The organism is Pseudoalteromonas distincta (genome assembly GCF_005877035.1).
Classification (GTDB): domain Bacteria; phylum Pseudomonadota; class Gammaproteobacteria; order Enterobacterales; family Alteromonadaceae; genus Pseudoalteromonas; species Pseudoalteromonas distincta.
In genome coordinates this window covers 576,713-692,055 of record NZ_CP040559.1, presented here as the reverse complement: position 1 = coordinate 692,055, position 115,343 = coordinate 576,713, and the positions used below count along the sequence as shown (strand labels likewise).

Here is a 115,343-nt window from a genome sequence, read left to right as displayed (position 1 = left end):
ACGTCACCATAGCTTGCCCCTTGATTAAGCTTTATAACCTGCGTTTAAATTGTTTAATTTAAACTCAGGTTATAACAGTTAAGATTGTTGTAACTACTAATCCATAACACATATAGTTACCGCATCAGCTACATTAACAGCTAAATACCATAACCACTGCACTAAAGCGTTAGCGCAGCTAAAACTTATTTTGCCCTACTAATACTTTTTCACTCATTTTTAGCTATAAAATTACTTAGCTGCTTTTGAGTATCTATATCTACACTCGCACTACTTAAACTAATTGTATTGACGACCTCACTGTTGGAACGCAGTAATTGCTGCGCACCTCTATCTGAAGTTAAGCTTGCAAGCTGAGATAAATCAACCGCTGGGAATATAGCGGGTACACCTAAACGCTCGCCATAGTTTGCGCACCAGCGCGATGGGTTACGTTTAAAACCAGTAACTAGCTCACTTAAGTGCGCTACTTTTAGCTCAACCTGATCCGCGAGCATAAATAAAATCCCATCAAAGGACTTATTTTTAAACACTGTTTGAGAAGCTATCGCGATTGAATTACCTAAGCCTTGGCTCCATTGCTTGTTCTCAATCAGCTCTATGTTTTTATAACCTGCCAGTGCTTGTACTACTTCTTTATGCCATGCCCCGGTAACTACATACACCGGCGTGTCATCAAGTTCTTGAAGTGTATTTACAGCATGCTCAATCATTGTTTTGCCAAAGCCAATATCAGCTGTTAATTTACAGCCGTTAAAGCGAGATGATTGCCCTGCGGCTAAAACAACTTTTGCAATTAGCACGGCTCTTGCCCCCAATGACTTAGTGATTGGGCATCTTTATCACACAGCACTGCATGTATTTCGCTGATCAGCGATAGTGCAATACTCTCTGGCGAGTCGCCCCCTAAATTTAAACCGACAGGCCCAAAAACAGGAGACTTAATTTGTGAAACATGCGTATTTGCGTGCTCTAAAACTTGTTTACGTCTGTGCTTAGGACCCAATAGCCCTATATATTTAAACGGAACATCTTTAAATTGAGCCAATGTACTGGCGTCAAGTTCAACGCTGTGAGCCATTAAAATAGCCGCATCAACTTTATGGGTTATGCAATATTCTTTTAACTCACTCGGTGTGATGCGCAAAATAGCATCTGCATTTTTAAAATACTGTCTTTTTGCATTGGCAGCGCGCGTATCCCATACAGTTACACTCCAACCAAGTTGTTTGGCAAATGTATAAACCGGAACTGCATCAGCGCCACCACCTACTATTAATAGATGGGGCGGTGGATAAATAGAGGTTTGCAAGCACGTAGCGCCTTGTAATTCTACCAACTGCGCTTTGCGGTTCATTGATAAACCATGCAACTCATCATTTTGCGTAAATACACCACTACCGGCTGGTAAAATGGGGCTTACTTGTTGAAGGTATCGCCCTGGTTTATTCTCATTAAGTGCTTTAGATACAAGCTCTAACTGTAAATAGTCATTAGCCTTATGAATAGGCTGCAGTAAAATATGTACTATGCCCCCACAACCAATGCCAAGTTGAAATGTTAAATCGTCTTCATCGGTGGCATCATAACTAATGGTTTTACTGCTTAAAGTACTCATTACTTGTTTAGCATGGCGCTGTATGTCAGCTTCTAAACAGCCACCCGAAAGCATCCCTAAGCGCTCGCCTAGGCTCGAAATAAGCATCATAGCACCTAGCTTTCTGTAGCTAGAGCCTTCAATTTTGTACAAAGTAGCTAAAACCCATTCTTGGTTGTCCCTGTTGGGATACCAAGTGTTTAAGATACTTTTCAAATCTGTAACCATATATTGCCCTTTAAAAAGCATTTTTGCGTTTAAAAACAAATCAGCCTAAACAGCTAATTTAAAACTTAATAATTCACGCACAATTTAGTTTTCTATTATATCGTTTAAGGTCTCAATTAACTCATCAAATTGATCATTAACGCTTTGGCGTTGTTTATCATTTAAGGTTGAGTTTAATTCGTAGAGTAAATTTATATATAAATCTAAGTTTGCTTCATTGGTTTTCAATAGTGCGTCGCTCATATATAGTTCGCGCTCTTTAATAACTGTACTCAACTGATTTATAAATTCTTTTTTTGTAATTTCAGCATTTGTAAATACCTGTTTGGCCGCATTCAAACGGGTTTGCTTGTACTCTAACCACAGCGCTCCTGAGTCTTGATGTTGCTCATTAGTTGATTTAATCAGCGCTTTTTGTTGTTTATTAAGTTTGCCTATCCACTGCTCGTAGTATTCAAATTGCTCTTCCAAACGCTCACTTTTTCGCTCAAGCGGGGTTTGTTCGTTAAACTCTTCACGTTCGTCGTTAATTTTTATTTGAATATTGTTTAAAAGTTCTTCTCTTTGCTCACTTGATAAGGTTGCCCCAAGCTCAGCTATAGGCATGTGCGCGTATTCAAGTAGGTTCTGCCAATGTTGTTTTGCAAGCACAACCTGTGTTTTTAGTTGTTTAGCCTCCAATGTTTGGTTAAACAATACTTTTATATTTTGTATGTCTTGTCTGTAGGCGGGTAACTGCGTACTTCTATGCCACGCTTGGGTCGAGTTAATAATCTGTTTGAGCTGCTTATTTTGTGTTTTATTTAAATCAATATAATCATCTACCCAAAATGACGAAAGCCAGCTCAAGTTGTTATAAGTGAATGAGGCTGAACAGCTACACAAAAATACCATGCTGATAGCAAAGCATGCATTTATCACTTTTTTAGCTTTAAGATTATTAAGCATCACTTTCCTTATTTTAAATTTTATAATCATGAAAATCTTATTTGATAATAATTATCATTTGAGCATTGACTTGCACGCTAATCTAACTAATAATCATTATCAGAAACAAAGTGTACCGACCTCAGTGCCTATGGAAGGATATTCAGCAAGGATGCTGACACATTAAAAGAAGAACGTGCCGCTTCGTGGTATTACTTACTCGACCCAAGTAATAACACCAAATATCACATTTACTTGCTACATTACTCATATTAGTGACGGTTAATATGACTCAAAAAAGCCCTAACGGGCTTTTTTTATATCTTTAAATTTTCTATAAAATCTGTATCTTACACTTCTTAAACTCATTTACTTACCTTGAAAGTCCACCGCGCCGTTATTTACATTTTATACGCACGATCTTATAAGGTACCGCCTTGCGTTTACACTAAAGCTGGCGTAAAACATAACAGTAGACACCCTTTTTTGCATCTATTTATAGTAACCGATTTAGTCTTTACATAAATGTATTGGGTATTAAACGTTTATAATGTGCAAATAGTGCAAAAATTTAATAAATTAGCATTTAACTATGGCCTGTTGACCTTTTAGGATTAAAATTTGTTCTATCTAGGCGTTATTTAATCGCCGCGCGAAGTTTGTAACTTAGTAAGCTCATTAAAAAACCGAGCAGCAAAGAGCAAACCGCCTCAAGCGCGAGCCTAAATAGCAGTGGGTGTTTAACCTAAAAAATGTACTGGCCCTAAAATCTATCGAAACTATTACTAATTGGAGACATTAATATGTCACAGTTTAATTTAAAAGCACTCATTCTTGCTGGCGTTTTACTTGCCAGCCCTTTCGCTCATGCAACATTAGAAGATGGCATAAGAGCAGCTAACGAAGGTGAATTTGCAGTCGCCCTAAAAGAATTCCAATACCTAGCAGACAAAGGTTTTGCGCCAGGAATTTACGAACTAGCCAAATTATACGAAGGTGGATACGGTGTAACACGCGATTACCGCAAAGCAGCTGCACTTTATCAACAAGGCGTTAAAAAGAACCATGCTGATTCGATGTTTGCTCTAGCTGTTTTATACGATGAAGGTAAAGGCGTTAAACTTGATCATCAAATGGCAGTTACCTTATTTGAAAAAGCAGCTAAGAAGAATTTACCTGCAGCTCAATTTAATTTGGGCGTAATGTACGCTAATGGCGTGGGTGTTACACGAGACTATGAAGCGGCACGTAACTGGTACGAAAAAGCAGCTGCAAACAATTACTCTTTAGCGCAATTTAATTTAGCCCTCATGTATTTTGAAGGACTAGGTATGCCAAAAGATTTAGAAAAGTCATATATTTGGAATACTATCGCTGAGTACAACGGTAATATGCAAGCGAGTCATAGCCGTAAACTTGATGAGCGTAAAATGCTGCCTAAAGAAATTGAAGAAGCTAAAGAAAAAGCCGATGCCATTTATGCAAAAATACAAGTGGGTACCTATGCTGGCGAAGGTCGCTTATTTTAAAGTCTTATTTTAGAGTTTAAGACCGTAGCTTTAAACTAATCTAAAAAAGGCTGAATTACATAATGTAATTCAGCCTTTTTAATATATCTTGATTAGCAAGTTAACACTTATTCAACTTTACCAAATCAGCACCCTATTATTTTATGTAAAGCCACTTTAGAAGCTTAATAATAAGTTTGCTTTGTTTTAGTAGCATAACAATGCGAGGATTGAACGAGCCCGATACTAACGTATTTTTAGCATGGCTAAACGTTAAAAACCCTTCTATACCATGATAATGCCCCATTCCTGAATGCCCTACACCACCAAAGGGAGCATCATCAGCAGTTACTTGCACTAAGGTGTCGTTTATTGCCACAGTGCCACTGATTGTTTGCTTCATAATGTATTCTTGAGCGTGCTTATCTTGGCCTAAAATATAAAGCGCTAATGGGTGGTGATGAGCTTTAATATAGTCAATTGCGCTGTCGAGCTTTTCATAACTCATTATTGGTAGTATTGGACCAAATAACTCATCTTGCATAAGCTGCATTTCGTCAGTTACTTGAGTTACTAAATGCAGCCCCATACGGTGCTTTTCTTCGTCTTGCTGGTTTTGCTCAAGTGGCTTAATAATGTTTGCACCCAGTTCTTGGGCTTGCTCTAAGTAGGTTGCCAAACGTTTATAATGCGCATCGCTAATGATAGAAGTTAAGTTTTTACCTTCAACACCGTCTTTAAAATGCTTTTTATACAACTCGCATAATTGCTGAATAAGCTGATGCTCAAGCTCTTTGGGTACAAATACGTAGTCGGGTGCAACGCATATTTGCCCTGCGTTGGCCATTTTGCCAAACAGTAAGGCTTGTGCCGCTTTTTTAATATCGGCATTTTGCGTAATAATAACTGGCGATTTACCACCGAGTTCAAGCGTTACCGGCGTTAAGTTACGACTCGCTGACGCCATTACTAATTTACCTACGTTCGTAGAACCCGTAAATAATAAATGAGCAAATGGCAGTGATGAAAACTGTGCTGCAACATCACTCGCCCCTAGTATTATTTTACAATGAGCTTGCAGATCATCTTTAAAGATTTTTTCGATAACGGCGTTTGTATGAGGTGTGAATTCGCTTAATTTAAGCATCACTCTATTACCGGCAGCTATGGCGGTAAGCACAGGTACTAACGCTAACTGAATGGGGTAATTCCACGGTGCAATAATACCAACCACACCTTTGGGCTGATAATTAACACTTACTTTTGAAGGCCACAAGCTTAAACCCACAGAGCGATTACTTGGCTTTGCCCATTTTGGCAGTTTTTTAATAATGTGCGCGAGTGTTTGCACTGTAGGTAATATATCGCCTAGTAATGTATCGAAAGCGGTTCTGTAACCAAAGTCTTTTGAAGCTGCATCTACTAGCTCTTGCTCAAGTTCAACAATACGTACACGGAGTTTTTTCAATAAAACGAGACGTTTATCAATTGGCAAGTAAGGCGTTTCGAGAAAGCTTTTTTGCAATTCATCAAACTGGGGAATTAAAGGCATTGCCTGTGATGTCTCAGTGCTCAAAATAGGTTACTCAATTTTTAAAGTTATTGACGACTATAACCTTGTTCTGTTTTTCGAGCAATAACACTAATTATCTAAAAAAGAGCTTCTTAAGCAATATATATAAGCATAAAGAGTAGCTTTGTTTAAAATTGTAAGTATAAACAAAACTACTCTGACATAGGTTGGTTGGAACTAATTTAGTACAGCTTTAAAAACCAAATACTTGGGCTGCAATCGTCATTGTAACCAGCGTAATTAATACAATAGCCACAATGTTTAGCACAAAGCCGGCTCTTATCATGTCGCGCATTTGAATTTGCCCTGAGCCAAACACAATAGCGTTTGGTGGTGTCGCTACCGGCATCATAAACGCACAACTACACGCTATAGCTGCAGGAATAACCCAAACCAATGGTGAGCCTGTTATAGACTCTGCAACGGGCCCTAACAAAGGAAGAAAGCCAGCTGCAGTTGCTGTATTGCTTGTGATCTCAGTTAAAAACGTAATTAATGCCACAACAACAAGTACACTCATAACAAGTGGAATAGTGCTAGCGCCTTCAATTAGGTGAGCAATAAATTCAGCAAGCCCTGATGACTTAATTTGAGATGCAAGTGTAAGCCCGCCACCAAATAATAATAAAACGCCCCACGGCACTTTAGCTGCGCTTTCCCAATCAAGGATACGCTCACCTTTGCCTTTATTCGCTGGCATTACAAACAACAGCAATGCCGCTGCAATTGCAATAGTAGTATCTGAAATATTAAGACCTGTTATGTCACCTAATAAAGGTCTAAATATCCAACACAGTGCTGCTAAAACAAACACAAATAACACGCCTTTTTCGGCGCGCTGCATTATACCTAGGCTTTTTAACTGCGTTGAAAACACCGCTTTTGTATCAATTTTTTGATCGTTTTTAATATTAGCATCTACTTTATACGCAAATTTAGTAAGCCAAACCCAGCTAATAATTAGCATACCTAAAGACAGAGGTACGCCTACAATCATCCATTGCGCAAAGCCAATTTCTATTTGGTAACTATCTGACAAGTAAGCAGCCATTAAAGCATTAGGCGGAGTACCGATTAAGGTAGCAATACCACCAATACTTGCACCATAAGCGATTGATAACAGTAAAGCCTTACCAAAACCTTCATTACTCGGGTCTGACTGCTTAACTAAATTAGTAATTGAAAGCGCAATAGGCAGCATCATTACAGCTGTTGCGGTATTAGACATCCACATCGACAAAAATGCGGTTACCAGCATCATTGCTAAAATTTGCAAGCTTGGCTTTTTACCCGCATATAACATGGTGCTTAGCGCAATACGTTTATGTAACCCCCAACGCTCCATAGCAATAGAAATTAAAAAACCACCTAAAAATAAAAATATTAGCGGGTGCGCATACGGGGCAGCCACGCTTTTAATTGCTGCTATATCAGCCAGGGGGGAAATTACCAGAGGGAGCAAAGCAGTTGCTGGAATTGGTACTACTTCGCTCACCCACCACGATGCCATCCAAAATGCTAAACCTGCGGTTTTAAATGCCGCTACAGACATACCCGTTGGTGGATCGAGTAAACATGTCATTAGCATTACTACAGGGCCTAGTATCAAAAAAAGCCATTGGAAATTTCTTTTCTTATCTGGTTTTTGCGTGAGTATATTATCTGTCATGGCAGGCCTCTAAAATTTGTATTTAAGACCAAGCGCAACACTGCTGTCGTCTTGTTCTTCTAAATTAAGGTCGGTGTATAAAAGGTAAGCAGTTGTTTGCTTATCAAATACATAGTCAAGGCCCGTAGTCCATTGTGTTGCCTCAGAAGTTTGACGAAGTAAAGAGTCATCTTTAGCAAACTGTAATTTAGGTACCCATTTATCAAGCGTATAGCTTGCACTTAACACATAACCGTTACCTGATTTTATACCATCTGTTGATTCAGAATGCTGATACAGTGCACCAAGCTGTAATTGTTCAAATTTATAGGCTGCTGCTATTCGGCTCGCATTAATGTTATTAAGAGAATCAACATGGCTTAATGATAAGTAATATGAGGTGTTTTTTAAGCTACGATCACCATAAATAAAGGTTGCTGCAAATCCAGCTTCGTTATCTTTGTTGTCGTCTTTTGGAGCATAAGTAAACGAAAATTGCGTATTATGCCAATAATTAGAAGTGTATGTTAGCGTATCACCAAGTCTATCTTGTCCTGCAATAACTTGAGCTATGTCACCTTGGGTTTCATTAAAGTTATCAACTTTGCCTTCAGAGTATTTAAAGCGAGTATCATTTCTTCCCACTACAAGCTCGCCAAATTGACCTTTTAAACCAAGGTATGTATTCCTTGCACTAAATGGCTCTTCGGTGTCATCTTGCTCAAAACCTTTTACTTGCACTTCGTATTTAAAAACAACGTTTAAATATTCATTTAATTTGTGTTGCCCTTGAATGCCTATACGCGAAAATGGCGCTTCAATCTGCGTGCCTTCTTCTGCGTAACGCATAATACCCGTATCTGTATTAGCAATTTGCACTTCGGCTTTACCATAAACATCATATTCAGTAGCGCAAGCCGTGTACGAGTAAAAAGCAAAGCTACTTATTGAGGTGAGTAAAATAGTAGAGTGTGTAAACTTTATCATTATGTGTCCTAATTATTAGAATCTACTTGTTGTCAGACCTAATAAGGCAACTTTACTGCCAATGGTAAAATACTTCTATATTTCAGATAGTTAATGGGTATTGCGTATAAAAAAGAGAATAAATGTGCGGTTTCCCACACACCATAAAAACGAAGTTGTCACATAAACCACACAATTTAGTCAATAAACATATCGCGGTTTAAATTGTATTTACTCATTTTATCGTAAAGGGTTTTACGAGCGATTTGCAGTGTATCCATCGTATTTTTAATACTGCCATGGTTACGCTCTAGGGCTTCTTCTATTAACGACTGCTCATAAAAAGCAACTTTTTCAGATAAGCTTAAATCGGGAGAAAGCTCACCTTTAGCCTGCGTTTTGCTAACACTAAAAGCAAGTTCTACTCCTAATAAAACCGCGCGCTCAGCTTGGTTTCTAAGCTCCCTTACATTACCAGGCCAGTCGTACGCTAAGAGTCGCTGTTGTATTTCGCTATTAAGAGGTGCTGGCGGCTTGTGATAGCGTGTTGCTGCAATAGAGCTAAAGTGCTTAAACAGTAATACTATATCTGCTTTGCGAGCTCTAAGAGGCGGTATATCTACTTTTACCAAGCTTAGTCGATAATATAAATCTGCTCTAAATTCACCTTTTTCAACTAATAAAAGCAAATCTACTTTAGTGGCTGCAACAATTCTTATATCTAATTCAATTGCTTTATTATCACCTACTGGAGTTACTTTTCGCTCCTCTAATACGCGTAATAATTTAACCTGCAACGACATTGGGGTACTTTCTATTTCATCTAAAAAAACTGTACCACCTTGTGCAAATTCAAACTTTCCCTTACGAGTGTGAGTTGCTCCGGTATAGGCACCACTTGCAGCACCAAATAACTCACTTTCTATCAACTGCTCAGGCACCGCGCCACAATTTATAGCCACAAAGTTACTTGCTGAGCGAATACTTTGATCGTGTAAGTAACGCGCTACAAGCTCTTTACCCGTGCCAGTTTCACCTTCAATCATTACATCAGCAGGGGTATCAATAACCGTATTGAGTAAATGCATCATATCTTGCATTTTAGGAGTATCACCCAGGATTCTTACACCCGGCGCTGAGGTTTTTTGTACAGCAAGTTTTAGTGCACGATTTTGAATCACTAAGCTACGCTTGTCGCATGCTCTTGCTATGCAATCAAGCAATGTTTCGTTTACTGGTTTTTCAAATAAGTCATACGCGCCTAATTGCATAGCTTTAACAGCAATAGTTACATCGGCGTACCCTGTTAAAAATATAACCGGCAGTTCACTATCAAATGCCGTGACTTGCTCAAGCAAAGTAAGCCCATCCATTGCAGGCATATTTATGTCACTCAGTACAACGCCCATAAAACGTCGATTAAGCTTTGTTAGAGCCGTACTTGCATCATTAAAGCACTCAACTGTATAGCCTTCGAGAGTAAGTAATTGCTTTAAAGAATCTCTGATCATCGCTTCATCATCAACTACAATGATGTGCTTACACGGTGAGTTTTCAATCATCTGTTTTATCCTGCGTGCTTGATAGACTGATTATAAACTCAGCCCCGCCTTGCAGTCGATTGTGCGCACTTAAAGAGCCATTAAACGAATCAATGATTTGTTTTGAAATAGATAGTCCAAGGCCTAAGCCGTTACTTTCTTTAGTACTATAAAAAGGTTCGAAAATATTACCAAAAGCATGTTGCTCTATTCCAGGCCCTGTATCTAAAATTGAAAGTTTTACTCGGTTATCAAAACACTCAACATTAAAACTTAATTTACGTATTATTGCGCCATTCATAGCTTGGCTCGCGTTAGTTATTAAGTTAACCAACACTTGCTCAAATTTAAGTGAATCAACCCACACTATTAACCCACTATCTAAATTAGGCTGCTCTACGTGTACGTTATCTTGCTTTAGTTGTGAGCTGGCAATCATCAAGGCGTTATTTAATAAACCAGCTAACGGATAAGGCCTTAATTGAGTTTGTGATGGTTTGCTAAAATGTTTTAGCTGCCCCACTATTTTGTGTACGCGACCTACAAGCCCCTCAATCACCGTTATGCTTTCGCCAAGTGCGGTGTAATTTTGCTTAGCGAGTAAACGTTTGGCGCTTGCTAGGTATGTATTCATAGCGCTAAGGGGCTGGTTTATTTCGTGATTAATACCTGCGCTTAACTGCCCAATTGTTGCAAGTTTTGCTGATTGAACTAATGCAACTTGCGTTTTCTCAAGCTCTTGTGTGCGCTCAATCACTTTTTGCTCAAGACTATGCCTAGAGTAAACGAGCTTTTTATAACCCGCAAAACGAGCAAGTAAGCTATAACCAACAATCATAACTAAAGCATAAATACTAAATGCCCAAAACAAGCGTATTAATTGAGCTGAATTTACTTTTGTAATATCAACAAGTACGTTCATATGTGCACTAAAGTAACGCAGTGGTTTTGTCGCACTCACATAAAGGTTTTTATTAATTTTGAAATGCGAAATACCCTGGCTCTTATATTGAAATTGCTTAATATATACAGGTTGATGATCTAAATAAGCGCGGCGTAACTTTATATTACGTCGCTTTGTTATATCAAACTCGCTGAAGCTATTTAAACGCCATGTTTGCATATCAGACATCGCAATTACATTATCACTAAGCTCTAAATAAAAATGGCTACCTTTAGATGTATTTAAAAGCTCTCTGTCGTTTTCAAATTTGCTTACATTCACTTTTAATACAACAACACCAACCGCTTTGTTGTCGTGATAAACAGCCTGCGAAAAATAAATACCACGCTCTTTTGAGCGCATACCTAGTGCAAAGTAGGCCACTTTTTCACCTGCAAATGCACGCTTAAAGTAAGGTCTAAAGGCAAAGTTACTGCCTAAAAATGTGTAATCGGCTTGCCAGTTACTACTTGCCGTAACTGCGCCCTGGGCATTAAGTACAAATATATCTGATGCACCACTGGCTTGTTGTATATCAGCTAAGTAGTTATTTATAGCGTTGTAATGGGCTTGGTCGCCGTTTGCAAATTCAATCATTAACTGATTATAAGTAAGTAGCTGGGGAATAGCCGAAAAACGAGCGAGTTCAGTATCAATGTAATTATTTAATTGAGTAACCTGACGCTGCGCTTGAGCAGTTGCTTTTTCAATATCGTGAGCGCGGCCTACCCAAAATGTAACAACCAAAATTAATACTAATAATATACATACTGTAATTATTTTTTTAGAAAACGTAAACATGGCCTACCCGAGAAATAGCCTAAAAATTTAAGGTCGCTAGTGTAACGACTTATATGAGGCAGGGATATAAACTTTTTGTTAACAAATGAATTTAATTATACTTGTTAATTAAATCTAGTCCTAAAAACAAAAAACACCGCAAACAGGTGTGCTTGCAGTGTTTAAGGTTTAGAACAAAATTAATACGTTATTAATTTGTAGCTAAAGCTGATCTGTTTTTTAGGTATTTGTATAAACCAATTAATGAAGCAGCTATCCAAAATATTTCTATCACAAAGCTCGCTAAATTAAAGTTATAGCAAAGGCTAATTAACAACAAAATCGCCCCTGTTAAATTCATCATATTATACGTTAGGCTAGATGGAGACGTTTTTCCTAGCTGCAGTAAGAAAAATGAACCAACTACTAAAAAAGTACCTGTCATACCTATGATGTCAAATAAGAGTGCTATCACGAAACTATCCTTTATCCATTTTTAAATAACCCAATAAACTGGCCCGATCCGTGGGGAGGGTATTTTTTCATTCATTGAAACAGCAAACCGAGCGATTCTATCAATATGGTAAATTCTAACAAGGCCATATGTCCGTATGAAGAAATTTTACTGTATCTGAATTATTTAAACGTTACTTTGCCACCAATTATTTTATAGGCAGGCGCACCACGAATAATCGCTTCTCGGGCAAAAGGCCGACTACAGTTAGGGCAAATACAGGGCTCTTGTGTAAAGTCTTGACTAATACGCTCTTTAAAACACTTAACTAATGCTCCTTTGCCTCCTTTTCGATACTTAAATAAGGAAGCTTTACAAGCAGAGCAAAAAATATCGACCGTTTTAGTGGGGCCTTTTTTATTAGGTTTTGCCATTAAGTCCTTCAGTACTATATAAAAAATTATTCTTTATGATACCAGTTTATAGCAATTCGTTTAATTAAGTGATCTATTTGAGGATAGAAAAACGTGTTGATAGCAAGGCAAAAAATTCGCTATTTTATTGTTCTAAATGAGAATTTTTTTTCGCAGGGAGCGATACATTTAGCCTCGCAAAATGATTAGGTATTATTGCTCATTGGTATTAGGTAGATAAAGCTGACCACTGGGTTTTAGAGTTTTTACGCGGTATGGATATTAAAGTGAGCTCATAATAATTTAATGAGGATGAAAAATATAACTTAATCTTTGAAAAAGAAGCGGTTTAATTGAGATGATAATACATTCATATTAAAAGGTTTGATTATAAATCCCGATACTTTAGCTGCAATAACTTGCTTAACTTTATCTGTACTATCCTCACAGGTAACCATCAACACAGGAATATCGGCAAGGGCTCTGTCTTTTCGAATGTTTGTGAGTAAATCAACGCCATCCATTTTTGGCATATGAAGATCTGTTATAACCAAATCGAAATGCTGATCACGTAATAAAGCCAAAGCTTGTAATCCATCAGTAGCTTCAACGATATTGCAATACTCCAACTTTCTTAGCATATTAATTAAAACATGACGCATGAGCGGCATATCATCAACAACTAATATTTTCATTAATACTGCTACCAAATCATGTAAATGCGATTATATAAACCTACTCTACTCTCAGGTAAGAATCAAACCGGGCATTAACGGCTACTCAACCCTTACGGCCAAATACCTAAAATAAGCCCCATTAACGAAAACTGTAAAATACAGTAACTCCCGTTAATTAAAAATAGCTTTAAAGGGCGTTGCTCAAATATATAACTTAACCCTAGTGAACTACTGATCCAAAAAAAGCCAATCACAAAGCCTGTTCCTACACACTCAGCTAAACTTGCGTCTTTACCTAAAAATAGAGACAACATTAAAGCCGCTATAAATACTAAAAAGAAGCTGCCGCCAAATATCAACTTGGGATTGGCTGATTGCAAATCAAGGTCAGTTAAGCCAATACTTTCTAGCCAAGCGTTTTTAAAGAGTGCTTTTGAGTACCATATGCCGCCAAGCATAAAAGAAGACAGTGCAGCCACCAGTATTGCAAAATAATCTACATCTAAAAGGTTCATACAAACAGCCGTATACAAAATGTGTAATACCGTTTGGTATTAAATATTAACGGTATAAAGATACTCTCAATGTAGTTACAAATAAGGTATTGAGCAAATTGCTTAACTTGAGTTAATTGCCTTTATGGAGAGTAATTTTAAAAATAAAGGCTATAAATCGCCAAATTTAGCGCTAGTTAACGCCGCTAAATTAGTTGGGGAGAGTGCGATTTCTAAACCTCGCTTTCCGGCGCTCACATAAATAGTATCAAAAAGTGAAGCACTACTATGAATAAACGTAGCTAAGCGTTTTTTTTGCCCAAGTGGACTTACTCCACCTAAAATATAACCAGTGCTAGCTTGAACTTTTTGCGGGGCAGCCATGGCTACTTTTTTGGCACCACATAATTTTGCTAACTGTTTTAAGTTAACTTGTTGCGACACAGGAGTAACAGCAACAATTAGCTGCCTTTCATGTGTTTCAAGAACGAGGGTTTTATATACTTGGGCGCTATCTAAATTTAACTTTTCAACAGCTTCAAGCCCATATTGACTATTACCTGCATCGTGTTCGTAACTGAGTACTTCAAAGGGGATTTTTTGTTTTTTAAGTAATTCGATTGCTGGGGTCATACTATTTAATCGTGTTTTTTTTAACAGTAACAAAAATAAAATTTAAAGCAAAAAAAACGACGCTAAAAAGCGCCGTTTCATTATTAATAATAATTTAAATTTACTTGGTTAAATCATCAAAAAACTTTTTAACACCGTCAAAAAAGCCTTGCTCTTTTGGACGATTTTTCGAGCTGTCTGTACCCATACTTTCATCTAACTCTTGCAGTAGTTCACGTTGACGCTCGTTAAGATTAACTGGCGTTTCGATTACTACCTTACAAATTAGATCGCCTTGGGCACCACTTCGAACAGACTTAACGCCTTTGCCACGCATACGGAACATTTTGCCCGTTTGCGTTTCAGAAGGTATTTTAAGTTTTGCACGACCATCAAGTGTTGGCACCTGAATTTCGCCACCAAGACCTGCTGTTGTAAAGCTAATTGGTACTTCACAGTATAAATTATTTGCTTCACGTACAAATATTTCATGTTCGCGAACAGATACTTGCACGTACAAGTCGCCAGATGGCGCGCCGTGCATTCCGGCTTCACCTTCACCAGTTAAGCGGATACGGTCTCCTGTATCAACGCCAGCTGGAATTTTAACTGAAAGCGTTTTAGTTTTTTCTACGCGGCCCTGGCCATGACATTTGTTACAAGGGTCTGAAATAATCTGACCTTGTCCCTGACACGTTGGACACGTTTGCTGAACAGCAAAGAAACCTTGGCGCATTTGTACTTGGCCAGCACCATGACACGTAGTACATGTTTTAGGCTTAGAACCTGCTTTAGCACCACTGCCATCACACGGCTCACAACCCACCCATGTTGGTACTTTAATTTCAACTTCTTTACCACGAACCGCTTCTTCTAAGCTCAAGTCCATGTTGTAACGTAAGTCAGAACCACGTTGTTGACGAGATTGACGTCGACCACCGCCGCCACCAAAAATATCGCCAAATACGTCACCAAATACATCACCAAAATCGCCATGACCGCCACCAAAGCCGCCATGACCACCGCCACCGCCTTGCTCAAATGCCGCGTGACCATGTTGGTCATACATTTGGCGTTTTTGAGGATCGGTTAAAATCTCGTAAGCTTCTTTAACTTCTTTAAATTTAGTTTCAAGCTCTTTATCGCCTGCGGTACGATCTGGATGATATTTCATCGCTAAGCGTTTATACGCTTTTTTTATGTCTCGCTCACTCGCATCTTTGCTTACGCCGAGGGCTTCGTAATAATCGCGTTTTGACATATCTATCACACTACTCTTTTCTGTTTGCAGCGTGAGCTGCTGGATAAACCGATAAATCGCATCGATTTATCATTGAATTTTTAAACCTTAAATACATGCAAAAGGCGCGACAAGCTATTGCTCGCGCGCCTCAATTGTTCATCCTAACCTAAACACTCGATTGAGTTAAGTGTTTTTGGCTAGCGAGAAGCGTTAGCAACAATTACTTGTCGTCTTTCACTTCTTCGAACTCTGCATCAACAACGTCGTCGTCTTGCTTAGCTGATTGCTGTTGCTCGCCTGCATCTGCTGAACCTTGCTGTGCTTTCGCTTGTGCAATTTCCATTAGTTTTTGAGACTTTTCAGCAAGAGCTTGAGTTTTAGCTTCAATCTCTTCTTTGTTGTCGCTCTTAATAGCAGCTTCTAAATCTACAACAGCCGCTTCAATCGCTTCTTTGTCTTCGCTTGGTAATGCATCGCCAGCTTCTTCAATTTGCTTACGAGTACCGTGTACTAGAGCATCAGCTTGGTTACGAGCAGCTACAAGTTCTTCAAACTTTTTATCGTCTTCAGCATGTGCTTCTGCATCACGAACCATTTTTTCAACTTCTTCATCGCTTAAGCCTGAAGATGCTTGAATTGTGATTTTTTGCTCTTTACCTGTATCTTTATCTTTCGCAGATACATGTAAGATACCATCGGCATCAACATCGAATGTTACTTCGATTTGCGGTGTACCACGTTGTGCTGGACGAATACCTTCTAGGTTAAATTGACCTAGAGATTTATTGTCGCTTGAACGTTTACGCTCACCTTGTAACACGTGAATTGTTACAGCAGATTGGTTATCTTCAGCTGTTGAGAATGTTTGCGATTTCTTAGTAGGAATCGTCGTGTTTTTCTCAATTAATGCAGTCATTACTGAGCCCATTGTCTCAATACCTAGAGATAATGGAGAAACGTCTAGTAATAGTACATCTTTAACGTCACCAGCAAGTACACCACCTTGAATCGCTGCGCCTACTGCAACTGCTTCATCAGGGTTTACGTCTTTACGTGGTTCTTTACCGAAGAAATCAGCAACTGTTTTTTGTACTAAAGGCATACGTGTTTGGCCACCAACAAGAATAATATCGTTGATGTCGCTTACTGATAAATCAGCATCAGCAAGTGCACGTTTAAGTGGCTCTAGAGATTTAGTTACTAAATCTTCAACTAGTGATTCAAGCTTAGCACGTGTTAGTTTCACGTTCATGTGCTTAGGACCAGATGCATCAGCAGTTACATACGGAAGGTTTACTTCAGTTGATTGTGCAGATGACAGTTCAATTTTTGCTTTTTCAGCAGCTTCTTTAACACGTTGCATTGCAAGAGGATCAGTTTTTAAATCTAAACCTTGATCTTTCTTGAATTCAGCTACCAGGTAGTTGATTACACGGTTATCGAAATCTTCACCACCTAAGTGAGTATCACCGTTTGTAGCAAGTACTTCAAAAGTGTGCTCGCCTTCAACTTCATCAATTTCAATGATTGATAAATCAAAAGTACCGCCACCTAAGTCATATACTGCAACGATGTTTTCGCCACGGTTTTTATCCATACCGTAAGCAAGTGCCGCAGCAGTTGGCTCATTGATAATACGTTTAACTTCAAGACCCGCAATACGACCAGCATCTTTTGTTGCTTGACGTTGTGAATCGTTAAAGTATGCAGGTACTGTGATTACAGCTTCAGTTACTTCTTCACCTAAGAAGTCCTCTGCCGTTTTCTTCATTTTTTTCAGTACTTCAGCAGAAATTTGTGGTGCAGCGCGTTTTTCGCCACCCGCTTCTACCCATGCATCGCCGTTATCAGCTTTGATGATTTTAAACGGCATGATGCCGATATCGCGTTGTACTTCTTCGTCTTCAAAACGACGACCAATTAAACGCTTGATTGCAAATAATGTGTTTGTCGGGTTAGTAACCGCTTGACGCTTAGCAGATTGACCTACTAATGTTTCGCCGTCTTGCGTGTAAGCAATAATAGACGGGGTTGTGCGATCGCCTTCCGCGTTTTCAATAACACGTGCTTTGCCACCATCAAGTACTGCAACACAAGAGTTTGTAGTACCTAAATCGATTCCAATAATTTTACCCATGAAACTTCTCCAACTTCAATATTCGTTAATACGTTCGATGACATAGTAAATAGGGATGCGCCAAACTTATTTCAACTGTAAAAATGAAAAAAAATCCATTTTTTGTGATTTATTTACAAAATAACCCTAATAATTGTAAGGAATGGTGATTTTTGCACCGCCAGAGACGTTTTTAATTACTGGTCTGACTAGTTTGGTTGTGTTATAAATTTATTAAATCGCACTATAAAAGGACATCTTCATGCATTTTGAACAATTACTTCTCCAAGCTGCAAAAATTGGAAGTTCAGACAATACCGAACAATTAACTAGCACAATGCAATTTCCAGAAAACTGGTGCCAAGGCAGAACTGCTTTTGGTGGGCTCTCAGCCGCACTGTTGTATCAAGCTATCAGAGGAAAAGTATCTAATGATCGTCGCCTACTCTCACTCAGTACAAATTTTGTAGGGCCATTACTAGCTGATACTCCTTTTTCGTTATCGGTAGAAATATTACGACAAGGTAAAAGCAGCACACAGGTACTCGCCAAAGCGATTCAAAATGAACAAGTGTGTGTAATTGTACAAGCGTGTTTTGCTAAAAGTAGAGAGTCGGGTGTAAATGTGCCTGTTTCAAAGTCTTTAGGGTTAAAACCGGTAGACGAGCGCCAAACTCTACCTTTTATTAAAGGCCAGATGCCTGAATTTTTTCAACATGTTGATTTATGCCCTCAACAAGGTGCCATGCCATTTAGCAGCGCAGAAACGTCTCATCTAGGTGGCTGGATGCGCTTTAAACATACGCCCGAACAAATAACTGAAGCCCATGTGATTGCACTTACCGATGCATGGCCGCCAACACTTTTACAAATGTTTAAACAACCCGCTCCTGCAAGTAGCATGTCGTGGTATTTAGAATTTGTACAAGAGCCAAACTTATCACCTGGCGAATGGCTTGGCTTTGAAGCAATCACTCATCATTCAAAAGATGGCTATGGTTTAGAAGATGGCTGTATATGGACACAATCCGGTGAGCTAATAGCGCTTACACGTCAAACAGTGGCGTTATTTGATTGATGAATGGGTTTGGCCTTCATCAACAATTCTTTTATAAGTACCGTTTTGCTTGATGAGCGCCAAACCAATATCAAACTCAGTAGCTAAAGAGAAGTTATTAAAATAAGCAGGTCGCTCTGCTTTTGGAAATAAAGTGTAAATTTGCACAGCTTCGGGTGATTTATGTTGATTGTAGTAATAGTAAAAAATGCGCTTATCTAACACAATTACATCCACCCAACCTTTTAACAGCTTATCTACTTGCGCTTTTTGATTAATAACCTCTTGATATGAGCTAAAGTGTTTAACATTACTTTTAAATATAGAAGGCAGATATGCAGTTGCATTTTGAAAAGCAAGGACGTTTTTATTAAACATGCCTTCTATTTCATCAATATTATATTTATTTCGCTTGAGTGTAATGGCTACATTTTCATAACTAAGTACCGGTTCACTTGGGTAAACACCAGGACTACTTCCTCCTGCATAATTTAAAAGTATATCTACTCCTTTATTGTGCAATTGATGCTCAGCGCGTTTATTCGACATATATTGCACATTAATATTGGCAAATCCATTAGCCTTTAACGCGGCTTTGATTAAACCTAGGTGTATACCCGAGTCTGTTTTTGCAAAAACATAGGGCGGAATTGATGCGCTCGCGGCGATAATTACTTCTCGCTCTTTATTAATAGCCACAGCATTTTGCGAGCAAATAAAGAGCCACATTAATATGCAGTACAAATAATATTTCACACGCTTCCTTTATATAACGAGCAGCTTGATGACAGAACGCGTTGTATTAATGTATTAAATATAGCAAAATTGAAGAAATATTCTTCTTGCTTGGTATTAAATTGCAAACTGTCTGCCCCTGTTGTGATCTGATCATAGATATACCTCGCATAATCGCAAAACAAATGGCGATATGCCCACATTGTCACCATAAACTTTGCGAAGCCGATGTTAATCACGACAGTCGCATAGTTGCACTAAGCTTTAGCGCACTATTAATGCTGCTCAGCAGTATGTTTTACCCTTTTATTTCATTTAGTAGTAGCGGTATAACTCAAACTATTACACTGCCCGACGCGGCTCGAATTTTGTTTAATTATGATAGTGAGCTACTTGGCTTATTTATTGATTTGAGCATTATTGCCCTGCCCATGGGTTTGCTTGTTATTTTAATTCCTTTGCATCTTGGGCTTTTAAAAGCATTACCAGAGAGCATTGCAAGGCGACTACTAAAGTTCACTTTGGCGTTAGAGCCTTGGATTATGTCGGAAATATTTTTAATTGGCGTACTTGTTAGTATGGTTAAAATCATGTCGCTGGCTGATATTAGCTTCGGCACGAGTTTTTGGGCTTATGTGGGGTTTGTTATTTTATACATAGCTGCGCTTGTTCACTTAAATCGCCCACGCTTATGGGCTCAAATAAAGCCTGTAAAAGTACTCGAAGGCGCAGAGCATGCTAAACGTGCAATAGATGAAAATATTAAAGCCTGCCATGTGTGCCATCAACTATGTACCGGTAATATTTGCCAGCGTTGCCATACTAAAACACACGTCAGAAACCCTTATAGCGTGCAAAAAGCAGCAGCTTGGCTAATTACTTCTGTTGTTTGTTATATTCCAGCTAATGTTTTACCTATTATGCACACCACTAGCCTTGGGGATGAATCCCCTTCAACTTTAATTGGTGGTGTTATTACTCTTTGGAACAGTGGCTCCTACCCTATTGCCGCTATTATATTTTTAGCCAGTGTGGTTGTACCGCTTGCTAAGGCATTTGTATTGAGCTTTTTATGCTTTATGGTTACAAGGCCTGCCAATAAACATACAAAAAGTTACACCCGAATTTATCAACTGACTGAGTTTATTGGTAAATGGTCGATGATAGATGTATTCGTGGTTGCTATTTTAGTGGCCTTAGTTCAACTGGGTAATTTAATGTCAGTAACGCCAGGATTAGGCATTGTATTTTTTACAGTTATGGTAATATGCCAAATGATGGCTGCCCATGCCTTTGACCCACGCTTATTGTGGGATTCCCCTAAAAACAAAAAATCAGAGAACAAAGCATGACCGAAACCGCCGAAATAACAAAAGAACCGAAAATTTCCGCTATCTGGATCATTCCGGCAATTGCGCTGTTAGTGGGCATGTGGATGTTATACCAATACCAAGCTAATAAAGGCCCTACTATTTTTATCGAAATGCCACAAGCAGAAGGTATTATTGCAGGTAAGACTGAAATAAAAGTGCGCAGCGTAAAAATAGGCCAAATTGATCATGTTAGGCTATCCGACACACAAGACAGCGTAATTGCTCGTGCGCAAATAGATAAAAATTACAACGAGCTACTGACTGACGATGCCAAAATTTGGGTCGTGAAACCACGCATTGATGAAACAGGTATTAGCGGGATGAGTACGTTATTGTCTGGTGTATATTTAGAGTTTTCACCAGGTGAAAGTAAAGAACTAAAAGAGCGTTTTAAGTTACAAGACGAACCCGCCCTCATTGGTAAAGATGTGAAAGGTGGTCGTTTTAAATTAATGAGTTACAACGCTGAAGTACTTGATGTAAGCACCGGTATATTCTTCAAAAATTATAAAATAGGGCAAATAGAAACCGCCACTTTTGATTGGGAAAACCAAGCAATGAAGTACGGCGTATTTATTAAAGCCCCTTATCAAAATCTGATCACCATGAACTCTATTTTTTGGGTGAACGCAGGAATTGAAATTGACCTATCTGCCGATGGCATCAATATTAATACGGGCTCTTTGAGTAAACTATTAAAAGGCGGTATTTCGGTTGGTTTACCTGAACAACAGGCCCCGGGTGAAATAGCACAAGATGGGCATAGCTTTTCATTAAGCCAAAGCTATAAAGAGGCGTTAGAAGAGCGCTTTTATGATTTTGATTACTACCTAATTGAATTTGAACAATCAGTTCGAGGACTACGCACAGGTGCACCTGTCGAATACAGAGGTATGCGTGTAGGTACTGTTGTTGAAACACCTGCCAATGTAATTATTGACGGTAAACCTGCCCACTTTAGAAACCATAATACGGCGGTTCCAGTGCTTATAAAAGTAGAATACGGACGCTTGTATCATGACAGTGCTTCAGCAAAAGAGTATTGGCAAGGCAGTTTAAAGGGCTGGATTGAAAGTGGTATGCGCGCCTCGTTAAAGCCTGGTAATTTATTAACGGGTGCTGTGTATGTAGATTTTGATATATACCCCGACGCGCCAGAAGCACACCTAGGTAAACTTGTGCAGTATGATGTTTTTCCGAGTATTTCTAGCGGTATAACTGTGTTAGCAGATCAAGTTTCTGACGTACTTAATAAGGTAAATAACTTAAAAGTTGAAGATAGCTTGGCACAAATGCAAGCTACATTTACCGATTACCGAGCGCTTGCTAATGAAATGCGAGAGCTGCTAAGCCAAAAAGATACACAAAACTTACCTGGCGACTTTAACCGTAATTTCGAAAAGATGACAAAAAGCATGGAGCAGTTTGAAGTCACTATGCGCCAATTTGATAAAACCATGGCCAGTTACCAAGCCGGTTCTGAACTTCATCATCAAATACAGCAAACATTAAAAGAGTTTAAACGTTTAAGTGAGGGCCTACAGCCTCTAACTCGCGGATTAAACGAGCAACCTAATATGCTAATTTTTGATAAATCATTACCAGCAGATCCAAAACCAAGGAAGCAATAATGAAATCGTTATTTTTAACCGCAAGTTTATTATTACTATTGGCAGGTTGTAGTTCAGCAATACAAACTGCGACACAGTATTACCAGTTTGAGCAGCCTATAGGTGCATCGTCTCGAAACGTTGCAGATACAGATGCGCAACTAAGAATACAAACTGTTGTACTTAGAGGCGCTTTAAATAATTTGGGCATTGCTATGAAAATAGATAGCAACCAAATTCATGCTGCAAATTATAACCTGTGGGGCGAATCGCCGGATGTAATGCTTACTGCAACAGCCCAGCAAACACTTTTTAATGCTATGCCCAACTGGATGGTAATAAAAGGCTTACCGGTCATTACTGAACTTGATCAACAAACGTTTTATGAGCTTGAATACGAAATTCACCACTTTAATGGCGATATGCAAGGTAACGCTGATATTTCTGGGCTTTGGCGTTTATATTACACACACCCTGAAACAGGCCGACGCCTTATAAGTATTAATAATTTTTCGCAATTGGTCCCTATTGATGATGATGGCTATGACGGTTTAGTTTCAACACTTGAAGCAACATGGCTAAATATAAACCTAAATGTTGCAAAACAAATAGAACAAGCAAGACTTTAATCGTTAAGTGACAATATAATCACGGCGGTTTTATCATCATTGATAACCGCCTTGCCCTCTATTTTAAAACCCAATTTTAACAACACATTCTGCGATGCCCTATTATCTGGTGATGTTATTGCACACAGTTTTGTAATTCCAAATTCATGCTTATGTTGCAAAAGTGCGCTGGCCGCTTCAAAAACATAACCCTTTTTTTCAAAACCGCTTACAAGTGCAAAACCTAAATCAGGTTGCAGTAACGCGGCGCGTTTATAAAACCCAACAACGCCAACCACTACAGCATTATGCAAAGTAATAATGTAAGGCCCAAAGCCTTGGCGTACATGAGAAGCAATAAATGACTGATTGATGTACGACTTGGCATCATCAAGGGTATAAATTGCTTTATCACCAATATGCTCTATGAAGCTCGCTTGATTAACTAGCTTAAGTAAAATAGCTGCATCAAGCTCATTTGCATGGCGCAACAACAATCGATTTGTTTTAAATACAGCGTTCAATGTAAGCTCCTCTAAAAAACTTTGTTTTGCATGTAACTTTTTGTTGACTGAAATTAAAAAGCAGATTATTTTTGCGCCGATGTTTTTACAGGCACAACAATAGCGGTTTGCACTCCTTGCACCGTCTGGCGCCAAAGCCAACGCGTTTCACTTAAGCCGCTATTTAACATAACTGTTTATGTGTCCCTCCCTCGCGTACAAAAGCAGTGACTTGGAAGATGATTTTACAACAAACTTATCATCTTCTTTGTTTTTGTATAAGCAGTTTAAAAATTAATACTATTTTAATTTTTATACATGCTTTTAATTTTGTGAATACTTAAATGCTTGAACCTTCTGCGTTAAGTTTACTGCCACCGTTGGTGGTGGTTGTATTGGCTGTTGTATTACGCCGCCCTATTTTATCTTTACTTATTGGTGCTTTAGTTGGTTTAGTTATCGCCGATCCTGCACAAGTACTTACTAACTTTGCGAGTACATCGCTAAAAGTGATGACAGACGAAACCATCGGCTGGCTAATACTTGTATGTGGTGGCTTCGGCGCTTTAATCGCGCTATTAGTGCGCACAGGTGGCGCATCGGCTTTTGGCAAGTTAGCCCTTAAATACACTAAAGGTAAGCGTTCATCTTTGTTTATGACATTTTGTTTGGGTGTAGTTATTTTTATTGATGACTACTTAAATGCGCTTACCGTGGGTGAAACCATGAAACGCATTACCGATAAATTTAAAGTGAGCCGTGAGATGCTTGCCTATGTTGTAGACTCTACTGCTGCACCAATTTGTGTACTTGTCCCTTTATCTACCTGGGCGGTTTTTTTTGGTGGCTTACTCGTAGATAACGGTATTGCTGAAGAAGGCAAAGGGATTGCAGTTTATATCCAAGCCATACCGTATATGTTTTATGCGTGGTTTGCAGTGCTTGTTGTTTTACTTGTTGTGCTGGGTATTATTCCTGCGATTGGTCCAATGAAAAAAGCAGAGCAAATGGCACAAATTGAGCAAGCTCAAGTCGACCCTGCCCAATACAATGATGTTCAAACAGCGGATGAATATGCAGTAAAAGCCGTAGAAGAGAACTTTGAAGATGCTGATCCTAAAGGTAAATTACGTAACTTTTTGGTGCCGATTATTTTACTGGTTGCATTTACTGTTTACTTTGAAATAGACGTATACAAAGGCTTATTAGCAACAATGGCGGTCACTCTCCCGTTTTATGCTCTACAAAAATTAATGAGCGTAAGTGAAATGATTGAACGCATGCTTGATGGCTTTAAAAGTATGATCCCCGCGATTGGTACTGTTATAGCGGCGTTTATATTTAAAGATGTATGCGACTTAATTGGTTTGCCTCAGTTTGTTATTGGCAGCTTAAGCCCTTATATGACCGCTGCATATTTACCAGCCGTGGTATTTATTTCAATGGCTATTTTAGCGTTTGCAACAGGGTCGAGTTGGGGTATTTTTGCGGTATCAATTCCGATTGTTATGCCACTGGCAAATGCGGTTGATGCAAACATACCATTGGTCATTGGTGCGCTATTATCGGCTTCTTCTTTTGGTAGCCAAGCGTGTTTTTACTCAGATTCAACCGTACTCGCAGCGCAAGGTTCTGGTTGTAATTTAATGAGCCATGCCGTTACACAATTGCCTTACACGCTAATTGCTGCGACATTAGCTGTTATAGGCTTTTTGATAATGGCTTAAATATTATACCAATCCGCAATAATACTTAATCATTTTGCGGGGCTAAACGAGTCGCTACCTGCGTTAAAAAATTTTCATTTAGAACAACTAAATAGCGAATTTTTTGTCTAGCTATCAACACGTTTTTCCATCCTCAAAATAGATCACTTAATTAAGCGAATTGGTATTATTAGTAAATATAGTGAGATAAATAATAAACCCCAATGTAGCAATACATTGGGGTTTATTTTTAGCTACATAAATAAAGCTTATTTTTGTAGTTTAATACCATTGTAATAGGCATCAAGCGTTGTAATTTTAGTTTGATTAGGTAAATCGGCAAAGTCACTTTCTATAAACTTAGTCCCGCGTAATTGCACATTTAAACGTGCAGCATTAGGGTTAAGCATTGTTTGCTTATAGTAGTCTTTTATATCTGCAAGCGTTACTTTTTCAACTTCATCAATCAGCTTTTGCTTAGAATCAAAGGTAAAGTTTTCACGGTACCAATCGTTTATAAGTGGGCTCATTTCGTCACTTAAGTTTTTAGGCTGCTCTTTAAGTGATACAAGGGTAGAGTTTTTAAGCTGCTCAAAAGTCTCATCGCTCATGTTATCGAGTTCAACTGCGTATTCTTTTTTAAACTTATCAAAACGAGCTTGTATTTCTTTTGGTCCTTTAACCGGTGTTTGGATATACAAACCAATTGCTGAGTAATCTTCAATTGGGCGAGCTAACGCACCTACTGCGTATGCAAGTTGCTCCTCAGTACGCATTTTATCAAACGCAACTGTTCTAAAATGGCTTTGTAATACAGCTGCTTCTGCTTTTTGTTTGTAACCCGCAACAGGATGAACGGTCATATCAACCACCGCTACATCGGCTACATCAATATCTTTTTGCAATACCAACGTTTCGCCAGGTTGTGGCAACCACGCTTTGCTTCGCGCAAATTCACTGCGCTTATGATTACTTGGTAATGTTGCACTTAACTCTTGTGCTATCGCGTCAATATCTTGCTGATCGTAGTTACCGTAACTAAATACACGTAAATCGTTTTGTGCAAACGTAGCTGTTTTTAATTGTGCTAAGTCGGCAACACTCAGTGAGTCAGCGGCTTTAATAAGGGCATCTGTATCAAACCCACCAGTACGCGTTAGTTTTGAATACTCGCCAAATGCTTGTGCATACGGAAACTGCTTTTGTTGGTTTAGTAAATTACGTTTAAAACGATCTACAGCTTGGCTAAATGCTTGTGCTGTTTCATCGGCTTTTAATCCGGTTAAAGCTTGTTTAAGCAATACATCTTGCTTATCTGTAAAACCACTCATAGATAAAACAAGGCCATTACTCGGTGCTAAGCTTACGCTCATACCGGCGATTGCTGCTTCGGTACTTAACTGACTTTGTTGAATATTGTATAAATCAGCCCAAACAGAATAAAGTACTTCTGCCTTAATATCGTTCAAACCGGGTTGAGTATTTATATAAACTTCAACAAGCCCTTTTGGCTGCTCTGCAAATTTTTGACTTGCTTGGCGCCATACTTTTACACCATTTTTATCGTAAGCAAGTTCTGGGTGTTTTTGCTCTTTAAATGCTTGAGTTTTTATTGCAAAATTTTCAGGCAATAAATTGTTTACAGTCGGTAGTGCTAACTTAAATTCGCTTGGTTTTTTCCAGCTGGCGATTTCATCATCGCTAATGTCACTGATGCGGTATTTACCGTCGTAAAAGTGTAGTTGTGAGTCTGTCTCTTCTTGCTGCGATACATACCAAATACGAAGGGTGTCGGCATTTAACTGCTCAAGTACATTGTTTACAGCGTCAGCGTCAAACTTTGCATAATAATAAGGTGCATTAATAGCGTGATTTAACGGATAGTCTTGCATGCTTTGCGTAAGCGAGCTTACATAATTAAACTCATCACCTTTTTCTAAAAACTTAAACTGGTTATTAAGGGAAGTACGAATTTCGTTGAAGTACTTGCTATCAACGCCTTCTTTTTTAATTAAATCGATGTACTGCATAATAGTCGCAACTATTTCGTCACGATTTTTCATGCCTTCATCGGTAAGCTCTACATTTACATTTAACGAACCATAGTTGCCATATTGATTTGGTGCAGCTGAAGCTGAAAGCTGAGACACCCATCCTTTATCACGAAGAAGTTGCGCTGGGCTGCCCTGCATTTCATTACTTAGTAAATACGCTACAAATCGGTTTGGTTTAAGTGCAAATTCGCTATTATTATTAGCAATGGTGAAATCAAGTTGCAGCTGTTTTACATCTTCATTTGGTGCATAAAAAACGCGTTTTCCGCCAGCGTTATCAAAATCAAGTTTTGCAGTCACTGTTGGTTTTTCGATATTTTTATTTTTTATGTCAGCAAAGTATTTTTGCGCTTTTTGCTCCATTTCAGCAATAGGCAAATTAGAAATAAGCGCAACCTTCATAATATTTGAAGAGTAGTATTTATTATAAAAATCAACCGTTTCTTTATGAAGTGAACTGTTTTCTTTATCGCCAAGGGTTTCTAGGTTACCAATTAAAAAGCGATTAGCTGGGTGATCGCCCATCATTTTACGCGCGAGTTTAAATTGTCCAAAAAAGTCCATTTCGCGGCGCATTGACCACTCTGCATTCACTGCATTTTTTTCTTTATCTGTGTATTCTGGGTATAACTTAGGCGCTTTGAAAAAGTCAGCAAAACGGTCTAGCCCTTCATCAAACGCGTCGTTATTAATTTTAAACATGTAATTAGTAATATCGAGCCACGTGTAAGCATTGTGCGCGCCACCATTTTTGGTCATAAAATCAGAATACCCTTTTGTGTCTGGGTAGCGATCTGTGCCTAAAAACAGCATGTGCTCTAAATAATGCGCCATACCTTGTTGCGACATTGGGTCGTGCAGTAAACCAACACCAACGCTTAGTGCCGCTGCAGATTTTTCAGCACCTGGATCTGACACTAAAATTACTTCAATGTCGTTTGCCAGCTTAAGTGTTTTATATTCGCGGTTATCGTTAGGACTAACGACTAACGTATCTGATAGTAAAGAGGCCGGAGGCGCCACTGAAACCGAAGCCGTATTTGAACAACCACTTAAAACTGCAAGTGCGATTGCACTAAAACCAATAATCTTTTTCATTTTTGTTTTCCATTAAAAAGTATTGCGCAAAATAGCGTGCGCCAATTCAAAGCAATATAGTTAAGCTAAACTAACATTTTCAATTAATAACTTTCTACAAAATAACGCTATTTTGTGTAACACATTGTGAAAAATGTCTTCATAATTGGATATTAGTTGGGAGTCTGCCAACCTTGCGAGACTAAAAATCATTCAATATCAAAAAATACGCAAATTCTAAATAATAATAAGGAAAAACAATGGAAAAAATCATCATACTTGCCATGTTTGCACAAGTTACGCTTTCACTGGTTGTCATGCTCATTATGGGTAAAAGGCGCTTTGCCGCAGCTAAAAACAAACAACTAGATTTAAGCGATTTTAAAACAATGCAGTTAGATAAGGCTGGCGACACTATTAGGGTTGCAGATAGAAACTTTTCGAATCAGTTTGAAATACCTGTGCTTTTTTACGCGGGATGTTTACTTGCACTGCAACTAAATAGCGCCAGTACACTTGTGGCAATACTGGCCTGTTTATTTGTAGCAACACGTATTGTGCACAGTGTTATTCATTTAGGTGAAAATAACGTACGCGCACGTTTTAAAATATTTTTACTGGGTTGTATTTGTGTGTTTTCAATTTGGCTAGCAATGGTTTGGCGAGTACTATTTTAAACAGCAAAGTTTAATAATAGTAATGTGGACGGCTGGTTTAGGCCATCCACATTACCGTTAATTTTAATTATTTAGCACGTTTTAAACGAGGTACCGCAAGTAAAAAAGCACCTAAAAGCCAAATTAACCCGCCGCCAGAACTGCTGCTAGAACCTGTTGATGTGTCAGAATCAATTAACGTATTTTCAGTGACAGTAAGGCCTGCTGCTGAATTAGGATCATCATCCATTACCGCCACATTTTGAATAGTCACTAAGTTAGCACTACTAATTGTTACATCAGTACTTGCACATTGCTCAGCAGTAATATCAACCACGGGTGTTTCACCACAGTGTACTAACGCTGCAATTTTATCTAACGTTGATTGGCTTGCTGCAGTAATTTGTCCAAACACAGTAAAACCACCGTTTTGCGTATCAAGTGCTGCACTATTGTCTGTAATATTAAAAAACCACTGACTTGTTGCGCTATTAGCATCACCCGATAATTTAGCCATCGCAATGGTGCCCTTAACATTAGAAAAAACGGGCTCATTTTCTACAGCAGGCTTTGTAGTAATCGCATCTAGCGAATCAGAAAATGTAAATCCACCACCTTGAATAACAAAGTTACTAACAGAGCGGTGAATTACTGTTTCGTTGTATGAATCGTCTTGAACGTAACTTAAAAAATTTGCGACTGTTTTGGGGGTTTGTTGATCAAATAGGTTAATCTCTATGACACCTTGGCTCGTGTTCATTTCAACTATAGTAGCGGTGCTTGTAAAACTTGCTGCAGCAAGTGCTGAGCCAAGTAAAAGTTTTTTCATGTTTTATTCCTGTTGTTATATTTTTTAAATAATTAGTTAATGCGTTAACACATTAATGCCATCGGCGACTAAAATCGATTCTAAAGTGTGAGTTGATACAATTAAGACCGTGTTGATAACAAATTAATTACATATGCCATTATTTATATTCTTTTTTGCTATATAAATCTAACTATTTAAAATTAAATCATCTTAAAAGTGTGGTCACTTATTTGTTACCTTAAAAAAACACAAACAACAGGAATTAACAATGCCACACACTAAACAAACAATTTGCGACTTTGGTTTACACAAAGGTGAACCATACACAAAACTACCGGCGAGCTTTTTAACGTGGATGGTAGGTATAAACCATACTAAGCGGGAATATGCGGATGCAGAGTTAAAGCGTCGCGAAAGTGCCGCCACAAATCGATTAACTGTACCTTCTAAATAAAATGTCAATAAGTACGTTTTTTTAGCATAAAACTAGTTTAAACTACCCGCTTGATAAATTAAGTAGACCTTAATCCATAGGTATTTTATGCGTATAATTATTTTATTTTCGATTATTTTTAGTGTACTTGGATGTACATCTCCTGCTCCTGAATCAACCTCTAACAGTACTCCTACTGAATATTTAACTGTTCTTCATACTAATGATAATCACGGCCGTTTTTGGCAAAACGAAAAAGGCGAATACGGTATGGCCGCTCGCAAAACGTTAATTGACTCTTTACGTAATGACGCCCAAAAGCAAGGTCATGCCGTTTTACTTCTCTCTGGTGGTGACATTAATACCGGTATTCCTGAGTCAGATTTACAAAAAGCAGAACCTGACTTTAAAGGTATGTCGCTGATTGGTTATGATGCAATGGCATTAGGTAATCACGAATTCGATAACCCTATTGATGTTTTGAAGCAACAGCAAAAATGGGTGAACTTTCCTTTTCTATCAGCCAATATATTTGAAAAAGAATCAGGCGAACATGCGTTTGATAGCTATAAAATATTCAAAAAAAATGGCTTAACTATTGCTGTTATTGGATTAACAACAACAGACACAGCTAAAATTGGTAATCCTCAGTATATTGGGCACTTAGAGTTTAAAGACCCTGTTGACGTTACCGCAAAACTAGCTAAAGAAATAAAAGCTAAGTACAACCCTGACATTACCATTGCGCTGACTCATATGGGTCATTATGTTGATGCTAGCTTTGGCATTAATGCACCAGGTGATGTAACACTTGCTCGCTCACTTCCTGCAAACACACTTGATATGATCATTGGCGGTCACTCACAAGAACCTGTGTGTATGAGTGATACAAATGTAAATGACGATAACTTTAAACCTGGCCTTGCCTGTAAGCCAGACCAGCAAAACGGTACTTACATTATGCAAGCCCATGAATGGGGTAAGTATGTTGGTAAAGCTGAGTTTAAGCTTGAAAACGGAAAATTAACGTTACTAGACTATAAACTCATGCCTGTTAATTTGTATGTAGATAAAGTTCAAGCTGATGGCTCTACTAAAGCAGTATTAGCAAACGAGTACATTAAACCAGACCCTAAACTTGAATCTTATTTAGCGGTATACCAAGCTAAAGGCGCTAAACAAATTGAAGGTACCATTGGTGAAGTAGATGCTCGCTTAGAAGGTGACAGAAACAAAGTTCGTTACCAACAAACAAACCTTGCACGTGTAATTATTCAAGCTCAAATGGATGTAGTAAATGCAGACTTTGGATTAATAAGTGGCGGTGGTATTCGCAGCTCAATAGAGGCTGGTAAAGTAAGCTATAAAGATATTTTAAAAGTACATCCTTTTAAAAACCGCATTACTTACATGGATTGGCAAGGCAGTGATTTATGGGATTACTTAAATACAGTAACGAGCTTCCCGCCGGATGCTGGTGCTTATTTGCAATACCATAAAATATCGTTTGAGCGTAAAAATAATCAGTTGGTTAATGTTTTGATCAATGGCGAACCGCTTAATAAAAATAAAACATACAGAATGAGTCTAAATAGCTATAACGCATCAGGCGGTGATGGTTATCCTGCACTTACAAATAAAAAAGGCTTTGTAAGTACAGACGAAACAGATGCTAAAGCACTTCAAGACTTTATTTCAAAAAATAGCCCTCTTAAAGCGGCTGAATTTACCCCTAAATAACCTCTAAGAATAAGAGGAAAGTAATCTAGTTACTTTCCTCTTATTTCAATATTACCTTTTTTAATATTTGCCAGCCCATAACTATGCAAACGAGAACGAGAGCCTTCTCCATAGGCTTTAGGTGGGTAATATAACTCTTTTTCTTCAGGACACTCACTAAGTACTTCATCTAACGCCGCACGTATCTCACTCAAGGTTTTTTCTAGGCTATTATTAAAATTAGGTCTTTTTCTAACCGTATGACCAAGTTCGACCAACCTATAAAAATACTTGTTAGCGAGCTCTAGAAGCTCCTCTGGTACATCTTTATTATGACTAAGCGCTACATCATCGTTATTTGTACAATACTCTACAAGTGCTAAATAAAAGCATAATGGCTTATTGGCTAAACCCACTTTTTGCTCTGCATTACAACTACTTGATAGTGTTTTATCGTTAAGATCAACTATAAGCATCAGCGGCGTAGGCTCTGTAATTGACTGATGCTGTGCATTATTAAACTGCTTATTACTTTGTTTAATAAACGCAAACTTTACCCAAAAACTAATCAACACACTTAATACTAAAAATATAAAATAGTAAATAAAATGGCTTAATGTAAAGTGGGTTTGCTGAACGTTAAATACAACTAATACAGGTCCGTTATTAGTGCTCAAACTACGTGTTATTTGGTGTAAGTTTACAGGTGCTAGCATTTCGCCTTTTGGTGCAATAGCAACAACTTTAAGCCCACTCATATTAATGTAGCTATTTAAGGTTTTAATGTAGCGATTAACTGCATCTTTATTCCCCGAATGCTTTAGCAGTTCATTTGATAAATCAAGTAATGGTAAGTCGAGTGCAATTTGCCTTTCTATCTGCGTTATTTTTTGTTTAGTTACTTGCTGGCTTTTTTGAATTACAGAAATGTAAAACACAGAAGATAAAGTTAAAAATAAGCATAGTAAAACAAGTAGTTGTTTATATTTACTCATCACTAACTTCCTCTTTTAAGTTTACTGAGCTAGTACCGCAACTCCAAAACGATTGTGCATTTTGATAATAATGCAAACTTTGATCTTTAGACATATCAAGCAAATTTGCCTGTACTGCACATAATAAATCAGTATTGTTTTGCTGCATTTTTAAATACCATCTTGTTCCAGTAATATTATTACTCAAAGGCGTAATATAGTTTTTTGAAAAACGTTTTTCGTCACTCTCTTTCCAAAACGAAGCAATAATATCTACTTTTCCGTCGGCGAGTAAATCGCGTAATTCGTTATGAGAACTAGCATAAGTGATTTTCAAATTAGCTAAATTTATATCCAGTTCTTTAAACATTTGCTTTGGTAAAATATGCCCTGATCGGCTGGTAGGATAATCAAGCAAACCTATGCGTTTATCTAAAAAATATTGTTTAGTAATTCGAGGTTTTTCTTTAGAAGATATAAAAAAAGCCGTGTAGTTAGAAAAACCAACTACGGGTTGGTAGTTATAGGTCGACTCCGCTTTAAATGCAGCCATAATATTGCTTTTAGCCAAAATTAGGTCAGCAATTCCTTTACCAACAAACTCAAAGCTATCTGCCGTTCTATATCCCCAATACCCTTTTACCGAGCCATATTGCTTAGCTACTACGTTATCAGAGCATAACTTTTGTGTTAATAACTTGGCTATTTTTTTTGATTGTGTAAAAACAATTAATTGGCCTTTATTACTTGTAGCAGTTGTTTGACACTCTGTTGAAGTTTCGATCATAACCGGAAAATGTAAATCATCATTGTATACACTAACTTGACCGCAAACCCACGTAACGACCAACAATAGAAACAAAAATGTAACAATTAACATTTTGTGCAACACAATATTTTTATAATTCAAAGCAATGCCACCCAAAAATAGACGATATAGTGTATTTGAACAATTTCGCTTACCTATTACAACAAGTAATTTTACCCATTAAATTTAAGACATTGATTTTAAAAGCAATCGAATAAGAAAATATGAATTTTAATAAGTCCTTTCTATCAACATTAAAAATGAGGACAATTGACCGCATTAGCTTATAGCAACCCCATGAAATATTCATTTAGGAAGTTTTAATGCATAACAATATAAAGTACTCGATATCTTCTGCGCTTTTGATTAGTGCGATATTCACAAGCACTAACTCACACGCTTGGGGTCAAAATGGCCACCGTATTGTAGGGCAGATTGCACAATCTCATATAAGCGAAACAACTAAAGCAGCAATTAAACCTTATTTAGATGGTGAGTCACTTGCGCAAATATCAACGTGGCCTGATGAAATGCGCTCTGCTCCTGGCGACTTTTGGCAAAAGAAATCATCTCGTTGGCATTACATTAACGCAGCCCCAGGAAAATCTTTCAGCTTCAATCACGATCATACTAAAAACAAAGAATCTGTAAGTAATATCCTCGAGGGCATTCACTATTCAATGCAAACGCTCACTGATAAAAATAGCACCTTAGATGCTAAACAGTTCAGTTTGCGTTTTTTAGTGCATTTAGTAGGTGACAGTCATCAACCTTTTCATGCCGGTCGAGGTGAAGACAGAGGTGGTAACCGTATTAAGGTTTCTTTTTTTAACGAAGAAACAAATCTTCACAGCCTTTGGGATACAAAGTTAGTTGAGAACGAGAACTTGTCGTTTACTGAATACGCTCAATTTATTGATACAAATAACAGCGAATTAATTGCTGAGTATTTACAAAGCTCACCTAAAACTTGGGTTGAAGAATCACACAATTTAGCAACAAAAATTTATAAGTACACCAACGACGAAGTTGGGTACAGCTACATTTATAACAACACTCCAATTGTAAAAACACGCCTACAACAAGCGGGTATTCGACTAGCTGGACTATTAAACGCCTTATTTGACCCTTCTGCAAAAGAGTTAGAAACAGCTTTAGCTTTTGAAAAGAAGCAAACTAACTAGATGTATTTCATATTAATGTAATACTAGAAAAGTAAAATCAAAGAAATATGATTAAAAAGCAATACATAATTTAAATACTGCAAAACTTAATAAGGCCCATTAGCTTGGTTCTTATAAGTATATTTAAAACTATAAATTTGACATTAATAACACGGGAAATCAACATTATGACTAAGCTTCGCCTTTCGAAATTAACTGGAGCGGTAATTTTAGCTCTAGGTGTTTCTACAAGCGCAATGGCTGCTGATACTTCATCTGCAATGCGTGGTAAAATTACGACGCCTTCAGGTGGCAGTGCTGCAAACGTTAAAATTAAAGTAGTTCACCAACCAACGGGAACTATTAGCGAGCTAACTACAAACGAAAGTGGTACGTTTATCGCTAATGGCTTACGTGTAGGTGGTCCTTACATGGTTATCATCGATTCTGATACATTTAACGATACAACTGTTGAAAATATCTATCTAAATCTGGGTGAAACTTACCGTTTAAGCTCGCAGCTTGCTCCGCTAAATATCGAAAAGATTGAAGTGTCTGGTTATAAAATCGTTCAACAATCAGGTGGCTCTAGCAGTACATTTGGCTCTGACACTATTGAAAATATGCCAAGCTTTAACCGCGACATTAAAGATATTGCGCGTTTAAATCCACTCGCCAGCATTAATGGTAGTGGTGAGCTAACGTTTGCAGGTAGTAACCCGCGTACCAACGGCTTAACTGTTGACGGTATTGGCCAAAATGATGACTTTGGTTTAAGTTACGGTGGCTACCCTACTTCGCAACCACCTGTAGCACTTGATGCAATTGAGCAAATTTCTGTTGATGTATCTCCGTTCTCAGCCTCTAAAGGTAACTTTGGTGGCGGTACCATTAATGCAGTAACAAAATCAGGTACTAATGAGTTTAAATTTTCTGGCTTTTATGAAATATCTACGCCAGATATTGCAGGTGATGTAGATAGTATTTCTCAAGTATATGCTGATGGTAGCCCGGTTTTAGATGAAGATGGACACCGTACATACGTTATTGATCAGGTAGAACCAATTCAAACTGAGAAACGTTATGGCTTTAATGTTGGCGGCCCATTAATCGACGATACTTTGTTTTACTTTGTTAACTACAACAAATGGACAAGTGAACTTGATTTAGATTACGGTTTTGAAGGCTCTGGTGCAACGAATGAATATGATGTAACAGAAGAAAGCTACAACCAATTTATTAATATTTTAAATAATGAATACGGCTTAACCGATTCTCTCGGTGGTGACCCTAAAGATACAAACGAATCATTGCTTGTTAAATTAAGTTGGAATATTAATGATGATCATCGTTTAGATTTCACTTACCAATGGCAAGACGATAAAGACGAAACAAATGTCGGCACAGGCGGTAGTACAGTAAGCTTAGCGTCAAGCCGTTATACTTACGCTACTAAATTCAATAATTTTGCGACAAAATTATATTCAGACTGGAATGAAAACTTCTCAACTGAAATTGGTATCGCTTACAAAGATGTATCATCAAGAAGCTTGACTAACTCTGATATTGGCTTTGTGAAAGTTGAAGAATACTTCCGTGGTCCAGCTTATGAGTTTGGTACAGATGAATTCCGCCATGCAAATAGCTCATCGACTGAAAACTTAACGCTTACTTTCGATGCCACTTACTTAATGGATGAGCACGAAATTAACTTTGGTATGCAGTATGAATCGCTAAATTTATATAACTTATTTGCATCTAACTCATTAGGTTCTTGGGAATTTGATGACTTCGAAGGTTTTGCAAACCGTGAAGTGGGTAACTTTAGAGGTACATACGACTTTTCTTACAGTAATGCGTACACAAATAACCCAAATGACACTGCATACGATGCGACACGTAACCAGTTAGCACTTTATATCGAAGATACTTTTTATGTTGGTGATGATTTAGAAGTAACAGCAGGCGTTCGTTATGAGCGTTTATCATCAGACGATAAACCAACTTTAAACGAAAACTTTTTAAATACTTACGGCTTTAGCAATCAAGAGAATCTTGATGGTTTAGATATAATTTTACCGCGTATTGGCTTTAAATATTATGCAACTGAAGCATTAACCATTAATGGTGGTATAGGTCGATTCCAAGGTGGTATTCCAAACGTTTGGTACAATAACTCTTTCCAAAATGACGGTATTACATTTGTTGAAGCACCTCAAAGCGCTATTAATGATTATTACGCCAATAACCAAGCCGATATTACGCAAGTACCTGACGCTATTAAAAACACGTTAGTCCAAGGTGCCGGTAGCACAAACTATGTTGACCCTGATTTTGAGCTTCCATCGAGCATAAGAGCTCAAGTTGGTTTTGAATACGAGTTTGACTCAGAACTACTTGGCGAAGGCTTCAAATGGCAAGCAGAAATTGCTTACCATAAAAAAGAAAACGAAGCTGTATGGCATAACACTGCTTTAAACCCAATTGGTGTTGCTGCTGATGGTGAGCGTGTAATTAACGAAAGTATTTATACTGGCGACCTTGCTGATAACTTTGATATTGCAATGACTAATTCATCTGACGATGGACGTTCAATCATTATCTCTACCGGCATTGCAAAAGAATTTGAAAATGGCCTGTATGTTTCTGCAAGTTATGCACACCAAGACGTAACTGAGGCCTCATCGGGTTCATCTTCTCGTGCTCAAAGTAACTACCAATACAACATTACACGTAACCGCAATGAAGACTTTGCAGATCGTGGTTCATACGAAGTAGAGCACAGCTTTAAAATAAACCTAGCGTATAACACTGAATTTTTCAGTGGCTATGCAACTAAGTTTAACGTGTATTTTGAGCGCCGCTCTGGCCGTCCATTTAGCTACACTATGGGCATGTATCAAGATAGTGACTTAGGTGACACACGCGACTTTTACTCAAGCTCAGCTTACCTAGCTTACATTCCAACTGGCGCTGATGATCCAAATGTAAATTGGGATGAGTCTGGCTTATCTTGGAATGAATTAGAAACGCTTCTAAATCGTGCTGGTATCTCAGAACGTGGTGAAATTTTAGGCCGTAACTCAGGTACTCAACCTTGGGTTACTACGATGGATGTAAGTATCAAACAAGAAATCCCAGGTTTTGCTGAAGGTCACAGCGGTGAGGTTTACTTCATGGTTGATAACTTCGCAAACTTACTAAACAGTGATTGGGGTGTTGAAAAACGCTTAGGTTTCTCTGACCAAGCTGTTTATGATTTTGGTGGGTTAGATGATGAAGGTCGTTATATAATTGATGGCAAATTTAATGGTGCTGACGTTCGTAACTACAGTCAATACCAAACTAGCTCATCAGCTTGGCAGGCTAAAGTTGGTATTAGCTACAAGTTTTAAGTCTTAATAGGTAAGTAATAACACATTAAGTTATTTGTTAACAAAACCCATTGCAAAATTGTAATGGGTTTTTTTTTACACCCCAATTTCACATGTTTGTCATAAAGCCCACGTAATATATACCCCGATATAGAGTTATTGCTCAAAAAAAACACTCAAATAGACAAAAATAGTACTATTCATTAAAAATATATTGCAGTTGTATTTTATTTGTAACGAATAAATAAGGTACACTAGTAACGGATTTTGAATAAATGAACTTCAACTGTTTATTTTGAAAAATTTTAAAATAAAAATATAAAAATTTAATTAATAACTACACGGGAAAATTAAATGAAAACTCAATTACGCAAAACAGCTCTTTCACTTGCTATTGCAGCATGTGTTGGTGTGAGTGGCGCTGCAATGGCTAACGAAACGTCATCATCTGTAAAAGGTCAAATTACAGGGCCAAATGGTAGTCCTGCAGCTGGCACTAAAATTACAGTCATACACGTCCCATCAGGTTCAACAAAAACGACAACAGTGAATGAAGCTGGTAGCTTTTCAACTAAAGGGTTACGTGTTGGTGGTCCATACAAAATAATTGTAGACTCAGATAAATTTCAAGATACTGAGCTTGAAAATATTTATTTAACACTAGGTCAAACCTATCCAGTTACTGTTGCTTTGAGTTCAGAACAAATGGAGCAAATTGTTGTAACAGGTGCACCTATTAGTTCTCAATCTGGTGGTACAGGCCCTGCGTCAACATTTTCATTAAGTGATTTAGAAAACAAACCAGCCATCAATCGCGATTTAAAAGATATAATCCGAGCAGACCCTCGTATTTACATTGACGAAACAAATGCTGGCGCGATTAATTGTGGTGGTGGTAACCCTCGATTTAACAGCCTAACCCTTGATGGCGTTCGCATGAACGATAACTTTGGTTTAAATTCAAGTGGTTACCCTACAGAAAGAATCCCTTTTTCTTTTGATTCTATCGCTCAAGTTGCAGTAGAGCTTGCTCCATTTGATGTTCAGTACGGTGGCTTTACATCATGTAACATCAATGCAGTAACTAAATCTGGTACAAATGAAATTACTGGTGGCTTCTTCTATGATTACACTAATGACTCTCTGTCTGGAGATTCGATTAAAGGTAATAAGCAGGACCTAGGCGATTACTCAGAAAAACGTTATGGCTTTAATGTAGGTCTTCCTCTTATAGAAGATAAGTTATTCCTATTTACATCATACGAAAAATTAGAAGGCGCAGAGATTTTTGAGTACTCACCTTTTGTAAATGGTCGCATAGATCAAGCGACTATTGATCGTGTAACACAAATAGCGATTGATAACTATGCATACGATCCAGGTTCTTTAATACCAAGTATGCCTGTTGAAGATGAAAAAATCTTAGTGAAGTTAGATTGGAATATTAATGATTCTCATCGAGCAAGCTTTTTATACAATTACAATGATGGCTTTGCAATTTCACAATCAGACACTGGTTCAGAACGTTTAGCTCTGTCTAACCATTTTTATGAACGTGGTGCAAAGTTAGAGTCTTATGTAACTTCATTCTACTCTGATTGGACTGATAACTTTTCTACTGAAATCCGTGTAGGATACTCAAAGCTTGATAATCGTCAAAACTCTATTGATGCAGCATCAGGATTTGGTGAATTTCAAATCAACACAGGTGATGTAACTGTTTACCTTGGCCCAGATGATTCACGTCAATCAAACAAACTTAATTACGATAACTTATCGCTTAAACTTGCCGGTACTTATTACTTAGAAGAGCATGAAATCTCGTTTGGCTACGAACGTGAGGAACTAGATGTTTTCAATTTATTTGTACAGCATAGCCAAGGTGAGTACCGTTTCAACTCTATAACAGACTTTGAAAGTGGTTTAGCTGATCGTATATATTACGGTAATGCGGCAAGTCAAAATCCAGATGATGCTGCTGGCGAGTTTAAATATGCTTTAAATACTTTATATGCTCAAGATAAATTTGATTTAATTGACTACGATGTAACGTTTACTGTTGGTCTTCGTTATGACTGGTATACGAGTGATGATACTCCTACATTCAACCAAAATTTTGAAGACCGCTATGGTTATTCAAATAGTCAAAATCTTGATGGTGTTGATTTATTGCAGCCTCGTTTAGGTGTTAACTGGATTTATAATGACCAATTAGAGTTACGTGGTGGTATTGGCTTATACTCAGGTGGTAATCCAAATGTGTGGATTTCTAACAGTTATTCGAACGATGGAGTGCGTAATGTCCAAGTTCGCGGTGACGATTTACAAATTTTAGGTGCTGACGCGATAGCATTTAATGGCAATGGTCAACCTGGTTACGATATTCCTCAAAGTTTATATGATACAGTAGGGCTAGGTGGTGCAGATGCGGATGTAAATGTTACTGACCCTGACTTTGAAATTCCATCAGAATGGAAATTTTCATTAGGTGGTACCTATATCACTGAAGATAACTATGTATTTAACGTAGATTATTTATACACTGATAAGAGAAACTCAGCGATTGTTCAAAATTTAGCATATGAACAAACTGGAACGGCCCCTGATGGGCGCCCTATTTATAATGGTGGTTCAGACTTCCTGTTAACAAACGTTGATGGTGACGATGCATACTCTCATATATTATCATTTGGTATGAGTAAATCGTTTGATAATGGAATTGATCTATCTCTTTCATATGCTTATACAGAGTCTAAAGACGTACATCCAATGACTAGCTCTGTGGCATTCTCTAATTACCATGGGATTGCTGTTTCTGACTCAGAAAACCCAGGTGTTGCAACATCAAATTATGAGATTCCACATCGCTTCACTATGTCATTAGCTTATAGCTATGAGCTGTTTGACGGTTATGACACTAAATTTAACTTATTTGGCCAAGCATCGAAAACATCGCCATATTCTTACTCATTCGAAAATGAAAATAATTTCACTTTTGGATATAATGATAATGCTCGTCAGTTACTGTACATTCCAAACGTCGATGATAGCCTAGTTGCTTACGGACCAGATTTTGACCTAGATGGATTTAATGAATGGATCGGTAATGAAGGCCTTAGCCGTGGTGAGATACTTGACCGAAATAGCATTGATGGCGCATGGTGGGTTACTTTTGACTTAAAAGTAGAACAAGAGTTTGCTGGTTTTAAAGATGGCCACAAGGGCGCAGCTTACTTCACTATTGCTAACATTGGAAACATGCTCAATGATGATTGGGGCGTTCTTGAAAGTGGTTCTTCACTTCAAAGTGCTGTGACAGCAGATATTGTTGATGGAAAATATGTCTACAATAACTTTAATAAACCTGCTGGAGATAGCATAGAAGTTAATCCTTCACTTTGGGAACTTCGTGTAGGTATTAAATACGATTTCTAATTTAGAATTGTAAACTAATACATTTTTTAAAAGCCCACTATGTGGGCTTTTTTATGCCTTTAATTTGTTATTTAACTTTTCAAAAATACTCACTAACACTTCGTATTCTTCATTAGTCAAAGTGCTTAGTAATTGTTTTTCCCAATTTAGTGCATCGGGTGCTATTTGCTCATATAAGCTCTGCCCTGCTTCACTCAGTACAAGTAAGGCCGCGCGTTTGTCTTGTGCATTTAACTCACTTTTCACTAAACCTTTATCTATTAAAACTTTTACCGCACGCGACACTGTCGACTTGTCCATATTTGATTGCGTGCATAAATCCTTTGCGTTGCTCTGGCCATACTGCGCTAAATTAGCAAGTATTCGCCACTGAGGAATATTTAAACCGTACTTAGTTTGATAAACCTCGGCAAAGTCGTTACTTACACGTGTTGCTACATTCGTTAATTGATAAGGTAAGAACGTTGCTAAATCAATTTTCATTTTTGGTTATCCCAGCTTTATTAGGCTTACTTTGGTGTTCATTAATATTTACACAGGTGCATAGTTGCACATTTGATATTAGTCTCACTTGAGAGTACCTTAACTGAAATAAAAATAATATTAAACCAACCCCCTCTCACAGGAGTCAGTAATGGCGACACAATTAAGTTATATGACAGGTTTTGGTAATGAATTTGAAACACAAGCGCTACCCGGTGCATTGCCAATAGGACAATTTAGCCCACAAAAAGTTAAATACGATTTATACACCGAGCAATTTAGTTCGACTGCATTTACGGCTCCTCGCGCTTCAAATCGTCGCACTTGGTTTTACCGCCTTCGTCCGTCTGTAGTGCAAGGTGATTACCAAGCAATTGATAATGGCCTAATAAGAACAGCCCCAATCACTGAAGCCGTAACACCACCAACAATGCTACGTTGGAATCCTATTGATATGCCTTCACAGCCTACTGATTTTATTGATGGGTTAGTAACTATGGCTGCTAATGGCAGTGCTAATGGGCAATCTGGTATTGGCATTCATGTATATGTCGCTAACCAGTCAATGCAAGGGCGTTACTTTTGCAATGCCGATGGCGAAATGTTGTTTGTCCCTCAGCATGGTGAGTTATTAATTCACACCGAGTGCGGTAAGTTAAGCATTAAACCAGGTGAAATTGCTGTAATTCCCAGAGGAATTAAGTTCTCAGTTGACTTAATTGATAATACAGCCCGTGGTTATATTTGTGAAAATTATGGCCATGCGTTAGAGCTTGCAGAGCGAGGACCTGTTGGTGCAAACGGTTATGCCAACGACAGAGACTTTCAATACCCTGTAGCTGCCTTTGAAGATAAAGAGGGTGACTTTGAGCTTGTTTCTAAATTTAACGGTAATTTATTTAGCTGTGAAATTAAGCACTCTCCTTTTGATGTGGTTGCATGGACGGGTAATAGTGCGCCCTATAAATACGACTTATCGCGTTTCAATGTAATGAATACAGTGAGCTTTGATCACCCCGATCCTTCTATATTCACTGTGCTAACCTCTCCTTCTGCTACTGAGGGTATGGCAAATGTCGATTTTGTGATATTTCCACCGCGTTGGATGGTAGCCGAAAATACATTTCGCCCGCCGTATTATCACCGCAATATTATGAGTGAATTTATGGGTTTGATTGAAGGTGTGTATGATGCAAAAGAGCATGGTTTTGTACCTGGTGGCGCAAGTTTACACAATTGTATGTCGCCACATGGACCTGAAGCCGACGTATTTGAAAAAGCCTCAAACGCTGAGCTTACACCACAAAAATATGAAAACACATTGGCCTTTATGTTTGAGTCGCGCTATATAATTTCACCGACAAAATATGCATTAGAAGGTAAAGAACGCCAACCAAACTACACCGATTGCTGGCGTACTATTAAAAAACAATTTACAGGTTCACAGGATTAATTATGAAATTATACAGCTACTTTCGCTCATCAGCGGCCTATAGGGTGCGTATAGCGCTTAACTTAAAAGCAATCGATCATGAACTTGCTATTGTTAACCTTTTAAAATCGGAGCAACTTGGGGAGGAATACTTAGCTACGAATCCGCAAGGCTTACTACCTGCACTTGAAACCGATGATGGTGTTTTAGCACAATCACTTGCAATACTGGAATGGCTTGATGAAACTTATCCGCAATCGCCATTAATTACAGGGAGTGCGTGGCAAAAGGCGCAAATAAGAAACTTAAGCTTTGCCATTGCTTGCGATATTCATCCTGTTAATAATTTACGCGTGCTGAAGTATTTATCAAACGAATTAGGTGTTGATGACGAGGCTAAAAATAAATGGTATCGACATTGGATAGAAGTTGGTTTTGAAAAAATAGAACTGATGCTAAACGAAAATGATGGCTGCTGTTTTGGTAACCAACCAACACTTGCTGACATTTGTTTAGTGCCGCAAGTATTTAATGCAATTCGTTTTAACGTAGATATGAGCGCTTATCCAAAAATTGCAGCCATTTACGAACATTGTAATAAATTAGCTGCATTTAATGACGCTGCACCGCAAAATCAACCCGATGCAAATTAAGCTAATTTAGATTAACTTTGTAGCGCGCTATGAATAACCGTAACGTGCTCAATTAAATCTAAGCCCAGATCAGTTAAATATCCGCCATCTGGGCTATCTATAATCCCTTTTTCAAATAAACGTTGCGCTGCGCTAAGTAAGCTTGGCTCTGCGTCTGAATGTAATTTAATACCCTGCATTTTACTGTCGCGAGGAAACTTTGCTAATAGTGTGAATTCTTCGATCATTGTTTGATTAAATTGCATTGTGTGCACCTTTTTATTGTTCTGTGAATAACTAAGTTTATACTTAAAATCACTTTGTGTACTTTACACTAGCACGTTTTTTAGCTTAATGTATTATTTTTAACCCTCCCTATTTAAAGGCCCCTAATGCGTAACTTTTTAATTCTATGTTTTTGTTTTAGCAGCTTATCGTATTCAATACTTAGTGAAGCAACAACGCTAAAAACCCATTCAATTATTGATGCAAACCAGTTTGTAAATGAAGAAGCTAACTGTTGGTACGACAACAAACGCTATAGCGAAGGGGCATTAATACAAGTTCATTCTTTTACACTTTTGTGTGGTGCTAAAACACCCCAACACAGTAACAGCCAACTCATTTGGCTTAAAATAGATAAGCAAGGTAATGCTATTTACCCAACAGCTCCTAAAACAATCACTGTGAATTAGCGCTAAAAGCTGATTTAAGCTACAATGCATGCAGTTTAAATAAGTAGTATGGCTATGAATAATCAACCTAAAAACCCTTTACATGGGGTAACATTAGAACAAATACTTGTTGAGTTAGAGCAACGACTTGGCTGGAGAACACTTGGCGAGCAAGTAAAAATTAAATGTTTTACTGATCAACCCAGCATTAAATCTAGTTTAAAGTTTTTGCGTAAAACGCCTTGGGCTCGCGATAAAGTGGAAGCACTTTATATTCACACTATAAATAACAAACCTATTCGTAGACCAAAAAGTGCACCAAGAGAAACATCTTCTCAAGCGCCGGATACAACAGGGTTTGTTTGGCCATCAATTAAAAAATGATGTAAAAAAGGAGCTAATTTAGCTCCTTTTTTGATTATAACTAACGCGATTTATTGCTCTTTGCAAATCACATTTAATGAAGCCGGCTCAATAGTAATAACTAGTTTTTGAGCGGTTTTAACTTCACCATCTAGTACGTACTTAAGCTCTCCTTCGCCTGTAACCTCTACTCTTTTGGCATTTGTATGATGAGAGTTTATAGCTAAATGTGTTTGCGTTAAGCTACTAAACATCAGCTCTGCAATACTTAGTACTGTGGTTGAATCTTCATTATTTGGTGTTAACCAATTTATATCGAGTAGCCCGTCACTATGATCAGGTTGCCCGCCACCTTGAGCCAATAACGTTGTAAAAGGCGCAGCATTGGCCACAATAAAACTATTAGTACATATTTCTTTTGGCTCATTATCATCGAGTTTTACTTTAAGTGGCTGCGATTTTTGCTCGCCAAACGCTTCAAAAAAACCATTTAAATAGGCAAGTTGCCCCGATTTATTTTTCGACTCTCTATCTGCTTTTTCTATCATTGATTGCTCAAAACCAATACCCGCGAGCAGTAGTACTAATTCATTATTACAATAAGCAGTATCTATTATGCTTGTTTGACCATCTATAATTAAGTCACAAGCCTGTTCAACAGGAATAAATTTAGAGGTAATACCCATCAATACATGCGCAAGGGCGTTTGCAGTCCCCATAGGGATGATGCCTAGTTTACATTGTGTATTTACAAGTACGCTTGCAACTTCGGCCACCGTACCATCTCCCCCGCATGCGATAATAATATCCGGCTTTTGCGCAATTTCCTGTTTAGCCAGCTCAATACCGTTAACTTCTTTTGTAGTAGTGAGTACTTTCAGATCGTAATAGTCCGATAGCCGCGCAACAATTAAGTGCTCTTTTTCTTCCCATAATCGTGTACCAGATACAGGGTTTGCAATTAAAACGGCTTTGTTTTTAATCAGTAATTCGCCTTTTTTATGTCGCTTAGCTAAATGGCGAAGTTGATGCTTATTTAAATTTGCGGTTTCGCGGGTTTCTTTTATTTGTGCAAGTACTTCATGCACATCAGCATTTTTGTTTTGGCTCAGTAAATAAGCCGCCATGACAAAAACAGAGCGCCCACGCCCTAAAGCACAATGAACGACTACGCGATGGTTTTCTTTAATATGGTGATGAATCCAATTAATAGCCTGATTTAACTGAGAATGGGTAGGAATACTATGATCGAGCACCGGAATGTTTAAATAATTAATATTCTCTTGTGTTGAACTCCACTCGAGTCCGTCGAATTCACACGTAACATCTAAAATCGCCGTAATCCCGTTATCTTTTAATGTGTCTATATCTGAGGGAAATAATCGGCAAGCTAAAAATAGGTTTTCGTTTATTTGTTGAATGGGCGGCACTTTATCGCGCTTACGTGACCAGGCATTATAAATTTGCACACCGAATAAAAATGGCACAAACGCCCACCGTATGTAAAATGGGATCACCCCATTTTCACGCTTTCTAAATATTTTTGCTGTATTAAAAATATACGCGGTACTCACTAATAAAAGTGACAGCGCAGTCCAATAAAAAACAATAGCAAAATAGACAGAGTTCACTTCCCAACCAATAAAAATAAGCAGTAGTGCTAATAGTAAATAACTAATTGCAGCCCACATAGTCTCTCCTTCGTGAAAATAATGCCGATTTATAATCTTAATTTAAACGGCTTTAAGTAGTCTTTTGCAAATATCACGCCATATAAATGCCATTTAAAATTCAAACGCGAACAATAGGCCAATGATATATATAGTAATTAATAAACTAAAATCTACTACAGACCGCTCTTTGTGCATTTTTTACAAACATGTGAATAAATTATACTTACACGTCTAAATCTTAAACACTGATCGGTTATTACTTGTACTAACGTATAAAGCAGCTAATCTAAAAGGCAATTAAATTTTTTGCATCCAAATCACACCCTCAACCGTTTACTCAATGATAATAAGAAAAACAGGACCCCTATGGATAACGATGATTTACTCCCTCTTTTGTGCGCAACAGCACAAGGAGACAAAAATGCTTTCTCAAGTTTATATCAACAAACTAGCGGCAAACTTTTTGCTATTAGCTTAAATATGCTCACTAACAGAGCTTATGCGGAAGAGGCACTACAAGACGCTTTTATAAAAATTTGGCATAACGCATCTGAATATAACGCCTCTAAAGGCACCGTTATTAGTTGGATGATAAGTATAGTCAGATATAGAAGTCTTGACTCACTGCGCTATCACAAAGTACGAAAAGAGCAGTCGTTAGGCGATGACGAATATGAAAATGAAAATGAAAGTGTTGAAGTTAATTACGATGAAGAAACGAAACTGGTTAATTGTATCGAACAGCTTGAGCCGCAACAAAAACAAGCTATTCACTTAGCTTATTATAAGGGGCTGAGTCATAGCGAGTTAGTGGATCATATAGAAACGCCATTAGGTACAGTTAAAAGCTGGATCAGGCGTGGGCTTATGCAGCTACAAAGGTGTTTAACATTATGAATTATAATAAACCCGAACTATTAGACGCGCTTGCTGGGCAGTACGTGCTTGGCACACTTAGAGGGCTTGCCCGTAAGCGTTTTCAGCGTCTGTTACTTAACTCAAATCAAGCACGTGAAGCAACAAATATGTGGGAGCAAAACCTAAACAACTTAGCGAGTGCTATTACACCGCAAACGCCACGTGACGATGTATGGGTAAATATACTACAGCGTATTGAAAACAGACCACAAACAAGTAAAAAAGTCATACATACCAAGCCTTCAATTTGGCGTACATGGTCTTTTGTGGCAACTGCCGCATGCATTGTTTTAGCCTTTTTGGTTATTCAGCCTAGTACCAATGTTATGCAAACTCAGCAAATTGCTTTGGTTCAAAATCAAGATAAACAATCATTGTGGTTTATTGATGTAAGCGAGCAAGGGCTCTCAATTAAAGCTAGTAGCCAATTGGTTGCTCAAACTAATAAAGATTATGAGCTGTGGATGATTTTAAAAGGTCAAGATGCACCTATTTCATTGGGTTTACTGCCCAAGCAAGGCAGTAAAATATTATTTAAAGATAACCGTTTCAACGCAAGTGATATCGCATTGTTAGCAGTGAGTTTAGAGCCTATTGGTGGCTCACCAAATGGCTCTCCCACTGAAGTGCTTTACACCACAGAGCTGGTACTTTTATAACACGACTATTATGACCAAAGTTGGCTGCTTACACAAAGCAGCCAACCTACCTTTAAACTTTTTAACAAAAAATAAAATAATTTAACTTTTTTGCATCCAATTTAAATCCCGCCCCGTTATTAGCTATGACTTCAATCAAAACTAAAGGACAAAGTCATGAAAGCTTTAACTCCATCAATACTCGCAGTAGTAATATGTAGTACGTTTGTAAGTGCACCAAGTGAAGCATCTAGCCACAGAGAAGCGCCAAATATAAGCCGTTTCCCGACTTTAGATTCAACCGATTTTTATGTATTTAATAGTTACGAGCAAGGTCGTGATGATTACGTCACATTAATAGCTAATTACATCCCGCTGCAAGATGCATACGGCGGTCCTAATTACTTTGCAATGGACCCAGATGCTACCTACAGCATTCATATAGATAACGACGGCGATGCTGTTGAAGATATTACATTTGCGTTTAACTTTAAAAGCATGCTTCCTAATGATAACCAAGGTGTGCAATTAACTGTTGGACCTGAAGGTAATCAACGCACCGTGTCTGTACCGCTTAAAAATGTAGGCGGTGTATCTGCCGGAGATAACAGCGCTGTAAATTTTAGCGAATCATACACAGTAAGCATGATAAGCGGCGCGCAGCGTACTGGCGAAACAACGGTATTAAATAACACTGCATCAAACTCCAGCACATTTTCTAAACCGCTTGATTATGTGGGCAATAAAACATTTGGTTCAATGAGCGATTATCAAACTTACGCTGACCAATTTGTGTATCAGGTTTCAATTCCTAACTGTGAAAGCATGGCACAAGTTTTTGTAGGGCAACGTAAAGACCCATTTGTAGTTAACCTAGGTAAAACATTTGATTTAGTTAACTATGTACCTGTAGAGGGTGATAGCGCCCCTGGTGCTGGTGACGGCGGTGGTTTTCCTGGTGGCATAACACAATCAGCTGATAACGACGACCTTGCAGATAAAAACGTAACATCAATTGCTATCGAAATACCTAAAAGCTGTATTGTTGGTGAAGGTAACGGCGTAATAGGTTCATGGACAACAGCAAGCCTACCTCAAGCTCGCGTATTAAATCCTAATGCTAAATTTGCTAATAATGGCGTTAATGGTGGTGCTTTAACACAAGTTTCACGCTTGGGTAGCCCGCTTGTAAACGAGCTTGTAATTGGCATTAAAGACAAAGACACATTCTCCACTGCTCACCCTAAAGATGATGCACAATTTTTAGATTATGTATCTCACCCAGCACTGCCAGAGTTATTAAACATTTTGTTTAAAGATGCTGTTAATACGACCCTTGGCGCAAACTTAGAAACACTGGCACCCACAAACTTCCCGCGTACTGATTTAATCACTGCATTTTTAACGGGTTTTGCAGGCGTTAATCAGCAAGCAACTGTAACACCTTCAGAAATGCTACGTTTAAATACAGGCATTGCAGCAACAGCGCAAGCTGATCAATCTGCATTTGGTGTAGCGGGTAATGATTTAGCCGGCTTCCCAAATGGTCGTCGCCCGGGTGATGATGTGGTTGATATTGCACTTCGTGTTGTGATGGGTCGTTTATGTCATCCTATCCCAGTAAATGGTGAAGACACTGATTTAGGACTTTGTGCACCAGAGGATGCTAATACAGGCACAGTGCCATTTACAGACGGCGCACCTATTGATGCAACAATGATGGACTCAACATTCCCATACCTTGCAACACCGCTTGCTGGCTCTAAATAAGGAGTAAAATAATGCGTAATTTAAAAACTACCCATATTTGTGTTCTCCTCAGTGCATTAACATTGGGAGCATGTAGTAGCGATGACGATAAAAAACAGCCTACACCGGTTGTAAACACAGCGCCTACCGCAAGTGATGCAATGCTAACTACACAAACTGAGGTAAGCATTACCGATATGCTTAGCGCAACCGACAATGATGGCGATTCGCTTACTTATTCGTTAACAAGTGAGCCAACTCTTGGAACTGTTACCGTTAATAGCGACGGTAACTTTACCTATACACCAAATAAAGAAGTGACAGGTTCAGATAGTTTTATGTTTGGTGTAAGTGATGGCGTTAATTCGCAAGTAACTGCAATAGTAAACATTACAATTGACGCACTACAAGTCGACTTTGCTCAATTTGCAACCGATGCATTTAATCAAGCGCCAAATGCAGAGCCGTTAACTGTTAACGGTCGGGTGTTTACAAACACCGATACCGATGTTGATGGATTAATTTCAACAAACGGTAACTAACCAAGTAATTAAGCTGACAGGCCATGGATGGCTTTTTTCAAAGGATATTTATAATGCATTTATCAATTTTTAAGTCCGTCGCATTTATTACTTTATGCCTAACGACCTTTGCATTAAGCGCTGCGCCTTTTACTCCAAAAAATGATGCAGTTATTGCTAACAGTAATTCAACGCTTAGTGCTTCTCTGTCTGTTGAGGAAATAAATACATTAGTCACTAACAGCCAATATGTAGGCCAAACAGAGCGTTTACAGGGGCTACTTAAAACCCGTTTAGCCCAGCTATATAAACACACACCCTCATCTCAAATTGGTTACTTATATGCTCGCGTTTTACAAAAAGAGCACCTTTTCAACGAAGCTATTGATATTGCTAACATCGTTTTGATTAAAGAGCCACAGCATAGTAATAGCCATTTATTGCTAGCCAATATATTTATGACTCAAGGTAAGTTTGCACAAGCAAAAAAACACTGTGTCGCCTTAATTGGGCACGTAAGCACTATTACTGCTAGCACCTGTGTACTTGATGTACAAAGCCAACATGAAAGCGTTTTAGACAGCTACCAAGCATTAATAAAAATTATAAATAATAATCAAACTAGCCTAGCTACAAACCATGTTTTAAGTGAAATGAGCTATCGTTTAAATAACTACAAACAAGCATTGTCTCACTTACAAAGTGTAGATTTAGTTCAAGCCCCTGTGAGCCTGATTGTTTTATGGGCCGATATTCAAATTGCTCTAAACCAACCACAACAAGTATTAAATACATTAAGCGTACTGCTTCCTGATAAAGGTAATTTAGAAGATGCTATTTTGCTAAGACTTTCAATCGCAGAAAAAAAACTGAATAAACGCGATAAAAAATGGCAAAATACAATGGCGCAAAGAGTTACGCTACGAGAGCTTCGTAAAGATTCTTTTCATGCAAGTGACTTAGCTAAATATTACCTTGATGTACAACCAAATCGCGAAAAAGCACTTTACTGGGCTCATATTAATTGGCAGCAGGCTAAAATGAGCACCGATGAGCAATTACTTATTCAAGCAAAAGCGATGCAACGAGATACACTATGAAAACGCCTTATCTATTTATACTCACTTTAATGCTGTGCATTTTTTCAACTTACAGCTTTGCCCATCAACTAAGTACAAGTTATATAACCTTAAATAGCGAGAACAATAACGACACCAGCAAAAATCTATACACGGGTACCTGGCAAATAAATATTGCCGACTTAGAGCACGCAGTGCCTCTGGATTTAGATAAAAACGGCCAAATTTCGTGGACAGAAATAAAAGCAAAACGCAGCTCAATAAATAACTTCATTAAAGAGAACTTAAATATCACGCAAAGCGCGCAAATATGCCCTTTAAAAAGTGAAGGTATCTATCAGCTAGATAACCATTTTAACCAACCTTATTTGGTAATTCCGCTGCAGTTTAGCTGTGATGATAATGAAGCAATCACCTTTTCCTGTTCCGCTTTTTTCAAAACTGATGCTAACCATAAATCCATCGTAAATATTAACGGTGTATCTCGTGTATTTAATATCATTGAGGCACAACAGACGTTCAGCTTTGAGCAAACAAGTTATTTAAGTACCTTTAATCAATACGTGTACCAGGGTGTTTTACATATTTGGATTGGTGTTGATCATATTTTATTTTTAATCGCTTTGTTACTTACCTGTGTTTTAAAACGCAGTGATAAAGCATGGCAAGGTGTTAGCTCTAAAAAACACATTATTAAACACACAGCATGGATAGTAACCGCGTTTACGCTTGCGCACTCTATTACGCTTACCGCCACCGCTATGAACTTAGTCTCACCAAATAGTCGCTGGGTAGAGCTTGGAATTGCTATATCGGTTTTATTTGCAGCATTAAATAATGTGTGGCCGCTGATACTTCGTTTAGGTTGGCTTACTTTTGCTTTTGGTTTACTACATGGGATGGGATTTGCGAGCGTACTTGGCGAGCTTGGCCTGTCGAGCGACTATCAACTGCTCAGTATTTTGGCGTTTAATTTAGGCGTCGAAATCGGTCAACTTAGTATATTACTGATAGCCTTACCAATACTCATTTATGTACGACACTACACTTGGTATAAAAAGTGGGTAATGCCAATGGGCTCCGTTGCTATCGCAATTGTTGCACTTCAGTGGTCAATCGAGCGTTTTTAAATAGTATAAATAAAAAAGCTAGCCAAAATATTGGCTAGCTTACTTTTGGTTATTTATTTTGAGCGTTACTGCGCTTTATCAAATGGCATCAGTAATGTTTTCATCGCAGGGCGAAGTGCTATGAGTACCGTTTCTTCGGTTAGCTCAGGGTAGAGTAACTTTCTAAGTAATAACCCTGCCATCATCGAAAAAATAACATTAATTCGGCTTTCAAGTTCACGCTCATCAATGTCTTTGAGCGCACTTCGCTCGCTTGTTAAAAGCTGCCTCATGCGCCCTCTTGCTTGAATATCGGTTTCACGCAAAAGAGTAGCGACTTTAATATTACGACCCGCTTCTGCCATCATATCTAAATCAATAACACATGATCCGGTATCCATGTGTCTTTGCACGCCAATATTTAAGCCATCTAAAAGAGCCGCCAAAACATCACCAGGGTGATCTTCAAACTTTTGAAAGATAGAGAACATTTCTTCCATATCTTTTTCAATAATGCTTTCTATAATCGCTTCTTTGCTCTCAAAGTAATTATAAATATGGCCTGCACTCATCCCTGCCGTTTTAGATATTTCTGCCATACCTGCACCGTGATAACCTTTTCGGCGAAAACACTCTGCAGCAGCTGTTAAAATTTGCTCACGCCTAGCAAGTGCTATCGCGGGATCTGTTTGCCTTTTTGCTTTAGGCTTCATGTTCAACTCCACTACCAAGTCATAAACTCAGTAAAGCAAGAGCTATAAATAGTCTCGCCATATAAATATGTAATGCGGCTTTAAAAGCCGCAAATATTATTTCTCTTCCTGAGTTGTTTCACTGGCTACATTCCATCCGCCACCAAGCGCTTTGTACAAGTTAATTTGACTCGCAAGATACGCTTGCTGACCCGCAATTAACTGCTGTTGCGCGCCGTACCACGTACGCTGAGCATCAAGTACTTGCAAGTAGCTATCTGCGCCTTTTTCGTAACGCATTTTTGATAAATCAAACGTGATTTGTCGACTACTTATAAGCATATCAAGGGCACTTAATTGCTCTTGGTAACCTTCTCTATCAGCAAGTGCATCGGCAACTTCGCGAAACGCATTTTGAATTTTTTGCTGATACGTTGCCACTGCAATTTCTTGATCTGCTTTTGCTACATCAAGATTTGCTTGGTTACGTCCCATATTAAAAATAGGTAAGCTAATTGTCGGCACAAAACTCCATGTACCTGAGCCTGAATCAAACAAGCCACTTAAGTCACTTGAAGCTGACCCCGCATTGGCTGTTAAGCTTATGCTTGGATAAAACGCCGCACGAGCAATACCAATATTGGCATTAGCAGCAAGCATTAAATGCTCAGCGGCTTTAATATCAGGGCGCTGCGATAACAAGTCAGACGGTAAACCAACGGGTACTTCTGGCATACTGATCAAGTTAGTCAGGTCTTTATTAGGCAGTAAATCAGCTGAAACAGATTTACCTACTAATAAATCTAAGGCACTTTTATCACGCTTTAACAAACGTTTGTACGTTGCTATGTCTACTTTTGCCGTAGCAACTGTGCTTTTAAGCTGCTCAAGGGTAATTGAAGACGTCGCACCTAAATCAAAGCTTTTTTGCGTAAGCGATAATGACTCTTGCTGAGAGGTAAGCGTTTCTTTTGCAAGCTCTAGCAGTTGCAAATCAGTTGCATAATTTAGCCACGCATTTGCCAACTCTGAAATTAAAGACACCTGCGTGCTGTATTGGCTAAGCTCTGTAGAGTATAAGTTTTGCAGTGCTTGCGCTGATTGATTGCGTACTTTGCCCCAAATATCTAACTCGTAAGAGGTAATACCCACTGTTGCACTGTATTGCGAGCTAATAGCTGCATCGCCAGTACCTGATAAGTCAGCCGGTAAACGTTGGCGCGTACCTGAGGCATTTAAATCAAGTGATGGATACAAAGCAGAGTCTTCAATTTGATATAAACCACGCACACGCTGCACATTAAGCACTGCAATTTGCATGTCTTTGTTATGCTCAAGGCTTTGACTAATTAACGTTTGTAGTTTTTCGTCATTAAAAAACTGCTGCCAATTTAATTGCTGCGCAGCGCTTTGCCCAGTACCTGATGCATAAGCATCAGATACTGGTAGAGCAAGGTCTTTTTGCTCTGGCGCTAATTGGCAACCACTTAGCACCAATAAAGCAATTGCACTTAGGCTGAATGTTTTAATGCTCATTCTGCGCTCTCCTTCGTTGTCTCTTTAGCTTTGCCAGGAAATACACGGCGCACTAACACAAAGAATAACGGTACAAAAACAACAACTAATATTGATGATGCAAGTGTGCCGCCAATAATCGAAATACCTAAGGCATTTTGCGCACCAGAACCCGCACTTGAGGCAATAGCAAGCGGTAAAACACCACAAATAAAGGCCATCGAAGTCATAAGTATTGGACGCAAACGAAGGCGAACAGCAGCAATAGCCGCATCAACTAAGCCAAGCCCTTCTTCCATTTTATGAATCGCAAACTCTACAATTAGTATCGCATTTTTAGATGCCAAACCAATGGTAGTCAACAAGCCTACCTGCAAGTAAATATCGTTAGATAAGCCACCGCCAAGCGCTGCCATAATTGCACCAAATATACCCAGTGGCACAATCATCATTACCGCAAACGGTACCGACCAACTTTCATAAAGCGCGGCTAAACATAAAAATACAAACAGCAGCGATAGGCCATATAGTAGAGGTGCTTGACCGCTACTAGAGCGCTCTTGGAATGAAATACCGGTCCACTCAGACGAAATACCATTTGGTAATTGTTTAACTAAACGCTCCATTTCATCCATTGCTTGGCCTGTACTGTAACCCGGCGCTGCACTACCTTGAATTTCCATTGCTGAAAAACCATTGTAACGCTCTAAACGCGGCGAACCATACGTCCAGTAGGCACTAGCAAACGCTGAAAACGGCACCATATCGCCATTATCATTGCGCACATACCACTTATTTAGATCCTCAGGCACCATGCGAGATTGTGCATCACCTTGCATATACACTTTTTTCACTCGACCACGGTCAATAAAGTCATTCACATAACTACTACCCCACGCTGTCGAAAGTGTACTGTTAATATCGTTTTGCGACACGCCAAGCGCTTCGGCTTTTGCAAGGTCTGTATCAAGTTGTAGCTCTGGCATATCTTCTTGTCCATTTGGACGCACGCCCGCTAAAATTGGACTTTGGCTTGCTAAACCTAATAACTGATTTCGTGCAGCTAAAAGTGCGTCATGGCCAAGGCCTACACGGTCTTGTAAGAAAATATTGAAGCCATTAGCAGTTCCCAGTTCAACAATTGCAGGTGGCGGAAAGGCAAAAACAAAGGCTTCTTTTATCGTTGAAAAGTAGCCCATCGCTTTACCTGCAACACCTTGAACAGATAACTCGTCACGCTGACGCTCATCCCAATGTTTAAGATTTACAAAGGCAATTGCTGAGTTTTGGCCAGAACCTGCAAAACTAAAACCAGTCACGGTAAAAATACCGTTTACTGCTTCAGATTGATCGTTTAAAAAGTGGTTTTCTACCTTTTTAACAACCTCAAGTGTTTGTTGTGTTGTAGAACCCGCTGGTAATGACACTTGGTTAAACAAAATACCTTGGTCTTCGTCAGGCAAAAATGCCGTTGGCAAGCTTGAAAATACATAAACCATACCGCCCACAATCACGCCATAAATAAGTAAGTAACGTTTAGAGTGAGTAAGCATGCGACCTACAAAGCTTTGTGCACCTGAATTTGTTTTATCAAAACCACGGTTAAAGCCTGTAAAAAATCGGCCAAACAACGTGTCATTGGTATGTACATGGCTTGGTTTTAAAAGCGTTGCACACAATGCTGGCGTTAAAATAAGAGCCACCAAAACAGATAACCCCATCGCCGATACCAGTGTTATAGAAAACTGACGATAAATTATACCGGTAGAGCCACTAAAGAATGCCATTGGAATAAATACCGCAGAAAGCACCATAGCAATACCTACCAGCGCGCCTTTAATTTCATCCATAGATTTACGTGTAGCTTCAAGTGCCGAGAGTTTTTCCTCGGTCATTAAACGCTCAACATTTTCTACAACAACAATTGCATCATCTACCAATAAGCCTATGGCAAGTACCATCGCAAACATTGTCAGCGTATTTATTGAATAACCAAAGGTGTATAAAATACCAAATGTACCTAGTAAAACCACAGGTACGGCAATAGTTGGAATAAGTGTTGCCCTAAAGTTTTGTAGGAACAAATACATAACTACAAAAACAAGTACAACAGCTTCAATTAATGTATGAATAACTTTTTCGATAGATAACGATACGAACGGTGTTGTATCGTAAGGTATTACGGCATCTAACCCTTCAGGGAAAAACGGTTTTAGCTCTTCAATTGCTTTTTTAACGCCCTCTGCGGTATCAAGTGCGTTAGCGCCACTGGCTAATTTAATACCTAAACCTGATGCAGGCTGCCCATCGTAACGAGCAACAACGCGGTAGCTTTCACCGCCAAGCTCTACTTTAGCAACGTCCTCTAGACGTACAAAAGAGCCATCTGGGTTGGTTTTAACTAATATTTGTTTAAATTGCTCTGGCGTTTGTAATCGGCTTTGCGCGGTTACTGTTGCATTAAGTTGTTGACCATCAACGGCAGGCATACCGCCAAGTTGACCGGCAGATACTTGTGCATTTTGCGCACTAATTGATGCACTAATATCAGCAGGTGTAAGCTTATAATTTTGCAACTTTGCAGGGTCTAACCAAATACGCATCGCGTACTGAGAACCAAACAGCTGTACTTCACCTACGCCTTCAACACGCGAGACAATGTCTTGCACGTTTGATGAAACATAATCGCCAATATCAATATTAGTCATGCTGCCATCTTTAGACACAAAAGCATAAACCATTAAAAAGTTACGCGCTGATTTTGCAACTACCACACCTTGCCTTTGTACGGCTTCTGGTAATAGTGGAGTCGCTGTAGCTAGTTTATTTTGCACTTGAACTTGTGCAATATCAGGGTCAGTTTCAGCACTAAACGAAAGTGTAAGTGTAGCAGAACCACTCGACTCAGACGTAGATGACATATAAAGCAAGCCATCAAGCCCTTTCATTTTTTGCTCAATAACTTGCGTAACCGTATCTTCAAGTGTTCGTGCAGATGCACCAGGGTACGTTGCAGTAATACTCACTGCAGGTGGTGCAATTGAAGGATACTGCGAAATAGGTAAACTCCTAATCGCCAAAATACCTGCAAGCATCACTACAATAGCGAGTACCCAAGCAAATATCGGTCTATCGATAAAAAATCGTGACATTAAAACTCTCCGTTATTGCGCTTGATCGGCTTTAGCAGACGATTGAATTTCAGATGGGTTCACAGGTGCACCAGGGCGGATTTTTTGTAAACCTTCTACTATTAACTTATCGCCATCACTCAGGCCATCAGTAACAAGCCAATCAGAACCAATAGTTCTATCTACTTTCAATACGCGGCTTTCTACTGTGTTGTCTTTACTGACAACCATTGCTGTTGGTTCGCCTTTTGAATTACGGCTAACGCCACGTTGCGGAGCTAAAATAGCACCCGCCTTAACACCTTCCACAATAGAAGCTCGAGCATACATGCCAGGCAGTAATAATTTTTCTGGGTTTGAAAATTTAGCACGCAGTGTTACTGAGCCAGTACTTGGATCAACGGTCACTTCAGAAAACTGCAATGTGCCTTTATGAGGATAAATAGAGCCATCTTCCATAATAAGTTCAACGTCAGTTTGGCTAGCCGAATCGACAGTTAGAGCACCTGATGATATTGCTTTTTTAAGTTGGGTTAGCTCATTACTTGATTGTGTTAAATCGATATAAATTGGATCAAGCTGAGTTACTGTAGCAAGTGCTGTACTTTGATTGGCACTTACGAGTGCACCCACTGTTACGCTTGATTTACTAATTTGACCACTAATAGGAGAAGAGACGTGGCTGTAATCGAGATTAATTTGCGCTGATTTTAACTGCGCTTTAGCTGTTAATAATTCAGCATTAGCTTGCTTGTATGCGGCATCTGCTTCATCAAAATCTTGTTGGCTCACGGCTTTAATTTTTAAAAGCTCTTTATAACGCGATGCTTTTGATTTAGAGCTGGCAATGCTTGCCTCTGCGCGCGCTACGCTTGCTTCACTTGCTGCTAAGTCTGCTTCAAATGTAGCAGGGTCTATTTGATACAGTGCTTGGCCTTGTTTAACCTCATTACCTTCAACAAATAAACGAGATTGCACAATACCACTTACTTGTGGACGAATTTCAGCAATTTGAAATGCACTAATGCGACCAGGAAGTTCTTTTTTGAGAGTAAGCGCTTGGCTTTTTACTGTAATTACACCCACTGGGACAGCTTTAGGAGCTGAAGCTTGTGACTGCTCAGCAGCCTGATCACAACCAGTTAAAGCAACAGAACCGACGAGGGCTGACAATACAAATAAAGCGATGCGGGAACGCTGCATGTTAAATACCTTTTAGTTTAGAGTGAACGATCATTCTAAATTAAAATGCGCTGATAATGAATCTTAATAAGGAGAAATTTACACAAACTTACACTATTGAGTACAATATACGCCTTAGGTAGCATTTAATGTTAATTTGATGAAAATAGAATCAGAGCTGTTTGAAAATAAAGCAATTAAACAGGTTGAAATAATCACTCATTTTAGGAACGAAGCTTTTAAATAGGCATAAAAAAGCCAAGCAAAAACAGCTTGGCTATTTATATAAACGACTATCTTACTTTTTAAAGGGGGTTGTCGTTCTGTGGATTAATAACTCTTGAAACTAACAACTGCTCTACCCTAATTCCCTCTACATCAACAACTTCAAACTTAAAGCCTGAAAAAGTTAAATGCTCTGCACGTTTAGGGATTCGCTTCATACTGTAAATTAAAAATCCAGCGACAGTTTCATAGTGCATCTGATCAGGAAATTCTTCTATATCAAGTACCTTTGCTAAATCGGTAATTGGAGTTAACCCATCTACAAGCCATGAATTTTTATCGCGCTCTATAATTAATTCATCACCTTGATGAGTAATTAAATCACCCATAAACCCTTTCATTAAGTCTTTTACCGTTACAATACCTACCGAAAGCGCATATTCGTTTACGACAACAGCAAATGGCTTTGCTGCGCTTTTAAACGCATTTAAAGCTTCTGATAGGCTTAATGTTTCCGGTAAGTAAAAAACATCTTTATCAATCAGCTCATCGTTTATATTGGCGGCTTCGCCTTTTAGTACTTGTCGTAAAATATCTTTAGATTCAACAGAGCCATGCAATTTATCTAAATTTCCTGACACTACTAAAAAGTGATTATGAGGGTGATCAATAATTTTGGTCGCAATATCATGGCTAGATTCGTTTAAATCAAAATAGACAATTTGGTCGCGTGGCGTCATTACGCTTGATAAAAACCGCGCTTCTAGGTCAAACACATTACCAATGAGTTCATATTCTTGCTTTTGCAAACTACCATATGCAGCACCCGCTTCCATCATGGCAACAATGTCCTCAGTTGTAACGTTGTCTTCTCGCTCAGCGGGCACTTTAAATAAGCGCAGCACAAAGTTCGTTACCCCATTAAAAAACATCACTAGCGGAGTTAAGGCAAAGGTTACCCAGCGCATTATTGTAACGACTCTAACAGCGACAGCTTCTGGCATGATCATCGCTAAACGCTTTGGCATTAAATCGGCGAACAAGATAAACAGAGATGTAATAGTAAAAAATGAGAATAAAAAGCTAATTTTTTCTAAGTGTGCACCTTGATAAAAAAGCACTAAAACACTTTCAACATAAGGCGATAAAGCCTGCTCGCCCACAATACCACCCAATATCGCAATCGCGTTGAGTGCTATTTGGATCATGGCAAAAAAAGCCCCTGGATTTTCTTGTAGCTTTAATACCGCTGCTGCTTTTATATTTCCTTCATCTGCCATTACTCGCAGTTTTATTTTACGCGACGCTGCAATTGCTATTTCTGACATAGCAAACAACGCACTGATCAAGATCAATAAGCTAATCCCGATTAAATCACCCATTTAACGCTCCAATAAGTTAGCGCTTTTTTAAACAAAAAGCAGCTGGATTATAATCGGTTTTTTAAACGCAGCAATTTATATTTACGAAATATATTTAAGCTATTAATTTTCAATTATTTAAGGGGTAAAACAGTGAGTTTAAAGTGCTTAAATTTTATGAAAGGCAACTTTTAATTGAGAAACTAAAGCCGGATCCATATTTATATTACAGGCAAAAAATAACGGAGACTGAGTTGTATTTAAATCAAGTAATGGTTCTAGTAACTCAAGCTTAGGCTCTGTTTTAACTCGATAGTTAAATTGCTTTTTGTTGAGGATAACAAAATCAAGTATATGGTGACGAGTGCTTATGAGTTTATCTATTTTATCTAGGCTATCGATGAGTAATAAATGCTTGCTTTCACTAAAGCCCCTTTCAAGCAAATAATGATGACTAAAGTTATCACGCAGTACTGCTATTTTGTATTTTTTAGCATCATTGAGAGTGTTTAACTTTATACCTCTGGATTTTAGACCATAAATGGCAGAGTCAAAGCTTTCCAGTTCGCCTACCCAGTTAAACTTACTTTCTCTATTAGGTAATCGAACAATCGAAAATATACAGGTGTTTTTATCGCGTAGCGCTGCATTGTAGGATATGGCCCAACTATGCGCCAACATAGTGTAGTTTATACCTGTACCTTCTAGCGCTTTATGAACTTTTTCGACAGAGCGGCCAACGAGTTTGTTATCTTCATTAATATACTGAAAGTCCGGAAATACTTCCGTTACTATTGTAATTTCAGCTGCATCAACTTTAATACAGCTAATGAACAATAAAAAGATCAACAATTTCATCTAGCGAGGCCTCAACTAACTCATTATATGTATTTAATAAATATAGCTGAGGCTTTATGAACTGCTAGTTTTTAGTCATGTGATGCACACTTATACGCTGATAGTGCTAGCCTTTATAGCTTCTACAGCTTACTTGTTCATTGCACTAATTAAAAAGGCTGAAATTTTAGCGCCTTCTCTAAGTGTCGTCTCAGAGCTTGATTGACCAACTAAAGAGCTGTCGGTAAATGGCGCTATCTCCATCATATCTGCACCCGTAATAGGAAACTCATCCGCAATGGCTGATAAAATATCAAGCGCATGCTGAGGCGTTAAACCGTGATGCTCTGGCGTACCTGTGGCGGATGCAAATTCAGCATCAAGTGCATCAATATCAAAGCTTACGTATATTTCATCAACGTTATCGGCTTTTAACTGTGCAATAGCGTCGGCAGCAACCGCTGCTGCGCCGCGTTCAATGATTTCATGTGCCCAGTGCTGTTTAACACCAAAAGTATTTTCCCAATGCGCTTTAGGCTTGCCACTTGAGCGTATACCAAATTGTATTAAATGATGCGGCGCCGGTAAAAACTCTAATATATGTGTACACCACGAGCCAAAACATAAATCAATACCTAAGCGCTCCACAAGTAAATCAGTATGCGCGTCAAAGTGAATAATAGCCGTGCGCTTACCTTGTTCACGTTTTGCTTTTAAGTACGCTTTAGTAAGTGGGTAACTAATTGAGTGATCGCCACCAATACCAAATAATCCTTTATCTTTAAACGTTGCGTAAAAACTGTCGCACACATCTTCAGTGATTGATAACGGGCTTACGTAATAGTCGTTATCTTCATCACCATATAAGGCTTTTTGGCAATTAGAAATGGTTGCATCATTTAGGTATTTGTCATGAAGTAAATGTGGGATCACACGTACATCTCCTAAGTCAAACGAATGACACTGCGGTTGCTGGTCAATTAATGCTGAGCGCACAAACAACGGTCCCCAGTTTGCGCCGCGTAATATCCCACCGCCACAGTCGGAGCTAATACCTAACATAACGGCTTTATGTGGTGAGTTTGGTAATTCGTTTAAAGACTCGCGCCACAAATTATCAACGTTTTCAGTTTGTCCGTAAAGTTTATTACGCAGCGCGGCTTTGCGCTCTTTTGCAGTATTTACTGTGTATACGCCATCGCCCGGTGCGCACAAACAGTGCTCAACTTTGTTTTTAAATGCTTCAAATTGTGTGCTCATAATAAACTCCTTCGGTTTTTATTCTGTACGTAGCTAATTACTTTTGATTAGTTATGCAAAATCACTAAAAATGCCTAAACTTCAAATAAATGCCACTTTGCTAAATAAGTCAGTGCTTAATATAAGTAAACACGTTGGTTTTTACGTGTTCACTAAAAATTTAAGCCATTGAATTTATTTGATATTAATGAAACTTTGTAATCATCCATTTAATCGTAGTTACGCGCTTGAGTGATACTTATTATGTCTGCTTGAACATGTCAACAGCGTAACAAGGCTACGTATATAAGTACTTGAGTGAATATTCATAGTTGGTGAATAAATCAAATTAGCCCTTAAAATTATTAAGGCTTTATTGGAAGAGTTAAGATAAAACGGACAATCGTCCTGTACTTGGTAAACGTTTCTAGCAATCATGCTAGATTGACAACAAATTATTATAAAAGGCTTAGCTATGGAAAAGGTATTTCACTTAGGACTATGTATTGACGATCTTAAAGGTGCAAAACTTGCGATTGTACCGGGCGATCCAGATCGTGCAGCACGTATTTCACAATTCCTAGACAACCCAACCTGCCTTGCTCAAACTCGCGAGTTTCATGTTTATTTAGGTCAATTAAACGGCCACTCTGTGGTTATATGTTCTACAGGTATTGGTGGTCCATCTACGTCGATTGCAGTAGAAGAATTAGCACAACTTGGCGTGCGTAAATTTTTACGTATTGGTACAACCGGTGCAATTCAGCCACACATTAACGAAGGCGAAATTTTAATTAGCCAAGCGTCTGTACGTTTAGATGGAGCTAGCCAACATTTTGCACCACTTAGCTACCCTGCTGTATCTGACTTTTATGCAACACAAGCTATGGTACAAGCATGTAAAAACCTAAATATCGATTTTCATATTGGTATTACTGCATCAAGCGATACATTCTACCCAGGGCAAGAGCGTTACGATACGCACTCTGGTTACGTTCCTAAATCACTACAAGGTAGCTGCGAAGAGTGGCAAAAATTGGGCGTGATGAACTACGAAATGGAATCGGCAACATTATTTACTATGTGTGCAGCCCTTGGATTACAAGCAGCATGTGTAGCAGGCGTACTTGTTAACCGTACTCGCCAAGAAATACCAAATGTAGACCACGGTGAAATTGAGCGTAAATCTGTAGCAGTAGTATTAGAAGCAGCTAAAGTATTACTTGATTAATACAGGTTATAGTAGTCAGTGAGTGAGTTAATTCGATAGAATGGCTCGCTTTAACAAAGCACAGCGCCGGCTGTGCTTTATTGTATGCAAGCCACTATTTAAGTGGTGCGCTAATTACTTTAAGTGCTGGTAAATGCGTAAAACTGGCAAGTACAGCTTTTGCCACTTGCGACTGGTTTTCACGACCCGCTGTTTCGAGCAATGTTATTCCCTTCACCGTACTTTCGTTAAAGCTAAGCCCAGCTAAAAAGAACTGACTTAGTGCACTTTGTAGTGGCGATAAACTTGGACTGTAAGCTGCATTTTCGGCGTAACTTCCGTAAAAATCACCATCACTAAATGTACTTATTTTTACGGCGCTAAAGTTTTGGCTGTAAGGCACGTACGCATTAAGTGCAAAACGCGCAAGGGTTTCATCAAGGTCTTCAGCGCTAAAATTACCTTGCTGTGGTTTTGGGTTAAATAAGCTAAATTCGTTACCTAAATCGGTAGGTCCAAATGAATGCGGCAGTAATTCAGCAAGTTTAAATTGCTGATCAGGAAGTAAAATATCAAACTCTTTCGCATCAGCTAGTTCGTTCATAAACTGGCGACAATACCCACAAGGCGCATCGCTAATCGCAATTTTAACTATTTTTTTAGCGCCGTTTAACCATGCGTTATTTATAGCCGATTGCTCTGCATGAACCACTAAACTCAATGCTTGATGATCAAACTCTACATTTGCACCAAAGTAAAAGTTTACCTCACCCTTTTCATCAAGCGCTTTAACAATTGCGCCTACATGAAAATCTGACACTGGTGCAACGGCATACTCAGAAGCTAAAGGTATTAAACCTTGTAGTAATACATCATCAGACACATTGAGTTGCGTGCATAACGCTTTAATATTATTAGAATTTAATATGCCACTTTGTGATTTTAATTGACTACGTAATGACGCTGTTTGCGCTACGCTTAATGTGAAGTGCGAATTTGTAAGTGCTGTATCTTGCTGTACAGTAAAAGTTGCTGAAGCCATAATATTTTTTAATTATTCAATGGCTAAGTAGTTTAAAAGGTTAGGGTGTTAAATACCAGCCTATTTAACGCAAAAAAAGGGAGCACATCGCGTGCTCCCTTTAATTTTAACTGGTATACCTAACAAAATAATTAATTGGTATACCTAACAAATAGCACGTTAGCCGGTATTACGCATACCTGCAGCTATACCTGTCATCGTGATCATTAACGCATTATCAATGTCACCTTCGTTTCGTTTTTCCTCTGAGCGAGCACGGCGTAAAAGCTCAACTTGTAATAGGTTAAGTGGATCGGTGTACGGATTACGTAAACTAATCGACTCCTTAATCCAAGGTTGTTCGGCGAGTAGGCTTTTTTGTGGGCTAAGTGATTGCACCAAGCTAATCGCTTCTTGAAGCTCTTTACGAAGTGTTACACCCAATGGTTTGTACATATCTTCCACCAGCGCATTATCGTAATGCTCACTCAACCAGCAATCGGCTTTACTAAATACCATTTCTAGCATTTCTAGGCGCGATCTAAAGAATGGCCACTGTAGGCTCATTTCGTTGAGTGTTTCTGCGCCGTACTTATTAAGCGCAGCTTTTAAGCCAGTTAACGCACCTAACCATGCAGGAAGCATTAAACGGTTTTGGCTCCACGCAAAAATCCATGGAATAGCACGCAGGCTTTCAACGCCACCATTAGGATTACGTTTTGCAGGACGCGAGCCAAGCGGCAACTTAGACAGCTCAAGCTCAGGCGTTGCCATTCTGAAGTAAGGTACAAAGTTTTCATCGTGGCGAACTACATTACGGTAGTGTTCACACGACTCCTCACTTATTAGCTTCATTACTTCGCGCCACTGCGGTTTTGGTTCCGGCGGCGGTAATAAGTTACTTTGTAGTACTGCACCTGCGTAAATATTTAAGCTTTGCAGTGCTACATCGGGTAAACCAAATTTAAAGCGAATCATCTCGCCTTGCTCGGTTACACGCAAGCCACCTTTTAATGAGCCTGGCGGTTGTGAATGCAGCGCTTGTGCAGCAGGTGCGCCACCACGCCCTACTGTGCCACCACGTCCGTGGAATAAAATAAGTTCAATACCACGCTCATCAGCAAGCTGCACTAGTTTATCCATTGCTTCGTACTGCGCCCAACCAGCTGCCATCATACCGGCATCTTTAGCAGAATCAGAGTAACCAATCATTACATTTTGGGTGTTTTTAATGTGCCCGCGATACCAAACATTATCAAGTAATGTAGTAATTACATCACTGCCTGCGTTTAAATCGTCAAGTGTTTCAAACAAGGGTGCTACTGGTAAATCAAAGCTACAGCCGCTTTCTTTTAGCAATAATTGTACTGCTAAAATGTCTGATGCTGTTCGCGCCATCGAAATAATATACAAGCCAAATGTTTGTTCGTCTTGCTTAGCAATAACGTCAAAGGTATCTAGCACTTCTTGAACATCAGGGCTTGGTTGCCAATGTTTTGGAATAAGCGGTCTGCGAGAGTTAAGCTCAGTAAGTAAAAAAGCTTGTTTATCTTGCTCTTGCCATTGGTTGTAGTCGCCTAAACCTAAATAACGAGTCAGCTCAGAAAAAACATCGCTGTGACGAGACGAGTCTTGGCGCACATCGAGTTTAGCTAAACGCAAGCCAAAGCTATTAATACGGTAGAGTAAATCAAGCAATAAGCCATCAGCAACTACTTTCATATTACACTTTAATAACGAGCGGTAGCAGACCTCTACAGGGTGCTTAAGCTGATTAATATCGGTAATTAAATCTTGTGAATCGCTACGCTTATTTTTAATTTTAGCGCCAAGGTGAGCCACGGTCTCTGCAACTTGGTTTTTAAGCTTTTTGATCACCGCTCTGTATGGTTCAAAGTCTTGACCTGCCAACTCAATAAGCTCATCACTGGCGTCTGACATAGAGAGTTCAGCGCATAACGTTTTTAAATCTTGAATATATAAGTTAAGCGCCATCCAACGACCGTGGTCAAGCACCTCTGCTGTAACCTGCGATGTTACAAATGGATTTCCATCACGGTCTCCACCCATCCAAGATGTGAACTCAATCGGGCTGTAATCTTTTGGTAGCTCTAAACTTAATTGCTCTTTAACATTGGCTGAAAATTCACGTAAAAAGCGCGGAACAGCGTGCCAAAGACTGTTTTCGATTACCGCATAACCCCATTTAGCTTCATCAACTGGCGTTGGGCGAGAGCGACGAATGTCGTCGGTATGCCAAGCCTGGCTAATAAGCTGTTCAATACGATTTAAAATAGCATCTCGCTCTAGCGGTAAGTTATCTTTTCGCTCTAATGACGCTAAGCAATCACTTAGTTCAACATGTTTGTTAATAATAGTACGGCGCGTCACCTCGGTTGGGTGGGCGGTTAATACTAAGTTTATGTGGAGTTTTGAGAGTGTTTCGGCCAAATGATTACTATCTAGCTGGCCTTGTTCTGCTTTTGTAACTAACGTTTTTAATGTTTGAGTGAGAGGGTTTTGTTGACCAAGGCCAACGTCATTAAAACGCGAAACGGTATGAAATTGTTCTGCTACATTAGCAAGGTTTAAAAAATGATTAAATGAACGGGCAACCGGCAAAAGCTCTTCATCACTAAGCGCATGTAAAACGTCTATTAGCGCTTGTCTGTCGTCTTCATTACCACTGCGAGATGATTTAGATAAAGCCCGAATTTCTTCTACTTTATCTAAAATAGCTTGGCCTTGAGCATCCTTAATAGTTTGTCCTAGTAATTGCCCAAGTAAATTTACATTACCTCGCAAGGCGGCATATTGTTCACTCATTTCTCATTCTCCTTTGTTTCGTAGGACACTATTAATATCATCATGAAGAGATATTTAATAGATCCATTTGCAATGTCTTGTCGTAAAAAAGTATATATAAAATAATCACAAAGCAATTACATGATCATTTTTTACGATGGAAACTGCCCTCTTTGCAGCACCGAAATGCAGCAACTAAAACACGCAGACTCTAAAAATCTAATTACGCTTGAAGATCTTAACGCGAGCGACTTTAGTGAACGCTACTCGTATATTGATAAAGACAAAGCAATGAACTACCTGCAAGCCCAAAAGCAATCAGGTGAAATGATTTACGGGCTTGATGTAACGTACGAAGCATGGAAAATAGTGGGTAAACACAGCTGGTTGAAAATTTTTCGCTTGCCAATAATTCGCTTTTTCGCTGACTGCGGATACCTGTTATTTGCTAAGTATAGGCACCCCATCAGTCGCTTTTTAATGCCAAATACTCAGTGCAGTAACGGCCAATGTGGACTAAAAGCAAAAGGTGATAAATGAAAATCATTGTTTTATTCGGCGCAAGCAGTGCCATAGCAAATGCATATATAGAACATTTACAAATAAACACGCCTACTCATCAGATTGTTTGTATTAGTTCAAAAAGTATTGAATCTGACTCTAGTGTTGTCCACCTGCATACTGACTACACAAAACAAAGTTTAGCGCGCGTTACTAATTACCTAAAAGAGCAAAATGCCGATATACAACAAGTTATTATATTCAATGGTACACTGCACAACGAAACCCATATGCCCGAAAAAAAGCTGGAGGATTTAGACGCTGAGTATTTTAGCCAACTTCTCAATTCAAACACCCTAACTCCCCTACTTTGCTTGCAGAGTATTTTGCCGCTCTTAACACATAAAACGCACTGTACTATTACAGCACTCAGTGCGCGTGTAGGCAGCATTAACGACAATAAATTAGGCGGTTGGTATACGTATCGCGCCTCTAAGGCAGCTCTTAACATGCTATTTAAAACCGCAGCGATTGAGCTTTCACGCCGAGCTAAAAATACCAAGCTCGTTTTATTTCACCCAGGGACTACTGATACTGCGCTTTCAAAGCCATTTCAAAAAAACGTACCCGCTGGAAAACTCTTTACAGCTGAATTTGTAGCTAAGCAGCTTTTTACACTTACTTTTAATAACCTTCATTTAGAACTCAATGGTGAGCCTGCCTACTTAGATTGGCAAGGCAAAACCATACCGTGGTAAGGACCTTTAATGCATTTTACTAAAGAACGCATAAACGCACTTGAAAAACACACTCGTACTCATTTAATTAATTCGCTTTCGGGTTTTAAAAGCGCCAACTTAATTGGCACGCAAGACAAACAAGGCAATACTAATCTCGCCATTGTTAGCTCTGTTATTCATTTAGGGGCTCATCCGCCGCTAGTTGGCATGATAATGCGCCCAAATAGCGTGCCTCGACATACGTTCGAAAACATAATCGAAACCGGTAGTTACACCATTAACCAGGTTAATAAAGCTATTTATAAGCAAGCTCATCAAACATCAGCCCGCTACGACAAAGGCGAGTCGGAATTTGCGGCGACAGGTTTAACGCCCGAATATTTAAATGACTTTGCAGCGCCTTTTGTTAAAGAAAGCCGCTTAAAGTACTCGGTTAAATTTGTAGAAAACCAACATTTAGCCATCAATGGCACAGAGCTTGTAATCGGTGAAATCACTGATGTGTATTTAGATGAAGTAGCACTTCAAAGTGATGGCTTTTTAGATTTACAGGCTATTGAAACGGTGGCAGTAACCGGGCTTGATAGCTACCACACAAGTAATAAACTCACGCGTTTACCTTACGCTAAAAAATAATATGCCATTTTAAGAGGCTATAAACTAATAGCCTCTTATCGCATAACATTGAATTTTACCTTGGTATTAATCACACTAGCTAAAAATCCAAGGAGAAAAATATGACCACCATAGGTATTGGTACACAATCAAGCGAGCAAGCGCTGGCAAGCCTAAGTAACATGACGCAAACGCTGACCCCTATCGCAGCTGACGAACATTTAGAGCGCATAGCCAAGGCTCAAGCGTATATGCTAGCAAACAACATAGATGCAATTTATTTAAACGCTGGCACCAACCTTACCTACTTTACAGGCATGAAATGGTACGCGAGCGAACGTATGGTTGGCGCGATATTACCCGCCCTTGGTGAAGTACAATACATTGCGCCTTATTTCGAAATTGGTTCACTAAACGGGTTTAAAGTAATAGATGGGCCTATTCATGGGTGGCAAGAGCACGAAAATCCTTATGCACTTTTTGTCGAAGTATTAAAAAAGTTAAACATTAATGAAAACGCAACTATTGGCATTGATGAAAGCGCACAATTTTTTATATTCGACGGCATTAATAAAGCACAAATGGGTTTAACCCTCATAAATGCACAACCTGTAACGGCGCATTGCCGTATGCATAAATCAGTTCATGAACTTAGCTTAATGCAACGCGCGATGGACATGACCTTAGCCGTACATCAAGCCACAGCAAGCATGCTTTATGAGGGAATAACCACCACCGAAGTAGAAGCTTTTATTAAGCAAGCACACCAAAAAGTAGGTGCACCAGGTAACTATTTCTGTATTGTTTTATTTGGTGTTGCAACGTCTTTCCCGCACGGTGTTAAAGATGCCCAAATACTTAAAAAAGGCGATATGGTACTAATTGATACTGGCTGTAAAGTACACGATTACTTATCAGATATAACCCGTACCTATGTATTTGGCGAACCAACAATGCGCCAACGGATGTTTTGGGATCATGAAAAAGCAGCGCAAATGGCCGCGTTTAATGCAGCTAAAATTGGTGCTACGTGCGAAGACGTTGACGCGGGCGCACGTAACTATTTAGCAGCGCAAGGGCTAGGCCCGCAGTACCAAACACCGGGTTGCCCGCATCGAACGGGGCACGGCATTGGGCTAGATATTCACGAATGGCCATACTTAGTTGGCGGTGATAAAACCCTACTTGCCCCAGGCATGTGCTTTAGTAACGAGCCAATGTTAGTTATACCCGATGAATTTGGCGTGCGTTTAGAAGATCATTTTTACATGACCGACAACGGCCCTCATTGGTTTACACAACCAAGTTATAGTATTGACGACCCATTTGGCCTTAACGCTTAAAACTGAATACCTTCAAGAGCAGCTGCTTAGCTGCTCTTTTTAGTTTGGCATTGATAAAGTGCAGTTCATCCCAATATCCCCTGTTATACCAAAGCAATCCTCAAAAGGATAAATATGAAAAACTTTAAAATTGATATCGTTTCAGACGTAATGTGCCCTTGGTGTGTAGTGGGTTATAAAAACCTAGAAACTGCACTAGAGCAACTCAAAGACGAAATGAGCGCAGATATTACGTGGCATCCTTTTGAACTAAACCCAGATATGCCAATTGAAGGTCAAGACTTAAACGAACACTTAATGCAAAAGTACAACCTAAGTGAAGAGCAAGGCGACGAAAATCGTAAAAACATGTTCGAAGCCGGTCAGCGTGCTGGGTTTACCTTTAATTTTGATGGCAAACGTATCATGATCAACAGCTTTGATTTGCATCGTTTATTAATGTGGGCACGTGAAGAAGGTAAGCAAACGAAGCTAAAACTCGCCTTTTTTGAAGCGCACTTCACTGATTTAAAATACTTAAATCAAGAAGAAGCACTACTCGACGTTGTTGAAAAAGTAGGTCTTGATAAAGAAACTGCACGCGGTATTCTACATTCAGACAAATACGTACAAGACGTACGCCAAGAGCAAGACAACTTTAAACAGATGGGTATTACGTCAGTACCTACGTTTATCATAAACGATAAGTATGCACTTACTGGCGGACAACCAAGCGACTCATTCATTCAAGCACTAAAACAAATTAGTGAAGAAGAAGCTAAGCAAGACGCTTAATACACAAATAAAGTTTAAAATTAAGAAAGGCTGCACATTGCAGCCTTTCTTGTATATTCATCAGTTCAAAAAAGACAAATTTATTATTTACCTTGAATCTCTTTTGGTGTCATTATAGAAACGACCTCTAACAAATCGATAATAATACCTACAAAGGGATTTATAATGAAATATATAATTACAACATTGACGTCACTGTTTCTTTTAACCGCTTGTTCGACAACACATCTACCTGATAGCCCTAACTCTACACTGATAATGCCCAGTCCTGCGGAGTATCCAATTAAAAGTGTCCGTGAAAAAATTGAAGGTAGTGTGACAATGTCTTTTGATGTAGATACATCTGGTAAGCCAGTTAATATTAAAGTGATTAAAGCTGAGCCTGTGAAAATTTTTGATAAAGCAGCGATTCGCTCTCTTTCTAAATGGCGTTATGCACCTAAAGTAGTTAATGGTATTGCGGTAGTTGATGAAGACTTAGAAATGACTATAGATTTTAATTTAGCAAAATAATAACTAACTAAAACTAAAAAAAGCTGCACATTGCAGCCTTTTTCTATACAGCGAAGGTTACTTCTTTACTTAAAAGTAAACTAAGTACGATAAAGTACTTTAATTACATGCCAGCCAAATTTAGTTTTAACTAGGTGGGGCTCTAAAATTTCGCCTTTAAATGCAACCTTATCGAACTGTGGTAGATATTAAGCAAGACAGGCACCTATTTTTACGCAGACAGCCTAATAAATCACCGGCCAAGTGTCCTATCCATCCAGAAGGATTTGTAACAACTGTGGCTGAAGTTCCTAAGGCAATAAACTAAGATGACACCCATCCTAATTCTTAGTTCGTCAAAGTGTAAATTTAGGATAGGTGATGAAATAGACGCTTGCTAAGACGCGTTAATCGCTAAACAGTTTAAATAAACTAAGTACGATAAAGTACTTTAATTACATGCCAGCCAAATTTTGTTTTAACTAGGTGGGGTTCTAAAATTGCGCCTTTAAATGCAATTTTATCAAACTGAGGGACCATTTGTCCGCGTCTAAATTCACCTAAGTCACCGCCTTTTTTACCCGATGGGCATGATGAGTATTTTTTAGCTAAGGTCTGAAACTTTGCACCTTTACCTAATTGCTTAATAATATCTTCTGCAATCTCTTTGTGCTTTACCAAAATGTGAAGTGCATGTGCTGTGTTTGCCATGAAAAAAGCCTTTTATACCGTTAGCTAAAATTAAACGCGGCGATTTTAACACAACCCTATAAACCTAGCATCTACTTATACTGCAGTGTATTAACGCTACTGCATTGTATTAACGCCTAATTTATAAATAATGTTTAGCATCATCTGGGTTGGGTATTCTGCAGTACTGATATTTACCAAATAACGTATAGCGGTTTAAAGCAACCCTATCGTATAGCCAATTATTAAAACTATTTGGCAAAATACTAAATACGTTTGCTAGTTTGTATGGGTAACCTAGCTGCTTAACAACATTAAAAAAAGCATGGCTTTGTGTAAATGCTTTACCATTTTCAACAAGCACCATTGAAGCGTATTCACTGGTTGAAAAACCAAAGTGTGTTAACAACAGTTCTCCTTTTGGAGATTGCACGCTGCATAATTTAAAAATAGTATTTTTATCGTGAGCAATAATAAAGTTACACCACGCGCTGCACAGCTTACATTGCGCATCAAATAATATAATTTTTTGATTTTGCATTATTGTCACTGCATCATCGCTCATAACACTTTCCTTAAATTAAGTAATAAATTACTGCTGCACCGGCTTTTTTTGTAACTTGCGCTGCAAAGTACGTCTATGCATATTAAGTTGCCGCGCGGTAACCGACACATTGCCATTATTACTGTGTAATACTTGTTGAATATGCTCCCACTCTAAGCGCTCCGGCGACATAACCGCATCATCAATAACATTCGATGCCGATGCCACAGGATCGGTGTTAAGCGCTTTTAATAATGTTGCCATATCAACCGGCTTAGTAAGGTAATCGTTTGCGCCTAAACGCATTGCCTCTACTGCGGTTGCTATACTTGCAAACCCGGTTAGTAAAACAATATGAGCTTGGGGGAGCAAACTACGCAGCGGCTTTATTAGTGTCAGTCCGTTATCGTCTCCTAGTTTCATGTCTAATAAAACAAAGTCGGGCAATAATTTACGCGCAGCAAGTAACGCATCACTTTGGTTATGCGCCACCTCACAGGTAAAGCTTTGTTTAGTTAAGCGCCTTGCCAGTGTGCTGGCTAAATTTATGTCGTCTTCAATTATAAGTAACTTCATGAGGCGTTATTCTCAGTGTTTACAATAGCAAGTTTAACTTTGCCGACAGCGCCGCCATCTGCATGGTTAAACAAGGTAAGTGAGCCATTTAAACGCTCAAAAGTAACGTTTGATAAAAGCACAGCAAGCCCCATTCCTTGATCGCTTGGCATAAGTTGACCACCCAGCTCTGCTAATTGCGATGATGAAAAGCCACGGCCAAAATCGCGAATTAACAAGTAAACGCACTCACTATGTAAGTTATCTTGCTGCCAACTCAGCTCTAATTGAGTTTGGCCTTGTTTTTGATTAGCGAGCGCAGCATTTTGCAATAAATTTAAAATAGCAGGCAATAACATCGCATCACTCAATAGCGTTGCCGCAATAGGTGGCGTAATCCATTTAATGTGCTGATCAGGGTATTGCAGTAAAAGCGTATCTGTAATTTGCGTTTGCAGTTGCTTTACGGTGGTATGCTCTTGTGAATTTTTAAGACGTAATTGCTCTGAGAGTTTTCTAAAGTCGTTAAGTTGCGTACTACACTGAGTAAGCGGCGCTTGCATGTGCTTTACAATAGGGTTGTTTGGTTGGTCTTCTAATAACTCTTCAAACAATAGCTGTAAATTTGCAATTGGGGTCGCTAGTTGATGGGTGATTTGTGCAGCGGCCCCATCAAGGGTAACAAGCTGTTCATTACGCAATTGTTTTTCACGCACGTTTGCAATAATTCGCTCTCGCTCTTTAAGTGCCCTGCTCATTGCGCCAATAACAAGTGCAATTACGCTGGCACTTAAAACAAAATTAACCCACATGCCAATAAAATGACTACTCATATTCATTTGATGCATACTGTGATCGGGCATCTTTATAAGTAGCAAACTGTATGCGGCAATGGCTAATACCGCAATATAAGCTAATCCTTTTTCTCGCAGCGTAACAGCAGCGATCATTATCGGGAGCAATAACAGCGAAACAAATGCATTAGTTGCACCGCCGCTTAGCGATAGTAAAACCGTTAAAAATAATACGTCTGCAGTTAACTGCATCAACATACCCAAAGGTTTTGCGCGACTTACATTACGATAAGCAAATAGGCTAATAAGCTGAAACACAGCCTCAACGGCAATAACAATAAGTAAAGGCAGTAATGCAATTTGATGTTCTAGTAAAAAATAAACGCTAAGTACCGCAATTAATTGCACGGCAATAGCGCCGCTTCGCAGCATTAATAATCGACTAATGGTGGGGTCGGTACGCATTAACAACAGGTTATTGCCCAATCAAATGTTTAATAAGGTTATTTTAACGGTTATATGATTTTTAATCATCATCCATCGAAATTGAAAACGGCGCACAAGGCGTTCCTTGGTGAAACACCATTTTCCATTGTTCATTACTTTTACGCCAAAGCGACATACGCAATGAATAATTAAACTCAGCGCGAGCAGAGCGCCTAAAAGCAGCTTGGTAACTAAGTTGCACCACATCATCGCTCAGCATTCGGCCCTTAAAATGCTGATTATAAAACTGTGGCACAACCTCGGTAGGTAAGCGGGTAAGTACTTGGTATTTATTAAATGTAGTGCCATTGGCAGCAATTTCGATAAATTCATCATCGAGTAAAGCATCTAATGCGCGCTCAGATTGGCGAACTTCTGGGTCTAGTAACTGGCGCTCAGCTTCAATCAAATGATTAAACAACGACACTTTTATTTTGCTGCTCATAACCTTCCCTATTGTTTATAAACTTGCCCGGCTTTCATAACAAATTGTACGTTTTTAAGTACGTCGATATTTTTAAGCGGTGAGCCATTCACACTGATAATATCTGCTTGTTTACCAACACTCAAGTCGCCAATGAGTGCGCTTTGCCCCAGCAGTTTAGCTGCATGTATGGTTGCTGATTTAATAGCTTGGGCTTCGCTCATACCATTGTTTACCATTAGACTAAATTCGTTAGCATTAAGCCCATGACGCGACACCCCAGAGTCTGTTCCAAAGGCTATATTAACCTTATTTTTCAGTGCAAGTTTAAACGAAGCCTGCATTTTTGGAGTTACTTCACGCACTTTATCGGCTATTGCCGGTGGCATATTTGGATTTGTAAGCACCTCTTCACTGACCGTTGCACCCGCTAAAAGCGTCGGTACTAAATAAGCTCCCGTTTTTTTAAATAACTTTATTGCCTCTTTATCTAAGTAAGAGCCATGCTCAATGGAATCCACACCGGCTTTTAAGGCCGCTTTTATACCTTGTGTACCGTGTGCATGGGCTGTAACTTTACGCCCTAAGTGGTGAGCCGTATCAACAATTGCAATCAGTTCTGCATCTGTAAGTTGTTGGTTAACACCAGCAGCGGTATTACTTAGTACCCCACCCGTGGCAGTAATTTTAATTACATCAGCACCACTTTTAATTACCTCGCGTACCGCACGGCTACAATCATCCGCGCCATTACAAATACCAATCCCGCCTGTAACCGCATCTGTAATATCTTTTCGATAACCGTGCATATCTGCGTGTCCACCGGTAGGCGATATTGTATTACCCGCTGCAAAAATGCGAGGGCCGTTAATATCATTTCGCTCAATAGCACGTTTTAGCGGAAATATAACTTTGTGATCGCTACCTAAATCACGCACTGATGTAAAACCCGCATCGAGCGTACGTTGTAAATATTTAATTGAGCGCAAAGCATAATCGGCATCATATTCTGTAGCCCAGCGGTGAGGGTTTGCTTTTGAATCTCGCTCAAACGTAACGTGAACATGCATATCGATAAGACCAGGCATTACAAATTGATTTTTAAGATTGATAATATCGGCATCAGGTAGGTTAAGTTCTGCTTTTGTGAGGTAGCCGTTTTTAATGGCTGTTATTGTATTATCTGTGATGACTAACGTTTGCTCTGTTTTTACTTTTTGATCCTCGGATGCAAGTAAACTGCCAGCATAAATAATTTTATGCTGTTGAGCAAAAGCCCCATTTGTTATTAATGCCAGCGTTATTGAAGTGAATGTTGTTATTAGTGTTGTTTTCATACTTGCTCCTTTTTTATACTAGCATTACCTTAAATAACCTGTAATTGCGAATATTTACGATACAAAACATGCTATAAACTAGTCTTGAAAGCCGTTTTTTGGTATAACTCCCCCATTAGTAACACATGTCAGACCACCTTAAGAGAACATACTATGCCTTACGCACATATCACTGGTTGGGGTAAATGCATTCCACCAGCAAGCATTAGCAACGATGAAATTAGTGAAATAGTTGATACCACCGACGAGTGGATAACCACGCGTACTGGCATTAAATCTCGCCGAGTGAGTCATGTAAGTACCGCTGAGCTGGCAACCGTTGCTGCTAAGCATGCTATTGCGTGCGCAGGCATTGATCCTAAAGATATTGATTTAGTGATATTAGCGACCTGTACACCTTCTACTGTTGTGGCAAATACCGCCTCACAAGTGCAAAAAAACATTGGTGCAACAGGCGCTGCCGCAATGGATACAAACGCTGCATGCTCGGGCTTTTTATATGCGTTGCAAGCTGCAACAGCACAAATTCAAGCGGGTATGATTAAAAAAGCAGTCGTCATTGCCGCTGAGCGTATGACCTGGTACGTAAACTGGGCACGTCGCGACAGCGCTGTTTTATTTGGCGATGGCGCAGGTGCAGTAGTACTTGAAGCGGCAGATACCCCAGCTGGTCTACTTGGTACCAAAACCGGTTGTGACAGCGAAGACCGCGATATTTTACACATCACCAACTTTGGTAGCGATTTAAATAAGTATGAGCCAATTGGTCCATCTGATTTATTATTTGAAGGTCGTGAAATTTTTAAACGTGCTGTAAAAGGTATGAGTGAAGCGTGCGACGACGTACTGAAACAGGCCAACTTAAGCCTTGACGACATTAATGTACTCGTTCCACACCAAGCTAACTTACGTATTATTCAGGCTATTCAGCATCGCTTAAAAGTACCTGACGAAAAAGTAATGGTTAACATTGGTGAGTATGGTAATACCTCTGCTGCGACTATTGCTATTGCGTTATGTGAAGCCGTTGAGCAAGGGTTAATTAAACCGCATTCAAACATTATGTCTGCAGCATTTGGTGCAGGCCTTACATGGGCTGCAAGTTACATAAAATGGGGCGAACGTGTAACGCCTATTAGTGTAAGCGATGCTGCTTTACCGCCGTGTGATAAAACTGGTTTAGAGCTAGTAGCACCAGCAGTTAAAGCATGTAAAGAAGCCGAGCAAAGCTAACGCAGCATATAATAAGCCACATTTAAAACGCACTTATTTAAGTGCGTTTTTGCTTTTTAAGGAATTAAATTTGAAACTTTTAGGTATTCATCACGCTGCGATTATTTGCAGTGACTATACACGTTCTAAACACTTTTATAGCAATGTACTTAAACTTAACGTTATTAATGAGCACTTTAGAGCTGATCGTAATTCATATAAATTAGATTTAGCCATGCCCGATGGTAGCCAAATAGAGCTATTTTCGTTTGATGGATCGCCCGCAAGACCCAGCTATCCCGAAGCACAAGGCTTAAGACATTTAGCTTTTAAGGTCGCGGATGTACAGATTGCAAAAACGTATTTAGAGTCGTGCGATGTAAACGTTGAGGATATTAGAGTGGATGAAATAACCGGCAAAAAGTTTACCTTTTTTGCCGATCCAGATAACTTGCCACTTGAGCTTTATGAGGTTTAAAGCTCAAGTTATTTCTTACTATTGAATCAAAAACTTACTTATTAAAACGATTTTGTAGGTAATTAAACACCGCACGAATACCTAACGCTTCACCACCCGTTGGACGACCTGGTAATGCACGTAAGTTCCATGCCATTACATCAAAGTGTACCCACGGTGTTGTTGGTTCAACAAATTCTTTTAAGTAAAGCGCTGCGGTAATAGCACCACCAAACGGTGTGCTTGCGCAATTTGCCATATCGGCTACATCACTTTTTAGTAAGTTTTTGTATTGCTCAAACAACGGAAGTTGCCAAACAGGGTCGTGTACACTTAAACCTGCATCAATAATCCCATTTGCTACACCGCGCTCTGTTGAGAAAAAGCCTGGAAGCTCCGTGCCCAGTGCAACACGACATGCACCCGTGAGAGTAGCAAAATCAATAATTAGCTCAGGATTATCGTTTTGCGCTTCGCTTAATGCATCACATAATACTAAGCGACCTTCAGCGTCGGTATTATCAATTTCGACCATAATACCTTTGCGCGTTTTAATAACATCGCCTGGGCGAAATGCATTGCGCGATACTGCATTTTCAACCGCTGGTACAAGTACACGTAATCTAATTGGTAAGTTAGCTGCCATAATAAGCTGCGCTAGTGCAATTACGTGCGCCGCGCCGCCCATGTCTTTTTTCATGTTACGCATGCCAGAGCTCGGTTTTAAATCAAGTCCGCCTGAGTCAAAACATACGCCCTTACCGACTAGTGTAATTAATGGAGCATCTGATGCGCCCCATTTTAAATCAAGTAAACGCGGTTTATTTTCGCTTGCACGACCCACCATATGAATAGTCGGGTAGTTTTGCTCTAGTAACTCATCGCCAACCCACTGTGAAAATTCGCCATTGTAAGTTGCAGCTAAATCTTCCATAACTTGCGATAAATGTTGCGGCATCATATCTACCGCTGGAGTATTAACTAAATCACGTGCAAGTGTAATGGCATCAGCTTGTTGGCTAATGCGTTCATATAACGCTTTATCACTAATGGCTAATTGCGCCTTTGCCGTTGGCTTTTCTTTATATTCACTAAATTCGTAACCACCAAGTACAAACCCTAAAGCAACCTGCTCTACAAAAGCGCTGTCGCCTTGAATTTGATAAGTACCTGTAGGAAGTGTATTTGCTAAATTACCCGCAGCCCAAAAATCATCGCTGCTTTGCATTAGACAAAATACCTGGCTTAACTCGCCCGTTTTAGCATCAGGTATTAAAGCAACACCTTGCTTTTCAAAACCTGTATTAGTTAACCAATTTTGTATAAATGCAGGCTGCTGTGCTTGCCAGTCAGATAATTCGTTTTTAAGTATAAAAGATAAAGGAATACCAGAAGATGTATGACGTAGTAATGCACTCATTAAAAAGCTCATATAATATAAAAATGGTACTTAAGAGCATATCAATAAGCGCACCTAAAAGGTATCGCTAATTTGAAGGGATTTTAGCTACTTTTTTAAACTATTTTTAGATTCTTGCTTTTGATTTTCTTGATCTATTTTAGCATCTAGTTCTTTAATAGATTTGTTCATATTAAACGAACTTGGCAGTACATCAACTCCCACCAAACTCCCTAATTTAACAACTAAAGGAATTGTAAGCGGAGCAAAAGGTAATACAGCAAATACACCGAGCCCTAACCCTTTTAAAATATCAACAAATTGCTCATTTGCGCGTTTTAACTCTTCTTTACTTGTGTGGCCTTGAGTGTAACGCCTATAAATAGAGAGCATTTCTTTAGTTTCTTGTTTTTCTTGGGCGAGTGCGATTTTAAGCGCCACCATAGCACGGCGAAAACGCAGCTGTTGGCGTTTTTTACTAATTTTAACTACCCGCCAAGGTGCACGGTGAATAACTTTATATAATCGCATAACTTTTATTTTCACACAGCAGCACAGGTTCACAAAGAATAATTTACTTACAACACCCTTTAACTTACCCTTTGCACCAAATTAGTATTAAATACATACAACAATGCAGAATATAACAAATCAATTACCGCAAAAACCTGAAAAACCAAAATCTGATGAATGTTGCGGTGGTGGCAGTTGCTGTCCCTGCGTATGGGATGAATACAAAGAAGAATTAGCAGCTTGGCGGTACGCACAAAACATTGAAAACCCCACAAAAAAAGAAACAAATAAATAACATTTAAATGCGGCTAGCGCATTAATATTCCCCTCAACAGCCTTATTTGCACTTATTTAGTTCATTTTAGTTTTACTTTGCACCACTGTTGCATTTTTTCTTAAATTGAATCTTTTTGTTATCAAACGGTTAATTAGTAATTGCCCTTCCTGTTTTTTATCTATAGTCTGTAGATAGGACTTCACAGAAAGTAAGCTTAATTGATTAGGCTTTTGAGCTAAAACCTCAAACTTATGTGAAACAAAAAATTAAGTTAAAAACAAATGATGTGAAATTTACATCAAAAATAAGAATTATTCTAACTGGGGAAAATTAGAATGAAATTAAAAAGTAATGCGCTAAACCAAGCAATCAAATTTGCTTTAGCTACAACCACTGCAGGGTTATTTATTTCTGGATCTGCTATTGCGGCGGACGAGCAGGAACAAACTAAAGTAAATAAAAACGTTGAGAAAATTGCCGTAGTAGGTACGCGTTCAGCTCCTCGTTCAATAGGTGACTCACCGGTTCCAATCGACATTATTGGCGGCGAAGAGCTTGAAAAGTCAGGTAACACTGACATGCTTGAACTTTTAAAAGGTGCAGTACCATCGTTTAACGTACACCAAAACCCTATCAGTGATGCGGCTTCTCTTGTTCGTCCAGCTAACTTACGTGGTTTACCGTCAGACAGCACATTGGTTCTTTTAAACGGCAAACGTCGTCACCGTGCTTCTGTAATCGCATTTTTAGGCGGTGGTATTAACGATGGCGCGCAAGGCGCAGATATTTCAGTTATTCCAAGCATTGCGATTAAACAAGTAGAAGTACTTCGCGATGGCGCGGCTGCGCAGTATGGTTCTGATGCAATCGCCGGTGTAATGAATTTCCAACTAAAAGACGCTTCAGAAGGTGGTAAATTAGAAATCCGCCATGGTCAATTTTATGAAGGTGATGGCGATACAACACAAGTGTCGGGTAACGTAGGTTTACCGTTTACCGACAATGGTTTTGCTAATTTAAGCTTTCAATATAAAACAGCTGATGCAACAAGTCGTTCAGTTCAACGTGCCGATGCCGCAGCACTTTCAGCTGCAGGTGTGCCTGATGTATCTTCTCTTGCACAAGTATGGGGTGCACCAGAAGTAGATGACGATATTACTATTTTTGGTAATGTGGGTTTAGAGCTAACAAACGACTCTGAATTTTACATGTTTGGTAACTACTCTGAACGTGATGTACGTGGCGGTTTTTATTACCGTAACCCGCAAACACGTTCTGGTGTTTACTCAAATGATGGTGGCGAAACATTACTTGTTGCCGACACAACACCTGATATGAGCGCTAACTGTCCAACTATCACAATAACAGACGGCAATGTACTAGATGATCCGGCTTACATAAATGGTGTAGCAAACAACCCAGATTGTTTTGCCTTTAATGAGATGCTTCCAGGTGGTTTTACACCTAACTTTGGCGGCAACATTACTGATACTTCTTTAACTATTGGTACTAAAGGTCGATTCACTGGTGGCTTCTTAAAAGATACTTACTATGACTTAAGCGGTACTGTTGGCTTAAATGAATCACGTTACTTTATTTACGACACGGTTAATGCCTCTTTAGGTGCAGATACACCACGAGACTTCAGCCCGGGTAAATACGAACAGCTAGAGAAAAACTTTAACTTTGATTTATCAAAAGGTATCGACTTTGGTTTAGCTTATGATGTAAACATTGCCGGTGGTTTTGAGTGGCATGAAGAAACATTTACTATCGTCTCTGGTGATGAAGCATCTTACACAGCAGGCCCTTTAACAGAACAAGGCTTTGGTATTGGCTCTAACGGCTTTCCTGGTTTTAAACCATCACAAGCGGGTGAATTTTCTCGCCGTAACTATGCAGCATATGTTGATGTTGAAGCACCGTTTACTGAAGACTTTTTAATGGGCGTAGCACTTCGATTTGAAGACTACGACAGCTTTGGCACTACCACTAACTACAAAGTAATGGCTCAATACCATTTAACTGAAGACTTAAACGTACGTGGTTCTGTAAGCAGTGGTTTCCGTGCACCAACGGTTGGTCAAGCTAACGTAAGTAATGTACAAACAAGTTTAGATGGCGGTGTATTACAAGATTCAGCGCTTCTTCCACCAACAAACCCAATTGCAGTGCAATTAGGTGGTACAGAGCTTGAGCCGGAAGAATCACAAAGTTATACGCTTGGTGCTGTATACACAATTGGCGAATTATTTTTAACGCTTGATTACTACAACATCCAAGTAGATGACCGTATTAGTCAATCAGATAAAATCAACTTAAGCCAAGCAGACAAAGATACCCTTGCAGCAGCAGGAGTACCTAATGTACAAGGTCTTGCTCAAGTAAGCTTTTTTACAAACGACTTTGACACAACAACACAAGGTATCGATTTAGTTGCAAACTATACAGCTGAATTAATGGGCGGTAGCTCTACATTTAGCCTTGCATATAACTGGAATGATACTGAAGTAACTAAATTTAGTGAAATTACAGGTGCGTTTAAAGTTAAGCGTTTAGAAGAAGATTTACCTAATCATCGTGCAACGTTCACATTGTCTCAACAATGGGAATCAGTTTCTGCATTTGCTCGTGCAAACTACTACGGCGAATACCAAGGTGTTCACGTTGATTATGATGCAACAGCTAAAACAGCAGATGCTGCAGTCACTATTGATGCTGAAGTAACTTACTTCTTAAATGAATCAGTTAGCTTCTCAGTAGGTGCTCAAAACTTATTCGACCAAGATGCTGAAAAACTTGATTTTGCAGATGCAACGGGCATCCCTAATAACAACTGGGGTGGTCAGTTCTACGAAACATCTCCGTTTGGTATTAACGGTGGCTTTTACTACGCTAAAGCAACATATACTTTTTAAACTATTTTCATGAAGAACCAAAGGCGAAATGTTAAAGACATTTCGCCTTTTTAATTTTATAGTTAATAAAAATAATAATGAACAATACCAATTGCATTGAATAAGTGTTCTATTATAGCGCTCAGAAAATAGCGTAATAACAAGGCGAAAACTATGATATATAGTTGCTCTATATGAATAATTTTTAACGCAGTGAGTACGCTATTTAATGCGATAGAATGATTATTTTTTTAATAAAATTGGTATAACTATGCTACTTGAAAAAGCCAACCAACTACTGCAACAAAATAAACTCAAAGAAGCCGAGTTCCATTTTAAAGCAATTTTAAATAGTAACCCTGAAAATGGTGAGGCTTTATTTGGCTTAGGCAGAATTGCCTTACGACTAGAACGTTACGACGCTGCTGTATACCTACTCCAAAAAGCTTGTGAGCGCTTGCCTCATATGCTTGAACCATTACATGCCCTTGCTGATGCATTTAACGGTGTTCATTCGCCAAACGATGCACTAACGGTGCTTGAATACGCAAAAAAATTAGCAAGTCATAATCCAGAACCTCATTATTACTTAGCACAGCACTATTTAACACATGGCGAGTTAGATAAAGCTCATACAACTTTTGCTCATGCACTCAGCATTGGTGTATACCCTGTAACAGCCTATATTTTATTTGAACTTGTACAATTAGGTCGCTTTGATAAAGAACATAATTATGTAAGTAATTTGCACCACTTATTAACTCAAACGAGTAATTTACGTTTAAAAATGGTGTGTTACTACGCATTAGCAAACAGTTACGATGCACTTGAGGATACCGAGCAAGCATTTAATTATTTTATATTGGCGAATAAATTACAAAAAAAATTAAGTGAATTTAACACTAAAGATTTAACCCCTTTTTACGATGAAATAATAAAATACAACACCGAGGAGTTTATAGCCTCTGCCGATAAAAAGTTTACGGGTAATATCACGCCTGTATTTATTATTGGCATGCCTCGTAGTGGTTCTACCCTTGTGGAGCAAATGTTGGCAAGCCATAGTCAGTTTTCAAGCCTAGGAGAAAGTACGAGTATTAGTAATAACGCAGTTGCTTTTATCGAACAAAAAACGGGAGTGACTTACCCGCAATGTTTAGCACATTTAACGCCGGATTTAATCAAAAAAGCCCGCGAGCTGTATATCACAACATTAAAAACAGCATCGCCCATCAGGCCTTTTATAATAAATAAGCTGCCGAGTAATTATCAGTCGCTCGGACTTATATATATTCTATTTCCAAATGCTAAATTTATAAATTTAAGTCGTGATTTTAATGCAACCGCATTTTCTATCTTCACTAATTACTTTGCTGAAAACGAGCCTTACTTTTGCTCACTACCTGAGTTTAAGCTTTATCATAAGTTGTATGAAAAACTGATGAGCCATTGGCACTCTTTTAAAGAGATGCCAATTTATGATGTCAGTTACGAAGATTTAGTGAGTAACCCAAAAGAGCAGCTAACGCAGTTACTTGGCTTTTTAAACTGTAGTTTTGAAGAGCGCTGCTTAGCGTTTTATAAACAAAAAACACCGGTAACGACCTTGAGTAAACATGCTATTCGCCAACCTATTAATAATGCCGCAATCGCTAAGTGGGAGCGTTACAAAACACCTATTCTAAAGTTACTTGATGAGAATTAATTAATCGGATGTGCTTTAAACCAATTAAGTAAATCTTTAAATTGATCATCACGCGCACTTGGGTGGGTAAGCATATTAATATGATCGTAATCAAAATTATGGCCGTGTTTACGACCGTAAATTCGCATTTGCTGAATGCCTTGCCCCGATTCGTCCATAAATTTTTGAATATCGATTGGTTGCGCTAATGCTTTATCTTTTACCGCAGCAATATGAAGCGTTGGCGGTAAATGCAGGTTGTTTAGCGTTTTTGCATAATCAAAATTATCATCAGAATCTATCCATGGCTTCTTTTTAGCCCATTGCATACTTTGATAATGCGACTTTTGAGTTTCGTTATCGCTGCCCCACTTATAACCTTTAGCATTTAAATAGCCATGTTTTTTAGCAAGTAAAGGCGCCATAAAATACCAAATTAAATTGGCTTGTAATAATTTTTGAGGGTGACTATTAAATAAAGAACGCTTAGAGCCAAAATACACACATGCTTTAACATCGTTAATATATTCTGGAAAACGTGCAAACGCGCTGTTCATCAATACCCCGCCCCAAGAGTGAGCAACCCAGTAGTCTGGCTTTTTGCCTTCAATCAACTCTATTTGCTTAATAAAGGCAGGGATGTCTTCTAGGATAGACTCAGTTTGTCCATATTCGGACTCGCTCGAAATGATTGGCTTGCTATCACCTCGGCCACGTAAATCAGCCACATAACATCTATACCCATGCTCAGCTAAAAAAGGGGCAAGTCCTTTATTGGAGTGCGTGTAAAAAATCTTACCGTTTTCTATTGCTCCATGCATAAAAAATACGATGGGCCCTTGCTGATCTTCATCGCTAATACGGCGTAAATGAAGAGTTTGTTGGTCAGCTAAATTAATAATTATTGATTGCTGAGAAATTGCCACAGTTATTCCTTTTTATTATTTGCAACTCATCCTACCAGTAATATTAAATATACCAAAGGAAATGTCTGCACTTTACTCATCAGCATTTGTTACAATCACCACATTATATCTGTTGTTAAAATGAAGCCATGAAAGAAAATAAAGCACGTTCAAAATTACACCCTCGTAACCTACATAAAAATGGGTACGACTTCGATTTATTAACAACAGAGCACCCAGCTCTACTGCCCTTTGTTATAACCACACCTGCAGGGACTAAAAGCATTGATTTTAGTGACAACAAGGCTGTTAAAGCACTTAATCAAGCTCTTTTAAAAGCACATTATAATATTGATTTTTGGGATATTCCCGAGCACAACTTGTGCCCACCTATACCTGGGCGTGTTGACTACATTCACTACTTGGCCGACCTATTAAGTGATGATAATCAACAACAAATACCTTTAGGTAAGCAAATTAAAGTACTTGATATTGGTACTGGTGCTAATTTAGTTTATCCGCTTACTGGTACAAGTGAATATAAGTGGCATTTTACTGGGACTGATATTGATACAGCCTCAGTAAAAATAGCAAAGCAAATTGCTCAGTTTAATGATTTAAAAATAACCCTAAAACAACAAAAAAACGCATCACATATTTTTAAAGGCGTTATAAATCAAAAAGATCTATACCATTTAACGCTCTGTAACCCTCCGTTTCATGCAAGTGAAGAAGAGGCAAGTAAAGGTAGTGAACGTAAATGGAAAAATTTAGGAAAAACCCCCAGTAGCACGCTTAACTTTGGTGGCCATAATAATGAATTGTGGTGTCAAGGCGGTGAAGTACAGTTTATCTCTAATATGATTAAAGAAAGCCAAGACTTTGCAGAACAAGTACTGTGGTTTACGTCGTTAGTCTCTAAAAAAGATAATATTGCAGCGCTTGAAGAAGTGTTAAAAGCTCACCCAATAGCCGAGTATAAAATAGTTGATATGGCACAAGGTCAAAAAATTAGCCGCTTTATTGCATGGACCTACTTTGATAAAGACACTCGTGAGCAAATTTGTAGCGAGCTTGATTAATACCAATTTTATTAAAAATAATAAAAAGGATAAGGCAATCATGATAGATTTTCGCTCTGATACAGTTACAAAACCAACAAAAGAAATGCGCGATATTATGTACAACGCACCGGTTGGTGACGATGTATATGGTGATGATGAAAGCATTAACCAACTAGAAGCCTATGCGTGTAAGCGTTTTAATTTTGAAGCCGCACTTTATTGTAGCTCAGGCACACAAGCCAACTTACTTGCGTTAATGGCGCACTGTGAGCGAGGTGACGAATACATTTGTGGCCAAAATGCTCACAATTATAAGTTTGAGGGTGGCGGCGCAGCTGTATTAGGATCTGTTCAGCCACAGCCTATTGAAAACGAAGCTGATGGCAGCATCCCTTTTAGTAAAATAGCGGCGGCTATAAAACCAGACGATTGCCATTTTGCAAAAACGCGATTGCTCAGCTTAGAAAATACCATTGGCGGAAAAGTACTCCCGCTTGAGTACTTAGCCCAAGCACGTGACTTTGTTAATACGCATAGTTTAGCGCTGCACTTAGACGGCGCACGTGCTTTTAATGCCGCTGTTGAGCTAAAAGTTGATATCACAGAAATTACAAAACACTTTGACTCAGTTTCTATTTGTTTATCTAAAGGTTTAGGTGCGCCCGTAGGCTCTTTATTATTAGGCTCACCAGCACTTATTAATAAAGCAAGACGATGGAGAAAAGTACTTGGTGGTGGTATGCGCCAAGCCGGAATGCTTGCAGCCGCTGGACAATTTGCACTTGAGCACAATGTAGAGCGCTTAAAAGACGATCATGAAAATGCACGTTATTTGGCTCAACAATTAAGTGAGATCAGTGGCTTTACTGTCGATATGACTAACACCACTAATATGGTTTACGCAACATACAGTAGCAGTATAAATATTGAAGATATTGCTGAAGCGCTAAAACAACAAGGAATATTATTTAGCCCAAGCAAGCAGCTTAGGCTAGTTACGCATTTAGATATAACCCGCGAAGATATTGATACATTTTTAAATGCTTTGTCGGCCCATATTTAACGCGGCTTTATAATGTTTGCGGCATACCGAAACATATCGGTCATTGCCGCCAATTTCTACTTGGTTACCATCGGCTATTGCTTCGCCATTTTCATCGGTACGCAGTACATGGTTAGCTTTACGCCCACAGTGGCAAACAGTTTTAAGCTCAACTAACTTATCAGCCCACGCAAGCAAATATTGCGACCCTATAAATAGCTCGCCTCTAAAGTCGTTACGCAGGCCATAACACAGTACCGGTATACCGAGCTCGTCAACCACATCGGTTAATTGCATTACTTGTTCTTTTGATAAAAATTGGCACTCGTCAACTAACACACAATGGCGCTTTTTATCATTATTGAGTGATTGAATAAGATCAAAAACATCTTTACTAGCATCAAATACATGCGCATCAGCTTGCAAACCAATACGAGACGATACTTTACCCACGCCTTGTCTATCATCAATAGCAGCAGTCAGGATCACAGGTTCCATGCCACGTTCTTTATAATTAAATGCAGATTGTAATAACGTGGTTGATTTACCTGCATTCATTGCAGAGTAGTAAAAGTATAATTGAGCCATTGTGGTGCCATTTTATAAAAAGTGCGCTTATGCTACCTTAATATTAAATTAATACCAATTTACAAACGCGAATTTTATTTTGTCAGGGCCTGTTTATTTAAGTGTTTGTAAGTATTTAATATACACAGGTGCACTTTCAAATTTTGATAACCACTCCCACATTTCCCAACTTAGGGTGTTATTTTCTTCGTAGAATTTTTTTGAAAAAACAAGATAACCATGGCTGGTTTCGTAAGGGGGATAAATAGGTTTAACATTATTACCCTCATACGGATAACTCGACACTTTTAAGCCATCTACTTGGCATAGATCAACGCTCGCCTGCACTACTCCCTTATCTAGCAACTCAAAAGCTTTGCTTTTAGAAAACGTATTATGAATAAAAAATGGTTCTTCTTTTAACGCGCTATTTAGCCCATAACCATTAGGAATAGCTATCGTAAATGCTTTATTTTGAAATACTTCACGAGTCTCCCATTCCTTATGAAATTTATAACGCCCTATAAGGCAGCTGCCAAATTCACTTACTGCGTAGTTATCTTGTAACTTACCTTGCTCATCAACAGGGTAAACAGCAACGTTTTCTCGCCCTTTGCGGTAACTTGCAATAACAGCATTAACTCGATTAAATTCTAAATCGTTTAAGCATCTACGCCATGGCTTTCTAACAAATGATATTGCTACATTGGGCAATGCTAAATCAAGTTGTTGAAGTATTTCGATTGATGCACCAGGTTTATCTGTTGGTATATTTTGGCCATCACCTAAAAACATGGGTGCTATGTTTTTGTCTTCGTAACAAAACACGAGACTCTGCGGTTTGCTAAACGCAGTAGCGGTAAACATTAAACTGGCAATAAAAAAGTAAACTAAGCTATTAATACGCATAATAATTTTTATTAGTTGATTATTTAAATTATAGGTTGAGTTAAGCAGACTGACTATATTTTATCAATTAATTTACATTAATCCTTCGTGTTTCAGCAACCACAGTTTCCTTTCAAGCCCACCAGCATAGCCCGTTAACTTTGCATTTGCGCCAATAATGCGGTGGCACGGTACAATAATACTAATCGGATTTTTACCATTAGCAGCACCTACTGCCCTCACTGCTTTTGGGTTATTGAGTTGGTTAGCAATATAGCCGTATGTTTGCGATTGTCCAAAAGGCACCGTTAATAGTGCTTGCCATACACTTTGCTGAAATACCGTACCGGTTGTATCAAGTGGTACATCAAACGTAGTGCGTTTTTTTGCAAAGTACTCATTTAACTGCGCAGCGCAAATAAGCACCGCCTTGTTAGTAACTTGCTCAAATGGCGTATAAGAGTATTCAACTGGTGGATAAAAACCAACGTAACTCACGCCTTTCTCGGTCGCTTGAATAATTATGTCGTCTATAGGGCTCGAAATTGATGTTTGAATGATCATTATAATTGCTGCCAAAGTTGAAACGTTAAGTAAGAGCGAAAAGGAGCGCAATTAGCAGGCTCAAAAGGGTTTGCCGCCGCTTGAGCTTTTTTAACACCTAAGTCGCCATCAAGTAATATATCGGGTTGGCTTTGTCCTCGCAGCTTTGCATAATTTACTGTCCAAGGGCCAATTCCTTTTAAGCTAAGCCATTCGTCTAAATCGTCATTTTCAGGATTTAGTGCACAAAAATGGGCTAAATTATGCAGTGCATTTTTGCGTGCTTGTGGCATTTTAAAAAATGCAAAATCACTATTAGTAACAATTTTAGCCGTAGGAAAATAAACGGCATCGCCCTCTTTTTCGCCTAATTCATCAACTAACTTTGTTACTAAATTATGTGCCGCAGTAACACTCACTTGTTGCCCAAGTACAGCTCTTATACCGGCTTCAAAACTTGACCAAATCCCCGGAAGTCTGAGCCCTTCGCACACTGTAAACGTATTGTTTATATTGGCGCTTAAATGCGTTTCAATTAAATTAATATCGGCATCTAAATCAAGCACACGGCGTATATTATTTATAACAGGTTGTAAGTACGCCGTATTGTCTATATTGATAGATACACTAAAGTGGTTTTTATTAGCTATAAATTCAGCGGTAAAGCTTCCTTTATATTTATCACTTGCAAAAGTACGCCCGTAGCTCGTTTGCGTTATCCACTCCATTGGTTTTATCAAGCGCCTTTGTAAAAAGCCCTGCAAAGCAGGCCAATTATAAGGCGGCCTAAATGGCAGGGTTAAAATGAGTGTTGACGTTGGTTTTTTATCGCCACTGCGCAGCTTCGAGGGAGCTATATTTAACTGCTGTAAAAATGCATCATTAAAACGCCTAATGCTTTTAAAGCCTGCGGCAAACGCTATTTCGGTAAGGGGTAAATGTGTTTCTTGAATCAGTTTTTTAGCAAAGTGGCATTGGTTAAATAATCGATATTGCGTAATCGACATGCCAAAATACTGCTTAAACAACTGCCTTAAATAACGACTACTTATACCTAAACGAGCTGCTAATTTTTCGCAGTCGTGTTCATCATTTTGATCTATTAACTGTTTTGCTCTAAGTGCAGTCGTTTTTGTACCCTGCCATGCTGCGCTGCCAGGGGCACTATCGGGCCTGCAACGAATACAGGGCCTAAAACCATCTTGCGCCGCGTTATGGGCAAACTGATAATAAGCAACGTTTTTTTCGTGAGCCGTTGGTGCAGGGCAAATTGGTCTGCAATAAATACCGGTACTTTTTACCGCTACGTAAAAAAGCCCGTCAAAACGAGGATCGCGACTCTGACGTGCTTTTTGCCAATGTGAAGTGTCCATAAACGGCTCTATAAATTAATCTAATAGAGCCTAGCTTATAGAAAATAAACTGTATTACTAGCCATATTCGGCACTCAACTTACTGCGGCTAGGTAGCGTTTTTCAACTTCAGTCCAATTAATTACATTATAAAAAGCAGCAATATAGTCAGGACGCTTGTTTTGATACTTCAAATAATAGGCATGCTCCCATACATCAAGTCCCAAAATAGGGGTATTTCCCTGCATTAAAGGGCAATCTTGATTAGCACTATTTTCTACAATCAACTTTTTATCTGGGGTCACACATAGCCACGCCCAACCACTGCCAAATTGACTAATTGCAGCAGCAGTAAATTGGTCTTTAAACTTATCAAAACTGCCAAACTGTTCATTTATTGCCTGAGCTACACTACCTTCAGGTTCACCTCCTCCTTGAGGGCTCATTACTTGCCAAAATAAGCTGTGATTAAAATGCCCTCCTACATGCTCTTGTACTGCTTTTTGTAAATTACTAGGCAAGCTGTTTATTCCCTTAAGTAATTTTTCAGCATTTGCGGTTGCATAAACAGTATCTGCTAAAGCAGCATTGGCTTTATTAATATACGTTTGATGATGCAATGTGTGATGAATATGCATTGTTTTACCATCAATATGAGGTTCAAGCCCATCGTACTCATAGTTAAGTGCAGGCAAAGTAAAAGCCATAAATACTCCTTTTTCTTTTAAATTAGTGCAGTTGATTGTTTGTAGTGCTCTGTGAGCATAAGCAAAAATTCACTTGCTCTATTAGCTCAGGTAAAAAATGATAGCGTCTTGCAAATGATACAAGTTCAGAGGACGTTTTAGTGTAATGATGCTTACTCACTTTTTGTATATCGTAATGAGTATGCTTAATTAGCGAACAGAGTGTTAAGTGTACTTCGCATAGCCATTTGCATGCATTTTCAGGCTGTTGCATAGCTATATAGGTATCAGCTAAATTATGCGACGCAACAACAAGTGCGGGTATGCAATGCTCAATAGCATGGATGACATTGTTATTAATCTGAGCATATAAAAACTGCTGAAGAAGATGATCTGCAAGTGTTTTAGCTAATAAGTATTTATCGCGGGCTTCGAGAAGTGCACCTTGTTCAAATGCATAATTACCTTGCATTATATTCGACTGCCAAGGGCTTAATGCTTGATCAAGACAAAGTAAATCTGAGTGGGATTGTTTTTGATTTGAGATCATATAATCATCTGCACGTTTATTTATGGGCGTGTAGTTAACTTACACACCCACAAACCTAAATGCAAATGATTTTCATTAACTATTTAGCAAAGTCTAGTAATTCCTGCCCCGTTAAGCGATATATTATCCATTCGTTTTGCGGCTTTGCACCAATGCTATTGTAAAAATCGATAGCGGGTTTATTCCAATCAAGCACTACCCATTCAAAACGACCACAGTCATTACTAATCGCCTTATTAGCTAAGTGCTTCATAATGGCTTTACCTGCACCATTGCCACGGCTATCTGGGCTTACGTATAAATCTTCAAGGTATAGGCCATTTTTACCTAACCATGTAGAGTAATTATAAAAATAGACCGCAAAACCAATTGGCTCATCACCTTCTAAACAAATTATGCTGTGCGCAGTAGCACCATCGCTAAACAGCGTATCTAAAATAGCCTGCTCGTCTGTTTTTACTGCATCCGGTTCTTTTTCATATATGGCAAGTTCGGTAATAAAGTGCAAAATTGTTTTCGCATCACTTGGCTTTGCATCACGTATTATAACGGGTTGGCTCATTGTATTTTTACCTTAAATATACTGCTCTAATTTATCTTTTAAAATATCTAATTGAATCGGTTTGCTCAAGTAGTCATCCATTCCAGCGGTTATACAACGCTCTTTATCAGAGTCCATTGCGTTAGCCGTAATAGCAATGATCCTAATGTTTTTGTGTTGTATACCCGCCATACCTTTACGTATAGCTGCAGTTGTAGCAAAGCCATCCATAACTGGCATCTGGCAATCCATAAGAACGAGCTTAAAGAAACCAGAATCGTGAGACTCTAATATATCTATCGCTAATTGACCATTTTCGGCAATTGTAACGTCACAATTAAGCTTTTTGAGCATTAATGTAGCCACTTGCCGATTAATTGGATTATCTTCTACAAGTAATATTTGGGTAGGTTCCTGCACCTTTTCTTTTTTAAGAGAGGAAATATAGCCTGAAGTAACAAGTGGGAGTGTCTCATCTGCATCATTACTTGTTATGACTGACAGTGCAGAAATTAAATCGGCAGTGGTTACAGGTTTGGGGAAATATGCCTGAAAGCCTGAATTAGAATAGCGCTGCGCACCTTCCATACCAGCAATACTGGTCATCATTACAAGTGGCATTGATTTATAATCTTCATGTGCTTTTAGTGCTTTACACAGCTCTATGCCATCCATTCCTGGCATTTGCATGTCAAGGACTGCAATATCATACATGCAATTGTTACTTTTATACTGCTGCGCGCACATATCAAGAGCTTCGCGTGCGTCACATGCAAGCGCAACTTTAGCGCCCCAGTGCTCAAGCTGCTGTGAAATTACAATTCGATTTGTCTCGTTATCATCAACAACCAAAACGGTTAGCTCTTCCATATTAATATTAGGAATATAACGTTCTTTTTGATCTCCCGGAGTTAGCATTATAGTGGCAGTAAAAGTACTCCCTTTACCGGCTTCGCTAGTGAGAGAGATGGCTCCCCCCATTAGCTCACAAAGCTGCTTACAAATAGCCAGCCCTAAGCCACTGCCTCCATATTCACGCGTTGTTGATGCATCGACTTGAGAGAAAGGGGTAAATAATTGCTCTTGTTTTTCTAAACTTATTCCTATGCCTGAGTCCTTTATACTTACAACAAACTCTAAACCTTGAGCTACTTTATTAATTTTCGCGCTTACAACAACCTCGCCTTGACTCGTAAACTTAACGGCGTTGCTCAATAAATTAGTAATAACTTGGCGAATGCGCCCAGGATCGCCGCATAACTGCGAAGGCTCTAGCGCTACCAGATCCAAAATAATTTCAATACCTTTGTCTTGAGCTGTAAATGCTTGTGCGGCAGCAACTTCACCAATTAAATCACGTCCATTAAAGTTAATTTCTTCAAGCTCGATTTTACCTGCTTCAGCTTTAGAGAAATCTAAAATATCATTAATTACACCCAACAAAGAATGTGCACTTTTTTTGGCTATATCTACTTTTGTTTCTATTGGTTTAGATAACGACTCTAATTGAACAAGCTCTAGCATGCCGAGTACGCCATTCATCGGCGTTCTAATTTCATGGCTCATGGTTGCTAAAAATTGGCTCTTAGCAATGGCTGCATCTTCAGCTTTTACAAGTGCTACTTTTAGCTCCTCACTAATTACTTTTCGTTTTTGAGAAACTAAAGTGCTTCCCACTAAAGTAGCTAATGAGCGAAGATACGTTTCTTCACTTTGCGTCCAGTTATGATGCTCGCCTACTGTCTCAGCGCACAAAATACCTAAATTACCATCGCCTGTTGCAATTACAGCATCAAGCATCGATTTAATATTTAGTGGTGTTACATATGCTTCAATAAAATCAACAGTTGCTGAGTGAGTATAAACATCATCAATAGCCACTAAATTATGTTTATAAATAGCATTAAAATAAGCTGGGTAGTCTTTAGCAGTTAAAATAGCGTCGGTATCTACAAACCCTTGACCATTTATATATAAGCTATGACACTTCAACACATCTCGTTTTTCGTTAAAGATCCATATCGAAGCTCGTGTAACATTTAGCACTTCACACATAGATTTAACGGCTAGCTTTTTAACCTGTTCTACATCACTATTTTGCACTTCAGGTGCGACTGTAAGCGCGGCTAAATTTTTGTTATAACGATTTGCTTTTTCGCTCTCAAGTTCAAGTCGTTTATGTGCATCAATACTTTGAAATGAACCAAACACACGTACACATTTACCGTCTTTAAGCTCAGCTTGGCCCATTGATTTAACCCAACGCTCTTGCCCCGAATAGGTCAAAATAATAAGCTCTACGCTCCAGCTTTCACCTAAAGTCACAGCGCATTCAAATAAGGTACTTATAGTGTCTCGGTGTATTCCTGGTTTATAAAAATCAATAGCAGTATCTATCCTCGGCTCAAATCCCTCTGGTACTTCGTGGATAACTTTAACTTCATCAGACCAATAAAGAGTATGCGCATCTAGGTCCATCTCCCATGCACCAATCTGTCCTTGCTTACTCATTGATTCAAGCAGGCTTTGCTGACGGCTTATTTTTAATTGTGTATTGTAACGCTCTGTAATATCTAAAATAAATCCATCTAAATACAATATGCTGCCATCATCTGCGTAAATGGCTTGGCCTTTTTCATTTACCCAATGTAAGGAGCCATCGCGGGCTGTAATCCTATACTCAACAGACCATGACTGTTTTGCACTAACACAACGTAGAATTTCATCTTTTATTTTTTTAGAATCGTCTTCGCATATCAAATCAAAAAAGCTGGGGGGTTCATCATGTATCAACTCATCAGGTGAATAACCTGTTATTTCACTCGCTTGCTCGCTCATATAAAGCATGCTTAATTTTTCATCAAACTTACATCGATAAATAATGCCAGGGATATTTGATACTAAAGATGCAAACCTATCGCGGCTTCCTTGCAGCTCAAGCTCTGTAGATTTTCGTTCTGATATATCTAAATGCGTACCAATCATACGTTTTGGAGAGCCATCGGTATTCCACTCAACTACTTTTGCAGTATCGAGTACCCAAATCCAATGTCCATTTTTATGCTTCATGCGGGCTTCACTAACAAAATAGTCAGTCTCACCGGCAAAGTGCTCTTGAAGTTTTTTATTTGATATCACTAAGTCGTCTGGGTGAGCATAGGTATACCAAGTATTTATAGTACAAGGTTCAATCTCACTGAGTTTGTAACCTATTATCTCGGCCCAGCGGTTATTAAACGTCACTTTATTCGTATCAATATACCAATCCCAAATACCCACGGCTGTTGAGTCTATCACTAGCTGTAACTGTGTTTTGTGTTGCTCAAGCTCTAGCTCTTGTACTTTAAGGGCTGTAATGTCATTACGAATAGCAATATAGTTTTGTGGTATACCGTTTTCATCTAAAAATGGTGCAATTGTCGTATCTACCCAATATATTCCACCATGCTTAGCTTTATTGCATATTTGCCCGTTCCAGATATCACCACGTTTAAGCGTTTTATACATATTTTTAAAAAATTCTTTTTCGTGTTTCCCTGAATTTAAAAGGCGATGGTTTTGACCTATTAATTCGTGTTCATCGTAGCCACTAATCTCACAAAATTTCTTATTTACAAAAGTGATGGTGCCATGCAAATCAGTTACAGCAACAATAGCGTGTTCATCTAATGCACTTTTTTGCTCGGCTAATTGTTTTAATGCAATTTGAAGTGCAGAGCGTTGCTTTTGTAATATACTTTGTTGCTCTTCTTTTACGGCTACTAAATTACGTAAACCCAATGAAAGCTGGTTAAACTCAATACTGTCGTTTATTACAGGGACTTTTACCTTGTCTCCTTTTGTAATACTTTCAACAATTTTAGCTAAGTTAATTAAAGGTCTAGAAAGTCGACGCCCAAACCACCACGATGACGTTAATATAAGCAGCAATGCCCCCGCATTTGTTAATAAAGCAAGCTGTTTATAAAAATTAGCACCTTGTAGTGCAACTTCTTTTGGTTTTGTTACAAGTAACTGCCATCCAGATTCATTTAAAAACTCTAGAGAATCAATATACCCGTATAAAGTCTCTTCATTTTTATTACTGTAAGAAAAAACACGTTGCGTTGGGGAGCCGTTTTGAGAGAAAAATAATGGTTGAAAATCTTCTGAATTATTATTTTTTTGAATTTTATTATTATGCATAACATAAAATGTTATGTCTTTATTTGCAGCGTGTATTTTACTTAGATTATTTAATAAGCCATTTAAATTTATATCTGCAAGCAATATGGCTTGTAGCTTATTTTCGGTATTTACTAACGGTAAGCCAATAATATGATACTCACGCCTTGAGACTGTCATTGACTGAAATTGGATTTTACCTGTATTTTTAATACCAGAGAGTATGTTATTAAAACGTTGATCTTTAATAATATTAAAAAAGGGTGATGAAGGTAGTGATTTAACGAGGTTTACATCAATAAGTTCTACATTATTAACAAAGTCGTACTGCTCAACAAATTGCGCTATTAATTGTTGTTTTTTAGTCGGGCTAATATCAAACTGCGCCCTAAGCAAATATAGATCCTTAACATGCTCTGCAAACCAAATATCAGCAAATTGCTTACCTATATTATTAAGCTCGTTAAGTTCAGCGTCTGCATTTTGCTTAAGCGTGCTATTTACATGTCCAAGGCTAAACCAAGTAAGTATACAAAGTGGCCCTAAGGCTATAATTATAAAGGTTATAATTAACTTACTTCGAACAGACTGTCCTTTACCTGTTAATTCACCAAAGTTTAAACCTTTGTGCATGCTTAATATCCAGCAACTTATAATCATTTAATATTACTTACATTAATGCACTAAATATATAAAGACGCAAGTTTTGAGCGGTAAACTCCTTAAAAAATGGGTGTTTAGCGTTACAATATTAAATTCACACTTTTTAAAATATACGCCTTTATTACTAACTTATAATTAGATTTATTGACGCTACCACATCTGTAGCGGTTTTAAACCAGCCATGATATGAGCAATATTCAATTAATACATTTGAGGTCATTATGGCGCACGATCACTCACATAGTCATGTAGACGAAAACCAGAGCGATAAACAGCTAACAGTCGCTGTGGTTATTAATGTATTGCTAACCGTAGCCCAAGTTATTGGCGGGGTATTTTCGGGCAGTTTGTCACTTATAGCCGATGCACTTCATAATTTAAGTGATGCTGCCGCTATATTTATCGCGCTCGTTGCACGTAAAATTGGTAATAAACCTGCTGACACCACTCATCATTTTGGCTATAAACGCGCTGAAATACTTGCCACACTTTTTAATAGCAGTACATTGATATTAATTGGTGTGTATTTAATTTTTGAAGCCATTTCGAGCTATTTAAACCCTCAACCAATTAATGGTTGGATAGTTGTGTGGGTGGCAGCAATAGCGTTGGTAATTGATTTAGCAACCGCATTTTTAACCTACCGAGCTGGCGCAAATCACAGTATAAATATAAAAGCGGCCTTTATTCATAACGTATCAGATGCAATGGCATCTATTGTTGTTATTATTGCAGGCACCTTAATTATTTTATACCAGTGGTATATCTTTGATTTAATTGCCACTGTGCTTATTTCTCTTTATGTAATTTATCACGGCATTTTACTATTAAAGCAAAGCTGCAAAATTTTAATGCAAGCAGCGCCTAGCAACGTTGATACAGATGCAATATCACATGCTATTAGTAATGAATTTAATATCGAATCGGTAATGAGCATTAAGCTTTGGCAACTAGATGATAAAGAAAATTATTGCGAGCTTATTATTAGCACCCAGCACGTAATTGATTTAGCCGCAGTTAAAAGTTTTTTGCACGACAATTTTAAAATCGAAAATTGCATAATAGAAATCCAATCTATTACAAATAAAAGCCTAATTTAATGTTCTTAATAACAAGCTAAACCAAATACACAACTTATTTAATTGAAAACAGCTCGTATTATCATTTACAATATTGTCATTAACTCATAATGAGATACCGTTTTTGAAACTTTGGTTACGTAGAATTCATTTAGGCCTTGCCCTTATTAGCGGACTATTTTTATTAATAGTGAGCCTAACCGGTGCTGTTATGATTTATGCAAAAGACATACAGCACCTAATAGAGCCTGCAAAATGGCAAGTAACACCCCAAAAAAACTTAATGCATTACGATGAACTTATACAAAATGTACAAGCTCAAACTAAGCAAAAAATCACCTTTTTTATGCCCGAACAAGCGCCAAACGCAGCATGGCAATTTCGGTTAGCCAATAAACATTACGCCAGTGTTAACCCCTACTCTGGGAGTGTACTAAACGTCTATGAATCAACCGATACGATTTATGGGTTTGCTATGGGATTACATCGTTGGCTGTTGTTTGAAAACAGTAAAGGTGAAAAAACCTTTCGAAATTGGATGTCGGTATGTGCATTGCTACTTTTAATAAATGTATTACTGGGCTTTTATTTATGGGTAAAGCCCAAAAACAGAGTTAAACGTTTAGCTATAAAACCAAAAGCCAAATTTAGAGTGCTCATGTATCAATTACATACAGTGCTTGGTGTTTACTTTTTTATACCGCTTATGCTGATTGCCTTTACTGGTATGGCATTTAACTGGAAAACACAAACTCAATCGGTATTAGAATTTGTGACCTTAAACAAGGTAGAACAAAGACCTAAAGCACCAAAAGTAATAACCCCTTCTCAAGCTACTTTAAACTACAATGAAGCAATTAAAAATGCAGAGAACGTATTTCCAGACGGTAAATTATATAGAATTTACTTACCTAAAAAGGATGACGAAGCAATTGCACTGAGAATGCAAAACCCTGGCGAAAGTCACGCTTACAGCTGGGTTTGGACTAACCCATTTACGGGTAAAGTATTAAACTCATTTGACGCCAGTAAAACAAACTTTACGACGAAAGCATGGAACTTCAAATATAAGTTTCACATTGGTGATTTTGCAGGTCCTATCGTGCAGTTTTTATGGTTATTAATAGCCCTTTCACTCGCATTTTTTATTGTAAGCGGTGTATATTTTTGGTTAAAACGCCATAAATGGAAATAAATCTCATTAACACTTGTGCCGTTAGTTGATAATAATTACCATTACGTAATTATTATCAACTAAGACACCCATGTTAAAAACTTCGCTTTGCCTTATTGCTGTTGCAATAAGTACTAACACGTTAGCAAATGAAAATAATAAAAATGAATACAATTCTGATCAATTTGAGCATGTCATTGTTTCAGGCAGCCGCATATCAGAAAGCATTGACGAAGTACCAGCCTCGATCACCGTTATTAATCAGCAACAAATACAACAGCATTTAAAAGTAAGCTCAGAATTGGGGAGCTTACTCGCGCAAATGGTTCCAGGGCTAGCCCCAGATACAGGCAGTTCAAGTAATTCAGGACAAACACTACGCGGCCGCGCGCCATTAATAATGATTGATGGCGTACCGCAATCAACCCCTCTTCGTAATGGTTCTTTAGGCGTAAAAACACTTGATGCAAGTGCCATAGCGCGCATTGAAGTCATAAAAGGTGCAACGTCTATTTATGGTAATGGTGCCTCAGGTGGCATTATTAACTACATAACCAAACAGGCTCGCAGTGATGGTAAACCTGAAGGTGAAATAAGTATTTCAAGCCGCTTTAGCGCTGTTAAGTTAGCAGAAAGTGGCGGCGGTAGAGTATCAGCCGCAGTAAACGGTAAGCTCGGCCAACTAAGCTACCTGTTAACGGCAAGCTATGAAGAAAACGGTGTACAACGCGATGCACAGGGCGATATTTTAGGCTTACAATACGGTTTATCAGACTCTGAGACTCAAAACTATTTTACCAAACTAACTTATGATTTTGACGACGAAAAGCAACTGCAGTTTAGCTATAACTATTTCAGCTCACAGCAAAAAACTGACTTAGGTGATATTACTGGCGATGGCAATATAGGGGAAAAAACATACGCTATTCACGTACCCACAGAACTACAAAAGCAAGGTAAGCCGCAAGGACCCGATGGCAACGTTAATATTACTCTAAAATATGTTGACTACGCGTTGTTTGAAAACACACAAATGACCCTCGATCTTTATAAACAAGATATAGAAAACGTATTCTTTTTCTCCACTAACCTAGCTAATCTTGATGAAGGTTATAGCGGTGGTCAATCGGTTATTAAATCAGACAAGCAAGGCGCAAGAGCTACATTTAATAGTCAGTTTGATTTTGAAAACGTAACAGCCACCCTAATCTACGGTATTGATGCCTTAAACGATAAAACATCGCAACCTTTAGTAGATGGCCGTGTGTGGGTGCCAGAAATGGACATGGAAAGTGTGGCTGGCTTTTTACAAACCAAATGGGTAATAAACGACGATATTATTGTAAAAGCAGGTGTAAGAAACGAAAGTATTGATTTGAGCGTAAGTGATTACCAAACATTAAAACTGTGTAGAACCCCTTCGCAATGCTCAGTCCCATTAAATGTGCGTGGTGATACCATAAACTATGACGCTACAACGTATAATGCAGGCATAAAATACAATTTAACAGATGCATTCAGCCCATTTTTTAGTTATTCACAGGGCTCTGATATTTCTGATATTGGGCGCTTGCTTCGCGCTGCAACCGTTGACGATATTGCACTTATTCAAACACAAGCCTCAATAATCGACAACTACGAAGTTGGTTTTACTTCACAGTTTGAAAACGTTCGTTTTGAATTTGCACTGTACAGAAGTACTTCAGAGCTTGGCACCAGTAATGAATTTAACGAAGTAACGGGTGTTTACGAACCCGTACGCGCACCGCAAGAAATATGGGGTTACGAAAGTTTAGTTAATTATACTATTAATCAAGATCTTAAATTAAGCGCCACATATAGTTACGTAGAAGGTAAAAACACCGAAGCTGATGAATATTTAGGGGCAAAACAAATCAGCCCACCGAAAGCCACTGCTAATTTAACATGGAAAACTAACGAAAAGTTATCACTTGCAATGAGTTTTTTATATGTAGGTGACAGAAAGCGCTTTGATAAAAATGCACAGGGCCAATACTCTGGCGATCAGGGCCCTGTTAGTAGCTACAACACATTTAATTTAAGTGGTCAGTACAACGTTAACGCCAGGTGGAGTGGCTATTTTGGTATCGAAAACCTATTCAATAGTGATTACTACCCTGCCCGCGCACAATCTTACACTTACGGCGGCTATAACATCAAAGGATTAGGAACAACGGCTACCCTAGGTGCTAAATACCAGTTTTAATTAGTGATAGACTCAATAAATAGGCATCAGCATGCCTATTTATTTAAAAAGATAATATGAAAAGCAGTATCTCTACTTATTGTTTATAAATACCTCTAGTAATCTTTCTCAGATACTAATACAAATAAAAAACTGTCCACAAACCAAGCAGTAACGCAAACTTAAATAAGAATCAAAACCAATAGTAACGCAATGATTTTTATAGAGAAAACTTGCAATACAGGCTATTTGTACTACACTACATACAATTGAAATAGTTAAGGCGATTTATCATGAAAGGTAATCAACAAGTAATCGATGCGTTTAATACATTGTTAGCTAACGAATTAGCAGCAATCGATCAGTATTTTATACACTCGCGCATGTATGACGACTGGGGTTTAAACAAACTATACGAGCGCCTTAACCACGAAATGGAAGAAGAAAAAGATCACGCAGACTGGCTTATTAAGCGCATCTTGTTTTTAGAAGGTGTACCAAATATGACTAAGCGCCGTGATTTACTTATCGGTAACGATGTAAAAAGCATGATGCAAAACGATTTAACACTAGAGCTTGAAGTAGTTGCGTGTGTTAAAGACGTCATCGCAATATGTGAAGAACAACAAGATTATCAATCTCGTAGCATTTTAGAAAAGCTGTTATTTGATACCGAAGAAGACCATGTTTACTGGTTAGAGCAACAACTTGGCTTAATTGATAAGATTGGTTCTGAAAATTATCATCAAGCACAAATGGCTTAGTAGGAGCATATTATGAAAGGCGATAAAGACGTTATTGCAGCGCTTAATAAAGTACTCGCTAATGAGCTTGTTGGTATTAACCAATACTTTTTACATGCACGTATGTTTAAAGATTTTGGCTTTACACAGCTTGATAAAGCAGACTACAAAGTATCAATTCAAAAAATGAAAAACGCAGATCGTTTAATTGAACGTATTTTGTTTTTAGAAGGCTTACCAAATCTTCAAGACTTAGGCCGATTACGTATTGGTGAAAACAGCGAAGAAATGATTGCTGCTAACATGAGTTTTGAACTCGATACTATTGATGAGTTACGTAGCGCAGTTAAGCTGGCTGAAAGTAAAAAAGATTACATTACCCGCGAAGCCCTTGATCACATTTTAAATGAACAAGAAGAGCAAATTGATTGGTTAGAAACCCAACAATTACTTATTAAAAATACGGGTATCAAAAACTACTTACAGTCTCAACTGTAAATAGTAACAAGCATAAAAAAAGCAGCTAAAAAGCTGCTTTTTTTATATCTAAATTTTATATGTAATTAAGCAACTTGATCCGTTACATCCGCAATTTGAATAAGTCTGCGATTAAGGATCTTTTTGGTACAACCACAACACTTACCGCATTGGCTGCCTACTTTAAGCTCTTTAGTTAATTCACGCATGGTCGTTGCACCATCGTCAATTGTTTGCTCAATTTTTTTATCAGTCACACCGTGACAAAGACAAATATACATCAATACAAACCGTGTTAATTACAATCAATAGATGCATACTAATCTAAACGACAATTGTTATCAATAGCTTCTTCACTAATAAATATAAATTATTTATTAGAATATGGTATTTGTTCTCTTAACTATATTTACCTAAAAATAAAGTTATGGAATAATGGCCGCCTCTTAGGGGAGTAGCCCGCTCAGTAATGAGTAAACTTATCAACATAATTGCACCTCATGTGCATGGTAAGTTTGTAATGTTGTAGCAAGCGTTATCGGCGAGACCTAGGTAGACACTATCCTCATGGCGGGAGATAGTTGTTTGCCTTGGTTTAGTATTCCCGCCTGTAAGAATCAATAATGGAAGTTTTTTTAACCTCAACCGTCACTGTCACTCTTGCCGAAATTGGCGATAAAACCCAGCTTTTATCGCTCCTGTTAGCTGCCCGTTTTCGTAATAAAGGCGCACTTATTCTTGGTATTTTAGCCGCAACTTTACTCAATCATGGCCTATCAGCGTGGTTTGGGCAGTGGTTAAGTAATAGTTTTTCTTCTGAATATTTACCTTGGCTTGTAAACATCAGCTTTATTGTTGTTGGCCTTTGGCTATTAGTTCCAGATAAAGACGAAGATGTAAGTAGTAAATACGATAGCTACGGGGCTTTTTTAGTTGCTTTTGTATTATTTTTTATTGCAGAAATTGGTGATAAAACACAAATAGCGACAGTGTTGCTAGGCGCACAATATCAGTCTGTGTTTTGGGTAACGGTAGGAACCACGTTAGGTATGCTAATTGCTAACGTGCCTGTTATATATGCTGGTAATGCATTACTAAAAAGAATATCTCTAAACACCGTACGTGCTATTGCTGCTTGTGTGTTTGTGTCATTGGGTATTTATGGCTTAGTTACAATTTAATCAATGTTAAAGCTCGAACCTATTAATTTAAGTGCGAGCTTTAGTTTTTTCTGCACGTTATTTATGCATTATTTACACAATAACACCCCTTGGTTTGCGTAATTAAAAGGTTGGAATTAAAACCTGCAGCTAAATTAGTGACCGCAGTTTCAACAAAGCCACTTCCTTGGGCACACGCTAATCCTTCAGAGAGCGGACCGGCATAAACAAACTCACCGTTTTTATTAATAATAACGGCGGCAGGCGTTGCCGGAATAACGTGTTTAAGCTTTGGTGTTAATTCAACTTGTACAACCTTCATAGCTTTATTGGCAGCAAAGGAGCTTAACGATGAAATATGCGGCTTAGCCTGTATGGTGCACCCGCAATTTTTTTCAGTTATAAGCACTAACGACGCTTCATTAGTGTCAACCCAGCCCAATTGCTTTTTAAAGTTATTAAACCAGTGCTTTTGCAATAAAACTTTTGAGTTATCAAACGGTTTAAGTTGCTCTAACTGAAAATAAACTAATCCTGCAACAACACAAACAAGCCATATAGCTATAAGAGAAAATACAAAAGAGTTAGATTTATTTAAACTTGGCAATGCTTTGCTCTAATACATCAATACTTACATCGATTAACTGCACCTTAGCGGTTAACTGCTGCACTATTTGCGTATCTTGGTACTGATTTTGGCGCATAGTATCAGTACTGCTTGCTATTAACTCGGTATTACCTGCCTGCTCGGCTACCACTTGTGCAACTGAGTCAGAGCTTGAAGATACTGCGGCTATTTGCTCGCTCATTGCTGAAATATTCTCTTTCATTGCAGCACTAATACTTGTTAAATCAACTACAAAACTCACACACTGACTCATTGATTGCGTTGACGTTTTACTATTATTAACAAGATCTTTTAATGTAAGACTAATTTTATCTGTTGTTGCTTTACTGTGGTTGGCCAAAGATCTTACCTCATCAGCAACAACAGCAAAACCTCGACCGTGTTCGCCTGCGCGGGCTGCTTCAATAGCGGCATTTAAAGCAAGTAGGTTTGTTTGCTCAGCAATGCCTGATATTTCATTAAGAAGCCCTGAAATAACATCGCCCGCTGCCACTAAGTGATTTATTTTTTCTTCGGTATGGTTAAGCAGTGTTAACAACTCTCTACTTTTAGCGTCTGTTTGAAGCACTTCTTTTAATGCATCACCTGCAGATTGTGTAATATGGTCAACTTGGCGCTTAAGCACCTCACTTTCTTCTTCTACAAGTTTAAAGCCATTGGCAACTTGAGCGCCAGAATTAGCAATATCATCAGTTTGTTGCGTACGTTGAACCGCTCCACTCGCTAACTGATCGTGAACATCAATAAGCTCTTGTGAGTTTTTTTGCAATGATTCTGATTGAGTTTGTACCTGTTTAATAACATCAGATAAGTAATCTAGTAATGTGTTAAATCCTGCTACAGCTTCGCTTTTAGTGTCATCCGCGCGAAGAGAGAGTTTAATGTTTTCAGGATCTTTCATTATTTGTTCTGTCGCATAACTTAAAGATAAGCCCGCACGACGTTCCCGTTGCAGCGTTTTTGCAATATAGCCTGCAACTAATACTTCAACTATTGCGTATCCAGCATGAATAAGCACCGTAGTAAAAGCAAGCCTATCAGGGTCAAATACGTAAAAACCCGTATTTTGAGTTTGTAAATAATAAAAAGATAAATGATGAACCGCTACAAAAATAATAGCGGTAATAAACACTCGCCACTGTACAAACATTATAAGTACAGCCATTAAGATAAATATTTCAAAATGTACTTCGATTAACCCAAAAGCCTGCTGAATATGTAAAAAAGAAAACATCATTATTGCAGCTGCAACTACATGTGCAGTGATAGGGTTATCTGGCTGTGTTTTAAGTAACCAGATAGGGAGTAAACAAAGTGGTAGTCCAACAATAAATGCTTGAGTTAACGTCCCAAAATACAAACCAATCCCTATGGATTCAACAAATAAAAGACTAAAAATTATGGTAAATAACCGAGTGACACTAGACATAAAACCCTTTAATAAAATTTGTAGTGTATTAAACACGTTAGTATATGTACGTCGCAACATCTAAATTGGAGCACCTCCCCAAATAAATATCATGCACGTTATATAAAAATTTTCAAAGCCTTACTTAATTATAGGCAGTATTTTCTTAAACGTAGGCGTTGCAGCTTTTTTTGTCCATTGAAAAATAACTATTTCAGCGCATGAAATTACAGCACCAGCTTGGCGTAGCTGTTCAATCGCCAAATTTTTATGTTGCGGGTTTCTCGAACCAACTCCGTCGTAAACAATAATAACTTCAAAGTCATTTTCTATTAAATCTAAGCATGTTTGTAAAACACACACATGTGCTTCAGTTCCCACAACAACAACTTGCTTTTTACCATGGCTTTTTAACGTATCAACAAAACCAGGCTCTGCACACGCACTAAAGTACGTTTTATGAAAATACGTGGCATTAGATAACGTATTTTTAATTTGCTGATTAGTCTCGCCCAAACCTTTCACATATTGCTCCGTTACTAAACATGGAACGCCATGAATAATACCCGCTTGAGCTAACTGCAATGTGCTTTTTAAAATATTCGGAAAATCTTTAATTGCAGGAGCAAGCAACTCTTGTAAGTCTATAACTAATAACACGCTGTTTTTTGCATCAACATTAGAGAAAACCACTATACTCTCCTTCTAAGCATTTACTATTATCTGTATAGAGTAGCTCACTATTTAAAAATAGAACTTTTAGCGTTATGTATATTATTTGTAATTAAAAAATAAAAACTTATGCTATATTTACTATCTAGCTATGCATCATCCTATCTTCCACTGAGAGTGTTTATAAGTGCGTTTGAGCAAATTTTTTTTTCATATCACCATTACTTTTTTACTATGCATCCAAAGCACTTTTGCATCACAAAACTATGCTCAGCAATTACAACGAATTTCTACTGACGAAGGCCTATCGCAAAGTTACGTTTTGCAGACTCAAGAGGATGATATTGGTTATATTTGGATAGCAACCCAACAGGGTTTAAACCGTTTTGATGGTTATAATGTAAAAACTTTTAGTGGCGGCTTTGGCCTAGATAAACACTATATTTATGCATTATTTAAAGCCGAAGACGGAAAAATCATTGTCTCAACAGATCTTTCTGGTGCCTATATAATAGATCCCCTCACTTTAAAAACCGAAAAAATCTATTCTGGTCAAATAGATAAAGAACAAAAAATGTTCTCTCCAATCTCTGCAATGACTCAGCAACAAGGTACTTTTTACTTCGCCATAGATGCCCAAATATATACATTTGATGAGACGAGTAAACACTTTACATTTAAGCTAACCCTGCCAAATAAAGGTGACTACATTCGGTCATTAACAATATATAAAAACACTTTATATATTGGTACAAATGATGGTTTATACACTGCAAATATAGATAATTCAGAACTTGTAAAAATACCTCTTCATCCCCCTGAAAAAAATACGATAGATAATGTAAACGTCAAATTCTTAAGTGTTGATAATGAATTAGGACTACTTGTTGGTACTGTTGAAGGCATGTATCAATTAGCATTCGATAATACCAAAAATATATCTGCAGCAAATATTACAACTTTAATTCCTGATTATAATATATGGGATTATGCCAATACTGTTTACGGGGAGTTTGTAGCAACCGAAAGTGGATTGTTCAGTTATCACCGCGAAACCAAAGAACTAGAATTCGTATTAAATTATGAAAAAAGTAAGTTTAATATTAATGAAAACTCAATAAACGATCTAATGGTTGATAAGTCCGGCGTACTTTGGCTCGCATCTAGAACCCAGGGCGTGTTTACATGGCCAATTAAAACCCGACGGTTTAAACACATTACTTTACCCGGTAACAATACTATTCATGCCACCTACCAAGACAAAAATAATATTATTTGGTTAGGAACAGAAGATGGAATTGCACGGTACGACAAAGCAACAAATAAAAGTGATGTATATCTGAGCTCAACCGACTCAAAAGCAATATACGGGGCATCTGCCGTTTATGATATTTTTGCGTCTTCAATTGGTGATAATCAATTCCTTTGGCTTGTTACTTTCGATGGTTTTAAACTGTTTGATAAACAAGCGGGTAAAATTATTGAAAATAAAGACACAGAAAAAGATGTAATTAACCAATCCAACTTATTTGGCTTTGCCCAGTTATCTGCAGACACATATGCATTTATGTCGGATGATAATTTTTATGTTTTTAATGAAACAACAGGAAAAACAAGAATTATTAAGGGGCTCAAAGAGCAAGTCGATCCTTTATTTTCTTACGCTTTTTATAAACACCTCGACACACATCCTGAAGAGTTTGTACTTGGCACATCAAAAAGCTTCCTTAGGTACAACGAAAAAACGAAAACTTTAACGACTATATTTCAGTCTTTTAATCCTAAAGAAGATATTTTTTACACTGTAGAAAACTTTTACTTAGACTCAAAACGAAAAATTTTATGGTTAGCAACCACTCACGAAGGTTTGCTCGGCGTTGACCCCGTTACTTATGAAAGAAAGCACTATATAGGATTAAAAAATTCGTTTAATACTGATTCTATCTATTCACTACTTCCTGATGAAAACGGCTTTTTATGGGCAAGTACCGACAATGGTCTGTATCAAATAGACCTAGATACTCTCAATGTAGTGAGTTTTTCAGTAAAAGACGGTTTGAATATAAACCAATTTACACCAATAGCGGCAGCAACACTAAGCGATGGCAGGCTTATGTTCGGCAGCAATGCTGGAGCCTTACTTCTTGACCCGATAGACTTTAATGAAAAAGAACAACTACAAAAAAGTAATCTAGCCATTACTGATATTAGCCTCCTTACTAGGGAACTCAATTACAATCCTCATAAATACCTTAGCAAACCACTTGAATTAAATTATGAAGACATGGGATTGACGGTTAGCTTTTCTAAATTCTCTTACCCTAATATTGATAAAGCATATTATAAAGTAATCCTTTCAGGGCCTACGTCTCTTACATATGAAGATTTACAATCTAATCAAGTATTTTTCACAAAGCTTCAACCTGGTAATTACTCACTAAAAATATCAGCACATAATCGTGATGGTATTATTACAAGCGAGCCTACAACACTTAATATCAACGTGGCGTATGCTCCTTGGAAATCGCCCATTGCTATAGCCACCTACATTATTTTAATACTTGGGGTGTTATTTTTTATTTTTTGGCAGTATCGCAGCCGCCGAGTAGCAATTGAACAAGCCCATAGAGCGACTATTCATTCGCAAAAGCAAACAGAACTCGCGCTTAAAAATAATAAAAGCGGCGTATGGGATTATAATTTTAAAGACGCTTCCGTAAATACGCTCAGGGGAAGTGAATTAGGCTATACAGACTTACCTGAACGCGTGCATATAGATCAATTTTTAGCGCTTATACACCCAGACGATCGACGTCGTTTTGAAAACCAATGGGAAAACTACTTCAAATACAAAAAACAACAAAACTGGCAAGCAACTTACCGTTTACAGCATAAAAATGGCCATTGGCTTTGGTATCAAGATACAGGGCAAGTTATATACGACCCTCAAACAAATGAGCCTCTATATGTTTCTGGCATATATACCAATATCACCGAGCAACGAGCTAATGAGCAACAAGCAAAAATTTTAGGTGAAGCGTTTAGCCAAATAAACGATTGGTTACTTATACTCGATAAGCGTTTAATGCCATTTTCTGCGAACAATAGTTTTATTGAAACATTTTCAAACGAGCAAACGGCCACCAAAATTAGCCCTAAATTGTTTATTAAAGCAATTGGTAAAGATAAGTGCAGAGAGTTTGCTAGTATTTTAAAAAAATTAAAACCAACTGAAAACTGGCAAAGTGATGTTTATATAAGAACAGCAAGAAATAACGAACACCCAATACATATAAGTGCCACAGCTGTAACAAAAGACACTGCAAGTTACTATGTGATTGTTATTACAGATTTAACTGAACAAAAACGTGCTGAAAACGAACTGCGCTATTTGGCTAATTTTGACCCTCTAACGCACCTACCTAATCGTAGTTTAATGTATCAAAACATTGAAAAGGCGATTAAATATGCCGATAAAAACAATACCCAATGCGCATTATTATTTATTGATTTAGATAAGTTCAAACCTGTTAATGACTCTTTTGGTCATGCAGTGGGTGACAAGTTGTTATGTAATATTACCCAAAGAGTAAGCGGTATGCTTAGCGAAAACGCTATACTTGGCCGCCAAAGTGGTGATGAATTTTTAGTGCTGATTCAAAATATAAAATCACTCCAATCTCTTCGCGATACCGTAAGAAAAATTAGTAATGAATTAGCTAATAAAGTAATTATTGAAGACTTCTCTATTAATATTTCAGCCAGTATTGGCGTAGCTCTATACCCATTCGATGCTGTAACCACAGATATACTCATTCGTAATGCCGATGTTGCAATGATGCACGCTAAGCAAGGCGGGAGAAACGACTTTAAGTTTTTTAGCGATGAAATGAATGAGCTAATAAAACAAAAGTTACTGCTTGAAAATGATTTAAAAGATGCAGTAAAAGACAACCGATTTTTTAATCACTACCAGCCTATTATCGACATAGAAGAGAAAACAATAAATGGCGTGGAGTTACTCATGCGCTGGAAAAATGAAGGCCAGTTAATATCTCCAGCTCTTTTTATTCCTGTAGCTGAGGAAACCGGTTTAATAGAACTTCTTACTGAGCAAGCCTTGCACCGTTCACTAATTGAACTTGCGCCTATACTCAGCGAAAACCCGTTGTTTTATATATCTTTAAACTTATCGCCTAAACACATTTTAAAAACAAACATAACACAGCGGTTAATGGCTATATTAGCGGACTCTCAAGTTCATCCAAGACAATTAAGGCTCGAAATAACAGAGAGTATTTTATTAGAAGATAAGCTTAAAGCAGCCAAACAGCTGCAAAACCTAAAAGCTGCTGGGTTTAAATTACTACTTGACGATTTTGGTACAGGATACTCATCACTCACTTACTTAAGCCAATTCCCTATTAATGTTATTAAGATAGATCAGAGCTTTGTAAATAGTATTGGTATAGATAAGGGAGATGAATCAATTATTAAAACTATTTTTTCATTGGCAGAAAACTTAGATCTATACTGCATTGCAGAAGGAGTAGAAACGCGCGAACAGATGCTCTTTTTAGCCGAGGTTGGCTGCCATGTATTACAGGGTTATTACTTTGCAAAACCAATGAATGCTAAAGACTTACGTAAAAGCGATTGTTTTAGCAATATCATTGATTTGATTTGATTTGATTTGAAACATTAAAAGCGTGCTAATCATTATTACACGCTTTTATATTAATTAGATGCTATTAATGGATATGATGGCATTCATGGCTTTCAATTTGTAATACACTATTACGTACATTAAATTTTTCGGCTAATAATTGCTCTACCTTCATACGACACGCTTCATCATGTTTTTCAATCGTACAATGTTGTTTAAGGACAACGTGTGCGCCTACTACAATACCATTATATTTACGCGTTACAGTGACGTTATGGACATTATGAACATGTTCCATATCTGTAATTTTACTTTCAATATCAGTAACTTTAGGAAGTTTCGCTTTATTTAGGCGTAAACCTTTTATACAACTAATTATCACCTTAATACCGGTGAATAATACGAAAGAGGCGATTAACATACTCGATAAAATATCGATTACAACCCAGCCTGTGAAATATATAAGAATACCGGCAACAAATGTCGATACGGTAGAAATCAGATCAAAGAATGAATGTAAAAATACCGCGTACACATTAATACTCGCTTTGCGGCCTTTATATAAAACCCATGCTGCAGCCCCATGAAATAAAAAACCAATAGCAGCAATAACCGACATTAAATAACTATTGATAGCCAGCTCATTTCCTTCATGTTGGTGTATATAGCGCTCACCACCTTCATACAAAATAATTAAACTGATTGCTAGGTATAACAACCCGTTCACCAGACCGCCCAAAAGCTCGGCTCTTTGATGACCATCGTTATAGGTTTTGGCAAAATGAATAGCGAGACTTGATGCTATCAGTGCGATGAATAACGAACTATTGTGGACAAACAAATGCCCCGCATCAGCAAGAACCGCAAGCGAATTAGAATAATAAGCACCTATAACCTGAATTACCATAAACGAACACGTAATTGCTAGCGCAATGAGTAACCGACGACGAGAAGCTTGGTGTGTAGTGATTTCTGTCATGAAATGCTTGAATAACCTATACTTAAAATGCAAATAAGCCAAAGATGGCTTAGAGTAGAAATGGGTAATGATATACAGTATCAATTATAATACGTACTGCCCGCAAACGCACTAAAAACTTAGTAAATCAAAAAAAATGTGCTAATAGTTAGTAAAGAAAAAGAATTTAATTATGGCTTGAACACATGGAGAGTTGAGTGAGTAATAACCTATCAGAAGAAGCATGGCAAAACTTGGAGTTATTGCCGTTTTGTGTATTACTTTATAATGCCAATGAAGATATATTTAAAGTTAACAGCCAGGCACAGGACTTGTTTGACTTAAAGGACCAATCACATTTTTATAAAACTGATTTTTCACACATCACTTTAACCAATCATCACAATAAAAAAGATCTGTTGATCGAGGAGCTATTCTTTGATTATTTTACGGCAAATAACCAATGCCAGTTTATTTTATCGAAACAATCATCCAAATTGCTACTCAACGTAAAATTTGCAAATTTACCTAATTCAAACTCCATTATTATTATCGATATATTAAATAACAACGTGGATGAACAATATGATTTTGATAATATTATATCGAACATCTCAACTGACTTAATTGATATTCAAAATGACGATGTTGATAAGCATATCAACTATGCATTAAAAGCAGTCGGTACGGTTTGCAATGCCGATAGAAGTTATCTTTTTAAGTTTTCCGAAGATGGTAAAACTATTAATAACACTCACGAATGGGTCAATGATGGTATCAAAGCTTTTAAAGACGACTTACAAAACCTTTTAAAAAGCGACCTCCCTTATTTTTTTAGTTCGATGGCCCGTACCCACTTATTCAGAGTGAATGATGTATCGTTGCTCCCCATTCAAGCAATGAGCGAAAAAACGATTTTCCAGCGACAAGAAATAAAATCGGTACTTTGCATTGGTTTACGCTATGACAAAGAACTGGTTGGCTTTATTGGCTGTGATTGTGTTATTCAAAAGCGAGACTGGACAGATTTAGACCTTATTCGCCTAAGGTTAGTAGGTGAAATGCTTGCTAATGCTTTCAAAAATTTAAATTATAAGCAAGAGCTTCAACAAACTCAGCAGCAACTCATTAACGCCAACAAAAAACTCAATAAACAAGTCAATACTGA

Annotated in this window: 100 protein-coding genes and 1 pseudogene (2 of these 101 running past the window's edge); 44 read left to right on the top strand and 57 right to left on the bottom strand. The window is 38.4% G+C overall.

Annotated features, from left to right (window positions below; genetic code table 11):
- From FFU37_RS19820 to FFU37_RS19805, 4 genes are all read right to left on the bottom strand, one after another.
- Positions 1–10: the start of a (2Fe-2S)-binding protein gene (locus tag FFU37_RS19820; protein ID WP_007582016.1), read on the bottom strand. Its footprint begins 479 nt before the window's first position; the window shows 10 of its 489 coding nt (coding positions 1–10); the start codon lies at positions 8–10; its stop codon lies off the left edge, out of view.
- Positions 11–209: 199 nt separating this feature from the next.
- Positions 210–803, bottom strand: a complete 594-nt coding sequence (locus FFU37_RS19815) for a nucleotidyltransferase family protein (RefSeq protein WP_002958695.1) — start codon at positions 801–803, stop codon at positions 210–212.
- Positions 797–1,825 carry an XdhC family protein gene (locus FFU37_RS19810; protein WP_138490401.1) on the bottom strand — a complete coding sequence of 343 codons (1,029 nt, stop codon included), beginning with the start codon at positions 1,823–1,825 and terminating at the stop codon, positions 797–799. Before FFU37_RS19810 ends, FFU37_RS19815 begins: the two co-directional genes overlap by 7 nt.
- Positions 1,826–1,909: 84 nt before the next feature.
- On the bottom strand, positions 1,910–2,773 hold the full coding sequence (locus FFU37_RS19805) for a DUF6279 family lipoprotein (protein ID WP_138490400.1): 864 nt from the start codon (positions 2,771–2,773) through the stop codon (positions 1,910–1,912).
- Between the two features lie 782 nt (positions 2,774–3,555).
- Here FFU37_RS19805 and FFU37_RS19800 point away from each other — a divergent pair.
- Positions 3,556–4,281, top strand: coding sequence for a tetratricopeptide repeat protein (locus FFU37_RS19800; protein ID WP_039488497.1), 726 nt, complete (start codon positions 3,556–3,558; stop codon positions 4,279–4,281).
- A 136-nt stretch (positions 4,282–4,417) separates the two neighbouring features.
- Here FFU37_RS19800 and FFU37_RS19795 read toward each other — a convergent pair whose 3' ends face one another.
- The 12 genes from FFU37_RS19795 to dnaK form a co-directional block, all read right to left on the bottom strand.
- Positions 4,418–5,812 (bottom strand): coniferyl aldehyde dehydrogenase, encoded by a 1,395-nt coding sequence (locus FFU37_RS19795; protein ID WP_167334960.1) that lies wholly within the window; start codon positions 5,810–5,812, stop codon positions 4,418–4,420.
- Positions 5,813–6,026: 214 nt separating this feature from the next.
- The gene (locus FFU37_RS19790) at positions 6,027–7,502 is read right to left on the bottom strand and encodes an SLC13 family permease (RefSeq protein WP_138490399.1); all 1,476 of its coding nucleotides are present in this window, start codon (positions 7,500–7,502) and stop codon (positions 6,027–6,029) included.
- Between the two features lie 9 nt (positions 7,503–7,511).
- The gene (locus tag FFU37_RS19785) at positions 7,512–8,468 is read right to left on the bottom strand and encodes a porin (RefSeq protein ID WP_138490398.1); all 957 of its coding nucleotides are present in this window, start codon (positions 8,466–8,468) and stop codon (positions 7,512–7,514) included.
- A gap of 176 nt (positions 8,469–8,644) precedes the next feature.
- On the bottom strand, positions 8,645–10,009 hold the full coding sequence (locus FFU37_RS19780) for a sigma-54-dependent transcriptional regulator (protein WP_002959078.1): 1,365 nt from the start codon (positions 10,007–10,009) through the stop codon (positions 8,645–8,647).
- Positions 10,002–11,732 carry a sensor histidine kinase gene (locus FFU37_RS19775; RefSeq protein WP_039488491.1) on the bottom strand — a complete coding sequence of 577 codons (1,731 nt, stop codon included), beginning with the start codon at positions 11,730–11,732 and terminating at the stop codon, positions 10,002–10,004. Before FFU37_RS19775 ends, FFU37_RS19780 begins: the two co-directional genes overlap by 8 nt.
- 190 nt (positions 11,733–11,922) lie before the next feature.
- Positions 11,923–12,186: a CBU_0592 family membrane protein gene (locus FFU37_RS19770; protein ID WP_024595558.1), complete on the bottom strand. Its 264-nt coding sequence runs from the start codon at positions 12,184–12,186 to the stop codon at positions 11,923–11,925.
- A 161-nt stretch (positions 12,187–12,347) separates the two neighbouring features.
- Positions 12,348–12,599 carry a hypothetical protein gene (locus FFU37_RS19765; RefSeq protein ID WP_024595559.1) on the bottom strand — a complete coding sequence of 84 codons (252 nt, stop codon included), beginning with the start codon at positions 12,597–12,599 and terminating at the stop codon, positions 12,348–12,350.
- A 305-nt stretch (positions 12,600–12,904) separates the two neighbouring features.
- Positions 12,905–13,273, bottom strand: a complete 369-nt coding sequence (locus FFU37_RS19760; RefSeq protein WP_024595560.1) for a response regulator — start codon at positions 13,271–13,273, stop codon at positions 12,905–12,907.
- A 92-nt stretch (positions 13,274–13,365) separates the two neighbouring features.
- A complete protein-coding gene (locus FFU37_RS19755) occupies positions 13,366–13,770 on the bottom strand; it encodes a DUF1761 domain-containing protein (RefSeq protein WP_138490397.1) in 405 nt (134 codons plus the stop codon).
- A 150-nt stretch (positions 13,771–13,920) separates the two neighbouring features.
- Positions 13,921–14,382 carry a Cys-tRNA(Pro) deacylase gene (ybaK, locus tag FFU37_RS19750; RefSeq protein WP_024595562.1) on the bottom strand — a complete coding sequence of 154 codons (462 nt, stop codon included), beginning with the start codon at positions 14,380–14,382 and terminating at the stop codon, positions 13,921–13,923.
- Positions 14,383–14,482: 100 nt separating this feature from the next.
- Complete coding sequence (gene dnaJ, locus FFU37_RS19745; RefSeq protein ID WP_002959065.1) at positions 14,483–15,622, bottom strand: molecular chaperone DnaJ; 1,140 nt, start codon at positions 15,620–15,622, stop codon at positions 14,483–14,485.
- Positions 15,623–15,824: 202 nt separating this feature from the next.
- Complete coding sequence (dnaK, locus tag FFU37_RS19740) at positions 15,825–17,741, bottom strand: molecular chaperone DnaK (RefSeq protein ID WP_002959064.1); 1,917 nt, start codon at positions 17,739–17,741, stop codon at positions 15,825–15,827.
- A 241-nt stretch (positions 17,742–17,982) separates the two neighbouring features.
- Between dnaK and FFU37_RS19735 the strand changes: the two genes are divergently transcribed.
- Entirely contained in the window at positions 17,983–18,798 is an 816-nt protein-coding gene (locus FFU37_RS19735) for a thioesterase family protein (protein ID WP_138490396.1), read from the top strand.
- On the opposite strand, the gene FFU37_RS19730 is transcribed toward FFU37_RS19735, so the two are convergent.
- Positions 18,787–19,533, bottom strand: coding sequence for a substrate-binding periplasmic protein (locus FFU37_RS19730; RefSeq protein ID WP_138490395.1), 747 nt, complete (start codon positions 19,531–19,533; stop codon positions 18,787–18,789). The genes FFU37_RS19735 and FFU37_RS19730 overlap by 12 nt on opposite strands.
- A 164-nt stretch (positions 19,534–19,697) precedes the next feature.
- Here FFU37_RS19730 and FFU37_RS19725 point away from each other — a divergent pair, with 164 nt between their 5' ends.
- From FFU37_RS19725 to FFU37_RS19715, 3 genes are read left to right on the top strand one after another with little or no spacing between them, the layout of a single operon-like run.
- Entirely contained in the window at positions 19,698–20,864 is a 1,167-nt protein-coding gene (locus FFU37_RS19725; protein ID WP_239022739.1) for a paraquat-inducible protein A, read from the top strand.
- Positions 20,861–22,516 carry an intermembrane transport protein PqiB gene (gene pqiB / locus FFU37_RS19720; RefSeq protein WP_002959056.1) on the top strand — a complete coding sequence of 552 codons (1,656 nt, stop codon included), beginning with the start codon at positions 20,861–20,863 and terminating at the stop codon, positions 22,514–22,516. The genes FFU37_RS19725 and pqiB overlap by 4 nt, the downstream gene beginning before the upstream one ends.
- Positions 22,516–23,124 (top strand): PqiC family protein, encoded by a 609-nt coding sequence (locus tag FFU37_RS19715; RefSeq protein ID WP_138490393.1) that lies wholly within the window; start codon positions 22,516–22,518, stop codon positions 23,122–23,124. Before pqiB ends, FFU37_RS19715 begins: the two co-directional genes overlap by 1 nt.
- On the opposite strand, the gene FFU37_RS19710 is transcribed toward FFU37_RS19715, so the two are convergent.
- A complete protein-coding gene (locus FFU37_RS19710) occupies positions 23,121–23,627 on the bottom strand; it encodes a GNAT family N-acetyltransferase (RefSeq protein WP_138490392.1) in 507 nt (168 codons plus the stop codon). The two genes, FFU37_RS19715 and FFU37_RS19710, sit on opposite strands and share 4 nt — an antisense overlap.
- Positions 23,628–23,950: 323 nt before the next feature.
- Between FFU37_RS19710 and FFU37_RS19705 the strand changes: the two genes are divergently transcribed.
- On the top strand, positions 23,951–25,333 hold the full coding sequence (locus FFU37_RS19705) for a Na+/H+ antiporter NhaC family protein (RefSeq protein WP_138490391.1): 1,383 nt from the start codon (positions 23,951–23,953) through the stop codon (positions 25,331–25,333).
- Positions 25,334–25,581: 248 nt separating this feature from the next.
- Here the strand turns inward: FFU37_RS19705 and FFU37_RS19700 are convergent, their stop codons facing one another.
- A complete protein-coding gene (locus tag FFU37_RS19700; RefSeq protein WP_138490390.1) occupies positions 25,582–28,464 on the bottom strand; it encodes an insulinase family protein in 2,883 nt (960 codons plus the stop codon).
- A gap of 239 nt (positions 28,465–28,703) precedes the next feature.
- On the opposite strand from FFU37_RS19700, the gene FFU37_RS19695 reads away from it, so the two are divergent.
- Positions 28,704–29,120, top strand: a complete 417-nt coding sequence (locus tag FFU37_RS19695; protein WP_138490389.1) for an MAPEG family protein — start codon at positions 28,704–28,706, stop codon at positions 29,118–29,120.
- A gap of 67 nt (positions 29,121–29,187) precedes the next feature.
- Here the strand turns inward: FFU37_RS19695 and FFU37_RS19690 are convergent, their stop codons facing one another.
- A complete protein-coding gene (locus tag FFU37_RS19690; protein ID WP_138490388.1) occupies positions 29,188–29,928 on the bottom strand; it encodes a peptidylprolyl isomerase in 741 nt (246 codons plus the stop codon).
- A gap of 250 nt (positions 29,929–30,178) precedes the next feature.
- On the opposite strand from FFU37_RS19690, the gene FFU37_RS19685 reads away from it, so the two are divergent.
- Entirely contained in the window at positions 30,179–30,364 is a 186-nt protein-coding gene (locus FFU37_RS19685; protein ID WP_024594581.1) for a hypothetical protein, read from the top strand.
- An 87-nt stretch (positions 30,365–30,451) separates the two neighbouring features.
- Positions 30,452–32,083, top strand: coding sequence for a bifunctional UDP-sugar hydrolase/5'-nucleotidase UshA (gene ushA, locus FFU37_RS19680; RefSeq protein ID WP_024594580.1), 1,632 nt, complete (start codon positions 30,452–30,454; stop codon positions 32,081–32,083).
- 29 nt (positions 32,084–32,112) lie between these two features.
- On the opposite strand, the gene FFU37_RS19675 is transcribed toward ushA, so the two are convergent.
- Together FFU37_RS19675 and FFU37_RS19670 are read right to left on the bottom strand one after the other, a co-directional pair.
- The gene (locus FFU37_RS19675) at positions 32,113–33,057 is read right to left on the bottom strand and encodes a hypothetical protein (RefSeq protein ID WP_138490387.1); all 945 of its coding nucleotides are present in this window, start codon (positions 33,055–33,057) and stop codon (positions 32,113–32,115) included.
- Positions 33,050–33,916, bottom strand: coding sequence for a type 2 periplasmic-binding domain-containing protein (locus tag FFU37_RS19670; RefSeq protein ID WP_138490458.1), 867 nt, complete (start codon positions 33,914–33,916; stop codon positions 33,050–33,052). The genes FFU37_RS19675 and FFU37_RS19670 overlap by 8 nt, the downstream gene beginning before the upstream one ends.
- Before the next feature lie 251 nt (positions 33,917–34,167).
- Here FFU37_RS19670 and FFU37_RS19665 point away from each other — a divergent pair, with 251 nt between their 5' ends.
- From FFU37_RS19665 to FFU37_RS19655, 3 genes are all read left to right on the top strand, one after another.
- Complete coding sequence (locus tag FFU37_RS19665; protein WP_138490386.1) at positions 34,168–35,028, top strand: S1/P1 nuclease; 861 nt, start codon at positions 34,168–34,170, stop codon at positions 35,026–35,028.
- Between the two features lie 167 nt (positions 35,029–35,195).
- Positions 35,196–38,402, top strand: a complete 3,207-nt coding sequence (locus FFU37_RS19660; RefSeq protein ID WP_138490385.1) for a TonB-dependent receptor — start codon at positions 35,196–35,198, stop codon at positions 38,400–38,402.
- Between the two features lie 333 nt (positions 38,403–38,735).
- A complete protein-coding gene (locus FFU37_RS19655) occupies positions 38,736–41,816 on the top strand; it encodes a TonB-dependent receptor (RefSeq protein ID WP_138490384.1) in 3,081 nt (1,026 codons plus the stop codon).
- A 51-nt stretch (positions 41,817–41,867) separates the two neighbouring features.
- Here the strand turns inward: FFU37_RS19655 and FFU37_RS19650 are convergent, their stop codons facing one another.
- On the bottom strand, positions 41,868–42,299 hold the full coding sequence (locus FFU37_RS19650; protein ID WP_138490383.1) for a MarR family winged helix-turn-helix transcriptional regulator: 432 nt from the start codon (positions 42,297–42,299) through the stop codon (positions 41,868–41,870).
- Positions 42,300–42,450: 151 nt separating this feature from the next.
- On the opposite strand from FFU37_RS19650, the gene hmgA reads away from it, so the two are divergent.
- Both hmgA and maiA read left to right on the top strand, forming a co-directional pair.
- Positions 42,451–43,752, top strand: a complete 1,302-nt coding sequence (gene hmgA / locus FFU37_RS19645; protein WP_039488481.1) for a homogentisate 1,2-dioxygenase — start codon at positions 42,451–42,453, stop codon at positions 43,750–43,752.
- A 2-nt stretch (positions 43,753–43,754) separates the two neighbouring features.
- Entirely contained in the window at positions 43,755–44,384 is a 630-nt protein-coding gene (gene maiA, locus FFU37_RS19640; RefSeq protein WP_138490382.1) for a maleylacetoacetate isomerase, read from the top strand.
- 11 nt (positions 44,385–44,395) lie between these two features.
- Here the strand turns inward: maiA and FFU37_RS19635 are convergent, their stop codons facing one another.
- On the bottom strand, positions 44,396–44,629 hold the full coding sequence (locus FFU37_RS19635) for a TIGR02647 family protein (protein WP_007375551.1): 234 nt from the start codon (positions 44,627–44,629) through the stop codon (positions 44,396–44,398).
- Positions 44,630–44,755: 126 nt separating this feature from the next.
- Here FFU37_RS19635 and FFU37_RS19630 point away from each other — a divergent pair, with 126 nt between their 5' ends.
- The gene (locus FFU37_RS19630; protein ID WP_002959040.1) at positions 44,756–45,058 is read left to right on the top strand and encodes a DUF1496 domain-containing protein; all 303 of its coding nucleotides are present in this window, start codon (positions 44,756–44,758) and stop codon (positions 45,056–45,058) included.
- A gap of 54 nt (positions 45,059–45,112) precedes the next feature.
- Positions 45,113–45,421 carry a VF530 family protein gene (locus tag FFU37_RS19625; protein WP_024591820.1) on the top strand — a complete coding sequence of 103 codons (309 nt, stop codon included), beginning with the start codon at positions 45,113–45,115 and terminating at the stop codon, positions 45,419–45,421.
- 50 nt (positions 45,422–45,471) lie between these two features.
- On the opposite strand, the gene FFU37_RS19620 is transcribed toward FFU37_RS19625, so the two are convergent.
- The gene (locus tag FFU37_RS19620) at positions 45,472–47,091 is read right to left on the bottom strand and encodes a diacylglycerol kinase family protein (RefSeq protein WP_138490381.1); all 1,620 of its coding nucleotides are present in this window, start codon (positions 47,089–47,091) and stop codon (positions 45,472–45,474) included.
- Positions 47,092–47,439: 348 nt separating this feature from the next.
- Here FFU37_RS19620 and FFU37_RS19615 point away from each other — a divergent pair, with 348 nt between their 5' ends.
- The 6 genes from FFU37_RS19615 to FFU37_RS19590 all read left to right on the top strand — a co-directional run bounded on the left by FFU37_RS19615 (position 47,440) and on the right by FFU37_RS19590 (position 53,108).
- The gene (locus FFU37_RS19615; protein ID WP_138490380.1) at positions 47,440–47,970 is read left to right on the top strand and encodes a sigma-70 family RNA polymerase sigma factor; all 531 of its coding nucleotides are present in this window, start codon (positions 47,440–47,442) and stop codon (positions 47,968–47,970) included.
- Complete coding sequence (locus FFU37_RS19610) at positions 47,967–48,650, top strand: anti-sigma factor (protein WP_138490379.1); 684 nt, start codon at positions 47,967–47,969, stop codon at positions 48,648–48,650. Before FFU37_RS19615 ends, FFU37_RS19610 begins: the two co-directional genes overlap by 4 nt.
- Before the next feature lie 156 nt (positions 48,651–48,806).
- Entirely contained in the window at positions 48,807–50,399 is a 1,593-nt protein-coding gene (locus FFU37_RS19605) for a DUF4331 domain-containing protein (protein WP_138490378.1), read from the top strand.
- 11 nt (positions 50,400–50,410) lie between these two features.
- The gene (locus FFU37_RS19600; protein WP_138490377.1) at positions 50,411–50,920 is read left to right on the top strand and encodes a cadherin-like domain-containing protein; all 510 of its coding nucleotides are present in this window, start codon (positions 50,411–50,413) and stop codon (positions 50,918–50,920) included.
- 53 nt (positions 50,921–50,973) lie between these two features.
- On the top strand, positions 50,974–51,999 hold the full coding sequence (locus FFU37_RS19595; RefSeq protein WP_138490376.1) for a hypothetical protein: 1,026 nt from the start codon (positions 50,974–50,976) through the stop codon (positions 51,997–51,999).
- Positions 51,996–53,108, top strand: coding sequence for a HupE/UreJ family protein (locus tag FFU37_RS19590; protein ID WP_138490375.1), 1,113 nt, complete (start codon positions 51,996–51,998; stop codon positions 53,106–53,108). Before FFU37_RS19595 ends, FFU37_RS19590 begins: the two co-directional genes overlap by 4 nt.
- A gap of 65 nt (positions 53,109–53,173) precedes the next feature.
- Here the strand turns inward: FFU37_RS19590 and FFU37_RS19585 are convergent, their stop codons facing one another.
- The 7 genes from FFU37_RS19585 to FFU37_RS19550 form a co-directional block, all read right to left on the bottom strand.
- A complete protein-coding gene (locus FFU37_RS19585) occupies positions 53,174–53,800 on the bottom strand; it encodes a TetR/AcrR family transcriptional regulator (protein ID WP_002959031.1) in 627 nt (208 codons plus the stop codon).
- A gap of 96 nt (positions 53,801–53,896) precedes the next feature.
- Complete coding sequence (locus FFU37_RS19580) at positions 53,897–55,315, bottom strand: efflux transporter outer membrane subunit (protein ID WP_002959030.1); 1,419 nt, start codon at positions 55,313–55,315, stop codon at positions 53,897–53,899.
- Positions 55,312–58,446 (bottom strand): efflux RND transporter permease subunit, encoded by a 3,135-nt coding sequence (locus tag FFU37_RS19575; RefSeq protein WP_002959029.1) that lies wholly within the window; start codon positions 58,444–58,446, stop codon positions 55,312–55,314. Before FFU37_RS19575 ends, FFU37_RS19580 begins: the two co-directional genes overlap by 4 nt.
- A 12-nt stretch (positions 58,447–58,458) precedes the next feature.
- On the bottom strand, positions 58,459–59,628 hold the full coding sequence (locus tag FFU37_RS19570; RefSeq protein ID WP_024594995.1) for an efflux RND transporter periplasmic adaptor subunit: 1,170 nt from the start codon (positions 59,626–59,628) through the stop codon (positions 58,459–58,461).
- Between the two features lie 284 nt (positions 59,629–59,912).
- Positions 59,913–61,214, bottom strand: coding sequence for a polyamine export protein PaeA (paeA, locus tag FFU37_RS19560; RefSeq protein WP_002959027.1), 1,302 nt, complete (start codon positions 61,212–61,214; stop codon positions 59,913–59,915).
- 147 nt (positions 61,215–61,361) lie between these two features.
- Complete coding sequence (locus tag FFU37_RS19555; RefSeq protein ID WP_138490374.1) at positions 61,362–62,051, bottom strand: transporter substrate-binding domain-containing protein; 690 nt, start codon at positions 62,049–62,051, stop codon at positions 61,362–61,364.
- 129 nt (positions 62,052–62,180) lie between these two features.
- A complete protein-coding gene (locus FFU37_RS19550) occupies positions 62,181–63,290 on the bottom strand; it encodes an arginase family protein (RefSeq protein WP_024605708.1) in 1,110 nt (369 codons plus the stop codon).
- Positions 63,291–63,744: 454 nt separating this feature from the next.
- On the opposite strand from FFU37_RS19550, the gene udp reads away from it, so the two are divergent.
- A complete protein-coding gene (gene udp, locus FFU37_RS19545) occupies positions 63,745–64,500 on the top strand; it encodes a uridine phosphorylase (RefSeq protein ID WP_007375563.1) in 756 nt (251 codons plus the stop codon).
- 94 nt (positions 64,501–64,594) lie between these two features.
- On the opposite strand, the gene cdd is transcribed toward udp, so the two are convergent.
- Positions 64,595–65,521 carry a cytidine deaminase gene (cdd, locus tag FFU37_RS19540; RefSeq protein ID WP_138490373.1) on the bottom strand — a complete coding sequence of 309 codons (927 nt, stop codon included), beginning with the start codon at positions 65,519–65,521 and terminating at the stop codon, positions 64,595–64,597.
- A 159-nt stretch (positions 65,522–65,680) separates the two neighbouring features.
- Positions 65,681–68,326 (bottom strand): phosphoenolpyruvate carboxylase, encoded by a 2,646-nt coding sequence (ppc, locus tag FFU37_RS19535; RefSeq protein WP_002959021.1) that lies wholly within the window; start codon positions 68,324–68,326, stop codon positions 65,681–65,683.
- A 120-nt stretch (positions 68,327–68,446) separates the two neighbouring features.
- Between ppc and FFU37_RS19530 the strand changes: the two genes are divergently transcribed.
- The 6 genes from FFU37_RS19530 (at position 68,447) to FFU37_RS19505 (ending at position 72,791) form a co-directional block, all read left to right on the top strand.
- Positions 68,447–68,845: a thiol-disulfide oxidoreductase DCC family protein gene (locus tag FFU37_RS19530; protein ID WP_024594554.1), complete on the top strand. Its 399-nt coding sequence runs from the start codon at positions 68,447–68,449 to the stop codon at positions 68,843–68,845.
- The gene (locus FFU37_RS19525) at positions 68,842–69,564 is read left to right on the top strand and encodes an SDR family NAD(P)-dependent oxidoreductase (protein WP_138490372.1); all 723 of its coding nucleotides are present in this window, start codon (positions 68,842–68,844) and stop codon (positions 69,562–69,564) included. The genes FFU37_RS19530 and FFU37_RS19525 overlap by 4 nt, the downstream gene beginning before the upstream one ends.
- A gap of 9 nt (positions 69,565–69,573) precedes the next feature.
- Positions 69,574–70,182 (top strand): flavin reductase family protein, encoded by a 609-nt coding sequence (locus FFU37_RS19520; protein WP_007375568.1) that lies wholly within the window; start codon positions 69,574–69,576, stop codon positions 70,180–70,182.
- A 101-nt stretch (positions 70,183–70,283) separates the two neighbouring features.
- On the top strand, positions 70,284–71,504 hold the full coding sequence (locus FFU37_RS19515; RefSeq protein WP_138490371.1) for a M24 family metallopeptidase: 1,221 nt from the start codon (positions 70,284–70,286) through the stop codon (positions 71,502–71,504).
- Between the two features lie 114 nt (positions 71,505–71,618).
- Positions 71,619–72,278 (top strand): DsbA family oxidoreductase, encoded by a 660-nt coding sequence (locus FFU37_RS19510; protein WP_024591839.1) that lies wholly within the window; start codon positions 71,619–71,621, stop codon positions 72,276–72,278.
- 165 nt (positions 72,279–72,443) lie between these two features.
- Positions 72,444–72,791, top strand: coding sequence for an energy transducer TonB (locus tag FFU37_RS19505; RefSeq protein ID WP_039488466.1), 348 nt, complete (start codon positions 72,444–72,446; stop codon positions 72,789–72,791).
- 80 nt (positions 72,792–72,871) lie between these two features.
- Here the strand turns inward: FFU37_RS19505 and FFU37_RS19500 are convergent.
- The 7 genes and pseudogenes from FFU37_RS19500 to FFU37_RS19470 all read right to left on the bottom strand — a co-directional run.
- Positions 72,872–72,976 (bottom strand): annotated as a pseudogene (locus FFU37_RS19500) (peptidylprolyl isomerase); the annotation flags it as partial.
- A 226-nt stretch (positions 72,977–73,202) separates the two neighbouring features.
- Positions 73,203–73,481, bottom strand: a complete 279-nt coding sequence (locus tag FFU37_RS19495) for a peptidylprolyl isomerase (protein ID WP_002959014.1) — start codon at positions 73,479–73,481, stop codon at positions 73,203–73,205.
- Positions 73,482–73,602: 121 nt separating this feature from the next.
- Entirely contained in the window at positions 73,603–74,025 is a 423-nt protein-coding gene (locus tag FFU37_RS19490; RefSeq protein ID WP_138490370.1) for a thiol-disulfide oxidoreductase DCC family protein, read from the bottom strand.
- A gap of 27 nt (positions 74,026–74,052) precedes the next feature.
- Positions 74,053–74,580: a response regulator transcription factor gene (locus FFU37_RS19485; protein WP_138490369.1), complete on the bottom strand. Its 528-nt coding sequence runs from the start codon at positions 74,578–74,580 to the stop codon at positions 74,053–74,055.
- Positions 74,577–75,818 carry an ATP-binding protein gene (locus FFU37_RS19480; protein ID WP_175413931.1) on the bottom strand — a complete coding sequence of 414 codons (1,242 nt, stop codon included), beginning with the start codon at positions 75,816–75,818 and terminating at the stop codon, positions 74,577–74,579. Before FFU37_RS19480 ends, FFU37_RS19485 begins: the two co-directional genes overlap by 4 nt.
- A 61-nt stretch (positions 75,819–75,879) precedes the next feature.
- Positions 75,880–76,284: a nuclear transport factor 2 family protein gene (locus tag FFU37_RS19475; protein WP_002959009.1), complete on the bottom strand. Its 405-nt coding sequence runs from the start codon at positions 76,282–76,284 to the stop codon at positions 75,880–75,882.
- Between the two features lie 8 nt (positions 76,285–76,292).
- A complete protein-coding gene (locus FFU37_RS19470) occupies positions 76,293–77,600 on the bottom strand; it encodes a metal-dependent hydrolase family protein (RefSeq protein WP_138490367.1) in 1,308 nt (435 codons plus the stop codon).
- A 153-nt stretch (positions 77,601–77,753) separates the two neighbouring features.
- Here FFU37_RS19470 and FFU37_RS19465 point away from each other — a divergent pair, with 153 nt between their 5' ends.
- Together FFU37_RS19465 and gloA2 are read left to right on the top strand one after the other, a co-directional pair.
- On the top strand, positions 77,754–78,833 hold the full coding sequence (locus FFU37_RS19465; RefSeq protein ID WP_138490366.1) for a ketoacyl-ACP synthase III: 1,080 nt from the start codon (positions 77,754–77,756) through the stop codon (positions 78,831–78,833).
- 70 nt (positions 78,834–78,903) lie between these two features.
- Positions 78,904–79,290 (top strand): SMU1112c/YaeR family gloxylase I-like metalloprotein, encoded by a 387-nt coding sequence (gene gloA2 / locus FFU37_RS19460; protein WP_138490365.1) that lies wholly within the window; start codon positions 78,904–78,906, stop codon positions 79,288–79,290.
- A 34-nt stretch (positions 79,291–79,324) separates the two neighbouring features.
- Here the strand turns inward: gloA2 and FFU37_RS19455 are convergent, their stop codons facing one another.
- Together FFU37_RS19455 and FFU37_RS19450 are read right to left on the bottom strand one after the other, a co-directional pair.
- Positions 79,325–80,689 carry a leucyl aminopeptidase family protein gene (locus FFU37_RS19455; protein WP_138490364.1) on the bottom strand — a complete coding sequence of 455 codons (1,365 nt, stop codon included), beginning with the start codon at positions 80,687–80,689 and terminating at the stop codon, positions 79,325–79,327.
- A gap of 87 nt (positions 80,690–80,776) precedes the next feature.
- Positions 80,777–81,199, bottom strand: coding sequence for a hypothetical protein (locus FFU37_RS19450; RefSeq protein WP_002959004.1), 423 nt, complete (start codon positions 81,197–81,199; stop codon positions 80,777–80,779).
- A gap of 103 nt (positions 81,200–81,302) precedes the next feature.
- Between FFU37_RS19450 and FFU37_RS19445 the strand changes: the two genes are divergently transcribed.
- The 3 genes from FFU37_RS19445 (at position 81,303) to FFU37_RS19435 (ending at position 86,060) form a co-directional block, all read left to right on the top strand.
- Positions 81,303–81,476 carry an oxidoreductase-like domain-containing protein gene (locus FFU37_RS19445; RefSeq protein WP_138490363.1) on the top strand — a complete coding sequence of 58 codons (174 nt, stop codon included), beginning with the start codon at positions 81,303–81,305 and terminating at the stop codon, positions 81,474–81,476.
- A 317-nt stretch (positions 81,477–81,793) separates the two neighbouring features.
- Complete coding sequence (locus FFU37_RS19440; RefSeq protein WP_039488458.1) at positions 81,794–84,376, top strand: TonB-dependent receptor plug domain-containing protein; 2,583 nt, start codon at positions 81,794–81,796, stop codon at positions 84,374–84,376.
- A 250-nt stretch (positions 84,377–84,626) separates the two neighbouring features.
- Positions 84,627–86,060, top strand: a complete 1,434-nt coding sequence (locus FFU37_RS19435; RefSeq protein ID WP_138490362.1) for a tetratricopeptide repeat-containing sulfotransferase family protein — start codon at positions 84,627–84,629, stop codon at positions 86,058–86,060.
- On the opposite strand, the gene FFU37_RS19430 is transcribed toward FFU37_RS19435, so the two are convergent.
- The gene (locus FFU37_RS19430; protein ID WP_002958999.1) at positions 86,057–86,965 is read right to left on the bottom strand and encodes an alpha/beta fold hydrolase; all 909 of its coding nucleotides are present in this window, start codon (positions 86,963–86,965) and stop codon (positions 86,057–86,059) included. The genes FFU37_RS19435 and FFU37_RS19430 overlap by 4 nt on opposite strands.
- 128 nt (positions 86,966–87,093) lie before the next feature.
- On the opposite strand from FFU37_RS19430, the gene rlmF reads away from it, so the two are divergent.
- Together rlmF and ltaE are read left to right on the top strand one after the other, a co-directional pair.
- A complete protein-coding gene (rlmF, locus tag FFU37_RS19425) occupies positions 87,094–88,026 on the top strand; it encodes a 23S rRNA (adenine(1618)-N(6))-methyltransferase RlmF (protein ID WP_138490361.1) in 933 nt (310 codons plus the stop codon).
- Between the two features lie 40 nt (positions 88,027–88,066).
- Entirely contained in the window at positions 88,067–89,071 is a 1,005-nt protein-coding gene (gene ltaE, locus FFU37_RS19420; RefSeq protein WP_138490360.1) for a low-specificity L-threonine aldolase, read from the top strand.
- Here ltaE and FFU37_RS19415 read toward each other — a convergent pair.
- The 8 genes from FFU37_RS19415 to FFU37_RS19380 all read right to left on the bottom strand — a co-directional run bounded on the left by FFU37_RS19415 (position 89,045) and on the right by FFU37_RS19380 (position 98,974).
- Complete coding sequence (locus FFU37_RS19415) at positions 89,045–89,638, bottom strand: thymidine kinase (protein ID WP_007582344.1); 594 nt, start codon at positions 89,636–89,638, stop codon at positions 89,045–89,047. The two genes, ltaE and FFU37_RS19415, sit on opposite strands and share 27 nt — an antisense overlap.
- A gap of 93 nt (positions 89,639–89,731) precedes the next feature.
- The gene (locus FFU37_RS19410; RefSeq protein ID WP_039488454.1) at positions 89,732–90,526 is read right to left on the bottom strand and encodes an amino acid ABC transporter substrate-binding protein; all 795 of its coding nucleotides are present in this window, start codon (positions 90,524–90,526) and stop codon (positions 89,732–89,734) included.
- A 72-nt stretch (positions 90,527–90,598) separates the two neighbouring features.
- Positions 90,599–91,069, bottom strand: a complete 471-nt coding sequence (locus tag FFU37_RS19405; protein WP_024595650.1) for a methylated-DNA--[protein]-cysteine S-methyltransferase — start codon at positions 91,067–91,069, stop codon at positions 90,599–90,601.
- Positions 91,069–92,421 (bottom strand): DNA-3-methyladenine glycosylase 2 family protein, encoded by a 1,353-nt coding sequence (locus FFU37_RS19400; protein ID WP_138490359.1) that lies wholly within the window; start codon positions 92,419–92,421, stop codon positions 91,069–91,071. The genes FFU37_RS19405 and FFU37_RS19400 overlap by 1 nt, the downstream gene beginning before the upstream one ends.
- Positions 92,422–92,495: 74 nt before the next feature.
- A complete protein-coding gene (locus tag FFU37_RS19395; RefSeq protein WP_024597097.1) occupies positions 92,496–93,107 on the bottom strand; it encodes a superoxide dismutase in 612 nt (203 codons plus the stop codon).
- Between the two features lie 22 nt (positions 93,108–93,129).
- Positions 93,130–93,636: a DUF2753 family protein gene (locus FFU37_RS19390; protein WP_138490358.1), complete on the bottom strand. Its 507-nt coding sequence runs from the start codon at positions 93,634–93,636 to the stop codon at positions 93,130–93,132.
- A gap of 79 nt (positions 93,637–93,715) precedes the next feature.
- The gene (locus FFU37_RS19385) at positions 93,716–94,198 is read right to left on the bottom strand and encodes a GNAT family N-acetyltransferase (RefSeq protein WP_002958990.1); all 483 of its coding nucleotides are present in this window, start codon (positions 94,196–94,198) and stop codon (positions 93,716–93,718) included.
- A gap of 12 nt (positions 94,199–94,210) precedes the next feature.
- Positions 94,211–98,974: a PAS domain-containing protein gene (locus FFU37_RS19380; protein WP_138490357.1), complete on the bottom strand. Its 4,764-nt coding sequence runs from the start codon at positions 98,972–98,974 to the stop codon at positions 94,211–94,213.
- A 251-nt stretch (positions 98,975–99,225) separates the two neighbouring features.
- Here FFU37_RS19380 and FFU37_RS19375 point away from each other — a divergent pair, with 251 nt between their 5' ends.
- The 5 genes from FFU37_RS19375 (at position 99,226) to bfr (FFU37_RS19355) (ending at position 104,704) form a co-directional block, all read left to right on the top strand.
- Positions 99,226–100,104: a cation diffusion facilitator family transporter gene (locus FFU37_RS19375; protein ID WP_138490356.1), complete on the top strand. Its 879-nt coding sequence runs from the start codon at positions 99,226–99,228 to the stop codon at positions 100,102–100,104.
- 103 nt (positions 100,105–100,207) lie between these two features.
- Positions 100,208–101,278, top strand: a complete 1,071-nt coding sequence (locus FFU37_RS19370; protein ID WP_138490355.1) for a PepSY-associated TM helix domain-containing protein — start codon at positions 100,208–100,210, stop codon at positions 101,276–101,278.
- A 70-nt stretch (positions 101,279–101,348) separates the two neighbouring features.
- Entirely contained in the window at positions 101,349–103,484 is a 2,136-nt protein-coding gene (locus FFU37_RS19365) for a TonB-dependent receptor (protein ID WP_138490354.1), read from the top strand.
- 272 nt (positions 103,485–103,756) lie between these two features.
- The gene (gene bfr, locus FFU37_RS19360) at positions 103,757–104,227 is read left to right on the top strand and encodes a bacterioferritin (protein WP_138490353.1); all 471 of its coding nucleotides are present in this window, start codon (positions 103,757–103,759) and stop codon (positions 104,225–104,227) included.
- Positions 104,228–104,239: 12 nt separating this feature from the next.
- A complete protein-coding gene (bfr, locus tag FFU37_RS19355; RefSeq protein ID WP_002958984.1) occupies positions 104,240–104,704 on the top strand; it encodes a bacterioferritin in 465 nt (154 codons plus the stop codon).
- Positions 104,705–104,769: 65 nt separating this feature from the next.
- Here bfr (FFU37_RS19355) and FFU37_RS19350 read toward each other — a convergent pair whose 3' ends face one another.
- Positions 104,770–104,964 carry a (2Fe-2S)-binding protein gene (locus FFU37_RS19350; protein WP_002960627.1) on the bottom strand — a complete coding sequence of 65 codons (195 nt, stop codon included), beginning with the start codon at positions 104,962–104,964 and terminating at the stop codon, positions 104,770–104,772.
- Positions 104,965–105,306: 342 nt separating this feature from the next.
- On the opposite strand from FFU37_RS19350, the gene FFU37_RS19345 reads away from it, so the two are divergent.
- Positions 105,307–105,864, top strand: coding sequence for a TMEM165/GDT1 family protein (locus FFU37_RS19345; RefSeq protein WP_024597356.1), 558 nt, complete (start codon positions 105,307–105,309; stop codon positions 105,862–105,864).
- Positions 105,865–105,925: 61 nt separating this feature from the next.
- Here the strand turns inward: FFU37_RS19345 and FFU37_RS19340 are convergent, their stop codons facing one another.
- The 3 genes from FFU37_RS19340 to FFU37_RS19330 all read right to left on the bottom strand — a co-directional run bounded on the left by FFU37_RS19340 (position 105,926) and on the right by FFU37_RS19330 (position 108,572).
- Entirely contained in the window at positions 105,926–106,450 is a 525-nt protein-coding gene (locus FFU37_RS19340) for a DUF6436 domain-containing protein (RefSeq protein ID WP_138490352.1), read from the bottom strand.
- Entirely contained in the window at positions 106,434–107,900 is a 1,467-nt protein-coding gene (locus FFU37_RS19335) for a methyl-accepting chemotaxis protein (protein ID WP_138490351.1), read from the bottom strand. Before FFU37_RS19335 ends, FFU37_RS19340 begins: the two co-directional genes overlap by 17 nt.
- Positions 107,901–108,020: 120 nt before the next feature.
- On the bottom strand, positions 108,021–108,572 hold the full coding sequence (locus FFU37_RS19330) for an isochorismatase family protein (protein ID WP_039488445.1): 552 nt from the start codon (positions 108,570–108,572) through the stop codon (positions 108,021–108,023).
- A 166-nt stretch (positions 108,573–108,738) separates the two neighbouring features.
- On the opposite strand from FFU37_RS19330, the gene FFU37_RS19325 reads away from it, so the two are divergent.
- On the top strand, positions 108,739–113,238 hold the full coding sequence (locus FFU37_RS19325) for an EAL domain-containing protein (RefSeq protein ID WP_138490350.1): 4,500 nt from the start codon (positions 108,739–108,741) through the stop codon (positions 113,236–113,238).
- Between the two features lie 64 nt (positions 113,239–113,302).
- On the opposite strand, the gene FFU37_RS19320 is transcribed toward FFU37_RS19325, so the two are convergent.
- Positions 113,303–114,196, bottom strand: coding sequence for a cation diffusion facilitator family transporter (locus tag FFU37_RS19320; RefSeq protein ID WP_138490349.1), 894 nt, complete (start codon positions 114,194–114,196; stop codon positions 113,303–113,305).
- A gap of 197 nt (positions 114,197–114,393) precedes the next feature.
- On the opposite strand from FFU37_RS19320, the gene FFU37_RS19315 reads away from it, so the two are divergent.
- On the top strand, positions 114,394–115,343 hold the 5' portion of the coding sequence (locus tag FFU37_RS19315; protein ID WP_138490348.1) for a diguanylate cyclase domain-containing protein. The gene runs 490 nt beyond the window's last position; 950 of the gene's 1,440 nt are visible here — the first part of the coding sequence; the start codon lies at positions 114,394–114,396; its stop codon lies beyond the right edge, outside the window.

What these genes read in the sequence shown, in the direction of transcription:
- FFU37_RS19810 (WP_138490401.1), bottom strand. Translation starts at nt 1,825, where the DNA reads ATGGTTACAGATTTGAAAAGTATCTTAAACACTTGGTATCCCAACAGG.
- FFU37_RS19805 (WP_138490400.1), bottom strand. Translation starts at nt 2,773, where the DNA reads ATGCTTAATAATCTTAAAGCTAAAAAAGTGATAAATGCATGCTTTGCT.
- FFU37_RS19800 (WP_039488497.1), top strand. Translation starts at nt 3,556, where the DNA reads ATGTCACAGTTTAATTTAAAAGCACTCATTCTTGCTGGCGTTTTACTT.
- FFU37_RS19795 (WP_167334960.1), bottom strand. Translation starts at nt 5,812, where the DNA reads ATGCCTTTAATTCCCCAGTTTGATGAATTGCAAAAAAGCTTTCTCGAA.
- FFU37_RS19790 (WP_138490399.1), bottom strand. Translation starts at nt 7,502, where the DNA reads ATGACAGATAATATACTCACGCAAAAACCAGATAAGAAAAGAAATTTC.
- FFU37_RS19785 (WP_138490398.1), bottom strand. Translation starts at nt 8,468, where the DNA reads ATGATAAAGTTTACACACTCTACTATTTTACTCACCTCAATAAGTAGC.
- FFU37_RS19780 (WP_002959078.1), bottom strand. Translation starts at nt 10,009, where the DNA reads ATGATTGAAAACTCACCGTGTAAGCACATCATTGTAGTTGATGATGAA.
- FFU37_RS19775 (WP_039488491.1), bottom strand. Translation starts at nt 11,732, where the DNA reads ATGTTTACGTTTTCTAAAAAAATAATTACAGTATGTATATTATTAGTA.
- FFU37_RS19765 (WP_024595559.1), bottom strand. Translation starts at nt 12,599, where the DNA reads ATGGCAAAACCTAATAAAAAAGGCCCCACTAAAACGGTCGATATTTTT.
- FFU37_RS19760 (WP_024595560.1), bottom strand. Translation starts at nt 13,273, where the DNA reads ATGAAAATATTAGTTGTTGATGATATGCCGCTCATGCGTCATGTTTTA.
- FFU37_RS19755 (WP_138490397.1), bottom strand. Translation starts at nt 13,770, where the DNA reads ATGAACCTTTTAGATGTAGATTATTTTGCAATACTGGTGGCTGCACTG.
- ybaK (WP_024595562.1), bottom strand. Translation starts at nt 14,382, where the DNA reads ATGACCCCAGCAATCGAATTACTTAAAAAACAAAAAATCCCCTTTGAA.
- dnaJ (WP_002959065.1), bottom strand. Translation starts at nt 15,622, where the DNA reads ATGTCAAAACGCGATTATTACGAAGCCCTCGGCGTAAGCAAAGATGCG.
- dnaK (WP_002959064.1), bottom strand. Translation starts at nt 17,741, where the DNA reads ATGGGTAAAATTATTGGAATCGATTTAGGTACTACAAACTCTTGTGTT.
- FFU37_RS19735 (WP_138490396.1), top strand. Translation starts at nt 17,983, where the DNA reads ATGCATTTTGAACAATTACTTCTCCAAGCTGCAAAAATTGGAAGTTCA.
- FFU37_RS19725 (WP_239022739.1), top strand. Translation starts at nt 19,698, where the DNA reads ATGGCGATATGCCCACATTGTCACCATAAACTTTGCGAAGCCGATGTT.
- pqiB (WP_002959056.1), top strand. Translation starts at nt 20,861, where the DNA reads ATGACCGAAACCGCCGAAATAACAAAAGAACCGAAAATTTCCGCTATC.
- FFU37_RS19715 (WP_138490393.1), top strand. Translation starts at nt 22,516, where the DNA reads ATGAAATCGTTATTTTTAACCGCAAGTTTATTATTACTATTGGCAGGT.
- FFU37_RS19705 (WP_138490391.1), top strand. Translation starts at nt 23,951, where the DNA reads ATGCTTGAACCTTCTGCGTTAAGTTTACTGCCACCGTTGGTGGTGGTT.
- FFU37_RS19700 (WP_138490390.1), bottom strand. Translation starts at nt 28,464, where the DNA reads ATGAAAAAGATTATTGGTTTTAGTGCAATCGCACTTGCAGTTTTAAGT.
- FFU37_RS19695 (WP_138490389.1), top strand. Translation starts at nt 28,704, where the DNA reads ATGGAAAAAATCATCATACTTGCCATGTTTGCACAAGTTACGCTTTCA.
- FFU37_RS19690 (WP_138490388.1), bottom strand. Translation starts at nt 29,928, where the DNA reads ATGAAAAAACTTTTACTTGGCTCAGCACTTGCTGCAGCAAGTTTTACA.
- FFU37_RS19685 (WP_024594581.1), top strand. Translation starts at nt 30,179, where the DNA reads ATGCCACACACTAAACAAACAATTTGCGACTTTGGTTTACACAAAGGT.
- ushA (WP_024594580.1), top strand. Translation starts at nt 30,452, where the DNA reads ATGCGTATAATTATTTTATTTTCGATTATTTTTAGTGTACTTGGATGT.
- FFU37_RS19675 (WP_138490387.1), bottom strand. Translation starts at nt 33,057, where the DNA reads ATGAGTAAATATAAACAACTACTTGTTTTACTATGCTTATTTTTAACT.
- FFU37_RS19670 (WP_138490458.1), bottom strand. Translation starts at nt 33,916, where the DNA reads ATGTTAATTGTTACATTTTTGTTTCTATTGTTGGTCGTTACGTGGGTT.
- FFU37_RS19665 (WP_138490386.1), top strand. Translation starts at nt 34,168, where the DNA reads ATGCATAACAATATAAAGTACTCGATATCTTCTGCGCTTTTGATTAGT.
- FFU37_RS19660 (WP_138490385.1), top strand. Translation starts at nt 35,196, where the DNA reads ATGACTAAGCTTCGCCTTTCGAAATTAACTGGAGCGGTAATTTTAGCT.
- FFU37_RS19655 (WP_138490384.1), top strand. Translation starts at nt 38,736, where the DNA reads ATGAAAACTCAATTACGCAAAACAGCTCTTTCACTTGCTATTGCAGCA.
- FFU37_RS19650 (WP_138490383.1), bottom strand. Translation starts at nt 42,299, where the DNA reads ATGAAAATTGATTTAGCAACGTTCTTACCTTATCAATTAACGAATGTA.
- hmgA (WP_039488481.1), top strand. Translation starts at nt 42,451, where the DNA reads ATGGCGACACAATTAAGTTATATGACAGGTTTTGGTAATGAATTTGAA.
- maiA (WP_138490382.1), top strand. Translation starts at nt 43,755, where the DNA reads ATGAAATTATACAGCTACTTTCGCTCATCAGCGGCCTATAGGGTGCGT.
- FFU37_RS19635 (WP_007375551.1), bottom strand. Translation starts at nt 44,629, where the DNA reads ATGCAATTTAATCAAACAATGATCGAAGAATTCACACTATTAGCAAAG.
- FFU37_RS19630 (WP_002959040.1), top strand. Translation starts at nt 44,756, where the DNA reads ATGCGTAACTTTTTAATTCTATGTTTTTGTTTTAGCAGCTTATCGTAT.
- FFU37_RS19625 (WP_024591820.1), top strand. Translation starts at nt 45,113, where the DNA reads ATGAATAATCAACCTAAAAACCCTTTACATGGGGTAACATTAGAACAA.
- FFU37_RS19620 (WP_138490381.1), bottom strand. Translation starts at nt 47,091, where the DNA reads ATGTGGGCTGCAATTAGTTATTTACTATTAGCACTACTGCTTATTTTT.
- FFU37_RS19615 (WP_138490380.1), top strand. Translation starts at nt 47,440, where the DNA reads ATGGATAACGATGATTTACTCCCTCTTTTGTGCGCAACAGCACAAGGA.
- FFU37_RS19610 (WP_138490379.1), top strand. Translation starts at nt 47,967, where the DNA reads ATGAATTATAATAAACCCGAACTATTAGACGCGCTTGCTGGGCAGTAC.
- FFU37_RS19605 (WP_138490378.1), top strand. Translation starts at nt 48,807, where the DNA reads ATGAAAGCTTTAACTCCATCAATACTCGCAGTAGTAATATGTAGTACG.
- FFU37_RS19600 (WP_138490377.1), top strand. Translation starts at nt 50,411, where the DNA reads ATGCGTAATTTAAAAACTACCCATATTTGTGTTCTCCTCAGTGCATTA.
- FFU37_RS19595 (WP_138490376.1), top strand. Translation starts at nt 50,974, where the DNA reads ATGCATTTATCAATTTTTAAGTCCGTCGCATTTATTACTTTATGCCTA.
- FFU37_RS19590 (WP_138490375.1), top strand. Translation starts at nt 51,996, where the DNA reads ATGAAAACGCCTTATCTATTTATACTCACTTTAATGCTGTGCATTTTT.
- FFU37_RS19585 (WP_002959031.1), bottom strand. Translation starts at nt 53,800, where the DNA reads ATGAAGCCTAAAGCAAAAAGGCAAACAGATCCCGCGATAGCACTTGCT.
- FFU37_RS19580 (WP_002959030.1), bottom strand. Translation starts at nt 55,315, where the DNA reads ATGAGCATTAAAACATTCAGCCTAAGTGCAATTGCTTTATTGGTGCTA.
- FFU37_RS19575 (WP_002959029.1), bottom strand. Translation starts at nt 58,446, where the DNA reads ATGTCACGATTTTTTATCGATAGACCGATATTTGCTTGGGTACTCGCT.
- FFU37_RS19570 (WP_024594995.1), bottom strand. Translation starts at nt 59,628, where the DNA reads ATGCAGCGTTCCCGCATCGCTTTATTTGTATTGTCAGCCCTCGTCGGT.
- paeA (WP_002959027.1), bottom strand. Translation starts at nt 61,214, where the DNA reads ATGGGTGATTTAATCGGGATTAGCTTATTGATCTTGATCAGTGCGTTG.
- FFU37_RS19555 (WP_138490374.1), bottom strand. Translation starts at nt 62,051, where the DNA reads ATGAAATTGTTGATCTTTTTATTGTTCATTAGCTGTATTAAAGTTGAT.
- FFU37_RS19550 (WP_024605708.1), bottom strand. Translation starts at nt 63,290, where the DNA reads ATGAGCACACAATTTGAAGCATTTAAAAACAAAGTTGAGCACTGTTTG.
- udp (WP_007375563.1), top strand. Translation starts at nt 63,745, where the DNA reads ATGGAAAAGGTATTTCACTTAGGACTATGTATTGACGATCTTAAAGGT.
- cdd (WP_138490373.1), bottom strand. Translation starts at nt 65,521, where the DNA reads ATGGCTTCAGCAACTTTTACTGTACAGCAAGATACAGCACTTACAAAT.
- ppc (WP_002959021.1), bottom strand. Translation starts at nt 68,326, where the DNA reads ATGAGTGAACAATATGCCGCCTTGCGAGGTAATGTAAATTTACTTGGG.
- FFU37_RS19530 (WP_024594554.1), top strand. Translation starts at nt 68,447, where the DNA reads ATGATCATTTTTTACGATGGAAACTGCCCTCTTTGCAGCACCGAAATG.
- FFU37_RS19525 (WP_138490372.1), top strand. Translation starts at nt 68,842, where the DNA reads ATGAAAATCATTGTTTTATTCGGCGCAAGCAGTGCCATAGCAAATGCA.
- FFU37_RS19520 (WP_007375568.1), top strand. Translation starts at nt 69,574, where the DNA reads ATGCATTTTACTAAAGAACGCATAAACGCACTTGAAAAACACACTCGT.
- FFU37_RS19515 (WP_138490371.1), top strand. Translation starts at nt 70,284, where the DNA reads ATGACCACCATAGGTATTGGTACACAATCAAGCGAGCAAGCGCTGGCA.
- FFU37_RS19510 (WP_024591839.1), top strand. Translation starts at nt 71,619, where the DNA reads ATGAAAAACTTTAAAATTGATATCGTTTCAGACGTAATGTGCCCTTGG.
- FFU37_RS19505 (WP_039488466.1), top strand. Translation starts at nt 72,444, where the DNA reads ATGAAATATATAATTACAACATTGACGTCACTGTTTCTTTTAACCGCT.
- FFU37_RS19495 (WP_002959014.1), bottom strand. Translation starts at nt 73,481, where the DNA reads ATGGCAAACACAGCACATGCACTTCACATTTTGGTAAAGCACAAAGAG.
- FFU37_RS19490 (WP_138490370.1), bottom strand. Translation starts at nt 74,025, where the DNA reads ATGAGCGATGATGCAGTGACAATAATGCAAAATCAAAAAATTATATTA.
- FFU37_RS19485 (WP_138490369.1), bottom strand. Translation starts at nt 74,580, where the DNA reads ATGAAGTTACTTATAATTGAAGACGACATAAATTTAGCCAGCACACTG.
- FFU37_RS19480 (WP_175413931.1), bottom strand. Translation starts at nt 75,818, where the DNA reads ATGCGTACCGACCCCACCATTAGTCGATTATTAATGCTGCGAAGCGGC.
- FFU37_RS19475 (WP_002959009.1), bottom strand. Translation starts at nt 76,284, where the DNA reads ATGAGCAGCAAAATAAAAGTGTCGTTGTTTAATCATTTGATTGAAGCT.
- FFU37_RS19470 (WP_138490367.1), bottom strand. Translation starts at nt 77,600, where the DNA reads ATGAAAACAACACTAATAACAACATTCACTTCAATAACGCTGGCATTA.
- FFU37_RS19465 (WP_138490366.1), top strand. Translation starts at nt 77,754, where the DNA reads ATGCCTTACGCACATATCACTGGTTGGGGTAAATGCATTCCACCAGCA.
- FFU37_RS19455 (WP_138490364.1), bottom strand. Translation starts at nt 80,689, where the DNA reads ATGAGTGCATTACTACGTCATACATCTTCTGGTATTCCTTTATCTTTT.
- FFU37_RS19450 (WP_002959004.1), bottom strand. Translation starts at nt 81,199, where the DNA reads ATGCGATTATATAAAGTTATTCACCGTGCACCTTGGCGGGTAGTTAAA.
- FFU37_RS19445 (WP_138490363.1), top strand. Translation starts at nt 81,303, where the DNA reads ATGCAGAATATAACAAATCAATTACCGCAAAAACCTGAAAAACCAAAA.
- FFU37_RS19440 (WP_039488458.1), top strand. Translation starts at nt 81,794, where the DNA reads ATGAAATTAAAAAGTAATGCGCTAAACCAAGCAATCAAATTTGCTTTA.
- FFU37_RS19435 (WP_138490362.1), top strand. Translation starts at nt 84,627, where the DNA reads ATGCTACTTGAAAAAGCCAACCAACTACTGCAACAAAATAAACTCAAA.
- rlmF (WP_138490361.1), top strand. Translation starts at nt 87,094, where the DNA reads ATGAAAGAAAATAAAGCACGTTCAAAATTACACCCTCGTAACCTACAT.
- ltaE (WP_138490360.1), top strand. Translation starts at nt 88,067, where the DNA reads ATGATAGATTTTCGCTCTGATACAGTTACAAAACCAACAAAAGAAATG.
- FFU37_RS19415 (WP_007582344.1), bottom strand. Translation starts at nt 89,638, where the DNA reads ATGGCTCAATTATACTTTTACTACTCTGCAATGAATGCAGGTAAATCA.
- FFU37_RS19410 (WP_039488454.1), bottom strand. Translation starts at nt 90,526, where the DNA reads ATGCGTATTAATAGCTTAGTTTACTTTTTTATTGCCAGTTTAATGTTT.
- FFU37_RS19405 (WP_024595650.1), bottom strand. Translation starts at nt 91,069, where the DNA reads ATGATCATTCAAACATCAATTTCGAGCCCTATAGACGACATAATTATT.
- FFU37_RS19400 (WP_138490359.1), bottom strand. Translation starts at nt 92,421, where the DNA reads ATGGACACTTCACATTGGCAAAAAGCACGTCAGAGTCGCGATCCTCGT.
- FFU37_RS19395 (WP_024597097.1), bottom strand. Translation starts at nt 93,107, where the DNA reads ATGGCTTTTACTTTGCCTGCACTTAACTATGAGTACGATGGGCTTGAA.
- FFU37_RS19390 (WP_138490358.1), bottom strand. Translation starts at nt 93,636, where the DNA reads ATGATCTCAAATCAAAAACAATCCCACTCAGATTTACTTTGTCTTGAT.
- FFU37_RS19385 (WP_002958990.1), bottom strand. Translation starts at nt 94,198, where the DNA reads ATGAGCCAACCCGTTATAATACGTGATGCAAAGCCAAGTGATGCGAAA.
- FFU37_RS19380 (WP_138490357.1), bottom strand. Translation starts at nt 98,974, where the DNA reads ATGCACAAAGGTTTAAACTTTGGTGAATTAACAGGTAAAGGACAGTCT.
- FFU37_RS19375 (WP_138490356.1), top strand. Translation starts at nt 99,226, where the DNA reads ATGGCGCACGATCACTCACATAGTCATGTAGACGAAAACCAGAGCGAT.
- FFU37_RS19365 (WP_138490354.1), top strand. Translation starts at nt 101,349, where the DNA reads ATGTTAAAAACTTCGCTTTGCCTTATTGCTGTTGCAATAAGTACTAAC.
- bfr (WP_138490353.1), top strand. Translation starts at nt 103,757, where the DNA reads ATGAAAGGTAATCAACAAGTAATCGATGCGTTTAATACATTGTTAGCT.
- bfr (WP_002958984.1), top strand. Translation starts at nt 104,240, where the DNA reads ATGAAAGGCGATAAAGACGTTATTGCAGCGCTTAATAAAGTACTCGCT.
- FFU37_RS19350 (WP_002960627.1), bottom strand. Translation starts at nt 104,964, where the DNA reads ATGTATATTTGTCTTTGTCACGGTGTGACTGATAAAAAAATTGAGCAA.
- FFU37_RS19345 (WP_024597356.1), top strand. Translation starts at nt 105,307, where the DNA reads ATGGAAGTTTTTTTAACCTCAACCGTCACTGTCACTCTTGCCGAAATT.
- FFU37_RS19335 (WP_138490351.1), bottom strand. Translation starts at nt 107,900, where the DNA reads ATGTCTAGTGTCACTCGGTTATTTACCATAATTTTTAGTCTTTTATTT.
- FFU37_RS19320 (WP_138490349.1), bottom strand. Translation starts at nt 114,196, where the DNA reads ATGACAGAAATCACTACACACCAAGCTTCTCGTCGTCGGTTACTCATT.